Source organism: Roseovarius lutimaris (assembly GCF_900115165.1).
GTDB classification, from domain to species: domain Bacteria; phylum Pseudomonadota; class Alphaproteobacteria; order Rhodobacterales; family Rhodobacteraceae; genus Roseovarius; species Roseovarius lutimaris.
In genome coordinates this window covers 57,348-169,816 of record NZ_FOVP01000001.1, presented here as the reverse complement: position 1 = coordinate 169,816, position 112,469 = coordinate 57,348, and the positions used below count along the sequence as shown (strand labels likewise).

Annotated in this window: 106 protein-coding genes (2 of these 106 cut by a window edge); 34 read left to right on the top strand and 72 right to left on the bottom strand. The window is 61.5% G+C overall.

Translation table 11 applies throughout. The features are described 5' to 3' along the window. From BMZ91_RS00775 to BMZ91_RS00755, 5 genes are all read right to left on the bottom strand, one after another. A protein-coding gene (locus tag BMZ91_RS00775; RefSeq protein WP_092833300.1) for a xanthine dehydrogenase family protein molybdopterin-binding subunit crosses the window boundary here: on the bottom strand, nt 1–1,930 show its 5' portion. 320 nt of this gene lie to the left of the window's left edge; 1,930 of the gene's 2,250 nt are visible here — the first part of the coding sequence; its start codon is at nt 1,928–1,930; its stop codon lies beyond the left edge, outside the window. Further along, a complete protein-coding gene (locus BMZ91_RS00770) occupies nt 1,930–2,409 on the bottom strand; it encodes a (2Fe-2S)-binding protein (protein ID WP_092833298.1) in 480 nt (159 codons plus the stop codon). The genes BMZ91_RS00775 and BMZ91_RS00770 overlap by 1 nt, the downstream gene beginning before the upstream one ends. Next, nucleotides 2,406–3,269, bottom strand: coding sequence for an FAD binding domain-containing protein (locus tag BMZ91_RS00765; protein WP_092833296.1), 864 nt, complete (start codon nt 3,267–3,269; stop codon nt 2,406–2,408). The genes BMZ91_RS00770 and BMZ91_RS00765 overlap by 4 nt, the downstream gene beginning before the upstream one ends. 586 nt (nt 3,270–3,855) lie before the next feature. Further along, nucleotides 3,856–4,572 carry an RlmE family RNA methyltransferase gene (locus BMZ91_RS00760; protein ID WP_092833294.1) on the bottom strand — a complete coding sequence of 239 codons (717 nt, stop codon included), beginning with the start codon at nt 4,570–4,572 and terminating at the stop codon, nt 3,856–3,858. Next, the gene (locus BMZ91_RS00755) at nt 4,572–5,684 is read right to left on the bottom strand and encodes a Ppx/GppA phosphatase family protein (protein ID WP_092833292.1); all 1,113 of its coding nucleotides are present in this window, start codon (nt 5,682–5,684) and stop codon (nt 4,572–4,574) included. The genes BMZ91_RS00760 and BMZ91_RS00755 overlap by 1 nt, the downstream gene beginning before the upstream one ends. Before the next feature lie 248 nt (nt 5,685–5,932). On the opposite strand from BMZ91_RS00755, the gene BMZ91_RS00750 reads away from it, so the two are divergent. Genes BMZ91_RS00750 through BMZ91_RS00740 form a run of 3 tightly spaced genes read left to right on the top strand, consistent with a single transcriptional unit; the run spans nt 5,933 to nt 8,260 of the window. Then, on the top strand, nt 5,933–6,229 hold the full coding sequence (locus BMZ91_RS00750) for a virulence factor (protein ID WP_092833290.1): 297 nt from the start codon (nt 5,933–5,935) through the stop codon (nt 6,227–6,229). A gap of 29 nt (nt 6,230–6,258) precedes the next feature. Beyond that, a complete protein-coding gene (locus BMZ91_RS00745) occupies nt 6,259–7,185 on the top strand; it encodes a methylenetetrahydrofolate reductase (RefSeq protein ID WP_092833619.1) in 927 nt (308 codons plus the stop codon). A gap of 10 nt (nt 7,186–7,195) precedes the next feature. Further along, nucleotides 7,196–8,260 carry a methyltetrahydrofolate cobalamin methyltransferase gene (locus BMZ91_RS00740; RefSeq protein WP_092833288.1) on the top strand — a complete coding sequence of 355 codons (1,065 nt, stop codon included), beginning with the start codon at nt 7,196–7,198 and terminating at the stop codon, nt 8,258–8,260. Nucleotides 8,261–8,350: 90 nt separating this feature from the next. On the opposite strand, the gene BMZ91_RS00735 is transcribed toward BMZ91_RS00740, so the two are convergent. Beyond that, the gene (locus BMZ91_RS00735; RefSeq protein ID WP_092833286.1) at nt 8,351–8,956 is read right to left on the bottom strand and encodes a response regulator transcription factor; all 606 of its coding nucleotides are present in this window, start codon (nt 8,954–8,956) and stop codon (nt 8,351–8,353) included. Between the two features lie 195 nt (nt 8,957–9,151). On the opposite strand from BMZ91_RS00735, the gene BMZ91_RS00730 reads away from it, so the two are divergent. The 7 genes from BMZ91_RS00730 to BMZ91_RS00700 all read left to right on the top strand — a co-directional run bounded on the left by BMZ91_RS00730 (nt 9,152) and on the right by BMZ91_RS00700 (nt 22,596). Beyond that, on the top strand, nt 9,152–9,661 hold the full coding sequence (locus BMZ91_RS00730; RefSeq protein ID WP_092833284.1) for a putative pterin-binding protein: 510 nt from the start codon (nt 9,152–9,154) through the stop codon (nt 9,659–9,661). A gap of 52 nt (nt 9,662–9,713) precedes the next feature. Beyond that, the gene (locus BMZ91_RS00725) at nt 9,714–12,263 is read left to right on the top strand and encodes a hybrid sensor histidine kinase/response regulator (protein WP_177193752.1); all 2,550 of its coding nucleotides are present in this window, start codon (nt 9,714–9,716) and stop codon (nt 12,261–12,263) included. A gap of 111 nt (nt 12,264–12,374) precedes the next feature. Further along, nucleotides 12,375–13,508, top strand: a complete 1,134-nt coding sequence (locus BMZ91_RS00720; RefSeq protein WP_245736181.1) for an efflux RND transporter periplasmic adaptor subunit — start codon at nt 12,375–12,377, stop codon at nt 13,506–13,508. Next, entirely contained in the window at nt 13,505–16,606 is a 3,102-nt protein-coding gene (locus tag BMZ91_RS00715) for an efflux RND transporter permease subunit (RefSeq protein WP_092833278.1), read from the top strand. The genes BMZ91_RS00720 and BMZ91_RS00715 overlap by 4 nt, the downstream gene beginning before the upstream one ends. A gap of 105 nt (nt 16,607–16,711) precedes the next feature. Next, a complete protein-coding gene (locus BMZ91_RS00710) occupies nt 16,712–18,514 on the top strand; it encodes an autotransporter assembly complex protein TamA (RefSeq protein ID WP_245736169.1) in 1,803 nt (600 codons plus the stop codon). Then, nucleotides 18,514–22,254: a translocation/assembly module TamB domain-containing protein gene (locus BMZ91_RS00705; RefSeq protein WP_245736168.1), complete on the top strand. Its 3,741-nt coding sequence runs from the start codon at nt 18,514–18,516 to the stop codon at nt 22,252–22,254. Before BMZ91_RS00710 ends, BMZ91_RS00705 begins: the two co-directional genes overlap by 1 nt. A gap of 3 nt (nt 22,255–22,257) precedes the next feature. After that, nucleotides 22,258–22,596, top strand: a complete 339-nt coding sequence (locus BMZ91_RS00700) for a TfoX/Sxy family protein (protein ID WP_092833272.1) — start codon at nt 22,258–22,260, stop codon at nt 22,594–22,596. On the opposite strand, the gene BMZ91_RS00695 is transcribed toward BMZ91_RS00700, so the two are convergent. From BMZ91_RS00695 to BMZ91_RS00685, 3 genes are read right to left on the bottom strand one after another with little or no spacing between them, the layout of a single operon-like run. Further along, on the bottom strand, nt 22,593–23,738 hold the full coding sequence (locus BMZ91_RS00695) for a trans-sulfuration enzyme family protein (RefSeq protein WP_092833270.1): 1,146 nt from the start codon (nt 23,736–23,738) through the stop codon (nt 22,593–22,595). The genes BMZ91_RS00700 and BMZ91_RS00695 overlap by 4 nt on opposite strands. A gap of 6 nt (nt 23,739–23,744) precedes the next feature. Beyond that, nucleotides 23,745–24,488, bottom strand: coding sequence for a maleate cis-trans isomerase family protein (locus tag BMZ91_RS00690; RefSeq protein ID WP_092833268.1), 744 nt, complete (start codon nt 24,486–24,488; stop codon nt 23,745–23,747). Then, nucleotides 24,488–25,609, bottom strand: a complete 1,122-nt coding sequence (locus tag BMZ91_RS00685) for an anhydro-N-acetylmuramic acid kinase (protein WP_092833266.1) — start codon at nt 25,607–25,609, stop codon at nt 24,488–24,490. The genes BMZ91_RS00690 and BMZ91_RS00685 overlap by 1 nt, the downstream gene beginning before the upstream one ends. A gap of 63 nt (nt 25,610–25,672) precedes the next feature. On the opposite strand from BMZ91_RS00685, the gene tyrS reads away from it, so the two are divergent. Further along, nucleotides 25,673–26,929: a tyrosine--tRNA ligase gene (gene tyrS, locus BMZ91_RS00680; protein WP_092833264.1), complete on the top strand. Its 1,257-nt coding sequence runs from the start codon at nt 25,673–25,675 to the stop codon at nt 26,927–26,929. A 70-nt stretch (nt 26,930–26,999) separates the two neighbouring features. Here the strand turns inward: tyrS and aroB are convergent, their stop codons facing one another. Then, nucleotides 27,000–28,115, bottom strand: coding sequence for a 3-dehydroquinate synthase (aroB, locus tag BMZ91_RS00675; protein WP_092833262.1), 1,116 nt, complete (start codon nt 28,113–28,115; stop codon nt 27,000–27,002). Further along, nucleotides 28,112–28,693, bottom strand: coding sequence for a shikimate kinase (locus tag BMZ91_RS00670; protein WP_342741927.1), 582 nt, complete (start codon nt 28,691–28,693; stop codon nt 28,112–28,114). The genes aroB and BMZ91_RS00670 overlap by 4 nt, the downstream gene beginning before the upstream one ends. A gap of 94 nt (nt 28,694–28,787) precedes the next feature. On the opposite strand from BMZ91_RS00670, the gene BMZ91_RS21325 reads away from it, so the two are divergent. The 3 genes from BMZ91_RS21325 to BMZ91_RS00660 are packed head-to-tail and all read left to right on the top strand — an operon-like array spanning nt 28,788 to nt 31,421. Next, nucleotides 28,788–28,934, top strand: a complete 147-nt coding sequence (locus BMZ91_RS21325) for a hypothetical protein (RefSeq protein WP_177193750.1) — start codon at nt 28,788–28,790, stop codon at nt 28,932–28,934. Further along, nucleotides 28,921–30,453: a hypothetical protein gene (locus BMZ91_RS00665; protein WP_245736167.1), complete on the top strand. Its 1,533-nt coding sequence runs from the start codon at nt 28,921–28,923 to the stop codon at nt 30,451–30,453. Before BMZ91_RS21325 ends, BMZ91_RS00665 begins: the two co-directional genes overlap by 14 nt. Continuing rightward, a complete protein-coding gene (locus tag BMZ91_RS00660) occupies nt 30,450–31,421 on the top strand; it encodes a site-specific tyrosine recombinase XerD (RefSeq protein WP_092833258.1) in 972 nt (323 codons plus the stop codon). The genes BMZ91_RS00665 and BMZ91_RS00660 overlap by 4 nt, the downstream gene beginning before the upstream one ends. On the opposite strand, the gene BMZ91_RS00655 is transcribed toward BMZ91_RS00660, so the two are convergent. Next, nucleotides 31,358–32,176, bottom strand: a complete 819-nt coding sequence (locus BMZ91_RS00655) for a metallophosphoesterase family protein (RefSeq protein ID WP_092833256.1) — start codon at nt 32,174–32,176, stop codon at nt 31,358–31,360. The genes BMZ91_RS00660 and BMZ91_RS00655 overlap by 64 nt on opposite strands. Nucleotides 32,177–32,246: 70 nt before the next feature. Between BMZ91_RS00655 and BMZ91_RS00650 the strand changes: the two genes are divergently transcribed. Beyond that, nucleotides 32,247–33,554 (top strand): HlyC/CorC family transporter, encoded by a 1,308-nt coding sequence (locus BMZ91_RS00650; RefSeq protein WP_092833254.1) that lies wholly within the window; start codon nt 32,247–32,249, stop codon nt 33,552–33,554. 21 nt (nt 33,555–33,575) lie between these two features. Here the strand turns inward: BMZ91_RS00650 and BMZ91_RS00645 are convergent, their stop codons facing one another. Then, the gene (locus BMZ91_RS00645; protein ID WP_245736166.1) at nt 33,576–34,664 is read right to left on the bottom strand and encodes an ABC transporter ATP-binding protein; all 1,089 of its coding nucleotides are present in this window, start codon (nt 34,662–34,664) and stop codon (nt 33,576–33,578) included. A gap of 161 nt (nt 34,665–34,825) precedes the next feature. On the opposite strand from BMZ91_RS00645, the gene BMZ91_RS00640 reads away from it, so the two are divergent. After that, nucleotides 34,826–35,317: a DUF2059 domain-containing protein gene (locus tag BMZ91_RS00640; protein WP_092833252.1), complete on the top strand. Its 492-nt coding sequence runs from the start codon at nt 34,826–34,828 to the stop codon at nt 35,315–35,317. Here the strand turns inward: BMZ91_RS00640 and lpxB are convergent. The 8 genes from lpxB to BMZ91_RS00605 form a co-directional block, all read right to left on the bottom strand. Then, entirely contained in the window at nt 35,292–36,464 is a 1,173-nt protein-coding gene (gene lpxB, locus BMZ91_RS00635) for a lipid-A-disaccharide synthase (RefSeq protein ID WP_092833250.1), read from the bottom strand. The genes BMZ91_RS00640 and lpxB overlap by 26 nt on opposite strands. Continuing rightward, nucleotides 36,464–37,270: an LpxI family protein gene (locus BMZ91_RS00630; protein WP_092833248.1), complete on the bottom strand. Its 807-nt coding sequence runs from the start codon at nt 37,268–37,270 to the stop codon at nt 36,464–36,466. Before BMZ91_RS00630 ends, lpxB begins: the two co-directional genes overlap by 1 nt. A 3-nt stretch (nt 37,271–37,273) precedes the next feature. After that, complete coding sequence (gene lpxA, locus BMZ91_RS00625) at nt 37,274–38,068, bottom strand: acyl-ACP--UDP-N-acetylglucosamine O-acyltransferase (RefSeq protein ID WP_092833614.1); 795 nt, start codon at nt 38,066–38,068, stop codon at nt 37,274–37,276. Between the two features lie 5 nt (nt 38,069–38,073). Then, nucleotides 38,074–38,538: a 3-hydroxyacyl-ACP dehydratase FabZ gene (gene fabZ, locus BMZ91_RS00620; protein ID WP_092833246.1), complete on the bottom strand. Its 465-nt coding sequence runs from the start codon at nt 38,536–38,538 to the stop codon at nt 38,074–38,076. Nucleotides 38,539–38,604: 66 nt separating this feature from the next. Next, nucleotides 38,605–39,198 (bottom strand): OmpH/Skp family outer membrane protein, encoded by a 594-nt coding sequence (locus BMZ91_RS00615; protein ID WP_092833244.1) that lies wholly within the window; start codon nt 39,196–39,198, stop codon nt 38,605–38,607. 2 nt (nt 39,199–39,200) lie between these two features. Further along, nucleotides 39,201–41,528 carry an outer membrane protein assembly factor BamA gene (bamA, locus tag BMZ91_RS00610; RefSeq protein ID WP_092833242.1) on the bottom strand — a complete coding sequence of 776 codons (2,328 nt, stop codon included), beginning with the start codon at nt 41,526–41,528 and terminating at the stop codon, nt 39,201–39,203. 92 nt (nt 41,529–41,620) lie between these two features. After that, nucleotides 41,621–41,746 carry a hypothetical protein gene (locus BMZ91_RS21910; protein WP_281243297.1) on the bottom strand — a complete coding sequence of 42 codons (126 nt, stop codon included), beginning with the start codon at nt 41,744–41,746 and terminating at the stop codon, nt 41,621–41,623. A gap of 135 nt (nt 41,747–41,881) precedes the next feature. Further along, on the bottom strand, nt 41,882–43,033 hold the full coding sequence (locus tag BMZ91_RS00605) for a pyridoxal phosphate-dependent aminotransferase (RefSeq protein ID WP_092833240.1): 1,152 nt from the start codon (nt 43,031–43,033) through the stop codon (nt 41,882–41,884). A gap of 63 nt (nt 43,034–43,096) precedes the next feature. Between BMZ91_RS00605 and BMZ91_RS00600 the strand changes: the two genes are divergently transcribed. From BMZ91_RS00600 to BMZ91_RS00590, 3 genes are read left to right on the top strand one after another with little or no spacing between them, the layout of a single operon-like run. Then, nucleotides 43,097–44,422: a M48 family metalloprotease gene (locus tag BMZ91_RS00600; RefSeq protein ID WP_092833612.1), complete on the top strand. Its 1,326-nt coding sequence runs from the start codon at nt 43,097–43,099 to the stop codon at nt 44,420–44,422. A 12-nt stretch (nt 44,423–44,434) separates the two neighbouring features. Next, on the top strand, nt 44,435–45,184 hold the full coding sequence (locus tag BMZ91_RS00595) for a DsbA family protein (RefSeq protein WP_092833610.1): 750 nt from the start codon (nt 44,435–44,437) through the stop codon (nt 45,182–45,184). Nucleotides 45,185–45,187: 3 nt separating this feature from the next. Continuing rightward, on the top strand, nt 45,188–45,721 hold the full coding sequence (locus tag BMZ91_RS00590) for a thioredoxin domain-containing protein (RefSeq protein WP_092833238.1): 534 nt from the start codon (nt 45,188–45,190) through the stop codon (nt 45,719–45,721). Nucleotides 45,722–45,874: 153 nt separating this feature from the next. Here the strand turns inward: BMZ91_RS00590 and gndA are convergent, their stop codons facing one another. The 3 genes from gndA to BMZ91_RS00575 all read right to left on the bottom strand — a co-directional run bounded on the left by gndA (nt 45,875) and on the right by BMZ91_RS00575 (nt 49,577). Continuing rightward, complete coding sequence (gndA, locus tag BMZ91_RS00585) at nt 45,875–47,275, bottom strand: NADP-dependent phosphogluconate dehydrogenase (RefSeq protein WP_092833236.1); 1,401 nt, start codon at nt 47,273–47,275, stop codon at nt 45,875–45,877. Between the two features lie 120 nt (nt 47,276–47,395). After that, entirely contained in the window at nt 47,396–48,322 is a 927-nt protein-coding gene (gene argF / locus BMZ91_RS00580; protein WP_092833608.1) for an ornithine carbamoyltransferase, read from the bottom strand. Between the two features lie 79 nt (nt 48,323–48,401). Continuing rightward, nucleotides 48,402–49,577, bottom strand: a complete 1,176-nt coding sequence (locus BMZ91_RS00575; RefSeq protein WP_092833234.1) for an aspartate aminotransferase family protein — start codon at nt 49,575–49,577, stop codon at nt 48,402–48,404. 453 nt (nt 49,578–50,030) lie between these two features. Between BMZ91_RS00575 and BMZ91_RS00570 the strand changes: the two genes are divergently transcribed. The 4 genes from BMZ91_RS00570 (at nt 50,031) to BMZ91_RS00550 (ending at nt 53,190) form a co-directional block, all read left to right on the top strand. After that, the gene (locus BMZ91_RS00570; protein ID WP_092833232.1) at nt 50,031–50,918 is read left to right on the top strand and encodes a DMT family transporter; all 888 of its coding nucleotides are present in this window, start codon (nt 50,031–50,033) and stop codon (nt 50,916–50,918) included. Between the two features lie 69 nt (nt 50,919–50,987). Further along, on the top strand, nt 50,988–51,380 hold the full coding sequence (locus BMZ91_RS00565; RefSeq protein ID WP_092833230.1) for a hypothetical protein: 393 nt from the start codon (nt 50,988–50,990) through the stop codon (nt 51,378–51,380). After that, nucleotides 51,377–52,339, top strand: a complete 963-nt coding sequence (locus BMZ91_RS00560; RefSeq protein WP_092833228.1) for a sterol desaturase family protein — start codon at nt 51,377–51,379, stop codon at nt 52,337–52,339. The genes BMZ91_RS00565 and BMZ91_RS00560 overlap by 4 nt, the downstream gene beginning before the upstream one ends. 275 nt (nt 52,340–52,614) lie before the next feature. Beyond that, on the top strand, nt 52,615–53,190 hold the full coding sequence (locus BMZ91_RS00550; protein WP_092833224.1) for a TetR/AcrR family transcriptional regulator: 576 nt from the start codon (nt 52,615–52,617) through the stop codon (nt 53,188–53,190). A 5-nt stretch (nt 53,191–53,195) separates the two neighbouring features. Here BMZ91_RS00550 and BMZ91_RS00545 read toward each other — a convergent pair whose 3' ends face one another. The 3 genes from BMZ91_RS00545 to cysS form a co-directional block, all read right to left on the bottom strand. Next, entirely contained in the window at nt 53,196–53,969 is a 774-nt protein-coding gene (locus BMZ91_RS00545) for a squalene/phytoene synthase family protein (RefSeq protein ID WP_245736165.1), read from the bottom strand. Beyond that, entirely contained in the window at nt 53,959–55,569 is a 1,611-nt protein-coding gene (gene cimA, locus BMZ91_RS00540) for a citramalate synthase (protein ID WP_092833219.1), read from the bottom strand. The genes BMZ91_RS00545 and cimA overlap by 11 nt, the downstream gene beginning before the upstream one ends. A gap of 249 nt (nt 55,570–55,818) precedes the next feature. Next, a complete protein-coding gene (gene cysS / locus BMZ91_RS00535; RefSeq protein WP_092833606.1) occupies nt 55,819–57,219 on the bottom strand; it encodes a cysteine--tRNA ligase in 1,401 nt (466 codons plus the stop codon). Nucleotides 57,220–57,607: 388 nt separating this feature from the next. On the opposite strand from cysS, the gene BMZ91_RS00530 reads away from it, so the two are divergent. Both BMZ91_RS00530 and BMZ91_RS00525 read left to right on the top strand, forming a co-directional pair. Beyond that, nucleotides 57,608–59,170: a trimethylamine methyltransferase family protein gene (locus BMZ91_RS00530; RefSeq protein ID WP_092833217.1), complete on the top strand. Its 1,563-nt coding sequence runs from the start codon at nt 57,608–57,610 to the stop codon at nt 59,168–59,170. A 139-nt stretch (nt 59,171–59,309) separates the two neighbouring features. After that, a complete protein-coding gene (locus tag BMZ91_RS00525) occupies nt 59,310–60,866 on the top strand; it encodes a trimethylamine methyltransferase family protein (RefSeq protein WP_092833604.1) in 1,557 nt (518 codons plus the stop codon). Between the two features lie 18 nt (nt 60,867–60,884). On the opposite strand, the gene BMZ91_RS00520 is transcribed toward BMZ91_RS00525, so the two are convergent. The 4 genes from BMZ91_RS00520 to BMZ91_RS00505 are packed head-to-tail and all read right to left on the bottom strand — an operon-like array spanning nt 60,885 to nt 65,352. Further along, nucleotides 60,885–62,225: an NAD(P)/FAD-dependent oxidoreductase gene (locus BMZ91_RS00520; RefSeq protein WP_092833215.1), complete on the bottom strand. Its 1,341-nt coding sequence runs from the start codon at nt 62,223–62,225 to the stop codon at nt 60,885–60,887. Beyond that, entirely contained in the window at nt 62,222–63,718 is a 1,497-nt protein-coding gene (locus BMZ91_RS00515; protein WP_092833213.1) for an aldehyde dehydrogenase, read from the bottom strand. The genes BMZ91_RS00520 and BMZ91_RS00515 overlap by 4 nt, the downstream gene beginning before the upstream one ends. A 3-nt stretch (nt 63,719–63,721) precedes the next feature. Then, the gene (locus tag BMZ91_RS00510) at nt 63,722–64,639 is read right to left on the bottom strand and encodes a dihydrodipicolinate synthase family protein (RefSeq protein WP_092833211.1); all 918 of its coding nucleotides are present in this window, start codon (nt 64,637–64,639) and stop codon (nt 63,722–63,724) included. A gap of 8 nt (nt 64,640–64,647) precedes the next feature. Then, the gene (locus BMZ91_RS00505; protein WP_092833209.1) at nt 64,648–65,352 is read right to left on the bottom strand and encodes a GntR family transcriptional regulator; all 705 of its coding nucleotides are present in this window, start codon (nt 65,350–65,352) and stop codon (nt 64,648–64,650) included. A 130-nt stretch (nt 65,353–65,482) separates the two neighbouring features. On the opposite strand from BMZ91_RS00505, the gene BMZ91_RS00500 reads away from it, so the two are divergent. After that, nucleotides 65,483–66,433, top strand: coding sequence for a GlxA family transcriptional regulator (locus tag BMZ91_RS00500; RefSeq protein ID WP_092833207.1), 951 nt, complete (start codon nt 65,483–65,485; stop codon nt 66,431–66,433). A gap of 24 nt (nt 66,434–66,457) precedes the next feature. Here BMZ91_RS00500 and BMZ91_RS00495 read toward each other — a convergent pair whose 3' ends face one another. Next, complete coding sequence (locus BMZ91_RS00495) at nt 66,458–66,892, bottom strand: Fur family transcriptional regulator (RefSeq protein ID WP_092833205.1); 435 nt, start codon at nt 66,890–66,892, stop codon at nt 66,458–66,460. 185 nt (nt 66,893–67,077) lie between these two features. Between BMZ91_RS00495 and BMZ91_RS00490 the strand changes: the two genes are divergently transcribed. The 5 genes from BMZ91_RS00490 to BMZ91_RS00470 all read left to right on the top strand — a co-directional run bounded on the left by BMZ91_RS00490 (nt 67,078) and on the right by BMZ91_RS00470 (nt 72,631). Further along, a complete protein-coding gene (locus BMZ91_RS00490; protein WP_245736179.1) occupies nt 67,078–67,908 on the top strand; it encodes a metal ABC transporter substrate-binding protein in 831 nt (276 codons plus the stop codon). Continuing rightward, nucleotides 67,905–68,759 (top strand): manganese/iron ABC transporter ATP-binding protein, encoded by an 855-nt coding sequence (locus BMZ91_RS00485; protein WP_092833201.1) that lies wholly within the window; start codon nt 67,905–67,907, stop codon nt 68,757–68,759. Before BMZ91_RS00490 ends, BMZ91_RS00485 begins: the two co-directional genes overlap by 4 nt. Continuing rightward, the gene (locus tag BMZ91_RS00480; protein ID WP_092833199.1) at nt 68,756–69,613 is read left to right on the top strand and encodes a metal ABC transporter permease; all 858 of its coding nucleotides are present in this window, start codon (nt 68,756–68,758) and stop codon (nt 69,611–69,613) included. Before BMZ91_RS00485 ends, BMZ91_RS00480 begins: the two co-directional genes overlap by 4 nt. Further along, the gene (locus tag BMZ91_RS00475; RefSeq protein WP_092833197.1) at nt 69,610–70,449 is read left to right on the top strand and encodes a metal ABC transporter permease; all 840 of its coding nucleotides are present in this window, start codon (nt 69,610–69,612) and stop codon (nt 70,447–70,449) included. The genes BMZ91_RS00480 and BMZ91_RS00475 overlap by 4 nt, the downstream gene beginning before the upstream one ends. Nucleotides 70,450–70,516: 67 nt before the next feature. Further along, complete coding sequence (locus tag BMZ91_RS00470; RefSeq protein WP_092833195.1) at nt 70,517–72,631, top strand: N,N-dimethylformamidase beta subunit family domain-containing protein; 2,115 nt, start codon at nt 70,517–70,519, stop codon at nt 72,629–72,631. Nucleotides 72,632–72,646: 15 nt separating this feature from the next. Here the strand turns inward: BMZ91_RS00470 and BMZ91_RS00465 are convergent, their stop codons facing one another. The 34 genes from BMZ91_RS00465 to BMZ91_RS00300 all read right to left on the bottom strand — a co-directional run bounded on the left by BMZ91_RS00465 (nt 72,647) and on the right by BMZ91_RS00300 (nt 104,046). Continuing rightward, on the bottom strand, nt 72,647–74,503 hold the full coding sequence (locus BMZ91_RS00465; RefSeq protein WP_092833193.1) for a SulP family inorganic anion transporter: 1,857 nt from the start codon (nt 74,501–74,503) through the stop codon (nt 72,647–72,649). Nucleotides 74,504–74,713: 210 nt separating this feature from the next. Continuing rightward, entirely contained in the window at nt 74,714–76,381 is a 1,668-nt protein-coding gene (locus BMZ91_RS00460; RefSeq protein WP_092833191.1) for a ribonuclease J, read from the bottom strand. 6 nt (nt 76,382–76,387) lie between these two features. Continuing rightward, the gene (locus tag BMZ91_RS00455) at nt 76,388–77,158 is read right to left on the bottom strand and encodes a type III pantothenate kinase (protein ID WP_092833189.1); all 771 of its coding nucleotides are present in this window, start codon (nt 77,156–77,158) and stop codon (nt 76,388–76,390) included. A 15-nt stretch (nt 77,159–77,173) separates the two neighbouring features. Beyond that, entirely contained in the window at nt 77,174–77,938 is a 765-nt protein-coding gene (locus tag BMZ91_RS00450; protein WP_092833187.1) for a biotin--[acetyl-CoA-carboxylase] ligase, read from the bottom strand. A gap of 113 nt (nt 77,939–78,051) precedes the next feature. After that, nucleotides 78,052–79,485, bottom strand: a complete 1,434-nt coding sequence (gene nuoN, locus BMZ91_RS00445) for an NADH-quinone oxidoreductase subunit NuoN (protein WP_092833185.1) — start codon at nt 79,483–79,485, stop codon at nt 78,052–78,054. Nucleotides 79,486–79,501: 16 nt separating this feature from the next. After that, nucleotides 79,502–81,049, bottom strand: a complete 1,548-nt coding sequence (locus BMZ91_RS00440) for an NADH-quinone oxidoreductase subunit M (protein WP_092833183.1) — start codon at nt 81,047–81,049, stop codon at nt 79,502–79,504. After that, nucleotides 81,049–83,157 (bottom strand): NADH-quinone oxidoreductase subunit L, encoded by a 2,109-nt coding sequence (gene nuoL / locus BMZ91_RS00435; RefSeq protein WP_092833181.1) that lies wholly within the window; start codon nt 83,155–83,157, stop codon nt 81,049–81,051. Before nuoL ends, BMZ91_RS00440 begins: the two co-directional genes overlap by 1 nt. Before the next feature lie 4 nt (nt 83,158–83,161). Then, on the bottom strand, nt 83,162–83,467 hold the full coding sequence (nuoK, locus tag BMZ91_RS00430) for an NADH-quinone oxidoreductase subunit NuoK (protein WP_092833602.1): 306 nt from the start codon (nt 83,465–83,467) through the stop codon (nt 83,162–83,164). A 159-nt stretch (nt 83,468–83,626) separates the two neighbouring features. Next, a complete protein-coding gene (locus tag BMZ91_RS00425; RefSeq protein WP_092833179.1) occupies nt 83,627–84,235 on the bottom strand; it encodes an NADH-quinone oxidoreductase subunit J in 609 nt (202 codons plus the stop codon). Then, nucleotides 84,232–84,645 carry a carboxymuconolactone decarboxylase family protein gene (locus BMZ91_RS00420; RefSeq protein WP_092833177.1) on the bottom strand — a complete coding sequence of 138 codons (414 nt, stop codon included), beginning with the start codon at nt 84,643–84,645 and terminating at the stop codon, nt 84,232–84,234. Before BMZ91_RS00420 ends, BMZ91_RS00425 begins: the two co-directional genes overlap by 4 nt. Next, on the bottom strand, nt 84,642–85,136 hold the full coding sequence (nuoI, locus tag BMZ91_RS00415; protein WP_092833175.1) for an NADH-quinone oxidoreductase subunit NuoI: 495 nt from the start codon (nt 85,134–85,136) through the stop codon (nt 84,642–84,644). The genes BMZ91_RS00420 and nuoI overlap by 4 nt, the downstream gene beginning before the upstream one ends. Nucleotides 85,137–85,285: 149 nt before the next feature. Further along, nucleotides 85,286–86,323, bottom strand: a complete 1,038-nt coding sequence (gene nuoH, locus BMZ91_RS00410) for an NADH-quinone oxidoreductase subunit NuoH (RefSeq protein WP_092833174.1) — start codon at nt 86,321–86,323, stop codon at nt 85,286–85,288. A gap of 7 nt (nt 86,324–86,330) precedes the next feature. Next, on the bottom strand, nt 86,331–86,732 hold the full coding sequence (locus BMZ91_RS00405) for a hypothetical protein (RefSeq protein ID WP_092833173.1): 402 nt from the start codon (nt 86,730–86,732) through the stop codon (nt 86,331–86,333). Nucleotides 86,733–86,734: 2 nt separating this feature from the next. After that, the gene (nuoG, locus tag BMZ91_RS00400) at nt 86,735–88,723 is read right to left on the bottom strand and encodes an NADH-quinone oxidoreductase subunit NuoG (RefSeq protein WP_092833171.1); all 1,989 of its coding nucleotides are present in this window, start codon (nt 88,721–88,723) and stop codon (nt 86,735–86,737) included. Between the two features lie 6 nt (nt 88,724–88,729). Further along, complete coding sequence (locus BMZ91_RS00395; protein WP_143076277.1) at nt 88,730–88,936, bottom strand: hypothetical protein; 207 nt, start codon at nt 88,934–88,936, stop codon at nt 88,730–88,732. A gap of 38 nt (nt 88,937–88,974) precedes the next feature. Further along, entirely contained in the window at nt 88,975–89,307 is a 333-nt protein-coding gene (locus BMZ91_RS00390) for a hypothetical protein (protein ID WP_092833167.1), read from the bottom strand. A 97-nt stretch (nt 89,308–89,404) separates the two neighbouring features. Then, nucleotides 89,405–90,700 carry an NADH-quinone oxidoreductase subunit NuoF gene (gene nuoF, locus BMZ91_RS00385; protein ID WP_092833165.1) on the bottom strand — a complete coding sequence of 432 codons (1,296 nt, stop codon included), beginning with the start codon at nt 90,698–90,700 and terminating at the stop codon, nt 89,405–89,407. A gap of 6 nt (nt 90,701–90,706) precedes the next feature. Beyond that, nucleotides 90,707–90,946: a DUF5337 domain-containing protein gene (locus BMZ91_RS00380; RefSeq protein WP_073193960.1), complete on the bottom strand. Its 240-nt coding sequence runs from the start codon at nt 90,944–90,946 to the stop codon at nt 90,707–90,709. Further along, on the bottom strand, nt 90,943–91,626 hold the full coding sequence (locus BMZ91_RS00375; RefSeq protein ID WP_092833163.1) for an NADH-quinone oxidoreductase subunit E: 684 nt from the start codon (nt 91,624–91,626) through the stop codon (nt 90,943–90,945). Before BMZ91_RS00375 ends, BMZ91_RS00380 begins: the two co-directional genes overlap by 4 nt. 36 nt (nt 91,627–91,662) lie before the next feature. Beyond that, nucleotides 91,663–92,880 carry an NADH-quinone oxidoreductase subunit E gene (locus tag BMZ91_RS00370; protein ID WP_092833161.1) on the bottom strand — a complete coding sequence of 406 codons (1,218 nt, stop codon included), beginning with the start codon at nt 92,878–92,880 and terminating at the stop codon, nt 91,663–91,665. Continuing rightward, nucleotides 92,881–93,162, bottom strand: a complete 282-nt coding sequence (locus tag BMZ91_RS00365) for a hypothetical protein (RefSeq protein WP_092833160.1) — start codon at nt 93,160–93,162, stop codon at nt 92,881–92,883. It lies immediately after the preceding gene. After that, nucleotides 93,159–93,914, bottom strand: a complete 756-nt coding sequence (locus BMZ91_RS00360; protein WP_092833159.1) for a hypothetical protein — start codon at nt 93,912–93,914, stop codon at nt 93,159–93,161. The genes BMZ91_RS00365 and BMZ91_RS00360 overlap by 4 nt, the downstream gene beginning before the upstream one ends. After that, nucleotides 93,914–94,276, bottom strand: a complete 363-nt coding sequence (locus BMZ91_RS00355) for a hypothetical protein (RefSeq protein ID WP_092833158.1) — start codon at nt 94,274–94,276, stop codon at nt 93,914–93,916. Before BMZ91_RS00355 ends, BMZ91_RS00360 begins: the two co-directional genes overlap by 1 nt. Then, nucleotides 94,276–95,493, bottom strand: a complete 1,218-nt coding sequence (locus BMZ91_RS00350) for an NADH-quinone oxidoreductase subunit D (RefSeq protein ID WP_177193755.1) — start codon at nt 95,491–95,493, stop codon at nt 94,276–94,278. Before BMZ91_RS00350 ends, BMZ91_RS00355 begins: the two co-directional genes overlap by 1 nt. Beyond that, on the bottom strand, nt 95,493–95,696 hold the full coding sequence (locus tag BMZ91_RS00345; RefSeq protein WP_245736164.1) for a hypothetical protein: 204 nt from the start codon (nt 95,694–95,696) through the stop codon (nt 95,493–95,495). The genes BMZ91_RS00350 and BMZ91_RS00345 overlap by 1 nt, the downstream gene beginning before the upstream one ends. Further along, nucleotides 95,693–96,301, bottom strand: a complete 609-nt coding sequence (locus BMZ91_RS00340; protein ID WP_092833156.1) for an NADH-quinone oxidoreductase subunit C — start codon at nt 96,299–96,301, stop codon at nt 95,693–95,695. Before BMZ91_RS00340 ends, BMZ91_RS00345 begins: the two co-directional genes overlap by 4 nt. Further along, complete coding sequence (locus BMZ91_RS00335) at nt 96,298–96,831, bottom strand: NuoB/complex I 20 kDa subunit family protein (RefSeq protein WP_092833155.1); 534 nt, start codon at nt 96,829–96,831, stop codon at nt 96,298–96,300. Before BMZ91_RS00335 ends, BMZ91_RS00340 begins: the two co-directional genes overlap by 4 nt. A gap of 4 nt (nt 96,832–96,835) precedes the next feature. Further along, complete coding sequence (locus BMZ91_RS00330; RefSeq protein WP_092833598.1) at nt 96,836–97,201, bottom strand: NADH-quinone oxidoreductase subunit A; 366 nt, start codon at nt 97,199–97,201, stop codon at nt 96,836–96,838. A 228-nt stretch (nt 97,202–97,429) separates the two neighbouring features. After that, nucleotides 97,430–98,221, bottom strand: a complete 792-nt coding sequence (locus BMZ91_RS00325) for a crotonase/enoyl-CoA hydratase family protein (RefSeq protein WP_092833154.1) — start codon at nt 98,219–98,221, stop codon at nt 97,430–97,432. A 28-nt stretch (nt 98,222–98,249) separates the two neighbouring features. Further along, nucleotides 98,250–99,104: a hydroxymethylglutaryl-CoA lyase gene (locus BMZ91_RS00320; RefSeq protein ID WP_092833153.1), complete on the bottom strand. Its 855-nt coding sequence runs from the start codon at nt 99,102–99,104 to the stop codon at nt 98,250–98,252. Between the two features lie 54 nt (nt 99,105–99,158). Continuing rightward, nucleotides 99,159–99,827 (bottom strand): glutathione S-transferase family protein, encoded by a 669-nt coding sequence (locus tag BMZ91_RS00315; protein ID WP_092833152.1) that lies wholly within the window; start codon nt 99,825–99,827, stop codon nt 99,159–99,161. Continuing rightward, complete coding sequence (locus BMZ91_RS00310) at nt 99,824–101,773, bottom strand: acetyl-CoA carboxylase biotin carboxylase subunit (RefSeq protein WP_092833151.1); 1,950 nt, start codon at nt 101,771–101,773, stop codon at nt 99,824–99,826. Before BMZ91_RS00310 ends, BMZ91_RS00315 begins: the two co-directional genes overlap by 4 nt. Nucleotides 101,774–101,862: 89 nt before the next feature. After that, complete coding sequence (locus tag BMZ91_RS00305) at nt 101,863–102,405, bottom strand: thermonuclease family protein (RefSeq protein WP_143076276.1); 543 nt, start codon at nt 102,403–102,405, stop codon at nt 101,863–101,865. A gap of 36 nt (nt 102,406–102,441) precedes the next feature. After that, nucleotides 102,442–104,046, bottom strand: coding sequence for a carboxyl transferase domain-containing protein (locus tag BMZ91_RS00300; RefSeq protein ID WP_092833149.1), 1,605 nt, complete (start codon nt 104,044–104,046; stop codon nt 102,442–102,444). Nucleotides 104,047–104,207: 161 nt separating this feature from the next. Between BMZ91_RS00300 and BMZ91_RS00295 the strand changes: the two genes are divergently transcribed. After that, complete coding sequence (locus BMZ91_RS00295; RefSeq protein ID WP_092833148.1) at nt 104,208–104,807, top strand: OmpW/AlkL family protein; 600 nt, start codon at nt 104,208–104,210, stop codon at nt 104,805–104,807. A 68-nt stretch (nt 104,808–104,875) separates the two neighbouring features. Here the strand turns inward: BMZ91_RS00295 and BMZ91_RS00290 are convergent, their stop codons facing one another. The 6 genes from BMZ91_RS00290 to BMZ91_RS00265 all read right to left on the bottom strand — a co-directional run bounded on the left by BMZ91_RS00290 (nt 104,876) and on the right by BMZ91_RS00265 (nt 110,932). Continuing rightward, nucleotides 104,876–106,459 carry an AMP-binding protein gene (locus BMZ91_RS00290; protein ID WP_245736163.1) on the bottom strand — a complete coding sequence of 528 codons (1,584 nt, stop codon included), beginning with the start codon at nt 106,457–106,459 and terminating at the stop codon, nt 104,876–104,878. A 184-nt stretch (nt 106,460–106,643) separates the two neighbouring features. After that, entirely contained in the window at nt 106,644–107,807 is a 1,164-nt protein-coding gene (locus BMZ91_RS00285) for an isovaleryl-CoA dehydrogenase (protein WP_092833147.1), read from the bottom strand. Nucleotides 107,808–107,892: 85 nt separating this feature from the next. Then, nucleotides 107,893–108,399 (bottom strand): RES family NAD+ phosphorylase, encoded by a 507-nt coding sequence (locus tag BMZ91_RS00280; RefSeq protein WP_092833146.1) that lies wholly within the window; start codon nt 108,397–108,399, stop codon nt 107,893–107,895. After that, a complete protein-coding gene (gene parS / locus BMZ91_RS00275; RefSeq protein WP_092833145.1) occupies nt 108,396–108,848 on the bottom strand; it encodes a type II RES/Xre toxin-antitoxin system antitoxin in 453 nt (150 codons plus the stop codon). Before parS ends, BMZ91_RS00280 begins: the two co-directional genes overlap by 4 nt. A 113-nt stretch (nt 108,849–108,961) precedes the next feature. Next, entirely contained in the window at nt 108,962–110,158 is a 1,197-nt protein-coding gene (locus BMZ91_RS00270; RefSeq protein ID WP_092833144.1) for a DegT/DnrJ/EryC1/StrS family aminotransferase, read from the bottom strand. Nucleotides 110,159–110,266: 108 nt separating this feature from the next. Continuing rightward, on the bottom strand, nt 110,267–110,932 hold the full coding sequence (locus tag BMZ91_RS00265; protein WP_092833143.1) for an HAD-IA family hydrolase: 666 nt from the start codon (nt 110,930–110,932) through the stop codon (nt 110,267–110,269). 145 nt (nt 110,933–111,077) lie between these two features. On the opposite strand from BMZ91_RS00265, the gene glmU reads away from it, so the two are divergent. Further along, nucleotides 111,078–112,433 carry a bifunctional UDP-N-acetylglucosamine diphosphorylase/glucosamine-1-phosphate N-acetyltransferase GlmU gene (glmU, locus tag BMZ91_RS00260; RefSeq protein ID WP_092833142.1) on the top strand — a complete coding sequence of 452 codons (1,356 nt, stop codon included), beginning with the start codon at nt 111,078–111,080 and terminating at the stop codon, nt 112,431–112,433. Then, a protein-coding gene (gene glmS / locus BMZ91_RS00255; protein ID WP_092833141.1) for a glutamine--fructose-6-phosphate transaminase (isomerizing) crosses the window boundary here: on the top strand, nt 112,433–112,469 show its 5' portion. The gene runs 1,787 nt beyond the window's last position; the window shows 37 of its 1,824 coding nt (coding positions 1–37); its start codon is at nt 112,433–112,435; the stop codon falls past the right edge of the window. The genes glmU and glmS overlap by 1 nt, the downstream gene beginning before the upstream one ends.

Here is a 112,469-nt window from a genome sequence, read left to right as displayed (position 1 = left end):
GAAACTGGCCTTCGACATAGGCCGGATGCACCGCCTTGCCGGCATCCTGAAACACCGTATAACGCAGGATCTTGGTGGCGCCGGTGTCGGGATCAACCTCGACATCGACCATATGGGTGCCAAAGCTCACGCCCGCACCTTCGGCATTGACCTCGTAATGCCCGGCAATTGGCCCGCCGGTATTGCTGGCGATGGCGGCGATTTCCTTGAGGGTCATCGGATCATGCTTGCCCGCATTCGGCCCCGCCGGGCGCGCGGCGCCGTCGACCCATTCGACCGCCTCTTCGTCGATGCCCCAGATCATCGCGGCCCGTTTGCACATCTCGCGCTTGGCGTTACGTGCCGCCTCGATCGTGGCAAGCCCAACGGCAAAGGTCACCCGAGAGCCGTCAGTCACCTCGTTCTGACCAAGCGCGCCGGTATCGGCAATGATCGTGCGGACCCTGTCGTAGGGAATGCCAAGCTCTTCTGCGGCCATCATCGTCATCGAGGCGCGAGAGCCGCCGATATCAGGGTTGCCCTCGGACACCGTTACCGTGCCATCGGGTGTAACATTGAGGGTCACACAGGTATCGCCGCCAAAGTTGAACCAAAAGCCACAGGCAACGCCGCGCCCCTGATTTTCGCCCAAGGGGGCTGTCCAATGCGGATGGGCCTTGGCCGCCTCAAGCGTCGCCTCAAGGCCAATCGCCGGAAAGGTCGGCCCGTAAGAGGCAACAGTGCCCTCGCGCGCAGCGTTCTTCAGGCGCACCTCTAGCGGATCAAGGTCAAAGCCCTTGGCAAGTTCGTCAATCGCGCTTTCGACGGCAAAGGCGGCCATCGGCGCGCCCGGCGCACGGTACGCGGCGGCCTTGGGTCGGTTGGTCACCACGTCAAAGCCGACGGTTTTTACATTCTCAAGGTCATAGGGCGCAAAGGCCGACATTGAGCCCATATCGACCGGCGAGCCGGGATAGGCGCCACCCTGATAGCGCAATTGCGCGAAACCGGCGGTGATGCGGCCATCCTTGGTCATGCCAATCTTGACATCAATCGAGGTTGACGAGGTCGGCCCGGTGGCGCGCAGCACCTCTGAGCGGCTCATCACCATCTTGACCGGACGCCCGGCGAGTTTCGACAGCATCAAAGCGACGGGTTCAAGGAACACGACCGTCTTGCCGCCAAAGCCCCCGCCGATTTCGCTTGCGGTGACGCGAAGCTGGCCCTGTTCCATGCCAAGAATGGCGGCGCAGGTGTTGCGCACCATGTAATGGCCCTGAGTACAGCACCACAGATCGGCCTGCCCGTCCGGGCCCATGGTGGCAAGGCAGGCATGCGGCTCGATATAGCCCTGATGGGTGGCGCCGGTGCGATAGGTGCGTTCGACCACGCGGTCGGCCTCGGCCAGCCCCTTGTCGATGTCGCCATGGCCAAACTCGACCCGCGACATGACGTTTTGCGAATACCCCTCGGGCACGGTTTCTTCCTGACGACCGGCGTGCAGAACCGGCGCGTCGGGTTTCATGGCCGCATCGACATCGGTGACATGCGGCAAGACCTCGTAGTCTACGTCGATAAGGCGCAGCGCCTTGCGCGCCACGGCGGCACTGGAGGCGGCAACGGCGGCCACCGCATGCCCGTCATAAAGCGCCTTGTCGCCGGCCATGCAATTGTCGATCACATCGGCCACGTCCTCGGGCACCGCGCCGAAATCGGCGCGCGTCACCACCGCCTTGACACCGGGCAGCGCCCGCGCCTTCGAGGTGTCGATCTTGACGATCCGCGCATGGGCATGCGGGCTGCGCAACACGCGCCCCGTCAGCATGCCGGGCGCCACGATATCGGCACCAAAGCGGGCGCGACCGGTGACCTTGTCAATGCCATCGGGGCGCGGCGGGCGCGTGCCGACAACCTTGAAGGTCCGGGGTTTGTCTGAGTGGTCCAATGCCATCACGAAGCCCTCCGCAAATCCGCCGCCGTGTCCATCACGGCGCGGATGATCTTGTCATATCCGGTACAGCGGCAGAGGTTTCCCGCCAGCCAATAGCGCACCTCTTCCTCGCTCGGGTCGGGGTTCTTTTCCAACAGCGATTTGGCGGCCACAAGAATGCCGGGCGTGCAGATGCCGCATTGCAGCGCCGCCATCTCGATGAATTTCTCTTGCAGCGGATGCAGGCGATCGCCCGTCGCCATGCCTTCAATGGTGGTGACCTCACGGCCTTCGGCCTCGGCCCCCAGCATCAGGCAGGAACAGACAAGACGGCCATCGACCGTGACCGAACAGGCGCCGCAATCGCCGGTGCCGCAGCCCTCTTTCGAGCCGGTCATGCCAAGCCGGTCGCGCAGCACATCCAGAAGCGTGTCTTCGGCCTCGCACAGAAATTCGGTGGCATCGCCGTTGATTGAGGTTGTTACGTGGATTTGGCTCATGCCGTTTCTCCTTTTGCGCGGGTCGCGGCAATTTCGGCCGCGCGGCGGGCCAGAACGCCCGCGACGTGGCGGCGAAAATCAACCGTGCCGCGTTTGTCTTCAATCGGGCTGGCCGCCGCCGAACAGGCGGCCGCCAGATCCTCCAGCGCGCTGTCGTCAAGCGCGCGGCCAAGAATGGCCTCTGCGGCGGCCTCGACCAGCATCACCTTGGGGCCAACCGCGCCAAGCGACACGCGCGCGGATGTGACCTTGCCCGCGCTGTCCAGCACAAGCGAAACACCACAGCCGACCACGGCGATATCCATCTCGGTGCGCGGAATAAAGCGCAGATAGGCATCGCCGCCCTGTTTCGGTTTGGCAGGCAAAAACACCGAAGCGATGAATTCACCCGGCGCCAGCGTGGTCTTGCCGGGGCTTTCCGGCACGTCGATCACCGCGATATCACGAGTGCCTTGCGGGCCGACGATCCGCACCGTGGCATTCGCCGCGACCATCGCGGGCACGCTATCGGCGGCCGGCGAGGCATTGCAGAGATTGCCCGCCAAAGTCGCGCGGCCCTGCACCTGGGTCGAGCCGATCAGGCCAGCGGCCTCGACCACGCCCGGCCAATCGGCGACAAGACCGGCATGTTCGCCCATCTCGGCCCCCGAGACTGCCGCGCCAATGCGCCAGCCGCCGTCTTCGGGCGTGATCTCTTTCATACCTGCAATCCGCTTGATATCGACCACAAGGTCGGGCTCAAGCATCTCGGAGCGCAGTTTCACCAGCAAATCGGTGCCCCCGGCCAGAACAAACGCCCCCTCTGCCCCGGCCAATAGATCAACCGCGGCCTCAACGCTTTGTGGCGCCTCATATCGCATCTTCGATGTCCTTTCCCTGCTTGCGGCCCTTGGCGCGATTGCACCAGACTCAGGGTCGCCTTGGCGTGACTATCTCGCAACTTGCGCCGGGGTGCAAACGCACTCTGCGACACCTCGCTGATTGTCTGCGTCAGCGCGGATTTCGGGGCGATTGATCGCAAAATCGGGCCATCGCCATGCCATCGCGCCCCCGACGAACCAAATTCGCCTTAATCTCATGGCAATCAAATGCCGCTACGTTAGAGCATGTTGCTCAAAAGTGGGAACCGGTTTTGAGCTTCTCGAACATGCGAAATCAAAAAGTTAGAGCGTGTCGCGTGAATTCGAATGAACGCGACACGCTCTAGTGCAGAAGAGGTACGAGGTGTATCATGTCTTATCAGACAGGCAGGCCCAAGGTAGGGCGCAAATCAGTGCGTCATGCGCTATTGTTTGAACTGATCCGTCAGCGGAACATGGCGAAATTCATCAGCGACCGGGTTGAAAATCGGCCACCCGCCGCCCCCACACACCTTGATCATCTCGCGCGCAGCGCAGGGCGCTCGCTCGGCATGCCGCCAGAAACCCGCCCGCCGGTTTTATGACACTAGCCACGAAACCCGGTGGCCACGACGAATTTCTCCGAACTATCGGCACGTGACGCAGGCGGCTTGACGTTGGCAACCTTTTCAAACCGCTGTTTCAAGAGCTTCTGCAATTCGCCCTCGGCGCCCCCGGCCAGAACCTTTGACACAAACGTACCGCCGATCTCAAGCACATCGAAGGCAAGGTAAGCCGCCGCCTCGCAGAGCGCGATGATGCGCAGATGGTCGGTCTGTTTGTGACCCGAACTTGATGCGGCCATATCCGACATCACCACATCGGCCTTGCCGCCAAGCCACTCCTTGACCTGAATATCCGCGTCATCGGCCATGAAATCAAGCTGATGGATTTCACAACCCGGAATCGGCTCGACCTCTTGCAAATCAACGCCAAGGATGCGCCCGACCGCCCTGCCCTGCTTTTCGCCAAGCGCATTGACCCGTGGCACCGCCACCTGGCACCAGCCGCCCGGCGCACAGCCAAGATCGACAATCCGCGCGCCCGGCACCAGAAAGCGGAACTTGTCATCCACCTCCATGATCTTGAAGGCGGCGCGTCCGCGATAGCCCTCGACCTGCGCGCGCTTGACGTAGGGGTCGTTCAACTGCCGCTGAAGCCAGCGTGTCGACGAGGGTTTGCGCCCGCGCGCGGTTTTTACCTGCACCGTCAGATCACGCTGTCCGCGCCCCGAGGTGTTCTTGCCGTCCGGTGTCTTGGCCATCAGTCTGTTCCGTCCTTGAAAACCCCGTCCGCCGCCATCTGGGCGTAGAGCATGCCTTCGCGCAAGCCGCGATCGGCCACCGACAGACGGTCGGTTGGCCAGCACCGCAAAAGCGCCTGTAAAATCGCCGCGCCCGACATGATCAGCGCCTGCCGGTCAAGCCCGATGCGCGGGTCGGCCCGCCGCCCCGCCGGGCCAAGCACCAGATAGTTGCGGATCACGCGGTCGATCTCGTCACTGGTCATGGTCAGCCCGTCAACCTTGTTGCGATCATACCGCTTGAGGCCAAGATGGCTTGCCGCCACGGTGGTCACGGTGCCACTGGTGCCGATGATCTGAAACCCCTCGCGCTTTTGCTCGTCCTTATAGGGCGCGAATTCGGCCAGATTTTCCTCGAAAAACCAGCTCATCAGCGCAAAGCGCGCCGAGTCGTCCTCGACATCGCGGAACTGATCGCGCAGCGTCGCCACCCCAAGTGGCACGCTGATCCAATCCACCACCCGCGCGGCGGCAAAGCGGGTGTCACAGGCGTTGAAGCCAAGATGCATCCGCATGATCGCGCGGCGCCGCTCGGGGCGGGGCACGCCGGTCAGGTCAATCCAGACCAGCTCTGTTGAACCGCCGCCGATATCCACCACCAAAAGCTGATCCGTACTGGGGCTGACCAGCGGGGCACAGGACACGACCGCAAGCTGGGCCTCTTCCTGGGGTGCGATGATATCGAGGCAAAGCCCGGTCTCGCGCTCGACCCGCGTCATGAAATCGGCGCCGTTGCTAGCGCGCCGACAGGCCTCGGTTGCGACAAGCCGCATCTGCGTCACGCGATGGCGCTTGAGCTTTTGGCGACAGATCCGCAACGCCTGAATGGTGCGATAGATCGCAGAGCGTGACAAACGGCCAGAGCTTTCAAGCCCGGCGCCAAGCTGGACCGATTTTGAAAAGCTGTCCACGACTTTGAACTGATTGCCCCGTGGTTGGGCAATCAGCATGCGACAACTGTTTGTTCCAAGATCAAGTGCCGCATAAAGCGGCATCTGATCCGGCAGGCTCAGTGCGGGGCTCTCAACCGGTTTCGGGACCGCGCCCGCACTTTCGGGACGCTTGGGCGCCATAACGACACGCCCTCCATTTCAAGTTGGTATCAAGGTAGTGTCTTACGGGGGTCCGCGCAAGCTTTGCGAGGGGGCGCAGCGCGGTCTCGATAACGATAATGAATATTTTTCGCAATTCTTGCCGTGGTCAGCCCCACGACGCCCGGTTAATGTCGCCACGTCGCAGGACGCATCCGTTCTGTCGAAATCAAACCCTGCGTGCGGGTCCGGCTGCATTAGGAAAAGACCATGAGGAAAAGGAATCAGCCATGGTTGACGTCACCATCGTCTACTGGCGGGACATCCCCGCACAGGTCATTGCCGGAAAAGGCCGACGCGGCGCCAAGGTGCAGTTGCCCGAACGGTTTGAACAGGCCATTGACCGCGCCGCAATGAAGACCGGCGCGGCGGGCACGGATGACTATCTTGCCGCTTGGCGCAAGGCCGATCCCTATCCCGTGGACGGAGAACAGGACGAGGTCGCCAAATCAGAGGCGGCCCGGCTTGATGCAGAGTATGATCAGGAGCGTATCAAGACCCTGATCGCCAATAATGGCTGGGCGTAATGCGCCCCGGATCGCTATGGGAGGCCGCAATGGCTTTGTTGAATTTCAAGAAACGTGAAAAATTCGCCGCTCCGGTCAATGGCCAGCTTGAGGCGTTCCTTCAGGGCTATTCGATCGAGGTGATGCCGCGCACCGCCGAGAAGGTCGAAAACTTCCGCGATCTGCTGCCGGACGGCACCCGCGTCTATATCGCCCATATCGAAGGCACCCCGATCGAAGAAATGGTCGCAACCGCCAAACGTCTTGCCAAGGATGGCTATCCGGTGATGCCGCACTTTCCGGCGCGGATCATCAAGGACAAGGCCACGCTTGCCGACTGGATCGCGCGTTATCAAGGCGAAGCCGGTGTCGATCAGGCCCTCGTGCTTGCCGGCGGTGTCGCAGAGCCGCACGGCGAGTTTCATTCCTCGATGCAACTTCTGGAAACCGGCGAGTTTGACCGCGCGGGCTTCAAGCGCCTGCATGTCGCGGGCCACCCCGAAGGCAACAAGGATATCGACCCCAAGGGCGGCATGAAAAACGTCGAGGACGCCCTGCGCTGGAAACAGAAATTCAACGAGACCACAGATGCCGACATGGCGCTGGCAACCCAGTTTGCCTTTGACGCCAAGCCGATCATCAAATGGGCCGATGATCTTGCTGCCGCCGGGATCACCCTGCCGATCCATATCGGGATTGCCGGGCCTGCCAAGCTCCAGACGCTGATCAAATTCGCGATTGCCTGTGGGGTTGGCCCCTCTCTCAAGGTGCTGCAAAAGCGGGCGATGGATGTTACCAAGCTTTTGTTGCCCTACGAGCCGAATGACGTATTGAACCAGCTGGCCGCTCATAAGGCCGCGAACCCCGATTTCAACATCGAAAAGGTCCACTTCTTCCCGCTTGGCGGGATCAAGACCAACGCCACCTGGGCCATCGAAAACGGCGGTGACGCCGGCAAACCTGCAAACGCATCCTGAAGGACCAAATATGACCCGCACCATCGTCGAGAGCAAAACCAAAACCGCCGTTATCGGCTTTGACGAGCCGTTCTGCGTGATCGGTGAGCGCATCAACCCGACCGGGCGCAAGAAACTCGCCGCCGAACTGGAAGCCGGGGATTTCTCGACCGTCGAGGCCGACGCGATTGCCCAGGCCGCGGCCGGCGCCACGGTTCTGGATATCAATGCGGGTGTGGTGTACAACTCGAACCCCAACCCGAATGAGACCGAGCCCCCCTTGATGACCAAGATCATCGAGCTGGTTCAAGGGCTTGTCGATCTGCCGCTCTGCATCGACAGCTCTGTTCCCGCCGCGCTTGAGGCCGGTCTCAAGGCCTGCGAGGGCCGCCCGCTTCTGAATTCTGTTACCGGTGAAGAGGATCGGCTTGAATACGTTCTGCCGCTGGTCAAGAAATACAACGTCCCGGTCGTGGCGATTTCAAATGACGATACCGGCATCTCCGAGGACCCGGATGTGCGCTTTGAGGTTGCCAAGAAGATCGTTCAGCGTGCCGCCGATTTCGGCATTCCCGCGCATGACATCGTGGTTGACCCGCTGGTCATGCCCGTGGGCGCCATGGGCACCGCCGGTCTTCAGGTCTTTACCCTTGTGCGGCGCCTGCGCGACGAGCTTGGGGTGAACACCACCTGCGGGGCCTCCAACATCAGTTTTGGCCTACCCAACCGTCATGGCATCAACAACGCCTTCCTGCCGATGGCGATGGCCGCGGGCATGACCAGCGCGATCATGAACCCAATTGCCCTGCCGGTGAAACAGGCCGAAATCGAGGCCAAGAAGGCCGAGGTTGCCGCCTCTGGCCTGGTGCTGCCCGCTGATATGGATGACGAAACCTTCTGTCAGCTGTTCGGTCTCGGCTCGACCAAGCCGCGCGCGGGCAAGGAAATGGAGGCGATCATGGCCGCCAACTTCCTGACCAACAACGACCCGCATGGCGGCAACTGGATCAGGTTCAACAAGGCGCCGCCAAAGCCCGGCGAAGTCGCCCGCACCGGTGGGCGCGCAGGCAGCCGCAGCCGCAGCCGCCGCGCCTGAGTTTTCCAGAAATACGACAAAGGCCCCGTTGAATGCGGGGCCTTTTCCATTTTATTTTGCAGATTTACATGGCCATCTTAATGCATCACATTAAGCCAATCCCATATCCCGCGCCAGCATCGCCGCATGGGTGCGGTTTTTGGCATTCAGTTTACGAGACATCGTCTTGAGGTGAAGCTTGACCGTCACTTCCTGAATATCGAGATCGCGGGCAATTTCCTTATTGGATTTACCCTCTGAAATGCCGACCAGAACATCGGTCTCGCGCGGTGTCAGGTTGACCGGATTGATTATGCTGTCCTCAAGGCTCAGAAACTCCATCGGCTTGTAGATCTCGCCCAATAGCATATAGCGCACTGCAGAAACCAGCGCTTGCGGATCAAGCGTTTTGGGCAGAAACCCCGCCGCGCCCGACCGCAGGGTACGCCGCGCCACATCCGGCGGCGCCGTTCCCGATAGAATCGCCACCGGACAGCGCGCGCGCGCTTTCATCCGCGCGAGGCCCGACAGAGCATCCATTCCGGGCATCATGAAGTCAAGCAGCACAAGATCGAATGGGCCCTGCGCGTCACAGATATCAAGAGCGGTGTCCAAGGAATTCGCGACATAAACGTCGAATTTCCCCTGACCGCGCAGAAATTCTGCAATGGTCTCACGGACCAGATCATGATCATCGGCCAGCAACAGTTTTTTCATTTATTCAACCTTTGAACGCGTCGATGCTCTTAACTTACCGAAGACAGGAAAAGCGATAATCGCTCATAATGTTTTTGCCGTTAACCCCAGAAATACTTTCATGAGTATATAAATCCCCTACCCAGGTGCATAGGGGCATGGATTTGAAATCGCTGACCTCCATTATGGGATCTGGTTTCGCAAAAAGGGGCTGACATGAAAAAACGTGTATTCCTATCCGGCCTGGGCGTGGTGTGTCTTGCAAGCGTCGCCGCGCAAGGCATTGGCTTTGCATCGGAAAATCCACCCGTGATCCTGACCGTCTCTGTGCCTCACGATCAGGATGGCCGCGCCAGGGTCATCCCCCTGAGCGAACAGGATTTACGCGCACTTCCTGCGATTTCCTATAAAACCACCACAATCTGGACAAGCGGCACACAGCAGTTCACCGGCGTGCCGGTTCTGGCCCTGCTTGAGCATTTTGATATTGAGGCAGAAGAACTCGAAATGAAGGCGGTGAATGATTACGCCATCACGCTCTCGGTTGAGGATCTGACCAGGGACACCCCGATTATCGCCTATGAGCGCAACGGAAAGCCGATGAAGCTGCGCGACAACGGGCCTTTGTGGGTGATCTACAATTATGATGCCAACGCCGATTATCGAACCGAGACAATCTATTCACGCAGCATCTGGCAACTCGACCGGATGACCGCGATCCGGTAACACTATTCCTGCCCCCCCCGAAAGGGCCCGATACCCGGAGCGGATGATCGCAATGCCTGCCGAAAACGTCCTGAGCTTTGTTTCAAGCCGCCGCGTACAACTCACCGCGCTAAGCGCGGTTGCCGCGCTGTGCCTGATTGCGGCCTCGGTTCTGATCAATGCGGTCTTTGAAAAACTCGATCGATACAGCACCGCAAGTCAGGACGGCGTTTATTGGACGATGTCCCAGATCGAAGTGGATCAACTCAAGCTGATTTCCGAGCTTGACCGCATGGCGATAGCCGAAGACCCCGATTTTGATAGGCTGCGTCAACGCTTTGATTTGTTTTACAGCCGGGTGATGACCCTTAAGAATGCTGCGGTTTATCGCAGTATTCTGGTCGAAACAAATGTCGAGGCGGACGTTCAGGCGCTGTTCGGGCTGTTGGATCAGATGGTGGTGATCATCGACGGCGATGACCGGGGCGTGCTTGAGGCGCGCGGTCACATCCTGTCGCTTGTGACCAGCATGACCACACCGATCCGCGACATCGCGATTGCCGGAATCACCGCCGGTGCGGCGCGCGCCGATGGCGAACGAAACGCCCTCACCCATCAGATCATCACCCTGACCGTACTGGCGATTTTGATGGTCAGCGCGCTTTTCCTTGCGCTTTTGCTTGTGTGGCGCCTGTATGAGGATTCGCGCAGACAGGCCGAAGAAAGCCGTGCCACCACCAACCGCCTGACGACCATCCTGAACACGTCACAAGACGGCATTCTGGTGGTCGACCCCTCGGGCGAGGTGCAGGATACCAACGGCGCGGCCGATCGTATGTTTGCCCTGCCTCGCACCGACAAATCCGCTGTTCCCATCAGTAATTTTCTGTTTCGCACAGACCCGGACGGCAGCATGACACCGCTTACCGGCAAGATGCTGATGGCGGAATGCGACCGCGGCTCGAAACGGTTTGACGATCTTGTCGTGCGAAGCCTGGACGGGCGTGAATTTCCGGCGGAAATCTCTGCCGATATTGCCCGGCGCGGTGAAATGTCGGTTTGCATCTGCTTTGTGCGCGATCTGTCCGAGCGGCTTGCCGCTGAGGCCGAAATCGTCTCGGCCCGCGACCGCGCCCTGTCCGGGGAGCGGGCCAAGGCGCGCTTTCTTGGCATGATCAGCCATGAAATGCGCACCCCCCTGCACGGTATCCTGGGCGCGCTTGATCTCATGGATGACACAGGGCTCAGCAGCGAGCAGAAACGCTATGCCAGGGTCATGAAATCCTCCGGGCAGATGTTGCTGACGCAGATATCCGATGCCCTTGACATGACCCAGGCCGAGGCGGGCAAGATGGCCCTGCGCATCGCCGCCTTCGATCTTGATGACCTGCTGCGCGAGCTGGTCGAGAACCAACAGGCTCTGGCGCAGGCGCAAAACAACCGGCTTGAGCTTTTGATCGCGACGGGTGGCATTGGCCGTGTCGAGGGCGATCGTGGCCGGATTTATCAGGTGCTGCTCAATCTGGTGTCGAACGCGATCAAGTTTACCGAAAACGGCCGGATCACGATTGAGGCGGCCCGCACCGGGACGTCGCCCAACGGCGTCTCAATCGTCGAATTTCAGGTCAGCGATACCGGTATCGGCATCAGCGAAGACAACCTGCCCGGCATTTTCGATGATTTTGTGCGTGTCGGCTCTGTCGACAGCACCCAGCCCGAAGGCACCGGCCTTGGGCTTGGGATCGCGCGCCATCTGGTCACCCTGATGGGCGGTGATATAGGCGCCGAAAGTGAGCCGGGCGAAGGCAGCCTGTTCTGGGCCTGTATCCCGCTGCCCGCGCAACAGAGCGCCCCCCCTGCGGCCCCGAGGCCCGATGCCCCCCTCGCCGCTGTCGCGCCGCTTGATGTGCTGGTGGTCGAGGACAACGCCAACAACCGCTTGGTGATCGAGACGATGCTGAAGAATGATGGCCACCGCGTCACGCTGGCCTGTGATGGTCTTGATGGCGTGGCGCTTGCGGATCAAAAGGCCTATGACCTGATCCTGATGGACATCAACATGCCGCGCATGGACGGTATTGAGGCCACGCGCCGCATCCGCGCGGGAAATGGCGCCTCTTGCACCACCCGGATCATGGCCCTGACCGCCCATTCCAGTGCCGAAAAGGCGGTGGAGTTGCGCGCGGCCGGTATGGACGGTGTGGAAACCAAACCCCTGCGCCGGGCGACCCTGCGCGACCTTCTGGCCGATATTTCGTCACCGGCGCAGCCGGATGACAGGGTGATTTGCGTCGACAACAGCCTGCTGTCCCAGCTTGGCAACACCCTGCCCCCGGCCAGCATCATCGGCCTGCTTGATCGGTTCAAGGCCGAGGGCACACAGATCCTTGACCAACTCGACAGCCTGCACAGCCTGCCCCCCGAAGAAGTCGCCAACCGTCTGCATGGCCTTGCGGGTTCTGCCGCCACCACCGGCGCCATCGCCTTGCAGGCGTTGCTGGAACAGGCTGAAACGGCGCTTCGGCAGGGCGAGCGTGACATGGCCACGCAGCTTTTGAAGGATTTGCCAAAGCTGTGGGCCGACACCATGGCCCATCTTGCGGCGCGCCACCGGGCGGCCTGAGCGACGCCGACCGCCCCTTCACAAAGAGTTGCCTTTCGCCAGACTTACTATAGCTTCTTGATCACTTATACTGCGTCAACCACATCCCTGTTCGCAAAGGGCTGTGATTTGGTGAATGGGGTCGCGGAATACATGTCGGTCTGGAAACAACTCTTGCTGCTTTGCCTGCTTGCGGGCACCGCCTATGGCGGGTTTGAAGGCTATAAGATCTACCTCGCCCCCGATGCCGTGGCCGAGGGCCCATCAAACGGTGCGCGCCCGGTGACGGTCGAACTTGCCGTGGCCGAAACCCGGCTTTTGCAGCAGACCATCGAGGCGGTTGGCACCACCCGCGCGCTGCAATCCATCGAGATTGTCCCCGAGGTCGATGGCCGCCTGGTCGAGCTTGCGATCGAGCCGGGCGCAAAGGTGCAACAGGGCGATATTCTGGCGCGGCTTGACGATACCATTCAACGCGCCGATCTGGTCGAGGCCGAGGCGATCCTGACCGAGCGGCGCCAGAGCGTCGAGCGCATCCGCCAGCTGCGCCTGACCAATGCCGTCTCGCAGGCCAGCCAGGAAGAGGCGACCGCCCGCCTGGCCGAGGCCACCGCCGAGGTTGAACGCACCCGCCGCCGCCTCGAAGACCGGCTGATCAAGGCGCCCTTTGCCGGTGTTGTCGGTCTGACCAATTACGACGTCGGCGCGCGGGTATCCGAAGGCCAGGTTTTGACCCGGCTGGATGATCTGAGTGAAATCGAGGTTGAATTCTCGCTGCCGGAAACCGTCTTTGCACAGGTCTCGCGCGGGCAAACCCTAAGCGCGGTCAGCGCCGCCTTTCCGGGCCGCGAATTTACCGGCACGATTGCCGCGGTCGACAACCGGATTGATCCGGTCAGCCGCGCCTTTCGCACCCGTGCCCTTATCCCCAACCCCGACAGCACCCTGCCTGCGGGCATGTTCCTGTCGCTCAAGCTGATCCTGTCACAGGCCGAGGCGCTTGTCGTGCCCGAAGAGGCGATCATCTTTCAGGCCGCCGAAACCTATGTTTTCGTCAATGAGAATGGCAAGGCCGCGCGCCGCGTGGTGGAAACCGGGCAGCGGCTCGATGGTGTGATCGCCGTGACCTCGGGCTTGGCCATTGGCGAGGCGGTGATCATTCGCGGGCTGCAACGGGTCCGCCCCGGCAGCGACCTCAAGATCAAGGGCGAGGATAAAGGCGCAACCGCCAAATCCGACGCCGGAACGCCGGAAGAAGCGACATGACCCTCTCGGATATTTCAGTCCGCCGCCCGGTTCTGGCCGCCGTGGTCAGCCTGTTGATCGTGATCTTCGGGTTCGCCGCGCTACGCTCGGTGCCGGTGCGTGAATTGCCCGATGTGGACAATGCGGTGGTCACCGTTACAACCACCTATGTCGGCGCCGCGCCCGAGGTGATTGATACCGACCTGACCGAGACCATTGAGGGCGCGATTGCCTCAATCTCGGGCATCCGCTCGATCAGCTCCGAGAGCCGTCAGGGCCGCTCGCGGGTTACCATCGAGTTTGACAGCGGCACCGATATCGACGTCGCCGCCAATGATGTGCGCGACGCGGTTGGCCGCGTGCGCGGCGACCTTCCCGAAGAGGCGGACGAGCCGCAGGTCGTCAAAAGCGATGCCGATGCCGACCCGGTGATGCGCCTTGCCATCACCTCGGACCGGATGACCACCGCCGAGATCACAGATTACATCGACCGTTTCGTGGTCGATCGCATTGCCACGCTCGACGGGGTGGCCAATGTCGATATCTATGGCGCGCGCCCCTTCGCGGTGCGCATCTGGATAGACCGGCGCGCCCTTGCGGCCCGCAATCTTGCGGTGTCGGATATCGAGGCGGCGCTCAGGCGCAACAACATCGAGCTTCCCGCCGGCGAGGTCGAATCCTATAATCGCCAGCTTTCTGTGCGCCTCAACAGCCGCATGAGCAGCATCGAGGATTTCCGCGAGATCGTGCTTGACCGGGTCGCGGGCTACCCGGTGCGCCTTGGCGATGTGGCGCGTATCGCGCCCGGTGTTGCCGATGACAGCACCATCGTGCGCACCAATGGCAAGGATGCCGTCGGTGTCGCCGTTCTGCGCCAGAGCCAATCGAACACGCTGGCGATTTCCAAGGCCGTGCGCGCCGAGATCAAATTGCTCAACACCAGCCTGCCCGAGGGCATGCAGATCATCGTCGGCTCTGATGACGCGCTTTTTGTAGGGGCCTCGATCCGCGAGGTGGTGATTGCGCTGTTCATTTCGCTGGCATTGGTGATCACAGTCATCCTGTTGTTTTTGCGCAGCATTCGCGCCACGCTTATCCCGGCGATCACGATTCCGGTTTCGTTGATCGGGTGTTTCATGCTGATCGGCCTCTGGGGATTTTCGCTCAATACGCTGACGCTTCTGGCCTTGCTTCTGGCGATCGGGCTTGTGGTGGATGACGCCATCGTGGTGCTGGAAAACATCCAGCGCCGGATCGAGCTTGGGGAATCCCCGCTTGTGGCAAGCCTCAAGGGCGCGCGACAGGTGACCTTCGCGGTGATTGCCACCTCTCTCACGCTGGTCGCGGTGTTTGTGCCCTTGTCGTTCATGCCCGGACAGGTCGGGCGGCTTTTTGTCGAATTCGGCTGGGTCATGGCGGGGACGGTTGGCATTTCGACCTTTGTGGCGCTGACCGCCTGCCCTGCCCTTGCCGCCAAGATCCTGAGCGCCCGCAAGGTTCGCAAGGCCTCTGCGGCTGACACGCCTATTCGCCCCTCGGCCGTACTTCGGCTTTATCGCGGGCTGTTGGTGCGGGCCATCGGCATGCCGCTGGTGGTGTTGGTGGTGACCTTTGTGCTGACCGCAGGCGCGGCGCTGTTTTATGACGGGTTGCCGCGTGAACTGGCCCCGCGCGAGGATCGCGGCGTTGGTTTCGTGCCGCTTACCGCGCCTCAGGGCAGCACCGTGGCCCATTCCGACATTGCCGCCCGGCAGGTCGAGGAAATTCTTGAACCGATGCGCCAATCGGGTGAGATCGAAACCGTCTTTACCTTCACCGGCTGGGGCGGGCGCGCCTGGCGGTCTTTCGTGGTCTATCGCCTTGCCCCCTGGGAAGAGCGCGACCGCCCGATTTCGGAGCTTGTGGATGAGATATCTCCACAGATGGGCAATGTCACGGTTGCGCGCGGTTTTCCTGTCACGCCGGCCGGGCTTGGGCTGCGCGGCAACTCTACCCCGGTACGGGTGGTGATTGGCGGGCCGGATTTCGACAGCGTCAAGGAGTGGGCGATAGAGCTTTTGGCCCGCGCCGAGAGCGTTGCGGGGCTGGTCAACCCCGAGATCAATTTCGAGCAGAACCTGCCACAGCTGGACGTCAGCATTGACCGCGTGCGCGCCGATGACCTTGGCATTTCCGCCGATGTGATCGCGGCCACCTTGCAGACCATGCTTGCCTCGCGCGAGGTGACCACTTTCGTCAGCCGGGGCCGCGAATACCCCGTTCTGGTACAGGCCGAAGAGGCCGACCGGCGCACGCCCTCGGATATATCGAATATCTTCCTGCGCGCGGGCGACGGTGAAACCCTTGTGCCGCTTGGCGCGCTTGTGACGGTCAATGAAAACGCCGCCGCCCCCTCGCTGCGCCGGTTTGACCGCCTGCCTTCGATTCAGCTTTCGGGCGCATTGGCACCGGGCGCCGATCTTGGCGGGGTGCTTGGCCAGCTTGAAACCATCGCCGCCGAGATCCTGCCGCCCGAGGCCAAACTTGGCTATGACGGTCAATCGCGCACCTACAAGGATACCTCCGGCGGGGTTGGCGTGGTGTTTCTCCTGGCGCTGTTGATCGTTTATCTTGTTCTGGCCGCGCAATTCGAAAGCTTCCTTCACCCGCTGGTGATCATGCTGACCGTGCCTGTCGGGGTTGCGGGGGCTATTTATGCCATGGCCCTGGGGGGGCTCTCGCTCAACGTCTATAGCCAGATCGGCATCATCCTGTTGATCGGGCTGATCTCGAAGAACGGCATTCTGATCGTCGAGTTCGCCAACCAGCTGCGCGACGAGGGCTACACCGTGCGCGACGCCGTGATCGAGGCCTCTGTGCTGCGGTTACGCCCGATCGTGATGACGGCAATTTCAACGGTTCTGGGGGCGTTGCCGCTTGTGCTGGCCAGCGGGGCGGGCGCCGAAAGCCGGATCGCGGTGGGCACGGTGATCGTGGCCGGCCTCAGCATGGCGACCGTGCTGATGCTGTTTGTCACGCCGGTGCTTTATGACCTTCTGGCGCGCTTTACCAAACCGCGCGGCGCCGTCGAAAAAGCGCTTGAGGCCGAGCTTATTGGCAGTTCTCAACCGGCTGAGTGACTTTCCGCTCATTCGCTCTAGGTCGTTAACACGGGTGGCCTTCACGCCGCTGTGATGCGATACATACCTATGCTCAGTGAACCCTTTAACGTGGCAGAATCACATTTGAAACCTTCGCTTTTCGTCGCCCTTTTCACCGCTCTCCTGCCATTTGGCGCAGAGGGGGCCGAGGTTACGTTCACGGCGCCCAATGCCTCGGACAAGTTTACCGACCGGCTGCGCAGCGCCTCGCTCAGCCTGAGCACCGCCGCGCGCGAGGATTCCACGGCGCAGGATCTTCTGGCCGCCGCGCAATCGGATTATGCCCGCCTGATCGGGGTGCTTTATGCGGAAGGCTATTACGGCGGCGTGATCACCATTCGCGTCGATGGCAAAGAGGCCGCCAATATCCCGCCGCTGCGCGCGCCCGCCGAGATCCGCCAGATTGATATCACTGTGGAGCGGCACGACAAATTTCTCTTTGGCATTGCCCGCGTGGCGCCCGTGCCGCCCAATGCAGAGCTGCCTGAAAAGTTTGCCACCGGCAAGGGGGCCCGCGGTGACCTTATCGGAGAGGCCGCGCGCAGCGGTGTGAGCGCCTGGCGCGATGCGGGCCACGCCAAGGCCGATATCACGGACCAGTCGATCACCGCCGATCATGCCGACAAGACCCTTGATGCCGATATCGCGCTGTCGCCCGGCCCGCGCCTGCGCTTTGGCAGGTTCGAGATCGAATCCCCCGCCCCTGCAAGACGCGCCAGTCGCGTGCGCGAATCCCGGATCCGCGCCATTGCCGGGCTGCCCACCGGCAAAACCTTTTCGCCAGAGGCCCTGAACAAATCGGCCGCGCGTCTGCGCCGCACCGGTGCGTTTCGCTCGGTGGTGGTCACCGAGGCCGAGACCCCGAACCCCGACGGCACGCTTGATATCACCACCCGCGTGGTTGACGCCAAACGCCGCCGCGTCGGGGCCGGGGCGGAACTCTCCTCGCTCGAAGGGCTGACGCTGACCGGGTTCTGGCTGCATCGCAACCTTCTGGGGGGGGCCGAACGGTTGCGGTTTGACGCGATGGTCGGCGGTATCGGCGGCAATTCGGGCGGCGAGGATTTTCGCCTGTCAGGGCGCTTTGAGCGCCCCGCCACCATTACCCCCGACACAAGCCTGTTCTTGCTGGCCAGCATCAAGGAAGACAACGAGCCCGATTATCGCGAGCGCAGTATCGAAATCGGTGGAGGTTTCAGCCATGTCTTTTCCAAGACCCTCACCGCCGAGGCCGGCATCTCTTATCTCTATTCCGACATTGAAGACGATCTTGGATCGCGCAGCCTGCAACATTTGCTGTTGCCACTCCGCGCCACCTGGGATCGCCGGGACAACGCCCTGAATGCCAAATCCGGCCAATTTGTCGATCTCTCGCTGAAACCTTTTGTCGGGCTGGAACAGGACAGCGGCAGCGGCGCCCGCCTGTTTGCCGATGCCCGCACCTATCACAGCTTTGGCGCGGCGGACGGCGTAACACTGGCCGCGCGCGCGCAACTTGGCTCGGTGGCCGGGGCAGATATCCGCGAAGTGCCCGCTGACATGCTGTTTTATTCCGGCGGGGCCGGCACTGTGCGCGGCCAGTCCTATCAATCGCTAGGGGTCGATCTGTCGCCGGGTGTGACCGTCGGCGGGCGCTCTTTCATGGGCTTCTCTGGCGAGGTACGCGCAGATGTGACAACCTCGATTCAGGCGGTAACCTTTGCCGATACCGGCTTTGTCGGCCAGGATTCGTTTGGCACCGGCAAGGGCGAATGGCATAGCGGGGCCGGGATCGGCGCGCGCTACATGACCGGCGTCGGCCCGTTGCGCGTCGATCTTGCGACGCCTCTGGACGGTGACGCAGGTCGGGATTTTGAACTCTATATCGGGATTGGACAGGCATTTTGATGCGCTTTCTGCTTCTCATCACCCTATTTCTTGGCACGCTCGGCACCCCTCTTCTGGCGCAGAGCGAGGACGCCGATCGCGGCTATCTTCAGGCGCTGATCGAGGACAATCTCTCGGGCGCCGGGCGCGAGGTGCGCATCATCGGATTCAAGGGCGCATTGTCGTCTCAGGCCACGCTCGAAGAGCTTAGCATCGCCGATGACGCCGGGGTCTGGCTAACCCTGCGCGATGTCACTCTTGACTGGACCCGCAGCGCGCTTTTGGCGGGCCGGATCGAGGTCAACCGCCTCTCTGCACGTGAAATCGACCTGCCGCGCCTGCCCAATACCAAGGAAGACCTGAGCCCGGAAATCGCCGAGGCCAAGCCCTTTGCCCTGCCCGATTTGCCGGTCTCGGTGAATATTGGCGAAATCAGCGCCGATACAGTGACGCTTGGCGAGCCTATTTTGGGCCAGGAGGTGGCGTTGCGCCTGATCGGCGGCATGTCGCTCGGGTCGGGCGAAGGCGAGGCCCAGCTTGAGGTGACCCGGCTTGACGAGCGCGGCGCGCTGACGCTTGTCGCGGCCTATGTGAACGACACGCAGGTGCTTACGCTTGATCTCAAGCTGCGTGAAGATGAGGGCGGCATTGCCTCGACCCTTCTCAACCTGCCTGACAGTCCCTCTATCGCGCTTGATATCGAGGGCGAGGCACCGCTGTCGGATTACACCGCCGATATCAGCCTGGCATCGGCCGGTGAGCCACGTCTGAACGGCACCGTCACCATCCGCGCCGATGGCCCGCCAGAGGCGGTGGCGCGCGAGTTTACGGCCGCCCTTGCCGGCGATCTCACGCCGCTCATGGGCCCCGATTATCGGCCGTTCTTCGGCACCGACAGCCAATTGGCGCTGCAAGGTGTGCGGCAGGCCGGCGGCGCGCTCGATATCTCCGACTTCAACCTCACGGCCGCGCAATTCCAGCTTGGCGGATCGCTCTCGCTGGATGCCGCTGGCTGGCCCACGGCCTTTGCGCTTACCGGACAGCTTGGCACTGGCACCGCGCCTGTGCGCCTGCCGATACCGGGGCCTGCGACGCAACTTTCCTCGGCGGTGATCGAGGCCCGGTTCGATGCGGCCCAAGGCGATCGCTGGCGCGCCAATGTCACCCTGTCAGAGCTTGCGCAACCAGAACTGAGCATTCAAAGCGCCACCCTTTCAGGGCGCGGCGCGATCCGGCGCAATGCCCCGCGCGGCGTCTCGGCCCTTGCCGAATTTGCCCTCGACGGTCTGCGCCTGAGCGATCCGGCCCTGGCCGAGGCCGCGGGCGACGCCCTGTCGGGGCATGCCTCGCTTGACTGGACCGAAGGCAAACCGCTGCGCATTCTGGGGCTGCGCGTCCTCGGTGGCACCGCGCGGCTTGCGGCCAAGGGCAGCATCGACAACCTGTCAGAGGGGTTTCCGGTCATCGGCGAGGCCCGGCTTGAGGCCCCGAATCTGGCGCGCTTCGCCGCCATTTCAGGTCAGGATATCGCCGGTCAGGCCAGTGCGAGCATTTCTGGGTCCGGCAGCCTTCTGGGCGGTGAATTCGACATCGAGATTGGTGCGCAAACCCGCGATCTTGCGCTTGGCATCGCCCGGCTTGACCCGCTTCTGACCAGCCCCGGTACGCTTACGCTCTCGGCCAGACGCGATACCACGGGCACCAACCTACGCCGCCTTCTGATCTCGAACGACGTTTTCAGAGCCACGGCCACCGGCCGGTTGAACACCCAAAGCGGCGCGCTGACGCTGGCCGCCCGCCTGAGCGACCTGGCGCTTGCGGACACGCGGCTGGATGGACCGGCCGAAGCCAGTGTGAACGTCGCCTGGCAAACCGGCGGCGACGTGACCCTGACCGGGCTTGATGCGGCCCTGATGGGTGCGCAGATCAACGCCACGGGTACCCTCACACCCGACGCGCCGGGCCTGCCTGCCAGCGGCGATCTGACGGTCGACATCGCTGATCTGTCGCGTTTTAGTGCGATGAGCGGCCAACGTTTGCGCGGCAAGGCGAACCTGACGCTGGCGGGCAATGCCAGAATCCAGGATCAAACCTTTGACATCACCACCGCGCTTGACGGGGAAAACATCGGCACCGGAATCGCCGATCTGGATCGCCTGATCGCGGGCCGGATCGCGCTTGCCGCCAAGGCCGCGCGCACGCCCGAGCGCATCGAGATCGAAAACCTGAGTGTCGAGACCCCGCAACTGTCGCTCAAGGCCGAGGGCGAGGGCGGCGACAGCCCGGTGAATTTCACCGCGCGTCTGGCCAATCTGGGCCTCTTTGCCCCTGATTTCAGCGGCCCTGTCACCGCCGAGGGCCGTGCCAGCCTGATCGGCCAGGATGCGCGTCAGATCGCCCTCGCCCTGAGTGCGCAGGGCCCCGGCGGCACCACGGCGCAGGTTGATGGCGATATTCACGAGCATGGTCAGCGGCTTGACCTTACGGCAAACGGCGCGCTGCCGCTGGCGCTGATCAACGGGATGATCAGACCAAATGCCCTGCTTGGCACTGCGCGCTATGATCTGCGGGTAGACGGTCCGCCGGGGCTTGGCGCGCTGTCGGGGACGGTCACCACCAATGACACGCGCATCGCCCTGCCCGGCACCGGCCTTGGCGTCGAGAACCTGAGCGGCACCGTCACGCTTGCCAATCAACGCGCACAGACCGATTTCACCGCGCGGATGCGCGATGGTGGCCAGGTCCGGATCAGCGGGCCGATTGGCCTGAGCAACGGGTTCAACGGCGATCTGGCGATTGCTCTGGAGGGTCTCGTGGTCAGCGATCAGGAGATTTACACCACCACCGTCAATGGTACGGTCACGATGGTTGGCCCGATGACCGGCGGCGCGATGATTGGCGGCACGCTCACCCTCGAGGAAACCAATATTCGCATTCCCTCGGGGCTTGCGGCCAATTCGGTCTCCCTGCCCGATCTGCGCCATGTCAACGAACCCGCCGCGGTGCGCGCCACCCGGCAACGCGCCGGGATGATCGCGGTCGAAACCTCTGGCGGCGGGCGCCGCCCCTTTGGCCTCAACCTGCTAATCAACGCGCCCTCAAGAATTTTCGTGCGCGGGCGCGGGCTTGATGCCGAACTTGGCGGGCGGTTGCGGCTGGCGGGCACCACGGATGCGGTTGAACCTGTCGGTGTGTTTCAGCTCATTCGCGGGCGGCTCGATATCCTTGGCAAGCGGCTTGACCTGACCGAAGGGCTTGTGAACATGCAGGGCGCGCTTGATCCTTATATCCGCTTTGTCGCCGAAACCACCGCCGAGGATGTAACCGTCATGATCGTGGTCGAGGGCCTGGCCAGTGCCCCCGAGATCAGCTTTACCTCAGAACCCGACCTGCCCGAGGAAGAGGTGGTTGCGCGGCTGTTGTTCGGGCGCGGGCTTGATACGATATCACCATTTCAGGCGGCGCAGATGGCCTCTGCCGTGGCAACGCTTTCGGGGCGGAGCGGCCTTGATGTGGTCGGCAAATTGCGCGGCGCGGTCGGGCTGAGTGACCTTGATGTTACCCAGACCGAGGATGGCGATACCGAGGTCAGCGCCGGCGCCTATATTTCGGACAAGGTCTATTCCGAGGTGATTGCCGACAGCACCGGCAAGCAACAGATCAACCTCAACCTCGATCTCACCAATACAATCACCCTCAAAGGCGGGGCGTCGAACGAGGGCGACACCGGCATCGGGGTGTTTTTCGAAAAGGATTACTAGGCAATGGCTGCGCCGGTGTCCTCGATCCGCAATCTTGGCCCGGCCAGCGATGCGGCCTTTGCAAGCGCCGGAATAACAAGCGCCGAACAGCTGCGTGATCTGGGGCCGGATGATGCCTATGAACGGCTGTTGCAAAGCGGTGCACGCCCGCATTTCATTGCCTATTACGCCATGGTCATGGGGCTTCAAGGGCGTCCCTGGAACGATTGCCAAGGCGCCGAAAAGACGGCCCTGCGCGCGCGCTTTGACGCCATCAAGGCGCGCATCAGCGCCAGCGGTGCGACCCCGAACAGCGAGATCGAGGCGATCCTAAACCGGATCGGAACGGGCACGCGCCGCTAGGCGCCCTCAAGCGCCTGTGCAAGATCGGCAATAAGATCGCCTGCATCCTCAATCCCCACCGACAGGCGCAACAGGGTTTCGGGAATGCCGGTATGCGGCTCGATTGTGTGGCGATGCTCGACCAGGCTTTCGACCCCGCCAAGCGAGGTCGCGCGGTGAAACAGCCGCAAGCGCCCGACAACGTCAAGCGCATGCGCGCGATCGCCCTTGAGCACCACCGACAGGAGCGAGCCGTAGCCACCGCGCATCTGCTGGCTGGCAATCGCATGTCCCGGATCGCTTTCAAGGCCGGGGTATAGCACCGCCTCAACCCCGCCGTGAGCGTCAAGGAACTGCGCAATCGCCATGGCATTGGCGCACATCCGCTCCACCCGAAGCGGCAGTGTGCGCATGCCGCGCATCAAAAGCCAGGCCTCGAACGGGCCGATGATCGCGCCGGCATCGTGGCGATCCATCGCAATCGCCTGCCACATCGCAGCCCCCTGATCGCGGCAGGACAGGACCCCGGCCAGAACATCGGTGTGCCCGTTGATCGCCTTGCTCGCCGAATGCATCACGATATCGGCGCCGTGATCAAGCGGGCGCGTCAGAACCGGCGTGGCGGCGGTGGCATCGACCACGAGAACCGCCCCCGCCTTATGGGCAAGCCCGGCAGCGGCGGCGATATCAACCACCTTGAGCCAGGGATTGGACGGCGTCTCGATCCACACGAGATCGGCGGAAGAGCGACAGGCCTCGGTCAGGGCAGACGCGTCGGCGGCCTCGACCTCTTCAAGGATAATCCCCCGCCGCGCACAGAAATCGCGCACCCATTTGAGGGTGCCCCAGTAGATCCCGCTTTGCACGATCGCCCGCGCGCCATCGGGCAAGGCGCGAAATACCGCGGCCACCGCTGCCATGCCGGTGGGAAACAAAAGCGTCGCCGCCGCGTTTTCAAGCTGGCGCAGAACCTCTTCGGCCTGGCGCACGGTATCGTTCTGATCGCGCCCATAAACGTTGTCGGGGCGCGTCAAACCGTAATCCGGCTCGCGCTGATAGGTGGTGCTCAGGTGAATGCCCGGCACTACGCCACCGGTTTGCTTATCGGTCGCGCCGGCGGCCTGCGCCGCGATGGTGGCCGGTTTCAGCTGGTCGTTTTTCATTGGCTTTCACGCCCCCATATCAAGATCAAACAGTCGCCCCGGCCCCCAGCCGCGCGCCTCTGCCCCGCTCAGGCGCAGCATATCCCAGATCAGCGCCTGATTGGAGCTGATAACCGGCAGGCCAAGCCGCGCCTCGACCGCGTCGATGATGCCAAAGGTCCTGAGGTTGGTGCAACTGGCAAAGACCGCCTCGACGCCCTCGACCTTCGCCGCCGCAAGCATCGCTGCCTCGGTCGAACCTTCGGTGATGCGCGCGACGGTCCAGTCTTCTTTCTGGCCAAAGCTGACCTCGCTCACCACCTCAATCCCCTCAGCCGCAAGAATGGCGCACATTGGCCTGGTGACCTCGGCCACATAGGGCGTGACCATGGCAATCCGGGTGACGCCAAGCGCCTTGAGCGCGGCAATCACCGCCACAAGCGGGTTGGTCACCGCCGTGTCAGGATGCGCCGCGTTGATCAGGCTGGCGACATTTTCACTTCCGATGATGGTTGCGCCAGACGTGCAGGCATAGGCGACCGCGCTCAGATCTTTGGGTAAAAGCGCCGCCGTGCGGGTCATTTCAGGCGCCATCAATCGCAGATCCTCGGGCGTCACATCGGCGCGTGCCGGAATGCGGGTGTGAAGCAGGTTGACGTCGCGGGCGCCAATCACCTGTCGCGCCTCATATTCCAGCGTCTCGTCGGTGCTCAGCAGGATCACCCCAAGCCGCAATCCGGCGCCGGCACCAGCGTCCAATGCATAGTCCATCACCCTGCCCCGCGTGCTTTTGCGCTATTGTCTGGTCTGCTGATCGTGCCGCCCGAGACGGCCGCGCGCACGCCGGTGGTGCTTGCGCAAGAGGTCGGCAATCCGCGCGCCACGCGCACAGCAAGATAGGCAAAGGCCTGTGCCTCAAGCATGTCGCCATCAAGGCCCACGGATTCGACCGGATCAACCGGGCAATCAAGTGCGGCGCGCAGCATATCCATCATCACCGGATTATGCCGCCCGCCCCCCGTCACAAGCAGGCGCGTGGGCGGGCTTGGGCAATGCTCCATCCCGCGCAGGACGGCGGCGGCGCTCATGCCTGTAAGCGTCGCGACGGCATCGGCGTCGCCCAACTCGCCGACCAACCCGATCATGTCGCGAAAGGTGTCGCGATCAAGCGACTTGGGCGGCATGCGCATGAAATACGGCTCGTCCAGAAACAGCTCCAGCGCGCCCTGCGCGACCGTGCCACGCCGCGCCAAGGCCCCGTCGCGATCAAACGGCTCGCCGCGCCGCGCCATCATCAGATCGTTGATCGGCGCATTGGCCGGGCCGGTATCAAACGCCAGAAGCGCGCCAGTCGTTTCCGGGCGGGTATGGCTTGGGTCAACCCAGGTGAGATTGCCGACCCCGCCGAGATTGAGAAAGGCAATCGGTGCGGTGGCGCCGATCCACTTGGCACAGGCGAAATGAAAGAACGGCGCCAGCGGCGCGCCCTCGCCGCCAAGCCGAATATCGGCGCTTCGGAAATCCCAGACCACCGGAAGATCGAGACCGCGCGCCAGAGCCGCGCCATCGCCAAGCTGATGGGTGCCGCGCCCCTTTGGGTCATGCGCAAGGGTCTGACCGTGAAAGCCGACAATCTGCGCGCCGTCGAACCGCCCCAGCACCTCAAGATGCGCCGCCTCGACAAGCCGCGCGGCGGCGTCAATGTCATCGCCGGGCCATTTGCCAAGGGCCGCCGCAAGAATCGCCTGTTCTTCGCTGGTATAGGCCCGGTAAGCGCTTGGCCCGAAGCCATGGATCACCTCGCCATCGGTCTCGATCATGGCCGCATCCACCCCATCCAGCGAGGTGCCCGACATCGCCCCAAGGGCCCAAAGGCGATCTGCGCTCAACATGGCCTTTTCCTTCGCTCATTGTGTCCCTATACATGCCGCGCAAACCAAGCCGGGACAAGCAATATGACCTACCACCCCAAATCAGACTTCATGGCAACGATGATGGCGCGCGGCTTTCTGGCCGATTGCACCGATTATCAGGGCCTTGACGATGCGCTCGTCGCCGGTGTGGTGCCTGCCTATATCGGCTTTGATGCGACCGCGACCTCGCTTCATGTCGGTAGCCTTATCCAGATCATGATGCTGCGGTGGCTGCAAAAGACCGGGCACAAGCCGATCACCCTGATGGGCGGCGGCACCACCAAGGTGGGCGACCCCAGCTTTCGCGCCGAGGAACGCCCGCTTTTGACCAATGATCAGATCGACGCAAATATTGCCGGTATTCAAAAGGTCTTTGCCGCCTATGTCGATTACAACGATGGCCCGACCGGCGCGATGATGATCAACAACGCCGAATGGCTGGATGACCTCAATTACCTCGATTTTCTGCGCGATATCGGGCGTCATTTCAGCGTCAACCGGATGCTGAGCTTTGAGAGCGTGAAATCACGACTTGATCGCGAACAATCGCTGTCGTTTCTTGAATTCAACTATATGATCCTGCAAGCCTATGATTTTCTTGAGCTGAACCGGCGCTATGGCTGTCTGTTCCAGATGGGTGGCTCGGATCAATGGGGCAATATCGTCAACGGGATCGACCTGACGCGGCGAGTGCTGGATCACCAGATTTTCGGCCTGACCTCGCCGCTTCTGACCACCTCGGATGGCAAGAAGATGGGCAAGAGCCAGGATGGCGCGGTGTGGCTGAATGCCGATATGTGCCCGCCCTACGAGTTCTGGCAGTTCTGGCGCAACACCACCGATGCCGATACCGGGCGGTTCCTCAAGCTTTATACGGAATTGCCGGTTGAGGAATGCGAGCGCCTTGGTGCGCTTGAAGGCGCAGAGATCAACGAGGCCAAGGTGATCCTCGCCAATGAGGTGACCACCCTGTTGCACGGCGCCGAGGCCGCCGCCGCCGCCCATGCCACCGCGCGCGAAGTGTTTGAAAAGGGCGGCGTCGGGGATGATCTGCCGACGCTGACCCTGAGCATGACTGATTTTGCCGATGGCGGCATTTCTATCGTGCAGCTTTTGGTCAAGGCGGGCCTTGTGAAATCCGGCAAGGAGGCCAAGCGCCTAATGCAGGAGAATGGCGCACGGATTGACGATGCGCCGCTGACCGATGCCGGGTTGATGATCGCGCCCTCGGCGCTCAGCAGCCCTATCAAGCTGAGCGCGGGCAAGAAACGCCATGCCTTGATCCGGCTGGCCGATTGAAACGGCGAGGGCCCGCACCTTGACGAGCGTCGGAGTTGAGTATTTCAGGAAAGATGAAACGCAGGGCGGTTCAGCCCCGCGCGCGCAAGGCATCGTCGAGCACGGCGCGCACAAGATCGGGGTCGACATCCGAGGTGATGAAAGCCTCGCCGATACCGCGCGCCAGAATAAAGTTCAGCTTGCCCGCAATCATTTTCTTATCCTGGGTCATCAACTCCATAAGACTATCTGCATCTGGTAATTCTCCTGTGATATCAGACAAATCGACCTTGGTCTTCATGTCACGCAGATGAGCGCGCACGCGGCTTGGGTCTTCCTGACTGCACAGCCCCATGCGCGCGGACAGTTCAAAAGCGAGGGCACAGCCGATTGCCACCCCTTCGCCATGCAACAGGCGATCAGAATAGTCAGTCGCGGCCTCAAGCGCGTGGCAAAAGGTATGCCCCAAATTCAACAGCGCCCGATCGCCTTGCTCGGTCTCGTCACGCGTCACGATCTCGGCCTTCATCTCAACCGAGCGTTTGACGGCATAAATCCGCGCCGCCATATCGCCTGCGGCGGCACGTGAAGCATTTTCTTCAAGCCATTGAAAGAATGCGCTATCTCCTAAAAGGCCATATTTGACGACCTCGCCGTAGCCGGCCAGGAAATCTCGGGGGGTCATGCTACCGAGCACCTCTGTATCCGCCAGAACAAGGCTTGGCTGATGAAAGGCGCCGATCAGGTTTTTGCCTTGTGGGGCGTTGATCCCGGTCTTGCCGCCAACCGAACTATCGACCTGCGCCAAAAGGCTTGTCGGGATCTGCACAAAGCGCACGCCGCGTCGCAAAATCGCCGCGGCAAAGCCAACCAGATCGCCGATCACGCCACCGCCAAAGGCAATAACCACATCGTTGCGCTCGACCTTTTGTTTCAAGAGCCATTCAACGGCCTGTTCAAGGTAGGGCCAGGATTTGGTGCTTTCGCCGGGGGGGAGCATAAGCGATTCTGAGGTAATACCTTTACTTTCCAGACCTTTGCGAAGCGTTTCCAGATGAAGCCGACCAACGTTTTCATCGCTGATGATCACCACACGCGGACGTCGCAACAACGGCGCAATCAGCGCCCCCGCCTGATCCAGAAGGCCAGGCCCGATGTGAATGTCATATTCGCGCCCCTCAAGGCCCACATGTACGATTTCGGTCATTCTATGCTCTCCAAAACATCGGGACGCCCAAGCAGCGCCTCTTGCACCTGTCCGGCCATGGCATCAATGGAATACTCCGTGCGCGCCCTGACGGTCAGATCAGCAAGCGCATAAGTTGGAACGCGGGCATCATAGAGCGCCCTAAGCGTTTGGTATGGATTAGAAGTGCGTAACAAGGGCCTGGTATTTTTACCTTTTACCCGCGACCACAGAATGTCCATATCCGCATTGAGCCAGACCGACACCCCTTTTTGCGAAATCAGCACGCGATTGCGTTCAGCCATGAAAGCCCCGCCGCCCGTGGACAATATTGCGCAGTGATTGTCCAGCAGGCGATCAATCACCTCGGTCTCGCGGTCGCGAAAGAAGGCCTCGCCATCGCGTTGAAATATCTCGGCAATTGTCATGTTGGCGGCTTTTTCGATCTCGGCGTCCGAATCGAGAAACGGCACGTCAAGCCGCGCGGCAAGGGCCTTGCCGACAGCGGTCTTGCCTGCCCCCATCATTCCCACAAGAACGACGGTTTTCTTCAAATTCCAATACCTGTCTGCCAACAGCTTTCGGCGCTCCTTTGCCAAATATTGAGGTTTTTCACTGAATGACGTGATCTTGGGCAAAAGGCCAGTTATAAGTTGGGAAAAAGAACACCCCAATGAGGCAGAGGAACCAATGGTGCGACTAATCAAGTGGCTGTTTTATCTGGCCATTCTGGGTTTTATCGCCCTGGTGGCCTATTCCTATATAGGCCCGTTTTTCGGCGCGGATTTCTCTCCGCAGCAAAGCGAGATTCGGCAGGAAATCATTCTTGAAACGAATTAGCGCCACAATTCTCACCGGAATATGGGGTGTGGCCTGCGCCGCGCAACAACCGCTTTCGGCAATTGACTGGCTGGATCAGGCCAGCACCGCCGCGATCACAACCCCACGTCTGATCGCGCCGGTCGAGCCCCCCGTGACCGATGGCGTGGAAACGCCGAGGGTGGCGGTCACGGCACTTGATGCGCCGCGCGCCGATGCGGTTGGTCTCTTGCCAAGCCGCACCACTGGCCTGCCCAAGACGCTCTGGCAGGAAAGCACCACAGAGGATATTCTGCGCCAGTTCGCGCAGCTCTCGGCCGAGCCATTGCCCGCAATTCAGGCCCTGCACTATACGCTTTTGCTGGCAGAGGCGAACGCGCCGGGGGATGCGAGGGGGGATGCGCGATTTCTTTTGAGCCGTATCGCGGCGCTGCGGCGCAAGGGAGCGGTCGAACCTGCGCTTGCCCTGATCGAACGCGCAGGCCCTGAGACAGAACCTCTTTTTGATCAATGGCTTGACCTTGCTCTTCTCACCGGGCAAGAGGATACGCCCTGCCTCGCACTTAGCCGCCAACCGCGGCTAAGCCAAGGTTTCGATGCGCGTATTTTCTGCACCGCACGCAGTGGCGATTGGCAAACCGCCGCCCTGATTTATGACAGCGCCGCCGCCATTGGGGCCCTGAGCGAGATCAACAGCACGCTGCTTGCGCAGTTTCTTGACCCCGAGATGATTGACGAGACCGATCCGCCAAACGTTCCCAAATCCCTGACCCCGCTTCAGTTCCGCCTGTTCGAGGCGGTTGGCGCGCCGCTTCCGACCCGCAACCTGGCACGCGCCTTTGCCATGGCCGATTTACGCGGCACCTCGGGCTGGAAGGCCGAGGTTGAGGCGGCGGAACGGCTTGCGCGCACCGGCGCGCTGCCTGCGGCGCGGCTTTTGGGGTTATATACCGACCGTAAACCCGCCGCCTCGGGAGGTGTCTGGGATCGAGTCAAGGCGATACAGACGCTTGATACGGCACTAGAGCGTGCCGACCCTGCCGCAGTGGCGCGCGCCCTGCCCGCAGCCTGGGCCGCGGCGCAATCGCAAGGCCTTGAGGTTCCCTTTGCCGAGCTTTTCACGAGCCGCCTGGCGGGAATTGCCCTGCCTGACGACATCAAGCTGCTGGCCTTCGAAATTGCTCTTTTGTCCGAAGATTATGAAACCGCCGCTCAAGGGTTTTCCCCAAAAACCAGGCATCAGCACTTCCTGACCGGGCTCGCGGCAGGCGCGCCCGCGATGCCAGAGGCAGACACGACACTGGAACAGGCGATTGCGACCGGATTTGCGCAGACCCACGCCGCGCCCGCCCATCAGCCCCTGTTGGATCGTGGCCAATTGGGCGAGGCAATCCTGCTCGCCACCAGAAAGTTTGACCGTGCCTCGGCAAGCGGGCGCGAAGAGATCGGCGATGCGATTGCCACTCTGCGTGCCGTCGGGCTAGAGGATACGGCCCGTCGCGCGGCCCTGCAACTGCTGTTGCTGGATGGCGAGAGATGAGCGGCGATCACGGCTGGATTTCGCTGTTTCTTGAAGCCCAGGCCGCTGAACTGGGGGCGGCGAACAACACGCTTCTGGCCTATGATCGGGATCTGCGCGATTTCCAAGACTGGCTTCATGATCAGGGGCTTAGCCTAAGCACTTCATGCCAATCGGACGTCGAATCCTACCTCGTGCATTGCGATGAACAAGGCCTTGCCCGCGCCACCCGTGCGCGCCGCTTGTCTGCCATTCGCCAGCTTTATCGCTTTGCCTTTGACGAACGTTTGCGCGCCGACAATCCGGCCATTCGCATCAAGGGGCCCGGCAAGGCGCAACGCCTTCCCAAAACCCTGAGCGAGGACGAGGTTGGCCGCCTGCTTGACGCTTCGCTTGATCATGGTCGAAGCCCCGCCGATCAGGCGCGAAACGCCTGTCTCATGGCGCTGCTTTATGCCACCGGCATGCGTGTGAGCGAACTTGTGTCGCTGCCCGTCGCCGCCGCGCGGGGCAATCCGGCGCTGCTTTTGATCAAGGGCAAAGGCGGAAAGGAACGCATGGTGCCCCTGTCGCCGCCCGCCAAAGAGGCGCTTGCCAATTGGCTCGCGCTGCGTGATCGTGATGAAGAGCTTGCGCGGATCAAGGGCGTTGCGCCCTCGCCCTATCTCTTTGCCTCCAGAGGCACGTCAGGACATCTTACCCGCCACCGATTTTATATGCTAATCAAAGAATTGGCGGTAAAGGCTAATGTTTCTCCGGCCAAGGTAACACCGCACACCCTGCGCCATGCCTTTGCCACGCATCTCTTGGCCAACGGTGCCGATCTACGCGCGATCCAGACGCTTTTGGGCCATGCCGATGTGGCCACCACCGAGATCTATACCCATGTGCTTGAGGCGCGGCTTCAATCTCTGGTGCAGGATCATCATCCCTTGGCGACGGCGGCGCGGCGCAAGGCAGGCGGTAAAACCTCTTCCGAGGGCCAATAGCCCGTCATCACCGCCGCATCATAGCCTTGGGTCAACCCCGCCGCCGTCATCGCACCATGAGCCGCCGCATGGTCATAGGCCAGATCATGAAATACAACGCCGGATGCATCCAGAATGCCGAACTGCGTCTCGGGGCGCCCGTGGTTCGGCGGCATGCCGATGGCCCCGGCGTTGACCCATGTCACATCACCAAGCTGGCGCTGAAACGCGATGCCGGAGTGGCCGCCGATAACCATATCAATTCGCCCTGTAAGCGATTGTATCAGATCAATTTCTTCTTGAAATTCGGCCTCCGGCGATACCGACCACAAAAATCGGCTTATGTCGCTGATCCCACCGTGCAGCACGACACAGCGTCGGCCCTCATGCTGAAACGTGATCATGTCTGGCAAGCCGCCCATCCAACGCCGGTCGGGCGCGCCAATCGCGCGATCCGCATGTGCGAACCAAGCCCCCGACAGTACATCGCATCGGGTGTCCTTTTCAAAGCCACAGCCGCAATTCATCGCGTTACCGGCAAGCTGTTTCTCGCAGTTTCCGGCCACCACCGGACAGCCGAGTGCGCGAATTTCATCAACCGTCTCAGAGGCTTCGGCGCAATAGGCCACAAGATCACCGGTGCAAATCATCCGCTCCGGTGGAATGCACAGCCCCGGCGCGCGCGCGATCAACTCCCGCAGCGCCGACAGGTTCGAGTAAGGGCCGCCAAAAACCAGCACCGGCCCCGTCAGCACACCTAAATCCCGGACATCCATGCCGTATCATCCCTTGATTGACGCGCCTTGGCACCCCATAACCCATATGACTAAAAGGACATCTGCGGAAATGGAAGCCACCACACCAATTCTTGATTTTGCATTCTGGATCACCAGCGGGGCCATTTTGACCCTGCTGGTTCTGTCCGCCTTCTTTTCGGGAAGCGAAACCGCGCTCACGGCGGCGTCGCGCGGCAAGTTGCGCGCGCAGGCGGAAAAAGGATCGACCGGGGCGGAATGCGCGCTCAATATCACCGAGGATAACGAGCGGCTGATCGGGTCCGTCCTGTTGGGCAATAACCTGGTCAATATCCTTGCCACATCGCTTGCCACCGCGCTTTTCACCCGCATGTTCGGCGAAAGCGGCGTGGCCCTTGCTACCCTGGTGATGACGCTTCTGGTTCTGGTCTTCGCCGAGGTGCTTCCCAAGACCTACGCCATCACCAATGCCGAGGCGGCTGCTGCGCGAACTGCGCCCGTTATCGTATTGGTTATAAAGGTATTTTCCCCAATCGTGTCTGCCGTTCGCTTGTTCGTGCGCGGCGTTCTTGGCCTGTTTGGGGTGCAGACGGACCCCGATAGCCATATCCTTGCCGTGCGCGAGGAAATTGCCGGCGCGCTTTATCTCGGGCAATCCGAAGGTGTGGTCGAGAAAGAAGACCGCGACCGTATCCTTGGCGCGCTTGATCTAGGTGAACGCGCGGTCGAAGAGATCATGTTGCACCGCTCTGGCATTGAGATGATTGACGTCGACGCCGATCCCGACGCCATTCTCAACCAATGTCTTGAAAGCAATCATACGCGTCTTCCACTTTATCGCGATGACCCGGACAATATCATTGGCGTGGTCCATGCCAAGGACCTGTTGCGCGCCATGCACAAGCTTGTCACCGGATCAACATCAAGCGCCAAGGCCTTGAGCAAGTTCGATATTACCAGCGTTGCGCGCAAGCCCTACTTTGTGCCGGAAACCACGACGCTGGACGATCAGATGCGCCAGTTCCTGCGCATGCGAAGCCATTTCGCGATTGTGGTCGACGAATACGGAAGCCTTCAGGGGCTGATTACGCTTGAGGATATTCTTGAGGAAATCGTGGGCGAGATCACCGATGAATTTGACCCCGATGCCGAACATGCGATCCGCAAAAGCGAGGATAATCAGCTTCTTGTCGAAGGCGCGATGACCATCCGCGATCTTAATCGCGCGACCGACTGGAATCTGCCGGATGACGCCGCCAATACCGTCGCCGGGCTTGTCATCCACGAGGCGCAGATGATTCCCAAAGTCGATCAGGTCTTTATTTTCCACGGCTTCCGGTTTCAGGTGGTGGCGCGCAAGGACAACCGGATCACCAAGCTTAAGATCGGCAAAATCTGACGCGATACGCGCACCCGGAGGTTAATCTTTCTGAACAGGAAAGACGAAACAACGATCCCGCCGCAGCATAAGCCAAAGTGGCGTGCCGGGATTGGGCAAGAACACATTTGGCACCGACGCCCGCAGGATCGACCCGTCGTGATCCATTCTGAACTCCACCAGGCTTTCCGAGCCGATAAACCGCGCGCGCACGACCACGCCGCGCGCGGGCGTGCCATCCTGAGGCGTGGGGTTGGGGCCGCGCCCGCCGCGATCAAAGTCGATCTTGATATGTTGCGGGCGAATGACAATCTCGACCTCTTGCCCGTCGGGCACGCCCGGGGCCAGGAAATGGCCAAACGGGGTTTCGGTCAGGGCCCCTCGAACTGTGCCGCGTATCACGTTGATATCGCTAAAAAACGCAACCGCGCTGCGGTCTACCGGGGCGTTGTAGATATTATAGGGCGCGCCTTGCTGAACGATCTTCCCGTTCCGCATCAAAGCGATCTCATCGGCCATGCGCATTGCCTCTTCGGGCTCGTGCGTGACCAGCAAGACCGCCGTATCCTCTTCGCGCAGGATATCCAGCGTTTCATCGCGGATGCCATCCCGCAGGCGGTTATCAAGCCCTGAAAACGGCTCATCCATCAGCATGATGCGCGGGCGCGGCGCAAGCGCACGGGCAAGCGCCACGCGCTGTTGCTCGCCGCCCGAAAGCTCGTGAGGATAGGCGTCAAGATAGCGCCCCATGCCGACCCGGTTAAGCAATTCCTTAACCCGCGCCGCCATCGCCGCCTTGTCACCGCTCAGGCCAAAGGCGACGTTCTGCGCGACGCGCAGGTGGGGAAACAGGGCAAAGTCCTGAAACATCAGCCCGATATGGCGCCGCTCGGGGGGCACGCGGAACACCGTGTCGCAGATCAATTCGCCATCGACCCAGATCTCGCCCGCGTCCTGCATTTCAACGCCGGCGATCATTCGCAAGGTCGTGGATTTGCCACAGCCCGAGGGCCCAAGCAGACAGGTCACCTGCCCCGGCATCACCCGGAGTGAAACATCGTCAACGACGGCGCGGCCCTCGTATCGGCGCACCATGTGTTTGATTTCTAACCGGGGGTCTTGCGTCTGCACCGGGGCCTCATGTCTATCCGATCAAATCTATCGGATTTTGTTTAAAGCCAGATAACAACCCTGGGCCGCCTTCGCAAGGCATCACGCAGAGGTGGTGCATTGACAGCACCCGATCAAGGTGGTGTCATGCAGCCGATTTAATCCACCGGAGTTGAAACACAATGCGTTTTCTTATCGCGGCCGCGACGGCCCTTTGCCTTGCCCTTCCCGCCTATGCAGAAACTGAGGCAGAGGCCCGCGAGGCCCGCGTGGCAGTCGCGAAGGACTATGTCGAGGCGACGATGAAAGACATGGATATTCAGGATTTCATCCGCCAGCTCTGGACCCCGATGATCCAGCAGATGGCCAATAACCGCCAGCCGATGTCGCCCGAGCAGATCAGCCAGATCGAAACGCTGTTTTCGCAAGAGCTGACCGAGCCGCTGACCAATGTCATGCTTCAGCAGGACGAGATCATGGCCGATCTGATGACGCTCGAAGAATTGACCGCGCTGCGCGATTTCTACATGTCCGAACATGGCCGCGCGGTGATGCGGAAGATGCCACAGCTCGCGCAGGTTCAACAGCCGATGATTTCGGCGGTTCTGCAAAAGGCGATGCCGGTGATGATGCCCAAGATCGAGGCGATCACCGTTCCCGCGGACGCCAAGTAGGGGCGCGTTTCAAAACGGCCCGGGCCGCCCGAAGGCCCGGCGCCTCACCGCCTTTACCAAGGCGTTCAAGCGTGGTGTCCATCGCCGCGATCTGGGTGCCGGAATCATCCATCAACCTTAGTAAAGCGGGCGCAATGAGGTCCGCGCGACAGGCTTTGCCGATGAATTCCGGCACGGCACGGGTCTCGCTCACCAGATTGACCAGCGTCAGCGTATCAACCTTGAGCATGCGTGACATCACTGCGCGGCTCAGCCAGTTCATGTCATAGGCGATCACCATCGGCGTGCGCGCCGCCGCCAGTTCAAGCGAGACCGAGCCCGAGGCCGCAAGCGCCCAATCGGCGGCATGAAAGGCGCAGGCCTTTTGCGCCGCAAATGCTGCGGTTTGGCCGGTCTCCGGGGCAAGAATCAGCGGTGCGATCGGCCAGTCGCGGACCCTCTCGCGCACCATGGGGGCAAGAGGACCGAGGGTTGGCAGGACAAGCCGCACCTCGGGGCGTTCGGCCGCCAGCCGGGCAATCACATCGCCAAAGACCGGGGTCAGGCGGGCCACCTCGGCGCGGCGCGATCCCGGCAAAACCATCAAAAGCGGTTGCCCGGTCAGACCGTGACGGGCGCGAAACCCGGCCAGATCGGCGGCACTTGGGTGCGGCTCGGCCACCACCGGGTGGCCGACAAAATCGCAGGCCATCCCGGCGGCGGTCATAAGCGGCGGCTCGAACGGCAAGAGCGCCAGCACATGATCGATGACCCGCGCCATTTTCGCGGCCCGCTCCGCCCGCCAGGCCCAGACCGAAGGCGCCACGTAATGCACCGTGTGAACAGCACTTGCGGCCTTGACCCTGCGCGCGACGCGAAGGCAGAAATCAGGGCTGTCGATGGTCATCAGAATGTCGGGCGCATCTGCAAGCACCGCCTCGACGGTCTGGGTCAGGCGGCGTTTAAGTTGCGGATATCTTGGCAAGATTTCGGCAAGACCCATCACGCTCAGCTCTTCCATCGGGAACAGGCTTTGCAGGCCCTCGGCCTGCATCAACGGGCCGCCAACGCCGGAAAATTCGACCTCGGTCAGGGATTTGAGCCCAGCCATGAGCGCCGCCCCAAGCCTGTCGCCAGAGGCCTCGCCCGCGATCACGAACACCCGCATCAGAGCGACCGGGTCGCAAGGAAAAGCCCAGAGTCGGCGAGAGCCGCAAGGGTCTTGTCGCGTTCTAGGATCATCACGCGCTCTGGCTCGATCATCACCCCGGCAAGCCCCGCCGCGGCAACCGCCTTGATGGTCGCGGGGCCGATGGCGGGCATGTCAACGCGCAGGTCCTGCCCGCGCTTGGCCGCCTTGACAAAAACGCCGGGGGCCGTTGGGCGACAGGCGGGATCGGTCGCGGCAACAAAACGCAAAAGAGCGTCGGTGCCCTGCGCGGTTTCGATCCCAAGACATTGCCCGCCCGCCACAACACAGCCCTGCCCGATATCGAGCGGCGACAGCGCAGCGAGGATATCGGCGGCGCGCGCGGCGTCCATTTCGGCCGTCGCATCGGGGCGGGGGCCAAGGCAAAGCCCCTCGCGGGCCGTCAGGTCAGGCAAAAGCTCATGCGCGCCAAGAACGTCAAAGCCCTGCGCCTCGAACAGCGAAATGACGGCGCTCAAAAGCGCGTCGTCGCCGCCCTGCATCGCCCTCATCAGATTTGGCGCGAAGGCCTTGGTCTCTGCATCAAAAACCGCCGGATCAAGCGTGGGACGCGCAAGGTTGCCGGCCAGAACAACTCGTGTGACGCCTGCGCCCTGAAGCCGTTCAATCAACGCGCCGAGCTTTTCGAACCGATGCTCCTCTGCCTCTGCCCCCAGGCCATGCGGCACGCCGATAAAACAGATCAGAACCGCATCCGGGTTGCTCTGCGCCAGGGCGACGGGCAAGGCCCCGCCACATGCCAGGATGGCCAGCCGCCCGGTCATCCGCTAACTCTTTCCCGGTGTCAGATAGGTGCGGTCACTCTGGCTGGTGACGAAATCAAAAATCTGGCGGACATAGGGGCTGTCGGTTTCCTCGCCAAGGCGGGATGCGCGATCCTGAAACGTGCCCTCGCCCTGTGCCAGCATCTGAAAGGCCGCCCGCAGAGAGGTGATATCAGAGCGCGACGCGCCCCGGCGTTTCAGGCCCACAAGGTTCAGCCCGTCCAGAACACCGCGCGGCGCCTGCACAAGGCCAAAGGGAATGACATCATTCGTCACCATCGTCACCGCGCCGATGATTGCGCCCTGCCCTATGCGCACGAATTGGTGCACCCCCGACAGCCCGCCGATGATCACGTCATCCTCGATGATGCAATGCCCGGCCAAGGCGGCGCTGTTGACCAGGACCACGCGGTTGCCGATCTGGACATCATGCGCCACATGGCACCCGGCCATGAACAGCCCGTCATCGCCAATCCGCGTCACACCACCGCCACCGCGGGTGCCGGTGTTCATCGTGACATGCTCGCGGATGCGATTGCGCGCGCCGACCACCAACCGTGTCGTTTCCCCCTTGAACTTGAGATCCTGCGGCACCTCGCCGATGCAGGCGAAAGGAAAGATCACCGTCTCGTCGCCGATAACTGTGTGCCCGGCCACCACCACATGCGACTTGAGCGTCACCCTATCACCAAGCCGCACATCCGAGCCGACATGACAGAACGGGCCAATCTCACACCCCTGACCGATAACGGCACCCGGCTCGATAAAGGCGGAGGGATGGATCGCTGTCTCGGTCACCGGGATCACTCTTTGGGAAGGTCCATCATCGCTGTGAAGTCTGCCTCGGCGGCCATTTCGCCCTCGACTTCGGCCATGCCGCTGAATTTCCAGACCTTGCCACCGGGCTTGCCCCGCACGGTCTTGAGGTTCATTTCAAGCACGTCGCCCGGCACCACCATGCGGCGGAACTTGCAATTATCAATCGCCATGAAATAGACCAGCATGTTGCGGTCTTCCATGCCAAGCGCCGTGCCCACCATGACCGCGGCGGTCTGGGCCATCGCCTCGACAATGGTGACCCCGGGCATGATCGGCTTGCCCGGAAAATGGCCCTGAAAGTGCGGCTCGTTCATGGTGACGTTCTTGATCCCGCGCGCGCTTTGATAGCCGTCGATATCGACCACCTTATCCACAAGAAGGAACGGATAGCGGTGCGGGATAAGCCGCTGGATCAGATGGATATCGGCGGATTTTAACGGCTCGGTCATGGATAATCCTCTTTGCGTCGGTGTGGTCGCGTCCCTGGCAACCGGGAACGGTGGGGCAACACGGGCCTAGTCGCCCGGCGGTTCGGGTGGTGGCAAGGTGCTGCGGGTCGGGCCACTTGCCGGCCCCTCGCCAATCTGCGCGTTGACCCGTTCGATGGCAAGGTCCGTGATGTCCGCCACCCCAGAGCGCAACAGAATCGCGCGCACATCCATGATCACCACGCCGCCTGAATCGCTCAGGATATCGGCGAGAACCGGCTCGATCACGCGCATGAACTGTAGCGGTGCAATCTCACGCTTCCGCTCAAGGTCGCGTGACATGCGTTCGCTGTCCTGCCGCAATTGCTGGACCTTGCGGTCAAAGGTGTCGGCAAGATCGCTAAACTCTTCCGGTGGCAGGGTCGGGCGGCGCTCGGTCAGCGATTTTTCCTCGTCTTCAAGCTCTGCTTCGACGCGGCGATTATACGCAACCAGAACGTCGCGCTCATCCTGAATATCGGCAAGCAGGCGTTGACCATAGATTGTCTCGCTCATCAGCTTCTCAGGATCGAGAACAAGGATATCGCTTTGCACGACGCCCGTTGGCTGCGCCGCAACCGGTGCCGCGACAACGCCAAGCAGCGAGATCAGGAACCCCGCAAGGGCAAGGCTCCGCCACATGATCAGAACTCCGTTTTGACCGTCAGATCAAAGGTCTGCTCGAAATCGCCGGGCTCTTTCTTGATCGCGTTGGAAAAGTTCATCCGCAACGGGCCAAACGGCGACGACCAGAACACTGAAAAGCCGATGACATGGCGATCATTGAACCCGGATGAAGACACCGGTCCCGTCGCATTCCGCTTGTCGATTCCCCAAATCGAGCCGATGTCATAGAACGCGCCACCGGTAATGCCATATTCATCCGGCAGACCGAGCGGAAAATCCGCCTCGAATTTAAGAGCCGCGTAATAATCACCGCCCAAAAGCTCGCCATTCTCCGACGGCCCGATGCCGTTGGGCTCGAACCCGCGAATGATCTGACTGTTGAAGCGATTCAAGAACCGGCTGTTCTGACCGTTCGAAAATTCGATTGCGCCGCCTTCAAGAATGGCCCGCAGGGTCACATCTTCGTTCATGACCGTGGTCTGGCCAACAAGGCGTGCCGTGCTCTTGATATATTCGTTGTCGCCCCCGAGCCCGGCAAACTCCTGACCGAAGGACAGCAAAACACCGGCGTTCGGGTTCAGCCCGGTGCGCCGTGTGTCATAGGAAAACTCATAGCCCACCGCGCTTGTCCACAGGGCGCCCTGATTGATCTCGGACTGAAGTATCCCCGATACGCCGGTGTAATCCGTCATATCTTCATAGGTGGCATTGTAGAAAACCCCGAGGCGGCCGTTTTCGCTGACCGGGAAGGTCAAGCTTGGGCGAAACGTACCGATCGTGGTGTCAAACAGGCTGTTGTCGCTATCGGTTTCCTGGAGGGCGAAATCAAGACCAAAGGCCACATCACGCCCCAGAAACGCGGGTTCCACAAAGCCAAGATTATAGTTGATGATATCTGCGCTTGCCGCAATCTGCGCGGTCAGCGCCTGACCGCGACCGATAAAGTTTCGCTCGCTAAAGCCAAGCTGAATACCAGGGCCGCTATTGGTCGAGAAACTGACGCCAACCGAAACACTGCCGGTCGTGGTTTCCTCGACATCGGTCTCGATCACAACCTGGTCGGGGCGCGAGCCTTCGCGTGCATTAACGTTGACATCCGAGAAAAAGCGCAGCGCGCGAATGCGGTCCGCGGCCTGGCGGATGGCGCGCGGGTTGAAGGGGTCGCCTTCCACAACGTCGAACTGGCGGCGGATCACACGGTCAAGCGTCGTGGTGTTGCCCTCGACATCAATCCGTTCGATGAAGATACGCGGGCCACGCGTCAGGACAAACTCGACATCAAGCGTCAGGTCACGGTCATTGCGGGTGATGCGCGGGTCAACCCGCAGGAAATCAACCCCGTTCTTGATTGCCAGCCGCTCCATCCGGGCGATAGAGTTCTCGACCAGCGTTGGCGAATAAACCACGCCGGGGCGTATCTTGAGCGTGTCGTGATATGGCTCGGCCTCGACACCATTCATGTCGCTGACCGTTGATATTTCTCCAAACCGGAACTGCTGGCCTTCCTGAACGTTGAAGCTCACAAAATAGGCATCCCGCTCGCGCGCCAGTTCGGCATTGGTGCCGGTGACCCGGAAATCCACATAACCGCGCGAATTGTAGAAATCGGTGAGCACCTGTTTGTCGAACAAAAGGCGATCCTCGACAAAGGTGTCCCTCTCGATCAAAGCGCGTAAAAGGCCGGTTTGCTTGCTTTCGATCACCCGCCGCAGGCGACGATCCGAATAAGCACGGTTGCCGACAAATCCGATGCGCTGAACCTCGATTTTGCTGCCCTCGAAAACCTCGAAGACAAGATCAACCCGATTGTCGCTGCGGCGGATCACCCTCGGGGTGATACGGGCCGACACGCGACCATTCTGCGCATAGGCCTCGGCCAGGGTCGCGGCATCGCGTTCGGCCTGGGTCGGGCTATAGACCTGACGCACCCGGCTTTTGATGAACTCCTCAAGATCTTCATCCTTGAGCTTTCTATTGCCCTCAAAGGCAATCCGGTTGATCGTCGGGTACTCGGTCACACGGATCACAAGGCGATTGCCCTGCGGCACCACTTCGGCCTGCTCGAAAAGACCGCTGGCCAGAATTCTCTGATAGGCGTCGTTCAACTCGCCGGCTGACACGGTCTCGTTGCGGGCAATCCCGGCATAAGACAGAATCGTCGAGGGCTCGATCCGCTGATTGCCCTCAATCGTGACAGAAGAAAACCGATAAGACTGGGCCTCGGCCTGCCCCGCGCTTGCCATGACCGCAACCCCAAGCAAAACCGCGCATAGGGCGCCCTTGATGCTCATGAAGAAAGAAAAGAGCTGCTGGCGCGCCCGCCGGTCAACTTCAAAGTGATTCATTGCTCAAACCCAGTCAGACATCTCATTGACGATGTCAGTACCCGGTCTGTCTGGCCTTGTCAAAACGCGAGTTGCCCCCCCGCTTGCCCGCCTTAAAGCGAGCCAACAAATCCTGCGCAAACAAAGGCAAGCGCGAGCGTCGTCACATAAAGCAGCAAGTCGGCATTGACGTTCATCAGTACACTCAACCCGCGATAGCCGTCCTTGATATATTGCATGACATGGTCCGTCCTTGAATGATCATCCCTCTCCGAACCCTTGCCATCCGAATGTGACGATTTGCAGGACGCAATCCTGGCAAAACCATGGCACCCTGCCCTTTCATCTTTCCAAAAATACTCAAATTCCCCAGCTCACCCCGCGCGGCGCGCGGCCATGAAACGCGCCAGCCGGGCCAGTCCCTCTTCGATGTCCGCAGTCGCACGGGCATAGGAAAACCGAATCGTGCCGCCGCCACGAACCGGATCGAAATCCAGCCCTGGCGTCACCGCAACCCCCGCTTTCTCAAGGATTTCGGCGGCAAAGGCGCGGCTGTCACCGGTCAGGTGACTGACATCGGCATAGACATAGAACGCCCCATCCGGCGGCGCGATCCGGTCAAACCCGGCCGCTGGCAACCCCTCAAGCATAAGCGTGCGATTGCGCCGGTAGACCGCCATATTCGCCTCAAGCTCCGTGCCGCACTCCATCGCCGCCAATGCCGCCACCTGGCTGGCATGGGACGGACAGATGAACAGGTTCTGCGCCAGCCGCTCGATCACCCGCACATGATCCTCGGGCACCACCATCCACCCCACCCGCCAGCCGGTCATGCTGAAATACTTGGAAAACGAATTGATCACGTAACACTCATCGGTGATTTCAAGCGCGCTGACCGCTTTGGCCTCATATTCGATGCCATGATAGATCTCGTCGCTGATAAAACTCGCACCCTGCGCCGCGGCGGCCCCGATCAGATCCGACATCGCACCGCGATTCAGCATCGTGCCCGTGGGATTCGCCGGGCTTGCCACCATCAAACCGCTCAGATCCTGCCCGCACAGCTCCGCCGCAACCGGTTGCAGGCGATTTTCCGCCGCTGTCTGAATATCCACCGGCACAAGATCGAGCGCGCGCAATATCTGGCGGTAACTGGGATAGCCGGGGCTGCCGATGCCAACGCGATCGCCCGCATCAAACAGCGCCGTAAAGGCGAGGATGAAGGCGCCGGATGATCCTGGCGTCACGATCACCCGTTCCGGCGAAAGATCAACGTCATACCACTCGCCGTAAAGCTGTGCGATGCGCGCCCGTAGGGCCGGCAGACCAAGCGCGACCGTATATCCCATCGCCTCCTCGCGCATCGCCCGGGCCAGGGCGGCACGTGCGCCTTCGGGTGCTGCGGTGCCCGGCTGCCCCACTTCCATGTGGATGATGTGGCGGCCCTGCGCTTCGGCGCGCCGCGCGGCCTCCATCACATCCATCACGATGAAGGCGTCGACCCTGGACCGGCTTGAGTTCCGCATCGCTTTACTCCTAGACTGTGCATGTTTGATCCCTCGTTTCACTGGGAAAGGCCCGCGCCGTCAATGCAGCTTCTGAGATTTCTTGCGATTTCCCTGATCCTCGTCCTGAGCGTGGCGGCGCCGGCGCGCGCCATAACGCTATTGCGCGACCCCGATATCGAATATGCGCTACGCGAGCTGGCAGCGCCGATCCTGAGCGCCGCGGGGCTTAGTGCGAACCGGGTGGATATTCTGGTGATTGACGATCCCAACCTCAACGCCTTCGTGATTGATTCAGATAGCATGTTCATTCATTCCGGGCTGATCCTGCGGATGAAAACCCCGGCGATGCTGCAATCCGTGATCGCGCATGAGGCCGCCCATATCGCCAATGGCCATCTGATGCGCCGCCCCATCAACGCGCGCAACGCCCGCACCGCCGCCGGACTTGGCGTTGCTCTTGCCGTCGCAGCCGGTGCCGCCGCCGGAAGCGGCGAATTCGCCGCCGGGGCTGCCGCCGGGCTTCAGGGCGCCGCAATGCGCAGCTTTTTCTCTCATACCCGCGCCGAGGAAAACGCCGCCGACCAAAGCGGCATGCGCTTCATGAGAGGCGCGGGCGTCGATCTTAACGGGTCGGTCGAGGTGATGGACATCTTTCGCGGGCAAGAGGCGCTCTCGGTCACGCGCCAGGACGCTTATGCGCGCACCCATCCGCTGTCGCGCGATCGCTATCGCCTTGTTCGCCAGCTTGCCGGTGCTCAGGGTGCGCCCCCCGCGCCAGACCCTCAGGCCAATTACTGGTTCGCCCGCGCCAAGGGCAAGCTTTCGGCCTTTCAACGCTCGCCGAAATGGACCCTGACCCGCGCCGGTGAAAGCGGCTTTGAGGATGTCAAACTGATGCGTCAGGCCGTGGCCTATCACCGCCAGTCCGATCTGCGCCGTGCCCTTGGCGCAATCGACGGCGCAATCGCGCGACGCCCCAAAGACCCCTACCTTCATGAATTGCGCGGCCAGATCCTGATGGAAAGCCGCCAGATCAAACCGGCGGTCGCCGCCTATGCCCGTGCCACCAATCTGGCGCCGAACAATCCGCTGATTCTCGGGTCTTACGGGCGCGCCCTTCTGGCCAATGGTCAGCTGGCCAAGGCCCAGCAATTCCTTGATAAATCTCGCGCCCGCGACGGCCGCGATCCGCGCGTGATGCGCGATCTGGCGGTGACCTATGCCAAGCAGGGCAACAACGGCATGGCCTCGGTTCTGACGGCGGAACGATATGCCATGATCGGACGGCTGAAAGATGCTAAAATACACGCGCAACGCGCAATAGACCTCTTGCCGCGCGGATCTGCGGCTTGGCAACGGGCCCAGGATGTGCTCTCTGCCGCGCAAGATGCCGAAAAACGGAGATAAGTGAGAATGCCGATGATACGCCCCCTTCTGAGTGCCGCAGGTCTTTGCCTGTCTCTGACACTGCCTGCGCAAGCGCTGGACCTTGAAACACTGTCCGAGGGCGAGCGTGCCCTTTTGCGCGACGAAATCCGCGCCTATATCCTCGACAATCCCGAGATCATAATGGAGGCGGTCGCCGTTCTCGAACAACGCCAGTCGCAGGAACAGGCGCAGGCCGATGTCGATCTGGTCAAAGTGAATGCCAAGGCCCTGTTCAACGATCCCGCCTCCTGGGTCGGGGGCAATCCCGAGGGCGATATCACCCTTGTCGAGTTCATGGATTACCGCTGTAGCTATTGCCGACGCGCCTTCGATGAGGTCGCGGGCCTGTTGGAAAACGACGGCAATATCCGCTTTGTCGTCAAGGAATTTCCGATCCTGGGCGAGGACTCCGTGCTTGCCTCGCGCTTTGCAATCGCCACGCTTCAGGTCGCGGGCGACGAGGCCTATAAATCCGTGCATGACGCCCTGATGACCTATAGCGGCGCGATGAACGAGACCGGCTTCAGTCGGCTCGCCGACACGCTTGGGCTGGATGCCAACAAGATCATCTCGGAAATGAACAGCCCCGCCGTCGACAAGGTGATCGCCGACAATCACGCGCTTGGCCGGCGCCTCGCCATCAGCGGCACTCCCTCGTTTGTGATGGGCGATCAGATGCTGCGCGGCTACTTGCCACAGGATGCGATGCAACAGATCGCTGACGAGATCCGCGCGAATTAAGTCATGAACCGTCTCAACCCTGCGGCAGCCCTGTTTCTGGGGCTGCTGACGCCTGTTGCGGTACAGGCCGGGGGGGCTTTACCCCAGTCACGCAGCCCCCTGGGCGAGGCGATCCGCGAAACGCTTGTGCAAAACCCCGACCTTCTGGCGCCGCTTCGCGCACAGATCGAGGGGCTTGAGCAACCCGCGCCAATCAACATCTACAGCGATGATATGGCCCGAGACCTGAGCGCCCTCGCCCGCGCCGCGCCGCAGCTTTATGACCCGGCCCTGCCTGGCTTCGGGCCATCCGGAGCGGCGCTTCAAATCGCGCTTTTCACGCGCCGCGACTGCGCCGAGTGTGACCGTGCTAAGGCTGATCTGCGCGCCCTGAGCGCGCGCTTTGATCTGCGGGTCACGTTGCTTGATATGGCCGAACACGCCGATCTGGCGCGCGATCTGGGGCTTGATATGGCCCCCTCCTATGTCTTTGGTGACATGATGCTGCGCGGGGCGATGCCGGTCATCGTGCTCGAACGTTACCTGAGCCGCGACTAGAGCGTGTCGCGTTCATTCGAATTCACGCGACACGCTCTAACTTCTTGATTTCGCATGTTCGAGAAGCTCAAAACCGGTTCCCACTTTTGAACAACATGCTCTAGGTTTTCATCTTTCCACAAATACTCCCGCGCGGAGCGCGAAATCCTGCGTCTAGTCCCACCACGGACCGTGATGCTTGCCGCTCTGACCAAGCCGTTCAAAGCCGTGATGCCCAAAGAAATCCCGTTGCGCCTGAATGATGTTGGCGCTGCCATGGCCCTGCCGCATGCTGTCATACCACGCAAGCCCCGCCGAAAGCGCCGGCACCGCGTGCCCGCCATGCACCGCGCTGCACACCACTTGCCGGAGGGCCGGCAGGGTGCGCGCAAGGATCCGGGCAAACTCGGGCGCAAGAATAAGCTGCCCATGCGGCAGATCCCCGGCAAAAGCCCCGGCAATATCATCCAGTAGCGCCGAGCGTATGATGCAGCCCGCGCGCCAGATGCGGGCGATCTCGGCAAAATCGAGGGTCCAGTCATACTCGTCCGATGCTGCCGCCAGAATACGAAACCCTTGCGCATAACACAGGATGCGCGCGGCCATGAAGGCCTCGGCCAAAACCTCTGGTGTGGCGCCAATCGCGCCCAAGGCGCCGCCAAGGATGGTTTCGGCGGTTTGTCGGGTGCCTTTTTCCGAGGACCAGCCGCGCGCGCCCACGGCGGCCTCGATCATGCTGGCCGATTGCCCCATCCGCAACGCCTCGATCACGGTCCAGCGCCCGGTGCCCTTCTGGCCGGCGGCATCCTTGATCACATCGACCAGAGGATGCCCGGTTTCAGAATCGGTATAGCCAAGCAATTCGCCGGTGATTTCTACCAGATAGGATTTCAGCGGCCCCTTGTCCCAGGCGGCAAACAAGGCGCCGATTTCGCCGGGGGTCATCGCCGCGCCATTGCGCAGCAGGCTGTAAATCTCGGCAATCACCTGCATATCTGCATATTCAATGCCATTATGGACGGTCTTGACGAAATGCCCGGCCCCGTCCGGCCCAAGATGCGCAACACAGGGCGTTCCCTGGTATTGCGCGGCAATCCTGCGCAGGATCGGCGCCAGTTGGTGCCAGCTGTGATCCGATCCGCCCATCATCATCGACGGGCCGGTCCGCGCACCAAGCTCGCCCCCCGACACCCCAAGACCGACAAAATGCAAATCCTGCGCGGCAAGGTCGGCGGCGCGACGGCGGGTCTCGTGAAAATCGGCATTGCCGCCGTCAATCACCGTGTCACCCGGAGATAAAAGCGGGCTGATCGCGTCAATTATCGCATCCAGCGGCGCACCGGAGGGGATCATGAACAGGATCACCCGCGGCGTTTTCAGGCCGCTCACGAAACTCTCTAGCGTATCATGCGGATGCAACCGCTGCGCCAGGTTTCCCGCCTCGGCCAGAAACGGCGCAATCCAGTCGGTTTCGCGGTTGGTGACGGCCACGTCAAACCCATGCCCGGCCATGTTGAGCGCCAGGGCGCTGCCCATCGTCCCAAGCCCGTAAACCCCGATCTGTGCCTGTGACATGCGTCGCCCCCTACCCCGCTACCCTCATGGTTTCACGCTACGCCTTGGGGGCAGAATTGCAAGCGCGGCCGGGGCGCAGAATTTTTGGCGAAAATTCTGACCTCCGATGGGGGCTGCGGATCAAACGCCGAGGCACCAGCGCATGACCGCCTTTTGTGCATGCAGACGGTTTTCGGCCTCGTCAAAGACCACGGAATGCGGGCCATCCATCACCGCCGATGTCACTTCTTCCTCGCGGTGCGCAGGCAGGCAGTGCATGAAAAGAGCATCGGGCTTGGCGACCTCCATCAGCTTGTCGTTCACCTGATAGGAGCGCAGCATGTTGTGGCGGCGTTCCTTAGTGGATTGGCTGTCATGCATGCTTACCCAGGTATCGGTCACCACAAGATCGGCGCCCTCGGCGGCCTTATGGGGGTCACGTTCGATGGTGATGGTGCTGCCGGCCTTGCGCGCAAGGCCGATGAATTCGCCCTCGGGGTCAAGTTGCATCGGGCCGGTAAAAGTCAGGTCAAACCCGAACTGCCCCGCCGCCTGCAAAAGCGAGGCGCAGACATTGTTGCCATCCCCCGACCAGACCACCTTCTTGCCTTTGATCGGGCCGCGATGTTCCTCAAAGGTGAGGATATCGGCCATGATCTGGCAAGGGTGCGTACGATCAGTGAGGCCGTTGATCACCGGCACATCGGCATAATCGGCCATGTCCAGCAGAACGCTTTCGTCAAAGGTGCGGATCATGATCAGATCAACGTAGCGCGACAGCACGCGGGCGGTGTCGGCAATGGTTTCGCCGTGGCCAAGCTGCATATCGGCGCCCGAGAGCACCATGGTCTGCCCCCCCATCTGGCGCACACCCACGTCAAAGCTGACCCTTGTACGGGTCGACGGTTTTTCAAAGATCAGCGCCACCATGCGCCCCGCCAGCGGCTGGTCGTCATCGGGCATGCCGCGCGGGCGCCCGGCGCGGGCGACCTTCATATCGCGGGCCTGATCAATGATCGCGCGCAAATGCTCCGCCGGGGTTTTGTGGATATCGAGGAAATGCTGCATCGTGGTATCGCTTTTTGTCAGATGAGGCCTGTGGGGGCCGGCCCCCACACCCCCGGAGTATTTCGGGAAAGATGAAAGGTCAGGCGGTCTCGATGGCACTGGCCGCCCTGTCAAGCCGGGTGATCGACTCGGTGATCTCATCGTCGGTGAGGGTGAGAGGCGGCAACAGGCGTATCACGTTGTCGGCGGCGGGAACGGTGACAATGAGCGCCGCGTAACCCGCATTCACCACGTCAAGATTGGGTGCCTTGCATTTCAAGCCAAGCATCAGCCCCGCACCGCGCACCGCCTCGAAGACCTGCGGGTGTGCGGCGACGAGACCTTCGAGCTTTTGGCGCATGAGGCCCGCCTTGCGACTCACCTCGGGCAGGAAATCGGGATCGGTCACGATATCCATCACCGCACAGCCAACGGCACAGCCAAGGGGGTTGCCGCCATAGGTCGAGCCATGCGTGCCCGCCGTCATGCCAGAGGCTGCCGCTTCGGTTGCAAGAACCGCGCCAAGGGGAAAGCCGCCGCCGATGCCCTTGGCAACCATCATGATGTCGGGGGTCACGCCTGCCCATTCATGGGCAAACAGGCGCCCGGTGCGCCCCACCCCGCATTGCACCTCGTCCAGGATCAGAAGGATGCCCTTTTCGTCGCACAGTGCACGCAGCCCCCTGAGGCATTGATCGGGCAGCGGGCGAATGCCGCCTTCGCCCTGGATCGGTTCGATCAAGATCGCGGCCGTCTTGTCATCAATCGCCGCGTCAAGCGCATCATGATCCCCCCAGCCGAGATGTTTGAAGCCGGGCAGAAGCGGGCCAAACCCCTTGGTCATCTTTTCAGAGCCCGCCGCGGCGATGCCGGCCGACGAGCGGCCATGGAACGAGCCCTCGAAGGCGATGATATCGGTGCGTTCGGGTTGACCCGCGTCAAAAAAGTGCTTGCGCGCCATCTTGACCGCCAATTCACAGGACTCTGTGCCGGAATTGGTGAAAAACACCGTATCGGCAAAAGTATGCGCGACAAGTTTATCGGCCAGTTCCTGCTGCTTGGGAATATGATAGAGGTTCGAGGTGTGCCACAGCGCGCCGGCCTGTTCGGTCAATGCCGCCACCAACTTGGGATGCGCATGACCAAGCGCGTTAACCGCAATCCCGGCGCCCAGATCAAGAAAACGTCGCCCGTCGGCCTCGATCAGCCAGCTGCTTTCGCCTTTGACAAAGGTCAGGGGCGCGCGATTGTAAGTGGGCAGAACGGACGCAATCATGTCAGGTTTTCCTTGTGCAAGAAGCCCTTTGAGTGCCGCAACACCGGGGCCAAGTCAATGATTTGAGAAGATATTGGAATTTTCAGAGGGACCAGGCACAACAGCGGCGCCCAAGGGTCAAACGTGCGGGGCCGTCAGGCGCAGATGCGTCGGCGTCGGGTCGGGCAATATGTGGCGCGTTTGATCATGGCGAGGCGCATAGCGGGTTTTTGGCGCTGTGGAAAGCGAAATCTCATTGCGCAAGCCCGACGAGCGCGAAGATCGGTAGATAGCCGATGTTGATGCATAAGCGGGGTCTCGAAGCATCTCGCCTCTGCCTTTGCATGATTAGCTAGGTGTGATTTGCCCGCGCCGACATGGCGTCGTTTTTGGCCTGCCGCACAACACAAAGGTGATGGACCAGCCCCGGTTTTCGCCCTTGCAAGGGCGCGCAGGGCGGGCCACACATCGCCGATGTTTACCCCGCGCGCCCAAAATCCGGCTCTGGCCGCCCTGCTGACGCTTTTTGCGGCGGCGCTTGCGGCTGGCACCACGCTTTTGGCCAAGGCGCTTGGCACCGGCGCGCTTGGGGCCCCGATGCATGCGCTTCAGATCAGCCATGGGCGGTTCTTATTCGCGCTTCTGGCGATATCGGCGGTCACCGCCCTGATGCGGCCGCGCTGGACACGGCCCGATTTGGGCCTGCATGCCAAACGCTCAGCCCTTGGCTGGGGCGGGGTCACCCTTATGTTTGCCGCAGCCGCGTTCATTCCGCTCTCGGATGCCACCGCGATCAGCTTTCTCAATCCGGTTTTTGGCATGATTCTGGCGATCCCGCTTTTGGGTGAGCGGGTTGGCCCGGTGCGTTGGGCGGCGGCCGGCATTGCGCTTTTGGGGGCGGCGATCCTGACGCGTCCCGGCAGCGGCGTGATCGAGATGGGCGTGATGCTCGCCCTTGGCTCGGCGCTCTGTCTTGGCGGCGAGCTTATCTTTATCAAACGGCTGTCGGGGCGCGAGGGGCCTTATCAGATTTTGCTGATCAACAACGCCATCGGGCTTGGGATTGCGACGCTTGCGGTGATCTGGGTCTGGGCCGCACCGACGCCCGCGCAATGGGCCGCGCTTGGCGCAATCGGGGTGCTAATGGCCCTGGCGCAGACCTGTTTTGTCAATGCAATGGCGCGCGCCGACGCAAGCTTTGTGGCGCCGTTTTTCTATACCGCGCTGGTGTTTGCGGGGCTTTATGACGGGCTTGTCTTTGGCGTCTGGCCCGATCCGGTCTCGATCACCGGGGCGCTTGTGATTCTGTCGGGCGCCGGACTTTTGGCCTGGCGCGAGGGGCGATTGCGGCGCGTGACGTAACGCGACCTTTGACAAAAGCCGCGCGGTTTTGGCAAAACCCGTGGTGCACAGAGATGGAAAAACTGCGTCATGCCCCTAAGCGTTCTGTTGCCGTTGGTTGGTGTTGGCATCATCGGCATTGCCGTGATGCTGCATGTCCTCGGCCTGTCGCGTGCCGCGCAATTGCCCGATGAGGTCGCGGCGAAGGCGGCATGGCTGCGCGAATTTCCCGACCATACCCCGACCCGCGTGATCCTGAGCCATGACCACCACGCCGCCCTGATCGAAACCGATGACGGGCCTGGCGTGGTCTGGGCGATGGGGGCCGATACTACCGCGCGCGCGCTGAGCGGCGCGCGCATCCGGCGCACGGCCAAGGGCCTGCGCATCGACTTGCCCGATTTTACCGCGCCGCATATTCACCTGCGGCTTGACCCGGATGAGGCCGCGCACTGGCCCACCTACATGAAAGACAGCGCATGAGCGATATGATCACTTTCCCGGACGTCGTGAATTGGGCAGTGCCGTTTTTCATCGCCGCCATTCTGGCAGAGCTCCTCTGGATCGTGATCAAGGGACGCGGCGGGCGATACGAGACCCGCGATGCGCTGACCTCGCTTTTGATGGGAGCGGGCAATGTGGCCAGCGGGATCGTGCTTGGCTTTGTCGCCTATGGGTTTTTCATGGCCCTCTGGGCGATCACGCCGCTTGATCTTGGCACGTCTTTCTGGACGATTGCGCTGTGCTTTGTGCTTGATGACCTGCGCTATTACTGGGTGCATCGCTTTGGCCATCGCATCCGCTGGGTCTGGGCCAGCCATGTGAACCACCACTCAAGCCAGCATTACAACCTCACCACCGCCCTGCGCCAGACATGGACCGGCACCTTTACCTTCATGATGGTAATGCGCGCGCCGCTTGTCCTTATGGGGTTTCATCCGGGCATGGTGCTGTTCGTCGGCGGGCTCAACCTGATCTATCAGTTCTGGATTCATACCGAAGCGATCAGCCGCCTGCCCCGCTGGTTCGAGGCGGTGATGAACACCCCCAGCCACCACCGCGTACACCATGGCCGCAACCCGCGCTATCTGGATTGCAACTATGCCGGGGTTTTCATCATCTGGGACAAGCTCTTTGGCACCTTCGTGCCCGAGCTGGACAGCGAAAAGGTGGATTACGGCCTTGTGCACAACCTTGGCACGTTCAACCCGCTGCGTGTCGCCTTTCACGAATGGGTCGGTATCTACCGCGATGCCACGCAGCCGGGCCTTGGCTGGCGCGAGCGCCTCAACTATTGCGTGATGCCCCCGGGTTGGAGCCATGACGGCAGCCGCAGCACTTCTCTTGACATAAAAGCGCGCTATGTCTCCCAATACCCAGATTCGGCCGGAAGCCCCGGCCTGCCCTATACCGAAATCAAAGGTCAAAACACTCGCCCATAAATAGGTGCCTCTTCAAAACTTATGTACGGATTTGTCATTTGACCAATCGTTCTAACTTATATAAAATGGACCTTACGCACATTATGCTACCACTCACGAGAGACCATCACGTCAACGACCGTATCCAAAGGCGGCGTGACACGAGCACCCGGCGCCTTGTGGAAGGGCCCATTACTCACCCTTTTGCAGGGTGCCGGGGAAGTTCGGCGATGACCACCGGTCAGGTCTCGGCCATGGCGCGGATGTCCGGCCAATTCACTCTGCGGGGTGGCTGAATGCCCTGGAAAAAGAAATATCACAAACCCGACGTTCTGGATGCCGCCATGCGCGCATTTTGGGAGCATGGCTATCAGGGCACGTCGATGGCGAATCTGGTCGAGGCGACAGGCCTGAACCGTGGCAGCCTATATGCCGCCTTCAAGGACAAGCGCAGCCTTTATATCGGCGCGCTTGAGCATTACGATACTGTCTATCGCGTGGCCTTTTTGAACCAACTGCGCGAATTGGCCGACCCGAAGGCCGCGATCATGGCCGCGTTTGTCGCTGTCGAGACAGGAAACGACGGGCTTCCGGGCGGCTGCCTGGTGGTCAATTCGACCCTCGAAGTTGCCCCGCATGATCCCGAAATTGCCGAACTGGTCGAGGCCAGCATGGGCCAGGTCGAAACCTTCTTTCTGGAATGCCTGCACAGGGCCGAGGCACAAGGCAGCCTTGCCCCCGGCCTGCGCGTCACCGATACGGCCAAGGTGCTGATGGGGATGATGGTCGGGCTATTGGTGATCACCCGCGCCAGCCCGCACAGCCCGGCTGTTGCGCCGATCCTGCAACAGGTGCGCGAAATCCTGGCCTGAGGCCGTTACCAACGGCCGGTTGTCGCGCGCATCATCAACGTCAAACGGCTGCGCGCGGGCGAGATATCAAGCCTGCCCGCGGCGACGGCTTGCGGGTCGCGCGCTGCACGCGCCAGCACCGGACCCGCCTGCCAGAGCGGCAGCATGGCCACCCGCGCCGACCGCGACACGCCAGAACGCGTAGCGCGCGCACGGCGAAGCCGCGCGCAGCCGTCCGCCGCAAGATCGCGCAGCGCCTCGGGGCGGCCATCGACCAGCGGAATGCGCCCTGCCGCCTCAAGCGCCGGGATCGCCCGCAACCAGTTCGCCAGCCCAAGCGCATAACCCGCATCCGCCAGAACCGCCTCATCCGCAGGCCCAAGCGCCTTGGCGCTTACCGCAAGCAGGCTGGTTGATGTGTCGCTGATATACCGCTCGAACGCGGCGGGGTCCGCGAAGGGCTCGCGGTAGATATCCCAGCGGCGCGCCTCGATCAGATCGTCAAGCCGCGCCGCGCTGGCCGGATCAAGCACCGAAGCCAGCGGCGTCACCACCTCGTGACGGCGCACCACGGCGCCTTCGCGAATTTCACCCAAGGCATCGCGCCACCATTGCAGGCGCATTTCGGCAATCATCGGCTCTTGCGTGACCCAGGGCGCACGCGCCACCTCAAGGTTGAAGGCATAGATCGGAAACAGCACCCGCCGCGCCGCCACAGGCGCCGCCATCGCCGCCAGAAACCGGTCCGGATCGCCCCGGCGCAGCAGGTCGGCGCAGGCATTGAGATCATCACTCAGCACGCAGCAGCTTCCAGTTTATCGCATCCAGCAGCGCCTCGAACGAGGCATCCACTATGTTCGGGCTGACCCCAACGGTTGACCATCGCCGCCCCTCTGCGTCCTCGCTGTCGATGATCACGCGGGTCGCCGCCTCGGTGCCGCCCTGGGTAATGCGCACCTTGAAATCCACCAGCCGCATATCGGCAATCTTATTCTGATAGGGCCCAAGATCCTTGGCGAGCGCCTTGGCTAGCGCATTGACCGGCCCGCGATCACAGCCCTCAGAATCCATAGACTCAGACACCGAAAGCTTTTTCTCACCGTCGACCTTCACCACCACGACCGCCTCTGACAGGCTGACCATCCGGTCGTATTTGTTCTTGCGCCGCTCAATCGTCACCTTGTAACGCTTGACCTCGAAAAAGCGCGGCATCTGACCCAGCTCCTTGCGCGCCAGAATTTCAAAACTCGCCTGCGCGCTGTCATAGCTATAGCCCTGATCCTCGCGCTCCTTGATGGTATCGAGCAGGCGCGCCAGCGCCGGATCGCCGGGTTCGACCGCGATCCCGGCCTCGGCCAGACGACGGCGCAGGTTGGATTGACCGGCCTGATTGGACATCGGAATGACGCGGGCATTGCCGACGGTTTCAGGGTCGATATGCTCGTATGTGCTTGGTTCCTTGAGGATCGCACTGGCATGCAGCCCCGCCTTATGGGCAAAGGCCGAGGCCCCCACATAGGCCGCCTGGCGCAAAGGCACGCGGTTGAGGATCTCGTCAAGCTGGCGGCTGACGGCACTGAGCGAGCGCAGCGCAGCAGGGTCAACCCCGATCTCGTAGCGGCTGGCATAGGGCTCTTTCAACAACAGCGTCGGGATCAGCGTCGTCAGATTGGCATTGCCACAGCGCTCGCCCAACCCGTTGAGCGTGCCCTGGATCTGGCGCGCGCCCGCATCCACCGCCGCAAGGCTGGCGGCAACCGCGCTTTCGGTATCGTTATGGGTGTGAATGCCAAGCCGGTCGCCGGGAATGCCCGCCGCGATCACCGCTGCGGTGATTTCACCCACCTCGACCGGAAGGGTGCCGCCATTGGTATCACAGAGCACGATCCAGCGGGTGCCGGCCTCAAGCGCGGCGCGCAGACACTCAAGCGCATACCCCGGATTGGCCTTGTAGCCATCAAAGAAATGCTCGGCGTCAAACAGCGCCTCACGCCCCTGCGCGACGATATGGGCGAGCGAGCGCGCGATATTCTCGACATTTTCCTCCAAGGCGATGCCAAGCGCCGCCCGGACGTGAAACTCATGGGTCTTGCCCACAAGACAGACCGCGCCGGTGCCCGCATTCATCACCGCCGCCAGCACCTCGTCATTCTCGGCCGAGCGCCCGCTGCGCTTGGTCATGCCAAAGGCGGTCAGCCTCGCGCTTGTCTTGGGGGCTGCGTCGAAAAACGCGCTGTCGGTCGGGTTGGCCCCGGGCCAGCCGCCCTCGATATAATCGACACCAAGACAATCAAGCGCCTCGGCGATGCGGCATTTCTCGGCAGTGGAAAAGCTGACGCCCTGCGTCTGCTGCCCATCACGCAGGGTGGTGTCATAGAGGTAAAGGCGCTCTTTATTCATCACCGCACCGCCCGTTTCTTCTGGCCAAAAATATCCCGGGGAGCGTGAGGGGCTGGCCCCTCACTCCGACACTGGCCATGGGCGCTACCATTGATAGACAGACCCCGCGCGGAATCAAGGCGCGCCATGCGCGCCGCCGCGCAGCGCCCGACCGCCCGTCGCACCAGAGGTGCGCCGCCCATAAACGGCACGCCTTCGGCGTGACGGGCGGGCGCTGCACGGCAAACAACCGTTGTGGCAAGGAATGCGTCACTTCAATGCCTCCAGTTTGGAGAGGTCGACCGAAGAACCGAATTCCCACTCAGTTCCATCCTTACCGTCGCGCATGATGATGCCAGCCGCTTGAAGCTCATCACGTATCCGATCCGCCGTCGAAAAGTCTTTTTCCGCCTTGGCCGCCGTCCGCCTCGCAACCAACAAGTCAATCTCATTTGCAACTTCCGGGTTTGTACCAACCCTCAATTCACCGGACTTTACATAGCGCACCGTTTCCCAACCTCCCAATGCATCCTCCAAGAGCCCAAGCGACTTCCCCGTAGCTTTCAGAGAACCTAACTCGCCTGAGCCCGCGAGGCGGTGCATGATCGAGATTACACCTGCTGTGTTAAGATCATCCGATAAGGCTTCCAGCGCATCCGCAGACACTTGGGTCGAATCCACATCGACAGTAAGCTTTCGCCACTTACGCAGCGTAGCCTCCGCCTCCCGCGCCTTCTCCGCTGTCCAATCCATCGGCTTGCGATAATGCGTGCTGAGAAACACAAACCGGATCACCTCGCCCGGCACGCCCTGCTCCAGCAAATCATGCACCGTGAAGAAATTGCCAAGCGATTTGGACATCTTCTTGCCCTCGACCTGTAGCATCTCGTTATGCATCCAGACCTGCGCAAACCCGCCCTCGGGGTGGGCACAACAGCTTTGCGCGATTTCATTCTCGTGGTGCGGAAACATCAAATCGTTGCCGCCGCCGTGAATATCGAAACTCTCGCCCAGCAATTCATAGGCCATGGCCGAGCATTCGATATGCCAGCCGGGGCGCCCCCTGCCCCACGGACTGTCCCAACCGGGTTGATTTTCATTCGACGGCTTCCACAAAACGAAATCCATCGGGTTGCGCTTGTAGGGCGCCACCTCGACCCGTGCCCCGGCGATCATGTCGTCGACCGTGCGCCCCGACAGCGCGCCATACGTCTTGTAGCTATCCACCGCAAACAGCACATGCCCCTCGGCGGCATAGGCGTGGCCCTTGGCGATCAGATCTTCGATCATCGCCACCATCTGCGGGATATACTGCGTGGCGCGGGGCATGAAATTCGGCTCAAGCGCGCCCAAGGCTCCCATGTCATCGAGAAACCATTGCGTGGTCTCGGCGGTGATCTCGCCAATCGAACGGCCACTCTCGGCGGCGCGCGCGTTGATCTTGTCATCCACATCGGTAAAATTGCGCACATAGGTCACGTGATCGGGCCCATAGACATGGCGCAGCAACCGATAGAGCACGTCAAACACCACCACGGGCCGCGCATTGCCAAGATGGGCGCGGTCATAGACCGTCGGGCCACAGACATACATCCGCACATTCTCGGGATCGAGAGGCGTAAACACCTCTTTCTTGCGGGTCTTGGTATTGTGAAGCTTGATCGTCGTCATAATGTCCTCGCGCGCAGGCTGTCGCGGCGGGCTTAGCAACTTCATCACAGCTTGGAAACAGAAGACCGGCCCGCCAGAGTAAACTCAGCGGATAATGCAGCAGATAATGCAGATTACGGTGTTCATCCCCCATCCCTAGCCACGCCCCCCGGCGCGGTCAAGACCTATCACCACTTGCCCAAAAGCGACATCGGTCGGAATTGGAACAGACAGAGGGCATAGAATCGGGTCGGCTGATCATGTCCAGAGGAGAGACACGATGCATGTACGCAGCATGATTGCGCTTGTGATCCGCACCATCGGGGCGGAACGGGGCCGTGCCGCGCGGGGAAGGCCAGGGCACGCCTGCCGCTCGCTTTCCCTGACACTTGCATAGGATTTCCAAACCATGACAGAGACGACAACGCGCCCTGACAATGGCCGCGCCAGTGCGCGCACCGGTGGCCGTGCCGCCCGCCGTGAAGCCCGCTCGAACCCGCTTGCCGCCAACCTGCGCCCGGTACGCCCCGGCATGGAGGGCGGCACCTATCGCCCGCTCTCAAACGCCGCGATGGACCGTATTCATCAGGCGGTGCTCGACGCGCTGGAACAGATCGGCCTTGCCGATGCCCCGCCAAGCGGGGTTGAATACCTCACCGGCGCGGGCGCCATTCTGGGCAGTGACGGGCGCATCCGTTTTCCGCGTGCCCTGATCGAGGATACGATTGCCCGCGCGCGCAAGGACATTACGCTGTTTGGCCGCGATCCCGCCAATGACATGCACCTGCATGGCAACCGCGTGCATTACGGCACCGCCGGGGCGGCGGTGCATCTGATTGATGTCGAAGGTCGCGAATACCGCGAATGCACCATGCAGGATCTGCATGATGCGGCCCGCATCGCCGATCAGCTTGACAACATCCACTTCGTACAGCGCCCGATGGTGTGCCGCGATATCACCGACAACCGCGAGATGGACCTCAACACGGTTTATGGCTGCTGTGCGGGCACCACCAAGCATGTCGGCACCTCGTTCACCGAGCCAGGCTTTGTCGCCGATGCTCTGGAAATGCTGCACCTTATTGCCGGTGGCGAGGACAAATGGCGCGAACGCCCGTTTGTCAGCAATTCCAACTGTTTCGTCGTCCCGCCGATGAAATTCGCCACCGAATCCTGTCTGGTGATGGAGGCCTGCATCGCGGGCGGCATGCCGGTTTTGTTGCTGAGCGCGGGTCAGGCTGGGGCCACTGCCCCTGCCCCGATTGCCGGCGCCATCGTTCAGGCCACCGCCGAATGCCTTGCCGGTCTGGTCTATGTCAATGCCGTCAAGCCGGGCCATCCGGCGATTTTCGGCACCTGGCCTTTCGTGAGCGATCTGCGCACCGGGGCGATGTCGGGCGGCTCTGGCGAACAGGCGCTCCTGACCGCCGGCTGCGCACAGATGCATAAATACTACGGCCTACCCGGTGGTGCGGCGGCCGGCATAGCCGATGCCAAGCTGCCCGATATGCAGGCGGGCTGGGAACAGGCCACATCCAACGTCATGGCGGGGCTTTCGGGGCTTAACATGGTCTATGAGGCGGCGGGCATGCATGCCTCCCTGCTTGGGTTCTGTCTTGAATCGCTGATCCTTGGCGATGATCTTATCGGTCAGGCGCTGCGCTGCACCCGCGGGATCGAGGTGGATGAGGATACCGTCAGCCTTGAGGTGATCCGCGCCACCTGCATCGGCGGGCCGGGGCATTATCTTGGCGCCGCGCAAACCCTGAGCCGGATGCAGACCGATTACATCTATCCCGCCCTTGCCGATCGCACATCGCCAAAGGAATGGGTGGAACTGGACAAGCCCGATCTGATCGCCAAGGCCCGCGCCAAAAAGGAAAAGATCCTGTCAGAGCGCGCCCCGGCCCGGTTCGACCCGATCACCGATGCGGCCATTCGCGAGCGCTTCAAGATCCACCTGCCCGCCTGAGCCTGCGCTGACACCACAACGATTCGTGTGGCCCGGACACGCACCGGGCCGCAGGTCGGATTTTGATCCGGGAATAGCGGAATCCGTCAGACCGCTGCGCGCGCGACAGGTCACGGTGATCCCAAAGGAGATCATCACCATGACCATCGACCTCACGCGCCCGCGCGGGCGCTCTGGCGGGCGGGCAACACGCCGTGCCCTGCGCAGCGCCCATGACATCACCATGCTGCCCGGCCTGACCCGCAAGCTGCCGCTTTGCGAAATCATGAGTGGCGCGCAGGTTGAGCGGATTGATGCCGCCTCGATGGATATTCTCGAAACCGTCGGGGTGCAATTTCGCGATCCCGTCGCCCTTGAGGATTGGAAACGCGCCGGGGCGCGGGTCGAGGGAGAGCTGGTTTACCTTGATCGCGGCCTTGTGCGCGAGTTGATTGCGACCATCCCCGAGACCTTCACCTATCACGCGCGCGACCCGCAAAAGAACGTCCGCCTCGGCGGCCCGCATTCGATCTTTGTGCCGATGACCGGGGCGCCCTATCTGCGCGATCTTGACGACGTGCGCCGCAATCCGACGCTGGCCGATCTGGCGATGTTTCACAAGCTGTCGCATATGATGCCCGCGCTGCATTCCTCGGCCCACCATATTGTCGAGCCTTATGATCACCCGATAAGCCAGCGCCATCTGCGCATCACCTATTCGTCGATGAAACATTCCGACAAGACCTTCATGGGCATGACCACAAGCGCGAAAAACGCCGAGGATGTGCTTGATATGTGCGCCATCCTGTTTGGCGCCGAGTTCATGGAAACTCATCCCGTGACCACCGGCAATTGCAACGGCAATTCGCCGCTGGTCTGGGATGAAACCATGCTTGGCGCGATGCGCGCCTTTTGTCGGCGCAATCAGCCGGTTCTCTGCTCGCCCTTCGTGTTGGGCGGGGCCAACACGCCCGCAAGCGTGCCTGCAACGGTGGCGCAACTCAATGCCGAGGCGCTCTCGGCGCTTGCCTATACGCAGGTGATCCGCAAGGGCTGTCCGGCGATTTACGGTCATTACCTCTCGACCGTCAGCATGAAATCCGGCGCGCCGATGGCGGGCACGCCGGAAATCAGCCTGATGAATTTCATGATCGGTCAAATGGCGCGGTTTTATGGCGTGCCGTGGCGCACCTCGAATACACTTGGCGGGGCCAAGACCTTTGATGCGCAGGCAGGCTATGAAAGTGCCACGACGCTCTCGGCGGTGATGCATGCTGGGGCCAATTACATCTGGCATTCTGCGGGCTGGAACGAGGCTGGGATGCATTGCTCTGTCGCCAAATTCGTCGTCGATGCCGAGCAATGCGCGATGGCCTATCGCATGGCCGAGGGCCCGAAATGGGATGATTTCGACGAGGCTCTCGCCGCCGTGCCCGATATCGGCCCCGGTGGGCATTACCTTGGGCACCCGCATACGCAGGACAATTTCCAGACCGCGTTTTTCATGCCTGAGCTGTTTGACAATAACGCCATCGGCCAATGGCAGGCCGAGGGCAGCACCGAGATCACCGAACGCGCGCTTGGCTATGCCCGCAAGCTTTTGGCGGCCTATGAAGAACCGAAACTTGACGCTGGCGTCAACGACGCCCTGCTCGATTATATCGCGCGCCGCGAGCGTGAAATTCCCGCCGCCGATGCGCTTAATCAGGACTACTGAGGGGGTGATAGGGCGCGCTCATTCGGCGCGCGCCTGCCATTCCTTGAGGCGCAGCATGGCATTGGCGCCGATTTGTTGAAAGGGCTGTGGCGGAAGGCGTCTGGGGCGCGCCTGTGCGGCAAAGCCCGTGGTGATATCCGAGGTCACACCACAGGCAAGCTCTGCCGCGCCAATGCCGGTCAGCGTGCCGCGCGCGGTGCCAAGGCCGTTTTGCACACAGCCCGCATAAAGCCCCGCCTCGATCTCGCGCATTACCGACACGCTGTTGAGGCTAAGGCAGAGATGCCCGGCCCAGCTATGCTCCATCCTGAGCCCGGCAAGCTGTGGAAAACGCACGTCAAACTTGCGCCGCATCACTTGGGCCGCACGGGCCACATCCTGCGCCGTCGGCGTCATATCGGGGCGCAGCCTGGCACAGGTGCGGGTCACGATCCGGTTGCCGCCCTGCCCGGCGTCGATCCGGCGCAGGGTGGTGCCCATCGGGTTTGACGGCGTGATGCCCCAACGCGGTACGCCGCCAAGCCGGGCAAGCGCATCTGCGTCAAGCTCCGGCGTCATGGTGGCAAAGAGGAAAAGCTGCATCAAGCGCCCCTGCTCGATCCCGAAACTTTCCAGATGGCCGTTGACCGTCAGGATCACCCGCCCGGCGCTGATCCGACCCTTGGGCGTGGTGATCTGCCAGGCGTCGCCCTGTCTTTCAAACTCTGACACCGGGCTATCCTCGAATATCGCCACCCCGTCGCGCGCGAGCCCCGCGCCGAGCCCGCGAATATAGCCCGCCGGTTGCAACATCACCGTGCCCGGCGTGTAAAGCCCCGAGAGGTAATGCGCGCTGCCCGTCAGGGCCTGCATCTGTTGCGCATCAAAAATTTCACTTGCCTCATCGAGGCTGGCCAGATGGCGCGCGTAGCTTTCGTTATGGGCATGGGCGGCGGGGCTGGCGGCGCCGTTGATCTTGCCCACGGGATTGAAATAATCGAGCGAAATGCCGTAGTCTTCGACGGCGGCGCGGGCAAAGCCGATGGCTTGACGATTAAGCGCGATTAGCCCGCGATCATCGCCCGCGCCCTTGTAATCCTGCGAATTCAATTCATGCGGCAGATCAATCATGAAGCCCGAATTGCGCCCTGCGGCCCCCGTCGCAAGACGCCCGGCCTCCAGCACGGCAACCCGCGCGCCCGGCGCGATCTGGGTCAGGCGGCGCGCCGCCGAAAGCCCGGCAAAGCCGCCGCCGATGACGGCGAAATCGGCGATTTCATCGGCCTCCAGACGCCTCATCGCGCCCTGCGGTGGCAAGATCGCGTTCCAGGCGGCCGGCCCCTGATGGATAGGGAGGCGGCGGGCCGTGTATCGGCTCAACTCACCGCCTCATCCGCGTCATCGGCAAGGTCGATCCAGATGGTTTTCAACTGGGTATATTGATCATGGGCCTGCACACCATTGTCGCGCCCGCCAAAGCCCGATTGCTTGTAGCCACCGAACGGCGTGGAAATATCGCCCTCGCCAAAGCTGTTGACCGTGACGGTGCCCGCGCGCAGGGCGCGCGCGCCGCGAATGGCGCGTTTGGCATTGGCGGTAAAGAGCGACGCGCAAAGTCCGTAATCGGTGTCATTGGCCACCGCGATCGCCTCATCGAACGAGGCGACTTCGATCACGGCCAACACCGGGCCGAAAATCTCTTCGCGCGCCAGTTGGTGATCATTGTCCGTAACCTCAACCACGGTCGGGCTCACGAAACCGCCCTCAGCCGTGCCGCCGAACAGGATGGTTTCAGCCTTGTCGAGACAACCACAGACCTTGTCATAATGCGCCTTTGACACAAGCGCGCCAACGCGGGTTTCGGGATCAAGCGGGTCGCCGACATTCCAATGGCGGGCGTGACATTCAATCCGCGTCAACAGATCCGCCTTGATGTCGCGATGCACGATCAGCCGGGAGATCGCGGAACAGTTTTCCCCCATGTTCCAGAACGCGCCGTTGACGATATGCTGGGCCACGCGATCAAGGTTTTCTGCGTCATCCATCACGATGGCCGGGTTCTTGCCGCCCATTTCAAGCACCACCTCCTTGGCGTTGCTTTCGCCGGAATAGCCAAGGAACCGCTTGCCGGTCGTGGTCGAGCCGGTGAAGGACACCATGTCGATATCCATATGCCGCCCGATGGGTTCGCCCACCTCGGCGCCGCCACCGGGCAGCACATTGAGCACCCCGCGCGGCAATCCCGCCTCGCTGGCCAGTTCGGCCAGCCGCAGCGCCGTCAGCGAGGTTTCCATCGCCGGTTTCACCAGTACCGAACAGCCCGCCGCAAGCGCCGGGCCGATCTTCCAGGCCAGCATCAACAGCGGGAAATTCCACGGCAGGACAAGGCCCACAACACCAATCGGTTCGCGCACCACCATGGCGATGTGGTCATCCGAGACCGGCGCGACCTGGTCATAGATCTTGTCGCTCAGTTCGGCGTGCCATTTGATGCAATTGATCGCCTCGGGGATATCGACGCTTTCGCAATCAAAGATCGTCTTGCCGCTATCAAGGCTTTCCATCACCGCCAATTCGCGCGCGTTGCGCGTCATCAGCTTGCACAGCCGGATCAGCACATCCTTGCGCGCGCCGGGATGCAGCCGCGACCAGCGGCCATCGTCAAACGCCTCGCGTGCCTTGGTCACGGCAAACTCGACATCGGCCGCCCCACAGGCCGCAATCTCGGCCAGAGGCGCGCCGGTGGCGGGGTTCACGCTTGTAAAGGTTTCGCCCGAAATCGCCGGACGAGAACCACTGTCGATAAAGGCCCCGGTTGCAAAATCGAGGTTCGCCGCAATCGCGCGATATTCATCCTGTGTCAGCAAGTCCATCGCTTAGCCCTCCGCCTTGATACCGGCAATTGTCGATTTCAACACGCGCGTGACCTGTTCAAGCGCGCGTTTATCGTCTTTGTTCAGTCCCTTGAGCGGCGCGCGCATCGCACCTGCGTCAATCCCGGTCATGCTCACGCCATGCTTGATCGTCTGGATAAATTTGCCGCCCTGCTCCAACACATGCATGAGCGGCAGCATCGCCGACATGATCCGCCGCCCCTTGGCAAAATCGCCCTCGACCACGCAGGCCTGATAGAGCGCGATATGCTCTTGCGGCAGGAAGTTCGATCCACCACAAACCCAGAACGGCGCGCCCCAGGCGAAGAATTCAAGCGCCTGATCGTCCATGCCACAGCCCATCTGGATATGCGGGTAATCGCGCGCCAGAAGGTGAACCCGGTTGATATCGCCGGAACTTTCCTTGATGGCGCAGAAATTGCGCGACCGCCCGACCCGATCCAGAAACTCGGGGCCCATCATCGTGCCGGTGCGATGCGGATAATTATAGAGCATCACCGGAAGGTCCGCGGCCTTGTCGATGGCAAGCGCATTAAGCGCATTCTCGCGGTCGGTCGGCACCGCATAGGGCGGACTTGCCAGCAGGATCGCATCGGCACCGAGGTCGCGGGCGGCCTCTGCCAGAGCGATGGAATCCTGCGTCAGCATCGCGCCGGTGCCGACCACAAGCGGCACCCGCCCCTTGATCCTTTCATAGGAAAACCGCGCCAGATCAACGCGTTCGGCGAGGGTTTGGGCATAATTCTCACCGGTCGAACCGCCGGTGATGATCCCGTTCACACCACTGGCAATCAGGAATTCGATGGTCTCGGTCAGGGCCTCAAGATTGGGGCGACCATCCTCGAAATATGGCGTGATGATGGGGGTATAAATGCCCTCGAACCTGAAAATCGGGGTCATTGCGGGCCTCATGCAGGGCTGGAGCGCGAAAAAGAACCCATCGGCACGTCAAGTGCTTTGGGCATGACGAAACGTTCGATCTGGTGGCGCGACAGATTCCAGTGATCCTCGGCCAGCCGTGCCGCCGCCGCCTCGTCCCCGGCCTCGATTGCGGCGATGATTGCGTCGTGGTGGTGAGAGGCCTCTGACAGATTGGCAGCCATCTCATTGGTCTGGGGCTGATAAAAGGTCATGCCAATGCGGGCGTGATCAATCAGAAGGCGCTTGAACGAGGGCAAGAGATAGGTGTTGCCCGCCATGTCGCCGGTGATTTCGTGGAACCGATTGTTGGCAAGCGCCCGTTCCGCCGCACCCTTGTTGCGCAGCGCTGCGCGAAACGCATCCTGTGCGCCCCTAAGGGCCTCAACCTGCGCGGGGATGGCATTGCGCGCCGCAAGCCTTAAGATCGCGCCATAAACCATTGGTGCGGCAAGAAAGAAATCCCGCAGGGTGGTATGCGACAGATCCGCCACGCGCGGCCCGCGATTTTCGCGCAGATCAACAAAGCCAAGCCCGTCAAGATCGCGAAACACCTCGCGCACCGGGGTGCGCGACAGGCCGAATTTGGCACAAAGCGCCACCTCGTCCAGATCCTCACCGGGGCGAAGCTCTGTGGTCAGAATGGCGCGCTTGAGATAGGCGAGAAGCGCAGGTTTACGATCCTTGGCAGGCATGGGTTGCGGCCCCTTTCGTCGGGTTTCCTTCTGTCACGCTTACAGAATACACTTTGTATACACAACACATTTTTATTGTGTGCGCGGGCATTTTCGAGCATATCAGAGGCACCCCATCAGAGACCCCGACATGACCACGGCCCAACATTTCGCCTTTCTGCTGATCGAGGAATTTACCCATCTGGCCTTTGCCAATGCGGTGGAACCGTTGCGCATCGCCAATCTGGTCAGCGATCAGCCGCTTTATCGCTGGTCCTTCATTGCGATAGGCGGCACCGAGGTGACCGCGTCAAACGACGTCACGATCCGGGTGCATCACGGGCTTGACGATATCCCCGCCTGTGATCGTCTTTTCGTGATCGCCGGCACCAATGCCCGTGCCCATATCACCCGCACTCATCTGACGGCGCTGCGCCATGCCAGAAGCCATGGCATCGCCCTTGGGGCGCTCTGTTCGGGCACCTATGCGCTTGCGCTTGCGGGCATGCTCGACAATCAGCGCGCGGCAATCCATTGGGAGTTTCACGACAGTTTCGCCGAGGAGTTTCCCGATATTGCCCTGGTGCGCAGCGTCTTTGTCGATGATGCCCCGATTGTCAGCGCCTCGGGCGGATCGGCGACCGCCGATCTCATGCTCAACCTGATTGCCGCGCGCCACGGCGAGGATCTGTCGATCACTGTGGCCGATCAGATGGTCTATAACGCCGTGCGCGACGGCAGTGCGGCACAGCGCGTTTCGCTTCAGGCGCGCTCGGGACAGCGCAGCCCGAAACTGGCCCATGCGATTCAGATCATGCGCGGTGCCGTCGAACACCCGCTGTCGATCGGCGAGATTGCGCAACAGGTTGGCGTCTCCGCGCGACAGCTGGAGCGGATATTCGGCAAGAACCTTCACACCTCGCCCAAGAAATACATGCTTGATCTGCGCCTTGAACGCGCGCGCTATCTGTTGCTTCAGACCGAGATGTCGGTGATCGACGTGGCCATCGCCACCGGCTTTGAAAGCCCGAGCCATTTCGCGCGGGTCTATCGCGCGGCCTTTGGCATGCCCCCCAACCGCCAGCGTAATCGGATGTCGTGACCTGTGACAGGTCCGTCGCGCGATCTATGCGGAGCCGGTAATCTTGCGGACATAAAGCTCCATCCGGTGATGGACGATCTCATACCCGAGTTCTGCCGCGATCTCGGCTTGCAGCTTTTCGATCCGGTCCGAGCAGAATTCCAGAACATTTCCGGTTTCAACGTCGATCATGTGGTCATGATGTCCCGGTTCCACGGGTTCGAACCGGGCCGGGGCGCCCTCAAATTGATGGCGCTGGATGACACCCTGGGATTCGAGCGTGGACAATGTGCGATAGACGGTCGAAAGGGAAATCCCCGGCACCTCGCTCTCGGCCCGGCGATGCAGTTCGGGCGCGTCGGGGTGATCATCGGCCGCCGCGAGCACGCCCAACAGCGCCGCCCGCTGTCGGGTGACGCGGATTCCGGCCTCGCGGAGCGCCTCGGTCAGATTCTCGATGCCTGCATTTGTCTCACTCATGGCGTCATTTTGCGCGGGCACCGCGCCCGGTTCAAGGGATTTTTTTTGCCACTGGCTTGCAACTGGGTTGACAGTTGCAACTCATTCGCATTTGCATATAACGAAAGCGCAAGGAGACCCACATGCTTTTTCAACCTCTCATACTTGGTCTTGCCACCGCCCTGACGCTGGCGCTGACGCCTGCGATGGCACAGGCAGACAGGCCGAAAGTTGTGACAACCTTCACCGTGATTGGCGATATCGCGCAGAACGTCGCCGGGGATTTGGCAGAGGTCGTCTCGATCACAAAACCGGGGGCGGAAATTCATGGCTATCAGCCCACGCCCCGCGATCTGGTGCGCGCACAGGGCGCCGATCTGATCTTGTGGAACGGGCTCAATCTGGAACGCTGGTTCGAGCAGTTCCTTGCCAACCTCAGCGAGGTTCCCGCCACCGTCGTCTCTGACGGGCTGGTCCCGATGGCGATTTCGGGCGGGGAATATGACGGCAAGCCCAATCCGCATGGCTGGATGGCGCTTAGTTCTGCGGTGATCTATGTCGACAATATCCGCGATGCCATGATCGCTCTCGACCCGGAGAATGCCGAGACCTACGGCGCCAATGCAGAGGCCTACAAACAACGGATCGCAGAGGTCATCGCCCCGTTGCGCGACGTCGTTCGCGCCCTGCCCGAAGAGCGCCGCTGGCTGGTTACCTCTGAGGGGGCGTTCTCTTATCTGGCGCGGGATTTCGGGCTGAAAGAGGTATACCTCTGGTCAATCAACGCCGATGCGCAAGGCACGCCACAACAGGTCCGCAAGGTGATTGATACGATCCGCGCGCATGAGATTTCGACCGTATTCTCGGAATCGACCGTGTCCGACAAGCCCGCCCGGCAGGTCGCCCGCGAAACCGGCGCGCGCTATGGCGGGGTGCTTTATGTCGATAGCCTCAGCGCGCCGGATGGCCCGGTGCCGACCTATCTCGATTTGCTGCGCGTGACCTCTGAAACCATCGTAGAAGGGCTGTCCCAATGAGCGATGGCATTCGCGCAGAGGGGCTTACGGTCACCTATCGCAATGGCCACACCGCCTTGTATGATGCGTCTTTCGCCATTCCGACGGGCACGATAACCGGGCTTGTGGGCGTCAACGGTGCGGGCAAATCGACACTTTTCAAGGCGCTGATGGGGTTTTTGCCCACGGCACGAGGCACGGTCGAAATCCTCGGACAGCCGGTGCGCGTCGCCATCAAGGCCCAGGCCGTGGCCTATGTGCCGCAGGCCGAAGAGGTCGATTGGTCCTTTCCGGTTCTGGTCGAGGATGTGGTGATGATGGGGCGCTATGGCCATATGGGGTTTCTGCGCCGCCCACGCGCGGCGGACCGCGACGCGGTGCATTCGGCGCTTGAGCGGGTTGGAATGTCGGATTTTCGCCACCGCCAGATCGGCGAACTGTCGGGCGGGCAGAAAAAGCGTGTGTTCCTGGCCCGCGCACTTGCGCAGAATGCCCGGGTGATCCTGCTTGATGAGCCGTTCACCGGCGTCGATGTCACCACCGAAGACCAGATCATCGCCCTGCTGCGCGACCTGCGCCGCGAGGGGCGGGTGATGCTGGTCGCGACCCATAACCTTGGCTCGGTTCCCGAGTTTTGTGACCGCGTGGTGCTGGTCAAGGGCACGGTGCTGGCGCATGGGCCCACCGAAGAGGTCTTTACCCCGGAAAATCTGCGGGAAACCTTTGGCGGCGTGCTGCGCCACTTCATGCTCGCCGGGGATCGCCTCCACGAGGACGCAGACCCGCGCAGGGTTGAGGTATTTACCGATGATGAGCGCCCGCTGGTAATTTACGATGATCGCACCCGCACCCTCAAGGGACATCGCAAATGAGCGTGCTGTTTGAACCGTTTTCCTATGGCTACATGACCAATGCGATTTGGGTTTCGGCCCTGGTCGGGGCGGTCTGTGCGTTCCTGTCGGCCTATCTCATGCTCAAGGGCTGGTCGCTGATCGGCGATGCCCTGAGCCATTCGATCGTGCCGGGGGTGGCGGGGGCCTATATGCTGGGTCTGCCGTTTGCATTCGGGGCGTTCTTTTCGGGCGGACTTGCGGCGATGGCCATGCTGTTCCTGCGCGAGCGCTCCGGCCTGAAAGAGGACGCGGTGATCGGGCTGATCTTTACCTCGTTCTTCGGCTTGGGGCTGTTCATGATCTCGCTCAACCCGATGGCGGTGTCGATCCAGACGATCATCATGGGCAATATTCTGGCGATTACACCCGAGGACACGCTGCAACTGGCGATTATCGGCGGCGTGTCGCTGGTGGTCTTGCTGGCCAAGTGGCGCGACCTGCTGGCGGTGTTCTTTGATGAGGCGCACGCCCGCACCATTGGTCTTAACCCGGACAGGCTGCGGGTCATGTTTTTCACGCTTCTGGCGGCCTCGACCGTCGCCGCGATGCAGACGGTGGGCGCGTTTCTGGTGATCGCGCTGGTGGTTACGCCGGGCGCCACGGCCTACCTTCTGACCGACCGCTTTCCACGGTTGATCGCGCTCTCGGTTGCCATCGGCGCCACCACCTCGGCGCTTGGCGCCTATATCAGCTATTTTCTCGACGGGGCGACCGGGGGGGTGATCGTGTGCTTGCAAACCGCGCTTTTCCTGATTGCCTTCGTCTTTGCCCCGACCCATGGCACCCTGGCCGCGCGCCGCCGCGCCAGGGCCGGGCTGGAGGGGGGCGCATGATCGAAACCCTGCTTTTGCCGCTGCAATTCCCGTTCATGCAGAATGCCATGCTGATCACGCTGCTGATCGCGCCCGCCGCCGCGATGTTATCAAGCTTTCTGGTGCTCAAGGGCTGGTCGCTGATGGGCGATGCCACAAGCCACGCGGTGCTGCCCGGTGTCGTGCTGGCCTATATCGCGGGTATCCCGCTTATTATCGGCGCCTTCCTCGCCGGGCTGTTATGTGCGCTTGCCACCGGGTTCATCAAGGATCACTCGCGCGTCAAGCAGGACACGGTGATGGGGGTGGTGTTTTCGGGCATGTTCGGCCTTGGCGTGGTCATCTATACGCAGATCGATACCGAGGTGCATCTCGATCACATCCTGTTTGGCAACATGCTTGGCGTCGGCGCGGGCGATCTCTGGACGGCAGGGCTGATCGCGGGCGGTGTCGCCGTGATCCTTGCCCTGAAGTGGCGCGATATTCTTGCGCATGCCTTCGATCCGGTTCAGGCGCAGATGATCGGGCTGAATGTCAGGGTACTGCACTACGGGCTTTTGGCGATCCTGTCGGCCACGGTGGTTGCGATGCTCTCGTCGGTGGGGATTATCCTTGCGGTCGCCTTCCTGATTGCGCCGGGCGCCGTGGCATTCCTGCTGACACGCACCTTCGCGGGCATGCTGGCGGTCTCTGTGGTCGTCGCCCTGCTGGCAGGGCTGGTTGGCATTTATGCCAGTTTCTGGCTCGACAGCGCTCCGGCCCCGACAATCGTGTTGCTGCTGACAATGATGTTTCTGGTCGCGCTTGCCCGGCGCAATATCAAGACCGCTGAGGTCGGGCGCCGGACGCCTGAATGATCTTGCCTTTGGTGGTTTACTCCGGTTGGGTGATTTATCTTCCAAATCCTGTTCATGGACCGACACGATGCCGCACGCCCCGAAAGATTTGCCCCTGCTTGGATATGTCGACCGCCTGTCGGCGCGCCCCGGCGAAACCCTGGCCTTCAAGGTTTCGTCAACCGCGACGCGGCCCTTCACCGCGCGCCTTGTCAGGTCGATAAGCGCCGACCCAAACCCCGATGGGCCGGGGATTGTGGAAGAGGACGCCGCAGAATTCTTTGCGCCACAAACCTTTGCCTCTGTCCAGCGGCCCTTTGCGGCCGGCTCTTACGGGACCGCGCAGGACAGTGTGCGCGCAGAGCCAGAGGACTCCATCACCCTCTCGGCGGTGATCTTTCCCACGCTGCTGTCTGGCGCGGTTCAGACCGTGATTGGCTTTGGCCGATATGACCTGCACCTTGACGAGACCGGCGCCGCCAGCCTCTGGGTGGATGACACGATCATCACCACAGGCCAGCCCCTCAAGCTGCGCCAATGGTACCGGATCACGGCGCGGGTAACGACGCAGGGCATCACGCTTGAACAATGCGCCCTGACGCCGCACGATGGCCCGCCTCTGGTGGTGACGCATAAAGGTATTGCCGCCCTCGCAACCACCGCCACCCCAAGCATAGCCGCCCGCCTTGAGAACGGTCAGGCAAGCCAGCATTTCAACGGCAAAATCGAAGCGCCGAGCATTGCCGTCGACGATACCCCGCTCTGCGCCTGGGACTTTTCCAAGGGGATCACGACGACCACCGCATCGGCGCAAATCGGCCCCGACCTGAGGCTTGTGAACTTTCCGGCGCGGGCCGTGACCGGCGCGTCCTGGGACGGGTCGGAAATGAACTGGGCCCACAAGCCCGCCCATTACGCGGCCATCCATTTCCACCAGGACGACATCTATGATTTCGGCTGGGACACCGATTTTACATTCACCCTGCCCGACGGCATGCCCTCGGGCGTTTACGTGATGCGGCTTGACTGCGGGGGGCATGAGGACGCAATACCGTTTTTCGTCTGCGCGCCACGGGCTCAGCCAAAGGCAAAGCTCTGCGTGCTGATTTCGACCTTTACCTATACGATCTATGGCAACCATGCGCGGCCCGATTATGACCGCTCATGGCAGGATAGGATAACCGCATGGAACGCCTATCCCCATACCCCCGCAGAGCATCCGCAATACGGCCTTTCGACCTATAACTATCACACCGACGGCTCGGGGATTTGCCATGCCTCGCATCACCGCCCGCTGTTCAACCTGCGCCCCGGATACCTGACGTTTGGCGCGACGCCCTGTTCGGGCCTGCGGCACTTTCCGGCGGATATGCATCTGATTAGCTGGCTTCACGCCAAGGGGATCGACTATGACCTGATCACCGACCGCGAGTTGCATGACGAGGGTGTCGCGGCGATCACCGGATATGCCGCCGTCACCACCGGCACCCATCCCGAATATCACACCGCCAAGACCCTCGACGCGCTGCGCGATTATCGCGATGGTGGCGGAAGCTTGATGTATCTTGGCGGCAACGGGTTTTACTGGCGCATTGCGGTGCACGGCGAAAACGACAGCCTGCTTGAAATCCGCCGCGCCGAGGATGGCATCCGGGCCTGGGCGGCGGAACCGGGCGAATATTACAACGCCTTCGACGGCAGCTATGGCGGGCTGTGGCGGCGCAATGGGCGCGCCCCGCAAGACCTTGTCGGCATCGGTTTTGCCGCGCAGGGCGAATTTTTCGGCGATCCCTATCGCCGGGCCTGCACCGACCCCGCATATGACTGGGTGTTTGACGGGATCGACAGCGAGTTGATCGGCGATTTCGGGTTTTCGGGCAATGGTGCGGCGGGGTTCGAGCTTGACCATATGGATCATCGGCTTGGCACACCCGAGAGCGCCGTTCTTCTGGCCCGTTCCGTTACCCGCGATACCGGCTTTATGCTGGTCCCGGAAGAGCAACTGACCCATCTCACCAATCTGACCGGCGGCACAGCAAAAGACGCGATGCACGCCGACATGATCTATGCAGAGTACCCCGGCGGCGGGCGTGTCTTTGCCACCGGCTCGATCACCTTTTGCGGTAGCCTGCCCTGGAACGGCTATGACAATGACGTGTCTCGCCTGCTTGAGAACGTCATGCAGGGTTTCCTTGCGGTCTAAGACGTCGCGGGCCTATCAGGGCGGGGCCGTTTCCCGGTTTTCATCCGGCTCTGCACCGGGCAGTCCCTTGCACTCCAGAAACACCCGCGCCTTGCAGGTGGCACAGATCGAGGGGTCAAGCCGAGTTACCATCGTTTCAAGCATCTCACGCTTGCGGCGAAAGATATTCGCCTTACCGATAAGTTTGGTCACGTGAAACTGGTCCAACTGCCGCCTGAGCGGCGGGTAGCGCCCGACAAGACACAGGGAGCCGCCAAGTTCCTTGCGGTTTCGGCTTTCCTCAATCAGCCATTCTGCCCCGGCCAAATCAATCCCGACAGCCCCGTCAATCAGCAGACAAAGGTGTTTTTGATCCGGTCGTTGCTTTTCGAGCCTGCGGAATTCTTTTTCAAGGTATTCGACCGCCCCGAAATACATCGGCCCCTGCACCCGCAGAAACAGCGCCTGCGGGCATTCAGGCAGGCGCCAGTGGATCGGGCTCATGAAAGGGCGCCCCTCTACGCTTGCATTGGGCACATTGACAGGTAGCCCCGGCCGCATCGTCTGACGCAGGAACAGCGACAATGAGACAATGACCCCGGCGTAAATGGCAAATTCCAGATCCACCAGCAGAACAACGATGAAGGTCACCAGAAAGATCGAGGTTTCCGACGGGCTTGTTGTCAGGATGTGCCGAATCTCTTTGATGTCGATCAGCTTCCACGCCACCAGCATGATCAATCCCGACATCGCGGGGATCGGGATAAAGGCGATCAGCGGGCTAACAGCCAGAAGGATGATCAGCAGGAACACCGCCGCAAGGATCGCCGCCAGAGGGGTTTTTGCACCGGCCTCCAGATTGAGCGAACTCCGGGTGAAAGAACCAGAGCCCATGTAGGCGGAAAAGAACGACCCGCCGATATTCGAGAGGCCCTGCCCGATGATTTCCTGATTGCTGTTAAGCGACTGATGCGATTGCAGCGACATGGCGCGCGCGATTGAAACCGCTTCCAAAAGGCCGATCAAAGCCAGGGCAAACGCCCCCTGCGACATCGTGCGCACGATGTCGAACGACATCTGGGGCACCGCAACAGGCGGAATACCTGATTCGATTGCCTCGACAAAGACGACACCATGGGCCCCGGCATTGAGCACATAGGCCAGGCCGCTGCCAGCGATCAGGGCAATCAGATAGTTGGGCCACATCGGGCGAAACCGTTTGATGCCAACGGCGACGATCAGGGTTGTCACCGACACCGCCAGAACATGCGGGTCAAGCTCGGGCAAGACGCGCCAAAGCTCTTGCCCCAACTCAACAAGATCATCCGGTCGCGGAAGGGATTTTCCTATGAACCCCGGCAATTGGCTAAGAAAGATCAGGATCGCCGCCCCCGCCGTGAACCCGACCATGACCGAATGCGAAACAAGGCTGACCAACTGCCCCAGGTTGACCAGCCCGAGGCAAAGTTGAAAGAAACCGGCCAACAGGGTGATGCTCAGGACCGCGCTGATATACTCTGGAGAGCCGGGTGTGAAACTCTCTGACAGGGTCGCGAAGATCACCACCGAAATCGCTGTAGTCGGGCCGGACACAAGATGCCAGGAACTTCCAAAAAGCGCCGCGATCACCGGCGTGACCATCGCCGTGTAAAGACCATACTGCGGCGGCAAGCCCGCAATGGCCGCAAAGGCGATCCCCTGCGGCAGCACAATCGCGGCATTGGTGATGCCGGCAAAAACGTCGGCGCGAAATGTGCTCTTGTTGACCCGAGGGAGCCATTCAAGAAAGGGCATCATGACGCGAAGACGTTCGCGCGCCGTCAGTTTCTGTTTATCCGCAGAAGGTAACAAATGCGGCGCTTCATCCGCCGGTCGTCCAAAACGCCAAGTCATTGGAAATAGCTTTCAATTCATTCGGTCGCGATAAATGCACATTCGCCGCCAGGCGAATTGATACGGCACCGCAGTCTTGACCCCAGACTAGGCCTTGGCCGACGTATTCAAAAGAAATTCTTATAGTGCCAGTTTGGCGCAAATCACGAAAAAAGGCGCGGCAGCCCCCGCCACCGCGCCCCTTTTGCATATCACTCGCTGTGTCTCGTCTCAGGCGCTGAGGCGGCTGATCACCACGGTCACCTCGGGGCGTTTGCCAATCTCGTTCTGCGTGCTCTGACGCGCGACCCGGCGTAGGCCCTCTTCCAGCTTGTCGTCATCGGCCAGCGTCTTGTTGGCGGCGCGGCCCATGAATTGGCTCAGGTCTTCTTCCAGAACATCGACGAGCGGCGCATTGTTGCGCCCGGTATAGGCAAGGCCCATGGTTTCGCACCACGGCTCGCCAAGCGGGTCATCCTCTTCGTCCAGAATGACGTTGATCATCACATGCCCGTTCAGGGCCATGCGGATGCGATCGCGCACCACGCCATCCATCGCGCCGATCTGAACCGATCCATCAAGATAGGTCCGCCCGGTTTCGATATATTCGGCCACCTTGGGTTTGTTGCCGCTCAGATCAACCATCATGCCGTTGACCACAAGCATCCCGCCAAGCTTGTTTGATTCGGCAAGCTTCACATGCTCGCGCAGGTGGCGATGTTCGCCGTGCATCGGGATCACGGTCTGCGGCTTGATAATCTTGTGCATCGCGTCAAGGTCGGGGCGGTTGGCATGGCCCGAGACGTGATAGCGGTCATCGCCCTCGATCACGTCAACGCCCATTTCGCTAAACTGGTTCATGATGCGGATCACGCCGCGCTCATTGCCCGGAATAGTCTTGGAGGAAAACAGAAAGGTATCGCCCTCTTTCAAGGTCATCCCCTGATATTTGCCATTGGCAAGCTGGGCACTGGCGGCGCGGCGCTCGCCCTGGCTTCCGGTGACGATCAGCATGACATTCTCGCGCGGCAGGCCTTTGGCATCTTCCGGGCTGATGGTGTTGGGAAAGCCCTTGAGAACGCCGGTCTCGACGCTGGCCTCGATCATCCGGCGCATCGCCCGTCCCATAAGACAGACCGAGCGCCCGGCCCGTTCGCCCGCCTCGGCAAGGGTTTTGACCCGCGCGACGTTGCTGGCGAAGGTGGTGCAGATGAACATGCCGTTGGATTGCTCGACCAGCTCGGTGATCGGCGCGGCAACGGAGGCCTCAGAGCGGCCATCATGGTGGCTGAACACATTTGTGGAATCGCAAACCAGCGCCTTGACACCCGGAGCGGCAAGGCTCGCCCAGAGGTCGTGATCAAAAGCTTCGCCAACCACGGGGGTTTCGTCGATCTTGAAGTCGCCGCTATGCACGATCCGACCGCCGGCACTGTCGATCACCAGACCAGAGCTTTCGGGGATCGAATGCGAAATCGGCACATAGCCAACGCTAAACGGCCCCGCCTGAACCACTTCGGGCCAGGGTGACACGGTCTTGACCGCGCTTTCGGGGTGGCCATGTTCGCTCATTTTGCGGCGCGCAAGGTTCGAGGTAAAGGCGCGGGCATAGATTGGCGCGCCAAGCTGTTCATAGCAATGCGCCACCGCGCCAAGATGGTCCTCATGAGCATGGGTGATGAACACCGCCTCTAGCTGATTGCGCCGCTCGGCCAACCAGGTGATATCGGGCAGAATAAGATCCACCCCCGGCGTGCCATCCATATCCGGAAAGGTAACGCCGAGATCCACCAGGATCAGGCGCTCTTTGCCGGGTTTTCCATAACCATAGACATAGGCATTCATGCCAATTTCGCCCGCCCCGCCAAGGGGAAGGTAAATCAAACGTTCACTACTCATGGGGCGTCAGCCCTCCTTGTTATACGCGTCGATCACGGTCAGCCCGTGCATCGTCAGATCATCCCGGAACACATCGAAAATCGCGTGCCCCTGCTGGAATAACGGCGCCAGCCCGCCGGTTGCGACCACTTTCATGGCGCGGCCTCTCTCGGCCTTTATCCGGTCACATATCCCATCGATCAGCCCGACATAACCCCAGAACACCCCCGATTGCATGCAATCGACGGTATTGGTGCCGATGACGCGGGCGGGCATGGTGATATCCACATGCGGCAGGGCGGCGGCGGCCTCGTGCAGGGCCTGAAGCGAGAGGTTCACACCCGGCGCGATCACCCCGCCAATATAGGCACCATCGCTTGCGACTACATCAAAGGTCGTGGCGGTGCCAAAATCCACCACGATCAGATCGCCGCCATATAGATCATAGCCCGCCACCGTATTGACAAGCCGATCCGGCCCCACCTGCGTGCCCTCGTCCACGCGCACATCCACCGGCAGGCGGCAATCCGGCTTGCCCACCACAAGCGGGCGGCAGTTGAAATAGCGATCCGAAAAGACCCGCAGATTGAACACCACCCGCGGCACGGTCGAGCTTATGATCACCGAGCGGATATCGGTCTTGATGCCGAAATGATTAAGAAGCGTGGAAAACCAGACAAAATACTGATCCGCCGTGCGCTGATGCTCGGTCGAGGTGCGCAACGTACATAGAAACGTCTCGCCATCCCAGATCGAAAAGACGGTATTGGTATTGCCGCAATCAATCGCCAGTAGCATCGCGCGCCTCCTCGCTTAGAAAAAAACCTCGGCGGCGGCAATCGCGCGGCGCCCCGTGGGGGTTGATAGAACAAGATTGCCCGCGCCGTCCACCGTCTCAAAAATGCCGGTCACCTCTTCGCGGCTGGTGCGCGCGGTGATGACCTCGCCAAGACGCGCCGCGCGCGCAAGCCAGGCGTGGCGAATGGGTTCGAACCCATAGGTAACAAACTGCGCCTCGGCGCGCGCATAGGCCGGTGCCAGCAGATCGAGAAACGCCTCGGGGCCGATCGCAACACCGGTGCCCGACACAACCGAAACCGGGCGCAGCGCGCCGGGCTCGACCGCGCCCACCTCCGGCGCCTCCTTGAGGTTCACACCGATTCCAATGGCAAAATGGCTGAACCCCGCGCCGCTGCCCGCGCTTTCCAGCAAAATCCCGGCAAGCTTGCCCCCCTTCAGCAACACATCGTTGGGCCACTTGAGGGCAAAATCCTCGGCCTGCCCGGTGGCCGCAACAAGCGCCTCATAGAGCGCCAGCGACGCCACGAAAGACCGCAGCGCAACCCGGTCCGGCGTCTCATTGGGACGCATCACAAGGCTGGCGGAAAAATTGCCCGCTGGATCGGACCAGCCACGCCCGCGCCGCCCGCGCCCGGCGGTCTGCTCAAGCGCCAGGATCCACTCCGGCCCGGCAAGCCCCGGCGCCAGACGCGCCGCCTCGGCATTGGTGCTGTCCACCGATGCCAGCACACGCCGCCCATAGCCCGCGGGCCAGTCCCACTCAGACCCCAATTTCATCTTTCCCAAAATACTCCCGCCGGAGGCGCGCGCCCGGGCACCGGGCGCCAAATATGAAAGCGACGCGCCCCTTGGGGCGCGTCACACTTGGATCAGACAGGTATAGGCACCGCTCAGTTGACAAGCGTCGCCGCCGCCGCCTGGGCCATTGCCTCGACCCCGAACATGTTGATGATGCCGACAAGCATGATCGCCGCCGAGGCCATCAAAAACGCCCATTGCACCGGCGACCGCCCGGTTTCAAGCGCTTCGCCCTCTTCGCCGAAATACATGTAGAACACGATCCGCAGATAATAGAACGCGCCGATTACACTGGCGACCACACCGGCCACCGCAAGCCAGGCAAGCCCGCCCTCATAGGCCGCGCGCAGCACGTAAAGCTTGCCGAAAAAGCCCAGGAGCGGCGGCACGCCGGCAAGGCTGAACAACAAGATCAGCATCGCAAGCGCCCGGCCCGGCTGCGCCTTGGCATACATGTTCAGGCTGCGGATATCGGTTACCGGCTGACCGTCGCGCTCCATCGACAGGATAAAGGCAAAGGTGCCGATATTCATCGTCAAATAGATCGCCATGTAGATCAGCATCGCCTGAACGCCAAACACCGTCCCCGAGGCAAGGCCCATCAGGGCATAACCCATATGCGCGATCGATGAATAGGCCATCAGGCGTTTGATATCGGTCTGCCCGATCGCCGCGACGGCGCCAAGGAACATCGAGAGCAAGCTCAGCGCCGCCAGCACCTGCTGCCAGTCGCCAACCACGCCGCCAAAGGCGTCATGCACGACCCGCGCAAAAAGCGCCATCGCGGCCATCTTGGGCGCAGTGGCAAAAAACGCGGTGATCGGCGTCGGCGAGCCCTCGTAAACGTCTGGCGTCCACATGTGGAACGGCACCGCCGAAATCTTGAAGGCCAGCCCCGAGATCACCAGCACCAGACCGATCAAAAGACCAATCGGCGCCTGCCCCTCTGCGGCGGCGATGATGCCGGAAAACAGCGTCGTGCCTGCATAGCCATAGGTCAGCGACGCGCCATAAAGCAGCAAGCCGGAACTGAGTGCGCCAAGCACGAAATACTTGAGGCCTGCCTCGGTCGATTTGGCGCTGTCACGGCGCAGCGAGGCAACCACGTAAAGCGCCAACGATTGCAGCTCGAGCCCCATGTAAAGCGCCATCAGATCGCCGGCACTGACCATCACCATCATGCCGACCGCCGCCAGGGCGATCAGGATCGGATATTCAAACCGCAGGATATCGCGGCGCGCCATGTATTCCTGTCCCAGCACCAGAACGGCGGCGGCCGACAGAAGGATCGTCACCTTGGCGAAACGGGCAAAGCCATCGTCATTGAACATACCGCCAAAGGCGGTTCGGATGCCTTCGCCGGTGGCGCCGATCCACAGCGCCATCAGCACGAACAGCGCGGCGGTCAGCCAGACCAGCATGCCCGCCATCTTGTCCTTGCCGGTGTAGGCCACCAACAGAAGGGCGGCCAGTGCATAGACCGAGATCACAATCTCGGGCAGGATAACAGTCAGATCAGCCTGCATCTTCAGGGCCTCCGGTTCAATGCGAGGTTTCGGCAACCTGCGTGGCGCTCGATGCCACGGCCTGTGCCGTCTCATAGTTGGAAATCAGCGCCTCGACAGAGGGGCCGGTGATATCGGTGACCAGCCGGGGATAAACCCCGAGCAGCAGCGTCATCACCACCAGCGGTGCAAAGATTGCCCGCTCGCGTTTGCTCATGTCGGTGATGGTCCTCAGGCTTTCCTTGATCAGATCGCCCATCACCACCCGGCGATAAAGCCAGAGCGCATAAGACGCCGACAGGATCACGCCGGTGGTCGCCACCGCCGCCACCCAGGTATTGACCTGAAAGATCCCGACCAGCGTCAAAAACTCGCCGACAAAACCCGAGGTGCCCGGCAGGCCGACATTGGCCATGGTGAAGAACATGAAAATCAGCGCATAGGCCGGCATCCGGTTCACCAGACCGCCATAGGCGTCAATCTCGCGGGTGTGCATGCGATCATAGATCACGCCCACGCAGAGGAACAGCGCCCCCGAGATAAAGCCGTGGCTGACCATCTGAAAGATCGCGCCGTCGATGCCCTGTTGGTTGGCGGCAAAGATACCCATGGTGACATAGCCCATATGCGCCACGGATGAATAGGCGATCAGCTTTTTCATGTCTTCCTGCGCAAGCGCCACCAGCGAGGTATAGACAATCGCGATCGCCGACATCCAGAGCACCAGCGGCGTCAACACCTCTGCGCCCACCGGGAACATCGGCAAGCTGAAGCGCAGGAAGCCATAGCCGCCCATCTTGAGCAGGATCGCGGCCAGAACCACCGAGCCGGCCGTCGGCGCCTGAACGTGGGCATCGGGCAACCAAGTATGCACCGGCCACATCGGCATCTTGACCGCGAAGCTGGCAAAGAACGCCAGGAACATCAGGGTCTGCATGCCGCCGACAATGTGAACGCCGAGGATCGAGAAGCTGTCGCTTGCAAACTCATGCTTGAGCAGCGCCGCAATATCGGTGGTGCCCGCATCCGAGAACATCGCCACCATCGCCACCAGCATTAGCACCGAGCCAAGGAAGGTGTAGAGGAAGAACTTGAACGACGCATAAATCCGCGCCTTGCCCCCCCAGATGCCGATGATCAGGAACATCGGGATAAGGCCGGCCTCGAAGAACAGGTAAAACAGCACCAGATCAAGCGCCATGAACACGCCAAGCATCAGCGTTTCCAGAAGCAGGAAGGCGATCATGTATTCCTTGACGCGCGAGGTGACCTTCCACGAGGCGGCAATGGTCAGCGGCATCATGAAGGTGGTCAGCATCACGAAGAGAACGCTGATCCCGTCAACGCCCATCTTGTATTGCAGCCCAAGCAGCCACTCGCGCTGTTCCACGAACTGAAAGCCGGTGTTCGACGAGTCAAATTCAAACAGGATGAACAGCGAGACCACAAAGGTCAGCGATGTCGCGATCATCGCCACCCATTTGGCATTGCTTTGCGCCGCCTCATCCTCGCCGCGCAGGAAGATGGCCAGAATGGCCGCCGCAACAGCAGGGATGAAGGTGACAATGGAAAGAAGGTTATCCATCAGTTTGCCCCTCCGAAGATCGTCATCCATGTCACCAGGATCACGATCCCGATCACCATGGCGAAGGCATAGGTGAAGATATAGCCGGACTGTGCCCGGCCCGCGAGGCGGGTCAGACGGGGAATAAGCCCCATTGCCACGCCGTTGAGCGACCCGTCAATGATATCACCATCGCCACGCTTCCAGAGAAGATGCCCAAGGGCCTTGGCGGGACGCACGAAGACGGCATCATAGATTTCGTCAAAGTACCATTTGTTCAACAGGAACAGGTAGAGCGGACGCTGGCTTTCGGCCAGTTTGCCCGGCATGCTCGGGCTCCAGATATAGAACCAGAGCGCGGTGACAAAACCAAGCAGCATGGCGATGAACGGGCTGACCTTGACCCATGTCGGCGCGTGATGTGCGTCGTCCAGCACCGTGTTGTCGGGATGCATGAAGATCGCGCCCTCGGGCGCTGTGCCATGCGCCAGTGCCGGTGTGGCGGCGGCGTGCTCGTCGCCCCCTTGCGTGGCCGCCTCGCCATGGCCGGTCTCTGCCGCAGGAGCGTCGCCGTGACCGGCATCGGCCGTCACCGCATGGACGGGCATGCCGAAGAACTTGTTCACCTGCTCGTGGCTGCCAAAGAAGCTGTTGTACCAGACCATGCCCGAGAACACCGCGCCAAGCGCCAGCACACCAAGCGGCACCAGCATCACCATCGGCGATTCATGGGCATGCTCGTGGGTGTGCTTGTCGCCGCGCGCCTTGCCAAAGAAGGTCATGAAAATAAGCCGCCAGCTATAGAAACTGGTGAACAGCGCCGCGATCACCAGCATCCAGAAGGCATAGCCGCCCTGCGTGCCGGCCCATGCGCTCTCGATCACCGCATCCTTGCTGAGGAAGCCGGCAAAGCCGATATGGGTCAGCGGGATGCCGACGCCGGTAATGGCCAGCGTGCCGATCATCATCGCCCAGAACGTATAGGGCAGCTTTTTGCGCAGGCCGCCATAGTTGCGCATGTCCTGTTCGTGGTGCATCCCGTGGATCACCGACCCGGCGCCGAGAAACAGCATCGCCTTGAAAAACGCATGCGTCAGAAGGTGGAACATCGCCACCGAATAGACTCCGACACCGGCGGCCACGAACATATAGCCAAGCTGGCTACAGGTGGAATAAGCGATGACGCGCTTGATGTCGTTCTGCACAAGGCCCACGGTGGCGGCAAAGAAGGCGGTCGAGGCGCCGATAAATACAACAACGTTCATCGCTTCGGGGGCATATTCCATCAGCGGCGACATCCGGCAGACAAGGAACACCCCAGCCGTCACCATGGTCGCGGCATGGATCAGCGCCGAGACCGGCGTCGGGCCTTCCATCGCGTCCGGCAACCAGGTGTGCAGGAAAAGCTGCGCCGATTTACCCATCGCACCGACAAACAGCAGAAACGCGATCAGGTTGGCGGCATTCCACTCGGTCCAGAGGAACGTCAGCTGGGTTTCAGCCAGCTGCGGCGCGGCGGCAAATATCTCGTCAAGCTTGATGCTGTCGGTCAGGAAATAAAGCGCCATGATGGCAAGCGCAAAGCCGAAATCGCCGATCCGGTTGACCACGAAGGCCTTGATCGCGGCGGCATTCGCACTTGGCTTGCGATAGTAAAACCCGATCAGAAGGTAGGAGGCAACGCCAACCCCTTCCCAGCCAAAGAACATCTGCAACAGGTTGTCTGAGGTCACCAGCATCAGCATCGCGAAGGTGAAGAACGAGAGATACGCAAAGAACCGGGGGCGATAGCTCTCGGTTTCCTTGAAGTTCTCGTCATGCGCCATGTAGCCCATCGAATAAAGATGCACGAGCGCCGAGACCGTGGTGATCACGATCAGCATGATCGCCGTCAGCCGGTCCATGCGAATGGCCCAGGCAGTGTCAAGCGTGCCCGACTGAACCCAGTCGAGGATATGCACGCTATGGGTCACGCCGTCATGGGTCAGAAAGATGACCCAGCTGAGCAGAGCCGACAGGAACAACAGCCCCGTGGTCAGCCATTGCGCGCCCTTGTCGCCAATGATCCGCCAGCCAAAGCCCGCGATGATCGCCCCGACAAGAGGCCCGAAGAGGAGAGTGGTTTCCATGGCTTCAGCCTTTCATCACGTTGACGTCTTCCACGGCGATGGTGCCGCGGTTCCGGAAGAAACAGACCAGAATGGCCAGGCCGATCGCGGCCTCGGCGGCGGCCACGGTAAGCACGAAAAGCGTGAACACCTGCCCGACCAGATCGCCAAGGTAACTTGAGAAGGCCACGAAGTTGATATTGACCGACAACAGGATCAACTCGATCGACATCAAAAGGATGATCACGTTCTTGCGGTTCAGAAACAGGCCGAAAATGCCTATCACGAATAACGCCGCCGCGACCGTTAGATAATGTTCAAGTCCGATCATGTCTGTCCCTCCGGGCCTTGCCCGTTTGTCGTTCTTCCCGGCGACCCGAAATGCCCCGGTCGCATTCATCCTCTCGTCATCCCGGGCTTGACCCGGGATCTCCTGGCATGTCGCACCACGTCAGGAGGCCCCGGATCAGGTCCGGGGCGGGTCAGCGGCTCAGAGCCCCTGCCCCGGCTTCACGTCCTTGAGTTCCATCGCCTTGGCCGGATCGCGCCACATCTGGTGCAGCACGTTCTGGCGTTTGACATCCGTGCGATGACGCAGCGTCAGAACGATCGCGCCAATCATCGCCACCAGCAGGATCAGCCCGGCCAGCTGGAACAGCAGGAAGTATTTGTCATAAAGCAGCAGGCCAAGTGCTGCGGTGTTTTCAACGCCCTCGGGGGCCACGGCGGCGCGTGCGCCCATTGCGCCCTCGGAGGCATCCCATGCGCCAAAGGCAAGCCCAAGCTGCATCAAAAGGATCACACCGATCAGCAAGGCCAGCGGCATGTATTTCGCCATTTCCGCCTTGAGTTCGGCAAAATCGACGTCAAGCATCATCACCACGAAGAGGAACAGAACCGCGACCGCGCCGACATAGACGATGATCAACAGCATCGCCACGAATTCCGCCCCAAGCAGCACGAACAATCCCGCCGCCGAGATGAACGACAGGATCAGCCACAGCACCGAATGCACCGGGTTGCGGCTGATCACCGTGAACAGCCCCCCGACCAGCAACGAGACCGCAAACAAATAAAAGGCCATGGCCGCAATCGTCATTTGTCTTTTCCTTTTTCTTCGCTCTCGTCCATCACCTCGCGCGCAAAATCCATGGCGCGGGTCATCGACGGAATACCGGCGAACATCGACATCTGCGCGATGGTCTCGGCGATCTCTTCCTTGGTGGCCCCGGCCTCGAGTGCGTGGCGCACGGTCAGGCGGATCTGCGTGTCGCTCTGCGCGCCCAGCATCGTCAAGCCGGCCAGCGTCAGCAAAAGCCGGGTCTTGGCATCCAGGCCCTCTTTGCTGGCGCCCTTGCCGAAACTCATTTCCATGAATTCCTTGGGCATCGTCGGCCAGAGCTTTTCAAACCCCTTCGGCGAAAAGGATTCGAGCGCCGGGTTCATGGCCTTGGCCATTTCCTGCGCCTGGTTCATCAGCATTTCAAAGGGGTTTTTGGGATCGGTCATCGGTACGGTGCATCCATTTCTAGGTTGCGGGCAATCTCGGCCTCCCAGCGGTCGCCGTTATCAAGCAGACGCGCCTTGTCGTAAAACAGCTCTTCACGGGTCTCGGTGGCAAACTCGAAATTCGGCCCCTCGACAATCGCATCCACCGGGCAGGCCTCCTGGCAGAAGCCGCAATAGATGCATTTGGTCATGTCGATGTCATAGCGCGTGGTGCGGCGCGAGCCGTCATCGCGCGGCTCGGCGTCGATGGTGATCGCCTGCGCCGGGCAGATCGCCTCGCAGAGCTTGCAGGCGATGCAGCGCTCTTCGCCGTTGGGGTAGCGACGCAACGCATGTTCGCCGCGAAAGCGCGGGGAAAGCGGGCCTTTTTCATGCGGATAGTTCAGCGTCGCCTTGGGGGCAAAGAAATACTTCAGGCCCAGCTTGAAGCCGATGACGAAATCCTTGAGCAGGAAATATCCTGCCGCACGCCCGTAATCTATATTCGCCATGGATCAGCTCCTAACGTCTTGCAAACGGGTTTTGCCCGCGGTTTCGAGGCCATGCAAAGCTTTGTCGCACGCTTCGGGTTTGGCAAAAAATCTGACAACGGCCCCGGTCGAACCTGCGCAGTGATACAAATAAACCTTGCGATCCATCCTCAGCCCCCAATCGCCCAACGGGCCCAAAAGCCGCCGAACACTTCGAATTTCGCAAGGAACGACACGATCACCACCCAGCCGATGCTCATCGGCAGGAAGACTTTCCAGCCGATCCGCATCAGTTGATCATAGCGATAGCGCGGCGTGATCGCCTTGACCATGGCGAAGATGAAGAAGAAAAATGCCATCTTGCCAACCATCCAGAGCACGCCATCCGGCAGCCCCGGAATCGGCGAGAGCCAGCCGCCAAAGAACAACAGGCTCATCAGGGCGCACATCAGGAAAATGGCGATATATTCACCGGCCATGAACAACAGGAACGGCGTGCTTGAATATTCCACCTGATAGCCGGCCACCAGTTCGGATTCCGCCTCGGGAAGGTCGAACGGCGGGCGGTTGGTTTCGGCAAGCGCGCTGATGAAGAACAGGAAGACCATCGGGAAATGCGGCAGCCAGTACCAGCCGAAAAAGCCATATCCGGTGTCCTGCGCGCGCACGATTTCGCTAAAGTTGAGCGACCCGGTCGAGATGATGATCCCGATGATGATCAGACCGATGCTGACCTCATAGGAAATCATCTGCGCCGCCGAGCGCAACGAGCCAAGGAACGGGTATTTCGAGTTGCTGGCCCAACCTCCCATGATCACGCCATAGACCTCAAGCGATGAAACAGCAAAAACAAACAGCACCGCAACGTTGATATCCGACAAAACCCAGCCATCGTTGAACGGAATAACCGCCCAGGCCAGGATCGCCAGCACAAAGCTGGTCATCGGGGCGAGCATGAACACCGCCTTGTCGGCACCGGCCGGCACCACGATTTCCTTGACGACATATTTCAGGGCGTCCGCCACCGATTGCAGGATGCCAAAGGCCCCCACCACGTTGGGCCCGCGCCGCATCTGCACCGCCGCCCAGATCTTGCGGTCGCCGTAAACCAGGAACAACAACGAGATCATGACAAAGGCCACAACGGCCAGACATTGCGCCACGATCAGCACGGCGATCCCAAGCGGGGTTGTAAAGAATTCAGACATCAGGCCCTCACACCATCGGTATTCCATTTTCCGCACAATTGGCGGCGACGACTTCGGCGTCGATTGTCTTCAAGCCTCGGGGCAATGCCGCCGAGATGGTATAAATCGCATCGCCGCGCCAGACGCCACCCTCTTCCGCCAGATTCGTGCGCAGATGGCGCGCAAATCCATAGCCGCGGATCAAAGTGTATTGCGCCGCGGCGCATTCGGCATAGCGATCGACATCCTCGCGGCCACGCGCACCGCGCATGGTGACGTGGAAATTCACCAGATCACCGTCCAGAAGCCGCGTCTCAATCCCGTCGTAGCTGGGTTGAAACGCCGCGGTCGTCCCCGCGCCGGCCTCGGCACAGCCACTCAGCCCCCCGATGAGGCAGAGCGCCGCAGGCGTTATGAGGCCCGCGCGCATCTTCACTCTGCGGCCAGCGGGTTTTCGGCCCGTGCCTTGGCATTGGCGCTCAGCGTGCCCATCACCTCGCTTGCGCGGGCGATCGGGTTGCTGAGATAGAAATCGGATATGGCGGTGCGGAAATCGGCGCGGCCCAGCTTGGCCTTGGCCAGCGGCACCCAGTCGTTTTCCGGCACGCTGTCGATCATTTTGAGATGCGGCACCTCTGCGACCAGCGCCTTGCGCAGCTGCGCGATGCTGTCATAGCCAAGCACCGCGCCGATTTCCCCCGAGAGCGCGCGCAGGATGGCCCAGTTTTCCTTGGCCTCGCCCGGTGCAAACCCGGCCCGAAGCGCCAGTTGCGGGCGGCCTTCGGTGCTGACGAACAGGCCCTGTTCCTCGGTATAGGCGGCCCCCGGCAGGATCACATCGGCGCGATGCGCGCCGCGATCGCCATGGCTTCCCTGATAAATCACGAACGGCCCGGCGGCGATCTCGACCTCGTCGGCGCCAAGGTTGTAAACCACATCGGCGCCCTCAATGGCGGCCTCAAGACCGCCTTCGGTCACCGCCCCCACATCCATCGCGCCGACACGCCCGGCGGCAGTGTGCAGCACAAGCAGACGCCCCGAAAGCGCCTGCGCGGCGGCCAGAACCGCCTCGCCGTCCGCCTCGCGCAGCGCGCCCTGCCCGACGATCACGATTGTGTCCTCGGGCACGTTCAGCCCGTCAAGCGCGGCGCGGTCGGGGCCCGCATGGTTATAGTCATAGGTCAGATCGATCTTGGGGCCGACCACGGTGACATTGGCCCCTTTGATCCAGGCGCGGCGCACGCGCGCATTGAGAACCGGCGCCTCGACCGCCGGGTTGGTGCCGATCAGAACGAAATTCCTTGCGCTATCAATATCTTCGATGGCGACATTACCAACATAGGCGCTTCGGTTGCCAATCGGCAAACGGGCCTTGTCGGTGCGGCATTCAACCTGACCGCCCTGCCCCTCGACCAGTTGCTTGAGGGCAAAGGCAGCCTCGACCGGAACCAGATCACCGACCAGACCGGCGAGTTTCTTGGCGCCCTTGATTGCGTCGGATGCGCGGCCAAGCGCCTCGCCCCAAGTGGCCGGACGCAGCTTGCCGTTCTCGCGAACATAGGGCTTGTCCAGACGCTGACGGCGCAGCCCGTCCCAGACAAAGCGGGTCTTGTCGGAAATCCATTCCTCGTTCACGCCATCATGGTTGCGCGGCAGGATACGCATCACTTCACGGCCCTTGCAATCGACGCGGATGTTGCTGCCAAGCGCGTCCATCACGTCGATGGTCTCGGTCTTGGTCAATTCCCACGGGCGGGCGGTAAAGGCATAGGGCTTGCTCACAAGCGCACCGACCGGGCAGAGATCAATGATGTTGCCCTGAAGGTTGCTGTTGAGGGTCTGGCCCAGATAGCTTGTGATCTCGGCATCTTCGCCGCGACCGGTCTGGCCCATCTGCATGATGCCGGCCACTTCGGAGGTAAAGCGCACGCAGCGGGTGCAGGAAATACAACGCGTCATGTGGGTTTCGACCAGCGGGCCAAGATCAAGGTCTTCGGTGGCGCGCTTGGGCTCGCGATAGCGGCTGAAATCGACGCCATAGGCCATCGCCTGATCCTGAAGATCGCATTCGCCGCCCTGATCGCAGATCGGGCAATCAAGCGGGTGGTTGATCAGCAGGAATTCCATCACCCCCTCGCGGGCCTTCTTGACCATCGGGCTGTTGGTTTTCACCACCGGCGGCTGGCCTTCGGGGCCGGGGCGCAGATCACGCACCTGCATCGCACAGCTTGCCGCCGGTTTGGGCGGCCCGCCGACGACCTCGACCAGGCACATCCGACAGTTGCCGGCAATCGACAGCCGCTCGTGATAGCAAAAGCGCGGCACTTCGACACCCGCGACCTCACAGGCCTGGATCAGGGTCATTGCCCCTTCAACCTCGATCTCCTGATCGTCGATGATGATCTTGCGTAGGTCAGACATCTGTTCTCACTTTGCTTTCAGAAGGCCCCCGGTCTTGCGGCTGCGGGCAATCTCGTCAGGGTCGAGGTTGCAGAGCGCCGCCGGATCGGACGGGTTCAGTCTTTTGGATTTCACGTGTTTGTCGTCACGCGCGGGCCTGCGCGCGCTTGGGTTGCCGCTGTGGACATCGGCCAGATTCTTCGTGCCACAGATCGGTTGCGGCGCGGCTGTCACAGAAGAACAAGCCGCGTAGGCCTTTGATATGACCTGCATTACGACCATATTATACATCTACCCGTAACCGACACCGTATCCCCCGAACGGCCATAAATCGGGCCTTGCCCTTCGGCCACACCGGACCATTCGATTTCGGATGTGCCAAAGCTTTCCAGACAATAGCGCGTCGCCTCATGCAGGGCGGCCTGCTGCGCGCCGTCAATCCCGCGCGCCGCGCGCCTCACCGAGGCGGTAAAATTGCGGCGGTCATCCTTTTCGGCCCGCGTCTTGGGGGGATAATAATTTCCCTCGAAATAGACGCGCTCCGACCGCTCTGTGCAGGCGCCAAGCATCAGAACCGCCAGCGTTATCATCACTGCATGCTTCATGCCCGCGCCTCCTGCGGTGCCATGGCGGGCACCGTCAAGGCCAAGGCCGCAAGCACGACCATCGCGAAACCGAATGTGGCAAAGATGTCCATCATGCTCACTCTGCTGCCACCGCGCTGACGCGGCCACTGCGTTTGGCCTTGATGCGGTCCTCGATCTCATCGCGGAAGTTGCGGATCAACCCCTGAATCGGCCAGGCCGCTGCATCGCCAAGAGCACAGATCGTGTGGCCCTCAACCTGCTTGGTCACATCCAGAAGCATGTCGATCTCTTCGGGCTCCGCCTCGCCGCGCACCAGACGATCCATCACCCGCATCATCCAGCCGGTGCCCTCGCGGCACGGCGTACACTGGCCACAGCTTTCGTGCTTGTAGAATTTCGACAACCGCCAGATCGCCTTGATGATATCGGTCGACTGATCCATCACGATCACCGCCGCCGTGCCAAGGCCCGAACGTTGTTCGCGCAGGTAATCGAAATCCATGATCGCCTCGCGCATATTCTCGCCCCGGATACAGGGCACCGAAGAGCCGCCGGGAATAACGGCCTTGAGATTATCCCAACCGCCGCGAATACCGCCGCAATGCTTTTCGATCAGTTCTTCGAAGGTGATCGACATCGCCTCTTCGACGACGCAGGGATTGTTGACATGGCCGCTGATCGCGAAAAGCTTGGTGCCGGCGTTGTTGGCGCGACCAAAGCCCGCAAACCAATCCGGACCGCGCCGCAGGATCGTGGGCACCACGGCAATCGATTCAACGTTGTTGACCGTGGTCGGGCAGCCATAAAGCCCGGCGCCAGCCGGAAACGGCGGCTTCATCCGCGGCATGCCCTTCTTGCCCTCAAGGCTTTCCAGAAGCGCGGTTTCCTCGCCGCAGATATAGGCGCCGGCACCGTGATGCAGGTAAATGTCGAAATCCCAGCCCGATTTGCAGGCGTTCTTGCCGACAAGACCGGCCTCGTAAGCCTCATCAATCGCGGCCTGAAGCGCCTCGCGCTCGCGGATATATTCGCCGCGAATGTAGATGTAACAGGCGTGTGCCTGCATCGCGAACGATGCGATCAGACAGCCCTCGATCAGGGTGTGCGGATCGTGGCGCATGATCTCGCGGTCCTTGCAGGTGCCGGGCTCGGATTCGTCGGCGTTGACCACAAGATAGCTTGGCCGCCCGTCGCTTTCCTTGGGCATGAACGACCATTTAAGACCGGTGGGAAAGCCCGCACCGCCCCGGCCCCGAAGCCCGCTGGCCTTCATCTGATTGACGATCCAGTCGCGCCCGTTCTGCAAAATCTTTGCCGTTCCATCCCAATGACCACGGGCAATCGCGCCTTTCAGGCTACGATCATGCATCCCGTAGATATTGGTAAAGATACGGTCCTGGTCCTTCAGCATAAGGCTCTACCTCTGATTATCCTGGCGCAGCCGCCAGATTTGATAGGTCACCACCAACGCCCATATGAGCGCGGCAATCGCGGCAAGATCGAACAGAAAGACAAACCGTACCGGCCAGCCCATCTGTCCCCCCAGCCATTGGGCCGCCAGCCAGATCAGCATGGTCGCCGCAATAACCACACCGGCGGTGCGGCCCTTGCGTGCCATCTGTTGATCTTTCTCGCGCTCGCCCATCGCTTGCATCATCCTTCGTATACGCCGCCCTTGGCGACGCGTTTTGAAAACTCGGTCTCACCGCCCGCCGCCAAAACCTTGGCCTGCTCGACCCAGTTGTCGCGACTGACCCGGCCCTTGAACCCCTTGAGGTTCTGGTCGACCCAAGTCACCTCGTCTGCACCCCAGCCGGCGATCTGGTCAAAGTGGTAAAAGCCAAGCTCGTTGCACAGTTGCTCAAGTTTCGGCCCGACGCCCTTGATCTGCTTGAGATCATCGGCCTTACCGCCTTTGGGTGCGCTCAGTGCCTCGGGGCGCGTTCCGGCGCCTGCCGGTGAACCGCTTGCCTTGGGCTTTGCCTTGGGCGCCGACACACTTTCGTTGCCGATTGGCGTCGTGTCCGGTTTCACCGCCGTCGCGCCGCTCTCTGCCGCCGGGGGGGCTGTTCTGGGCGCGGTCGCGGCCGTGGTGGTTGGCTCTGCCGCCGGGGTCGTGGCATCCGTGCCCTCGCGACCGCGATCCTCCGACGTCTGGCCGGTACAGATCAACCGCGCGGTCACAAGGCCGAAAAACGCGGCGCAGGCCAGACCCAACAGCAGCGCGGCCAGAAAGCCAACCGCGCCGGATGTCGACAATAGAACCAGCACGCCAACCACGACGGCCAGTCCCCAGCAAACAAGCTGGCAGGTGCCTAGTTTCGATCTGTCCAACATAACAAGTTACCCCCTGTGGATTTCAAGCAGGCGCGGTCAATAAATGCCGCCCTTCTTGGCCCGGGCAGAAAACTCCGTCTCTTTCCCCTCAGCCAGCAATTTTGCCTGCTCAACCCAACTGTCACGGCTGACCCGTCCCTTGAACCCTTCAAGGTTCTGATCGACCCAGCTGACCTCGTCCTCCGTCCATTTTGCAATCTGATCAAAGTGGTAAAAGCCCATGTCGTTGAGCAGCTTTTCAAGCTTTGGCCCAACGCCTTTGATCATCTTGAGATCATCTGCCCCGGATTTGCGCGGCGCCTTCATCACGCGGGGCTGTTTGCCCGGCCCGGTTGACGCCACCGGGTCCGCCGGGGATTTCACCGGCTCGGCGGCCGGTTTGATCGCCGGTTTCGCGGTTGTCTTGGCCTGTGCCTCGGCCTTGGTGGCCCCGGTCACATCGGCCTTGGCCTTGGCACCGGGTTTCGGGGCGGGCTTTTTCGCGACCACATCCACCGGCGCATCGTTTTGCTTGACCTTTGACGCGGCGGGCTTGTGATTGGCCCCCTTGTCGCGCCAGGGTGTCAGGATCGGCACCTCGGTGCCATCAATCCGCTTGACGGTATCGCCAATGTCGCTGGCCAGTTGCACGCTTGCATTGTATTTGGCGCGGCCACTGTCAAACTCGGTCAGGCTGGTCAGGCCGGATTTCGGCTCGGCGGCGTAGCGGCCATTTTGCGGGCCCGGTGTCGGCACCTTGCCATCCGCCAGGTCGTCGATCATTTCGGCAAAGCGGGCGGCGGTCAGATCCTCGTAGTAATCCTTGCCGATCTGGGCCATTGGCGCGTTGGCGCAGGCGCCAAGGCATTCGACCTCTTCCCAGGAAAACTTGCCATCCGCCGACAGCTCGTGCGCACGCGGCGCAATCTTTTCGCGACAGACAGCAATCAGATCCTCGGCACCGCAGATCATGCAGGTGGTGGTGCCGCAAACCTGAATGTGCGCTACGCTTCCGACCGGCTGAAGCTGGAACATGAAATAGAAAGTCGCCACTTCGAGGGCGCGGATGTAATCCATGCCAAGCATGTCGGCGACATGTTCGATCGCCGGACGGCTGAGCCAGCCTTCCTGTTCCTGTGCGCGCCAGAGCAACGGGATGATCGCGCTGGCCTGACGGCCCTCGGGATATTTGCTGATCTGCCCTTGTGCCCAATCCTGATTGGCGGGGGTGAAGGCAAAGCTTTCGGGCTGCTCGTGATGAAGACGGCGTAGCATCTATGCACAGGCTCCTGTGGTCAGTTTGACGCCTCCGTCGGCAAGCCGCTCGGCCCCACCGGAGGAAAGTTTATAGGCCGTGATATCAAGCACCTGTTGCCGCGTCAGCCCGGTCTGAAACTCGACCGGCAGATAGTCAGCTTCGGTCACCATCTCGCAGCCCACACTTGCCACGGCCGCCTCGTAGGCGGCAATATCCTGGGTCGACACGCCTTTCGGCGGCAGGGCACAGGCGGCGGTCAGTCCAAGGCAGGCCCCGGCGAATACAGTCTTGCGCATCATTGGGCACATAGCTCCTTGTTGATTTTCAATGAATCAGTCTCAATATCCATGGCAGCCTCGCCATCGGCGACCATCTTGGCAATCACCGGGCGCATTTCCTTGGCGTTAAAGCCTGCGGCGGGCAGCAGCCGGTGTGAGTCTCCGCGACTCATCGAACAGCCGACAGTCGCCATATAGGCCAGAAAATCGCTGCGCAATTGTTCGGCGTTGCGCGGGGCGGCCTTAGGGGTGGGTGCGCTCGCCGCCATATCTCCCGAGAGACCCTTGAAGGTGTCGCAAAGGCTTTGCTCAAGATAGACCGCCTTTTCATCCTCTGACAGGCGCACTTCGCTCATCCGCAGCATCTTTTCCATCAAAAGCCGCACTTCCGCCATCTCGACGCCGACACGGCCCAGCAAAGCAGGCGCCTCTTGAGTGGTCATCGCGCAATTGTTGTCGGCAAGCGCCGCAAAAAAGCGCTCGCGGCCGGAATAATCAAGCCGACCGCCACAGGCCCCGCCAAACACAACCAGTTGCCCATCCATGATGCGCGCCCGCTCTTCCACGATCAGCCGTTCGGTAATCGCCTTGGTTTCGGCCTTATCGTCGAACCCGGCCTCTGGCATGATCACATCGGCGCGGTGCGGTGACATCCGACAGCCATTTTCGGCCATGACCGCGACAAAGGCCTCGATCCGCTCAGAGCTTACCGTTTCCGCCTGCGCCAGAGCAGGCAGCGCCGCCAGAGCCAGTCCAAGTATAACGTTTTTCATCACGCCCCCTGCCTCATTGCCAACATGGCAACGATTGCCACGATCAATCCGGCAACACCGGCGCTGACATGCTTGGCAATCGGAAGTCCGCCACGCGCATAAATCCAGGCATCGTGAAAGCCGAAATAGGCAAACACCGAAAACAGCACCGCAATCACCTTGAGATCACCGTAAAGCGTTGCGCCGACCGCCAGCAAAACCATGCCGACATAGCGATCCGCCATCACCTCGGGAAGCTTTTCCGCCCGATGCGTGGTCTGCGCCAAGCCTGCCACCGGGTCGCGCAGGAACAGGACCGCAAGCGCACCCGTCACCAGCACCCCTGCGCCCGAAAGCGCTATGGCAAGGCCTGTCAGCGTCATTAGCGGTCAATCTCCCCAAAAACGACATCCATCGTTCCGATGATCGCCGCCACATCGGCGAGCTGATGACCGCCTGCGATGTGATCCATCGCCTGAAGGTGCAAAAAGCCTGGCGCGCGAATTTTGGCGCGGTAGGGTTTGTTGCTGCCATCGGCCACAAGGTAGACGCCAAACTCGCCCTTGGGCGCCTCGACGGCGGCATAAACCTCGCCTGCTGGCACGTGAAAGCCTTCGGTGTAAAGCTTGAAGTGGTGAATGAGCGCCTCCATCGAGGTTTTCATCTCGCCGCGCGAGGGGGGCGTGATCTTGCCACGGGCAAGCACATCGCCCTGCCCTTCGGGCGCGCGCAGCTTTTCAACCGCCTGATGAATGATCCGCAGCGATTGGCGCATTTCCTCCATCCGGACAAGATAGCGGTCATAGCAATCGCCGTTCTTGCCGACGGGGATTTGAAACTCGAATTCGTCATAGCATTCATAGGGTTGCGCGCGGCGCAAATCCCAGGCCATGCCAGAGCCGCGCACCATCACGCCCGAAAACCCCCAGTCAAGCGCCTCTTGCTCGGACACGACACCGATATCGGCATTGCGCTGTTTGAAGATGCGGTTTTCGGTCAGAAGCCCGTCAATATCCGCCATTACGGCCGGAAATTCATTGGCCCATGTTTCGATATCGTCGATCAGATCATCGGGCAGGTCCTGATGCACGCCGCCGGGCCGGAAATAGGCCGCGTGAAGCCGCGCACCGCAGGCCCGCTCGTAAAAGCACATCAGCTTTTCGCGCTCCTCAAACCCCCAGAGCGGCGGCGTCAGCGCGCCCACATCCATCGCCTGCGTAGTGACGTTGAGCAGATGGTTGAGGATACGGCCAATCTCGGAATAAAGCACCCGGATCAGGCTGGCGCGGCGCGGCACCTCGACCCCGGTCAGCTTTTCAATCGCCAGACACCAGGCATGCTCCTGATTCATCGGCGCCACATAATCGAGCCGGTCGAAATACGGCAGATTTTGCAGATAGGTGCGCGATTCCATCAGCTTTTCGGTGCCGCGGTGCAGCAGGCCGATATGCGGATCACAGCGCTCGACAATTTCGCCGTCAAGCTCAAGCACAAGACGCAAAACACCATGCGCCGCAGGGTGTTGTGGACCGAAGTTGATGTTGAAGTTGCGGATCTGTTGCTCGCCGGTCAGGGCGTCATCGAATTTCGCGCCGTCCATCATGCACGCCCCCCGTCAAGCTTGTCCCGGAACGCCATGACCCATAGCAGAACCAATGCGCCAAGCGGAATGATGGCCACCAGTGCAACCCAGTTCGGAATGCCGAATTTCGGCAAAAGCCGCCAGAACGGGATAACGATCAACGCGGCAAAGATCACCATAAACAACAGACCGCCGCCCCCCATGCCATAGCCACCCATCATTTCGCCCCCTCTTTCTTTTCATCGCCCGGAAGGATGTATTCGGCCCCTTCCCATGGGCTCATGAAATCAAACTGGCGGTATTCCTGCACAAGGCTGACAGGTTCATAGACCACGCGCTTGTAGACCTCGTCATAACGCACCTCGGTATAGCCCGTGGTCGGGAAATCCTTGCGCAGCGGATGGCCGCGAAAGCCGTAGTCGGTCAGAATTCGGCGAAGATCGGGATGACCACTAAAGAGAATGCCAAACATGTCAAACACTTCGCGTTCAAACCAGTTGGCGGCCGGATAAATCTCGGTGATCGAGGGCACCATGTCATCGGAACGCACCGCCACCCGAAGGCGGATGCGGTGGTTCTGATACATGCTCAGCAGGTGATAGACCACGTCATAGCGCTTGGCCCGCTCGGGATAATCCACGGCGGTGACATCGACCAGCGAGGAAAACGCGCAGTTCTGATCGGTTTTCAGGAACTCGACCAGCCCGGCGATATTGGACAGCGCCACATCGACGTTGAGCTCACCATGGGCAATCTCCCAGCCAATCACGCAATCGCCACGCTTGGCCTCGATATAGCCGCCCAGTTCTTTCAGTGCCTGACTCATCTGATAATTGTCCCCGTCCGGCGAATTTTGCGCTGCAATTGCAGGATGCCATAAACCAGCGCCTCTGCGGTCGGCGGGCAGCCGGGCACGTAGATATCGACCGGCACAATCCGGTCACAGCCACGCACCACCGAATAGCTATAGTGATAATACCCGCCGCCATTGGCACAAGACCCCATCGAGATCACATAGCGCGGCTCGGGCATCTGGTCGTAAACCTTGCGCAGTGCCGGGGCCATCTTGTTGGTCAGCGTGCCCGCCACGATCATCACGTCGGATTGACGGGGTGACGCGCGCGGGGCAAAGCCAAAGCGCTCCACGTCATAGCGCGGCATCGCCGTGTGCATCATCTCAACCGCACAGCAAGCCAGCCCAAAGGTCATCCAGTGCAAGCTACCGGTGCGCGCCCAGTTGACGATATCCTCGGTCGAGGTCAGCAGAAAGCCCTTGTCCTGCAAGTCGGCATTCAATGCCTGTGTGGCCACTTCGCGGTCCGGCCCGGCCGTGTTGGCGCCAGTCATCACACCCATTGCATCACTCCCATTCCATCGCTCCTTTGCGCCATTCATAGGCAAATCCGGCGGTCAGAACGGCCAGGAACACCATCATCGACCAGAACCCGGCCATGCTGACGTCCTTGAATGCCACCGCCCAGGGAAACAGCATCGCAATCTCAAGATCGAAAATGATGAACAGAATCGAGACCAGATAGAATCGGACATCGAATTTCATCCGCGCATCGTCAAATGCGTTGAACCCGCATTCATAGGCGCTGAGTTTTTCGGAATCGGGGTTGCGAACGGCCAGAACGACGGCCGCAAGGATCAGGACAATGCCCAATCCGATGGCAACGGCCAGAAAAACGAGGATGGGAAGGTATTCCCTCAGCATCTCTTCCACGGGGTGGCTCCTTTCATGCGCGTGCACACGCATTCAGATGGCTGCAAATCTATTTCGGGTTTAAACCTGCCCCTGCATGGGGTCAACCGAGCGCGCGCAGAAACGCGGGCCGGAAACAGAGGATTTTAGCACTTTGTATGCCACGGTATGCCGCAATCGCGCCAGATTGGCCATGAAACCTGACCAGCTTGCGACAGGCCGACGCAGAATGCGGCCCCGGCGAATCTTTTATGTGCTGCCACTCTGCCAGCCTGGCTTGCGGCGCTCAAAGAAGGCGCCGATGCCCTCGGGGGCCTCCTCCCCGGCCCAACAGGCCGCCAGTTCGTTGATGGTATGGGCAATCACATCGGCATCAATCCGCGGCCCAAGACCGCGCAAAAGCGCCTTGGCGCGCGCCACCGCGCCGGGGGCGCAGTCCATATAGGGCGCAACCTCGGCCTCTATGGCGGCGTCAAGATCGCCCTCGGGCACGGCGCGGGCCAACAGGCCAAGCGTCACCGCCTCGCCCGCATCAAAGCGGCGCCCCGACATAAAGACCCGCCGCGCGTTGGCCTCGCCCATCCGGGCCGCCACATAGGGCCCGATGGTGGCCGGGATAAGCCCAAGGCGGGTCTCGGTCAGCGCCATCACGATGCTGTCGGCGCCAATCGCCACATCGCAGACCGAGGCCAAGCCGATTCCGCCGCCAAAGGCATTGCCATGCAACCGCCCGATCAATGGCTTGGGCAAGGTATTGAGCGCCTGCAACATATAGGCCAGCTTGCCCGCCTCCTGGCCGCGCAATGCAGGTTCGGCCTCGAATTGTTGCCGCATCCAGGCCAGATCGCCCCCCGCGCAAAAGGTTTTGCCCCGCGCCGCCAGCACAACGGCGCGACAGCTGTCATCGCGGCCCAGATCCTCGGCGGCGCTGTGCAACTCGGCGATCATCAGCGCCGACATCGCATTATGCTTGTCCGCCCGGTTCAGCCAGAGCGTCACCACACCGCGCCCGTCGCGCGTCACCTCAAGTGTCTCAAACATCGCTATCCCCTGTCTTTGCAAGCCGGTCTCATCCGCCGCGCATCGCCCGTGCCATCCCGGCCGCTTTCAAAAGCACATCTTGATCAAGCCCGGTCTCATAGCCCAGCTCCACCAGCCTCTCATGCACCGTCTCGGTGGCCACATTGCCCGCCGCCCCCGGCGCGTAGGGACAGCCTCCAAGCCCGCCCACGGCGGCATCAAACACCCGCAGCCCCCTGGCCAAAGATACCTCGATATTCGCAAGCGCACGCCCGGAGGTGTCGTGAAAATGCCCCGCCAGGTGATCCACCGGCACGACATCGCTGACCGCAGTCAACATCGCCTCTACCGCCTCCGGGCGCCCCTGACCGATGGTATCGCCAAGGCTGATCTCGTAGCATCCCATCGCCCAGAGCCGCTCTGCCACCATCGCGACCTGCGCCGGGGCCACCGGCCCGTCATAGGGGCAGTCCACCACACAAGAGACATAGCCGCGCACCCGCATGCCCTGCGCGTTCGCGGCCTCCATCACCGGCATGAACCGCTCAAGGCTTTCCTCGATCGTGGCATTGATATTGGCCTTGGAAAACCCCTCCGAGGCGGACCCGAAAATCGCAACCTCATCGGCGCCCGCCTCCATCGCATCGTCAAAGCCGCGCAAATTGGGGGTCAGGGCGGCATAGCTTACCCCTTTGGCGCGCCGGATACCGCGCAGCACCTCGCCGGAGTCGGCCATTTGCGGCACCCATTTGGGGCTGACGAAACTGGCGATCTCAATGCGACGAAATCCCGCGCCACTCAGACAGTTCACCAGAGCAATCTTTTCGCCCAGGGGAATGCGCCGTTTTTCATTCTGCAACCCGTCACGCGGGCCTACTTCAAAAATCTCAACCCCTTCGCCCATGGCGCCCACCTTTCATCTTTCCCAAAATACTCAAATCCGGCCCGCGCCCCGCGCTCAGCCCGCCCATGGCGCATAGAACGGCTGCTGATAGATCCGCGCGCTTCGCGGCCCCGGCAGGCTTGCCTGAAACCCCGGACGCTCGCTCAATCTGTCATACCACTTTTCTGTTTCGGGATAGCCCTCCAGACTTACGAAATGGCGCGCCATATAGACCGCCTGCCCGACCGCGATATCACAGGCCGAAAACCCCCCGGTCAAAAGATAATCGCGATTCTCGACCGGGGTCGACAGGCGCGCCTCGATCGCGCGATAGCATTTGGCGATCCGCGCCGCCTCAAGCTTCATGACGATCGGGCTGCGCATGGCATCCTCGTAAAGCACGATATGCTGCTGTGTCAGCGCCGCCACATGCTGGCTTACGGTTTCGGCGAAGTGCAGCCAGACGAGCCAGCCCATCCTGTCCATATCCCCCGGCGCCCGGCCAAGCCCCGCCTCTGGAAATCGCTCGCAGAGATATTCCATCATCGCCCCGGATTCAAACATCCGCTCGCCGTCGATCTCAAGCGCCGGCACCCGACCTGCGGGCGACAGGCTCAGGAATTCCGGCGCGCGCAGGGATTTGTCAAAGGCCTGTTCGACCAGCCGAAACTCGACCTCCAGCTCGTGCAACAGCCACAAAACCCGCATCGAGCGGCTTTGCGGCACATGATGCAGCGTGATCATGCCGCCGCGTCCTCTTCGGCCTCAAGACGCACAAGGGCTGCCCCGGCGCTGACCTGCTCGCCCGCCGCAACCAGTACCTCGGCCACGACGCCGTCGCGTGCGGCCAAAAGCGAATGCTCCATCTTCATGGCCTCAAGCACCGCAAGCCGGTCGCCCTTGGTCACGCTCTGGCCGGGGCTTGCAAAGACCGCCTTGACCATGCCCGGCATCGGCGCCTCGATCAGGGCGCTGTCACCGCCCGCCATGCTATCGCGTTCAAGCGGGTCGATCACCTCGAAACTCACGCCATATTGCGCGAAAACCGTGATCTGCGCACCGTGAACGGCCACTCGCGCTGCGGGTTGTCCGTCAATACGCCAGCCCTCTCCGACGCGGCGCGCCTCAACCCGCTGACCGGCGATTTCAAGGTCATGCGCCCCCGCCGCAAGGCTCTGAATCCGCACCCTGATCTCTTCGTCCTCGCTGCGCAGCACCACCTCGCGCGCCAGCGGCGCCCAAAGCGCAAAGCCGGTCTCGGGCTCTATCCTGTCCAACAGCCCACAGGCCGCCAGCGCCGCCAGCGCGACATCCTTTGGCGCCGGCTCCGGCACCACGACAAGCCTGTCGATATCGCGCGCGATAAGCCCGGTATCGACATCGCCGGCAGCAAACCCCTCATGGCGCGCCAGGGCCCCGAGAAAGGCAAGGTTGGTCACCGTGCCCGCCACCTCGGTGCCCGCAAGCGCTGTGGCCAGACGGCGCAGCGCGATGGCGCGGCTCGGGCCATGGGTGATCACCTTGGCAATCATCGGGTCGTAAAACGGGCTGATCTCATCGCCCGCCCGCACACCGCTATCGGCGCGCGCCGTCTCGGGAAAGCGCAGATGCGCCAGCCGTCCGGTCGCGGGCAAGAATCCCTTCGGCACATCCTCGGCATAAAGCCGCGCCTCAAAGGCATGACCGTTGATCGCCAGATCGCCCTGTTGCCTGGGCAAAGCCTCACCAGCGGCGACCCGCAGCTGCCATTCGACCAGATCGACACCGGTAATCGCCTCGGTCACCGGATGCTCGACCTGAAGGCGGGTGTTCATTTCCATGAACCAGAACCCGTCGGCGCGCAAACCCCGGCTGCCATCAACGATGAATTCAACCGTGCCCGCGCCCTTATAACCAATCGCCTCGGCGGCGCGCACGGCGGCCTGGCCCATGGCGGCGCGCATCTCGGGCGTCATGCCCGGCGCCGGGGCCTCTTCGATCACCTTCTGATGGCGGCGCTGCAACGAGCAATCGCGCTCGAACAGATGCACCGCGCCTTGCCCGTCGCCAAACACCTGCACCTCGATATGGCGCGGCTTCTGGATGTATTTCTCGACCAAAACCGCCTCATTGCCAAAGGCGGTTTTCGCCTCGCTCCTGGCGCTCTCCAAGGCCTCGGCAAAGTCCTGCGCCCGTTCGACAAGCCGCATCCCCTTGCCGCCGCCCCCGGCCACGGCCTTGATCAGGACAGGATAACCTATCGTATCGGCGGCCCCAGTCAGATGCTCTGGGTCCTGGTTCTTGCCGTGATAACCCGGCACCACCGGCACGCCCGCCTCTTCCATCAAGACCTTGGCCGCATCCTTGAGACCCATGGCGCGAATGGCCGCCGCCGACGGCCCGATAAAGACAAGCCCCGCCGCCTCGACCGCATCCACGAAATCGGGGTTCTCGGACAAGAACCCATAGCCGGGATGGATTGCCTGCGCCCCCGTCGCAAGCGCCGCCTCGATGATCACATCCCCCCGCAGATAGCTCTCGGCAGGGGGTGCCCCCCCGATATGCACCGACCTGTCGGCCATCGCCACATGCCTGGCATCGCGGTCAGCGTCTGAATAGACCGCCACCACCTCAACCCCCATCGCCTGCGCCGAGGCAATCACCCGACAGGCAATCTCGCCCCGGTTCGCCATCAAAATCCGCTCAAACATCGCCGTTCCTTTCGGTCGCTGCCAAGCCTGAAACTGCTGCTTCTTCTTGGCTCAAATACTCAAATCCTAAGTTCGTCACTTTTGACCCGCTAAAGCGCATCGCACCATCCCCGCCTGCGGCCTCCATCATACCATCGCGCCAACCCTGCATCGACCATGACACGACCTGCGCCCTCTTCGTCCAACGTCAAGAGAACTAGAACTCGATCGTAAAGATCGGTCCCCCTCGGCGTCGCAATAACTTCGCGTGACGTCCAGAGCTTCCAATGCAGATAATACGTCGCGGCAAGGGCCTTTCCAAATTCCTGAGGACAGCGTGCCTTTATCTCGGGCGTGTCATAGCCGAGGATACGCCCGGACACGTTCCCCTGATCCGGACAGATCATGCGCACGGTGTCGCCATCCACGACCGCCCAAACCCTGCAACCTTCACTGTTGCGCCATACCATACTGACCAAGTCGAGAGCATTTGGCCCCAAAATGAAACATAAGGCGAAAGCCAATGCCAATTTCATCCGCACACCACGTTGCGTTGGGCGAAATGGCTTTCGGCCTCGCGGGTTGGGCGGAGCACCGATATCCCATTTTGGATGCTTGCGGGCACCACGATAAAACCGAATGATGTTTCGCATGCTCAAACTCCGGGCTCCTTCTCCGCGATCATGTCTTCACATCCGAAAGACGCCAAACCGCGTCTCTTCGATCGGCGCGCAAAGCGCGGCGCTCAGGCTCAGCGCAAGCACCTCGCGGGTCTTGCGCGGATCGACGATACCGTCGTCCCAAAGCCGCGCACTGGCATAGAGCGGGTGGCTCTGTCGCTCGAACATCTCGACGGTGGGCTTTTTAAAGGCGGCCTCTTCTTCGGGCGACCATGCCCCGCCCTTGCGCTCGATCGCGTCGCGTTTGACGGTGGCAAGCACGCCTGCGGCCTGTTCGCCGCCCATCACGCTGATCCGGCTGCTTGGCCAACTCCACATGAACCGCGGCTGATAGGCGCGCCCGGACATGCCGTAATTGCCTGCCCCGAAAGAGCCGCCAACCACCATGGTGACCTTGGGCACGCTCGTGGTCGCCACCGCCGTCACCATCTTGGCGCCGTGGCGCGCGATGCCCTCATTCTCGTATTTCCGCCCGACCATAAAGCCGGTGATGTTTTGCAGGAACACCAGCGGGATTCTGCGCTGTGAGCAAAGCTCGATGAAATGCGCGCCCTTTTGCGCGGCCTCGGAAAACAGCACGCCGTTATTGGCCACGATCCCCACCGGACAGCCCTTGATATGGGCAAAGCCGGTGACAAGCGTCTCGCCAAAGCGCGGTTTGAACTCGTCAAAGCGGCTGCCATCGACGACCCGTGCGATCACCTCGCGGATATCATAGGGCGTGCGCAAATCAGTCGGCACCACGCCAAGCAATTCCTCCGGATCATAGGCCGGCTCTTCGGGGCTCGCCCAGGTCACGCTCGCGGGTCGTGCCCGGTTCAGCGAGCCAACCGCCTGACGCGCAAGGGCAAGTGCATGGGCGTCGTCCTCGGCTAGGTAATCGGCCACACCCGACAGGCGCGTGTGCACATCGCCGCCGCCGAGATCCTCGGCGCTCACCACCTCGCCCGTTGCCGCCTTGACCAGCGGCGGCCCGGCCAGAAAGATCGTGCCCTGGTCCCTGACGATGATCGTCACGTCCGACATCGCGGGGACATAGGCGCCCCCGGCGGTGCACGATCCCATGACCACGGCGATCTGGGCGATGCCCTTGGCGCTCATCCTTGCCTGATTATAGAAGATCCGGCCGAAATGGTCGCGATCCGGGAAAACCTCATCCTGATTGGGCAGGTTCGCCCCGCCGCTGTCGACCAGATAGATGCAGGGCAGATGACATTCCTCGGCGATCTCTTGGGCGCGCAGGTGCTTTTTGACGGTCATCGGATAATAGGTGCCACCCTTTACGGTGGCGTCATTGCACACAATCATGCACTCGACGCCCTGTACCCGGCCGACGCCCGCAATCACCCCCGCGCAGGGCGCGGCCCCATCGTATAGCCCATGCGCCGCCGTGGCGCCGATTTCAAGAAACGCCGATCCGGGGTCAAGCAGGTTGGCCACCCGGTCGCGCGGCGCCATCTTGCCCCGGCTGAGGTGGCGCTCACGCGCGGCCTCGCCGCCGCCTGCCGCCGCAAGCGCCGCGGCCTCTGCGACCACATCAAGGGCGGCAAGATGCGTCGCGCGATTGGCCCGAAAACCCTCTGATCCGGGCAGTGCCGATGTGCCTAGCTTCATCCCCAAAACTCCTGACTTGCCGGGCGTGCGACGCGTCGCACGCGCCCGCCTGTTGCATTTTTGCCGCATTGCAGCATGTGGTGCGAAATTTGACCCACATCAAAGTGATGCGCCCGTGCTCGACGCATTGTCCCGCTCGTAAACTCAAGAATGGAAAGACCATGAAAAAGATCACAGCCCTCACCCTCGCCGCTGTCCTTGCAAGCACCGCAGCCCCGGTTCTCGCCCAATCCCAGGGCGATATGACCCTCGGCCTCGGCGCGCATTACATCGACCCGACCGACAGCTACAGCGCCCCGTCCACCGCACGCGTGGGCGAAAACATCCGTCCGACGTTGACCTTTGAATACTTCGTCATGGACAATGTCGGCATCGAGGTTCTGGCCGCCTGGCCGTTCAAACACGATCTTCAGGCGCGCGGTGCCGGTGATATCGGCTCGACCAAACACCTGCCGCCCACGGTTTCGATTCAGTATCATTTTACCAACAGCTCGATCATGACACCCTTTGTGGGCGTCGGCCTGAACTACACCCACTTCTGGGATGAAAAGCTCGATAATGGCACCCCGGTCAGCCTTGATGATTCTTGGGGCATCGCCCTGCATGGCGGTCTTGACGTGGCCATCAGCGAGCACGGTTCGTTGCGCGCCGACGTGCGCTATATCGACATCGACACAGACGCCACAATCGGCGGTGCCTCCGCAGGCTCTGTCGAGCTTGACCCTTGGGTCTTTGGCGTCGCCTATGTCCACAAGTTCTGAGATCCCTTGAGGATACATTTTGCGGGGGCCGGTCATCAGATCGGCCCTTTTGTTATGCGGGGCAATTGTCATTGCGCCTCCTCAGACGCCGCGCGCGCCTTGAGGTCTTTGCGGATCACCTTGCCGGTGACGGTCATTGGCAAGGCATCAATAAATCCAATTTCCCTTGGATATGAATATGTTGCGAGGCGTTCTTTCACATAGGCCTGCAACTCGGCTGCAAGGTCATTTGAGGCGCTCACCCCGTGCTTCAACACCACATAGGCCTTGACGATCTCGGTTCTCACCGGATCGGGTTTGCCGACAACGCCGACGGTCGCGACGGCGCCGTGGGTAAGCAGACAATCCTCGATCTCGGCCGGGCCGATGCGATAACCGGCGCTGGTGATCACATCATCCTCGCGCCCGACAAAGCGCAGGTACTCTCCCTCCCAGATGCCGCGATCCCCGGTCAGCAGCCAATCACCCAAGAACTTTTCGGCCGTCTGCTCCGGTTTATTCCAATACTCCAACATCATAGAGGCCGATCCTCGCCTGATCGCGACATCACCCTCGCCCTGCGTCGGTGCGCCGGTTTCATCCAGAACCGCCAAATCGTGCCCCGGCACCGCCTTCCCGAGGCAGCCCGGTTCCGGGCTGAAGAGGGCCCCGCAGGAACTGGCCACCATGTTGCATTCGGTCTGGCCGTAAAACTCGTTGATTGTCAGGCCAAAGGCCCGGCGCCCCCAATCGAGCATCTCCGCGCCAAGCGGTTCGCCACCGCTGGCAATGCTGCGCAGGCCGTCAATATGACAATCCTCGGCCTTTAAAAGGCGCAGGGCCGTTGGAGGGAAAAATATATTCCTTACATTGCCTTCCCGGATGATCTTCATGCATTCTTCGGGGCCGAATTTCGCCATGCGCGCCGCGACCACCGGCACCCCGATTGTCAGCCCCGGCATCAGCACATCAAACAAACCGCCGATCCAGGCCCAATCGGCCGGTGTCCAGAGGCAATCATCGGCCTGGCCCAGAAAATCATGGCTGATCTCAACCCCCGGCAGATGCCCCGTCAGGACGCGATGTGCATGCAACGCGCCCTTGGGGGCGCCGGTGGTGCCGCTGGTATAGATCAGAACGGCGGGATCCTCCGCGCCGGTTTCGAGCGTGTCAAACCGCCCGTCCGGCAACGCACAGTCTTCGGGCACCAGGGCCTCGACCTGCGCCAGACCCGCCAAAAGCCCGACACCCTCGGCGTCGGTGACAATCACCCTTGCGCCGGCATCCCCGACCCGGCTGGACAGGGCATCATGCTTGAAGAGTTTGAACAAGGGTATTGAAATCGCGCCGATTTTCCAGATCGCGATATGCGCCGCGGCGCACCAGGCGCCCTGAGAGCGCAGCACACCAACACGATCACCGCGCCCCACGCCGCGCGCCACAAGCGCAAGCGCCAGCCGGTCGGCCATCTCGCGCAGGTCGGCATAGGTTATATCGCGCGGGCCTTCCCCCGAGAGATCGACAATCGCCACCCGGTCGGGCGCGCGTGCGGCCCAATCGTCGCACGCCTGCACCGCCATGTTAAGCTGCGGCGGAATATCCCAGGAAAAGTCGTCATAGAGCGGGCCATAGGGCGCCTGACGCAGGCTCGGTCGCATCACTGTCACAGTCATCCCTCCTCTTGCGGTCGATTGGCATGGGCAAGGCGACCATCCCAATAGGTCCCTTCCCGGTGGCGGCACCCGCTCATCGCAACGGTCGTATGCCCGCCCGGCGTTGCCTGCATGCACTGTTCAGCCGCCTTGCCCGCACGGCCCTCACCTCCGCCCGCACGAATACAGGCCGCGACCGCGCGTTTCACCCCATCGCCCCCATCAACTCGCGACCAATCAGCATGCGGCGAATCTCGGACGTGCCGGCCCCGATTTCCATCAGCTTGGCATCGCGGAACAGCCGCCCGACGGGCGCGTCATTCAGGAAGCCGGCGCCGCCCATGGCCTGCACCGCTTGATGGGCCTGTTTCATCGCCTCTTCCGAGGCATAAAGACAGCAGGCGGCGGCGTCCTGACGGGTGACATCGCCACGATCGCAGGCCTTGGCGACCTCATAGACATAGGCGCGGGCCGAATTCATCGCCGTGTACATATCGGCGATCTTGCCCTGCATCAGCTGAAAGCTGCCAATCGGTTTGCCGAATTGCTTGCGCTCGGCCAGGTAGGGCATGATTTCGTCCAGACAGGCGGCCATGATGCCGGTGCCGATGCCCGCAAGCACCACGCGCTCGTAATCGAGCCCCGACATGAGCACGCGCACACCGCGCCCCTCTTCGCCAAGGATGTTTTCAAACGGCACCTCGACATCGTCAAAGATCAGCTCGGCGGTGTTGCTGCCGCGCATGCCAAGCTTGTCGAAATGCGGGCTGGTTGAAAAGCCGGCCATGGATTTTTCGATCAAAAAGGCGGTGATGCCCTTGCTGCCGGCCTCGGGGTCGGTCTTGGCATAGACCACGAGGGTATCGGCATCCGGGCCGTTGGTGATCCAGTATTTGCTGCCATTGAGCTTGAAGTGATCATTGCGCTTTTCCGCGCGCAGCTTCATCGACACAACGTCGCTACCGGCGCCCGCCTCTGACATGGCAAGCGCGCCGACATGGGTGCCCGAGACCAGACCGGGCAGGTATTTCGCCTTTTGCTCGGGCGTGCCGTTGAGCTTGATCTGATTGACGCAGAGGTTGGAATGCGCGCCATAGCTCAGCGAGACAGAGGCCGAGGCGCGGGCGATTTCCTCAACCGCGATCACGTGCGCGAGGTAAGACATGCCGACGCCGCCGAATTCCTCGGGCACGGTGATGCCCAAAAGGCCAAGATCGCCCATTTCTTTCCAGAGGTCGTTGGGAAAGGCGTTGGTCGCGTCGATCTCGGCCGCCATCGGCCTGACGCGCTCCTGCGCCCAGCGATGCACCATCTCGCGCAGGGCATTCACATCCTCGCCCAGATCGAATTGCATGACTGCGTTGAACATCGCCCTCTCCCTCTTGTCCCGGATTTATTGAACGCTTGTTCATTTTATAGCCACAAGTCTCGATTCGGGTCAACAGGCTTGGATGTCAGGCCCTCGTCGCGTTCAGTCTCGGGTCCAGAACAAAGTCGCTCTGGGTCAGGTTCTGAAATGTCTCGGGCACCATCGGGGCCAGAAAAATAAGGTTCCAGCTTTGCCGCGACACCGCCGAGGGGATCACGATGATGCCGTGTTTCTGCAATTGCTCTGCACCCCAGGCGCGCCGCTCGGGTGCGGCGTTATTGGGGTCAAGCCACTCGGCCTCGGGGATATCACCGGGCGCAAACACCTTGATGCGCGCAGGCTCAGCCACCTGAAAGGCGGTCATCACATGCGGTTGTGTGTCGAGCACGCGAAAGCCCTTGTGCACCGCCACCTCAAGGATCGCCGTGCTGGGATCAAGCGCGCAATAGACCGCGCGCGTGCCCACCGGGTTCCAACGGCCGCCGGCCTGAAATGCGCCCTCGCCGCCAGCCCATGTCGGCGCGTGCTTCGCCCGATCAAGCCGATGTGCCCAGACACCGCCCCCGCCCAAGACCTCGGGTAGTGGCGTCACAGATAGACGCCGTAATCAATCTGGCGCAACACCCGGTCGACAAGCGCCGCGCCGATGAAAGTATCCAAAAGATCGATCGGGCGCTGCCCGTCAAGCGCCATCTGCTCGCCGCGCATCCAGTCAAGCGCCGCCTCGCGTCCGCCGAACACATCCTCGGCCCGCGTCAACAGGATCGCGAACAGCACCAGTTGCGAGCTGACCCCGCTCGACAGCGGGCGCTCGGCCCCCTTGAGGCGCTTGAGCTGCGAGACGCTGATCGCGAGGATTTCGGCCCATGTCCGATCAGGCAATTCGGCCAGAGCGGCGCGAAAGCTTGCCAGCATTTTCGAAGGCAGGCCCTTTTCAATCTTGCGGTGCACATCGAACGCGGTGCGCGGCGCCGGGCCCTTGCGGTCGAGGTATTTCCAGGAATGCTCAAGTTCTTCGCGGCTGGCGATGTCGAACGGCATGGCGGCACCCTAACTTTGTACCGGCGGCGCAGAGCGCGCACGGCACGGTTTGGATGACCCTGAATAGGGTGGGGTCATTTGAGCTAATCAAATAGTCCAAATTATCCAGAAAGTCAAGCGCGCGCCTGAAACACCGCCCCCACCTCGGCCCGGATGATCCGCGCGATCTGGGCGCAATCCTCAAGGCTGAAGGTCAGCGGCAGGCGCATGTCGATGATCCCTCGCAGGATGCGGTCACTGGCGGCCATCGGCGTGCTTGGGGCATAGCGCCAGCTGTCATAGCGGCTGGTAAAGCCGGAGGGTTCCGCACCACCGAACCACTTGAGCTCGACTCCGCGATCAAGACAGCGTTTCAGCACCTCGGCGACCGCGGTTTCGCTCCAGTCCAGCAACAGGAACTGAATTGACGAGCCGACAATCGTTTCTGCTGCGGGTCGCTCGACCACCTGCAAGCCCGGCGTGCCGCGCAAGCCGTCCTCGACCAGGCGGTAGCGGGCATTCCATTTCTCGCGCTGCGCATCAAGCGCGCGCAGTTGCGGGCGCAAGATCGCCGCACGCAGATGATCCATCCGCCCCGACACATTGGGGGTGTCGTATTTCACCCGCTCAAAGACCTCGTCGGGGGGCACGGTGCCATTGCGGTCATAGAGCATGTAAGACCCCGACAGAAGGATCGCGCGCGCCGCCACCTCATCGTCATCGGTGACAAGAAAGCCGCCCTCGCCGGAATTCATGTGCTTGTAGGTCTGGGTCGAATAACAGCCGACCTTGCCCCAGCGACCCGAAGCGCGGCTTTTCCAGGCGGCGCCCATGGTATGGGCGCAATCCTCGATCACGGTGATACCGGCCGCATCGCAAATCGCCATAAGCCGCTCCATATCGCAGATGTGGCCGCGCATATGGCTGAGCATAAGCACATTGGCCTGACCGGCCTTGGCGGCCAGATCGTCAAGATCAATCGTCAGATCCTCGGTGACGCCGACAAAGACCGGCACCGCGCCGACACTGGCAATCGCGCCGGGCACCGGGGCGAGCGTAAAGGCATTGGTCAGCACCTTATCACCGGGTTTCACCCCGATGGCACGCAGGGCGGTGCCCATGGCATAGCCGCCCGAGGCCACTGCAAGCGCATAACGCGCCCCGGTATAGGCGGCGAATTCCTGTTCAAGCAGGGCCACCTCGCCGGGTTCGCCGCCCACAAGGTTATAGCGGTGCAAGCGCCCGCTTTTCAGCACCTCAAGCGCGGCCTCGATCCCGGCCTCGGAGATCGGTTCCTGCTGGGTGAACTTACCTTTGAATACCTCTGTCATAGGATATGTTTTGGGCCGCAAGGGCGCGCGGGTCAATGGGGTCCATACATCAGCCGCCGCTTGTTCAGGAAATCCGAAAGCCCGCTATCGTATGTCGAAAAAGCGCCCCTAGCCGATCAGGCGGGTCACCACACCGGCCAATTCGTCATAATGGGCAATTGTCGCCTCTGGGGCCAGCTCGGTCACGCTGGCGCCATTCGGCCCGAAGGTCACGAGCACCGAGGGCACCCCGGCGGCGCGCGCGGTGTCGCGGTCGGTCACCGTATCGCCCACCAGCAACGAGCGCGCCGGATCGCCACCGGCACGGCGCACGGTTTCGCGCAGGTGTTCGGGATCGGGTTTGCGGATCGCAAGCGTATCGGCGCCGGTGAGGGCGTGAAAGGTTTCCAGAACGCCAAGCCGCCCCATTAAAAGCCGCGCCAGCCCCTCGGGTTTATTGGTGCAGATCGCGACGCCATAACCGGCCCGGCGCAGCCCCTCGACGGCGGCCATTGCGCCGGGGTAAAGCGTGGTATGCACATCAATCGCACCGGCGTAAGCCTCGAGCAGAAGCGGATAGTTGCGGTCGATCTCGGCGGTGTCATCGGGGCGGCCCAACCTCTCAAGCCCAAGCTTGAGCATCGCCCGCCCGCCGCGCAGAGCCGTGCCCGCATCGCGCACCGGATCAAGCAAGTCGCCCTCGCCCATCGCCCGAAAGCAGGCATTGGCCGCCGCGACGAGATCGCCGCTGGTGTCGGCCAGGGTGCCATCCAGGTCAAAAACAACTGTGCGCATCGGCCCTCTTTCCTTTGTGTTCAGCCCATTGGCAGGTTTCCGCCCACGGCTGTGACACCGCGCAGCCTTGACTAGGGGAGTGCACCCTTGCACACGGCTGCCAACCCGATAGAACGGGGGCGCCTAAATTACAAAGAGAATTCATATGACAACCGCTTTGATCCTTCTTGCCGCCGGCAAGGGCACCCGCATGAACTCTGATCTGCCCAAGGTTTTGCACCATGTTGCGCAGGCGCCGATGCTGGTCCATGCCATGCGGTCCGGTCAGGCGCTTGCCCCCGATCACACCATTATTATCGCAGGTCATGGCGCCGAAAAGGTAAGCGCGGCAGCGCAGGCGTTTGACGCGAGCGCAAAGGTGGTTTTACAGACCGAACAGCTTGGCACCGCCCATGCCGTGGCCCAGGCCGCCCCGGCGCTTGCGGATTACGCGGGCGATGCGCTTGTGCTTTATGGCGACACCCCCCTGATCCAGCCTGAAACGCTTGAGAAAATGGCGGCGGCGCGGGCCAATCACGATGTTGTCGTGCTCGGCTTTGAGGCCGCCGATCCGGGGCGCTATGGCCGCCTGGTCATGGACGGCGACAGCCTTGAGCGGATTGTGGAATTCAAGGACGCCAGCGAGCAGGAACGCGCGATCCGCCTGTGCAACAGCGGTGTGGTGATGGTTTCGGCGCCGCTCTTGTTCGATCTGATCGCCGCGGTCGGCAATGACAATGCCAACGCGGAATATTACCTGACCGACATCATCGGCATCGCGCGGGCGCGCGGCCTTTCGGCCACCGCCGTGACATGCGACGAATCCGAAACCCTTGGCGTCAATTCGCGCACCGAACTGGCCCAGGCCGAGGCCGCTTTTCAGGCCCGCGCCCGTGCCGCCGCGCTGGAGCTTGGCATCACCCTGCCGGCGCCTGAAACCGTGCATTTCGCCTTTGATACCCATGTGGGGCGCGACACGGTGATTGACCAGAACGTGGTCTTTGGCCCCGGTGTGACGATTGAATCCGGCGTGCATATCCGCGCCTTTTGCCATCTTGAGGGCTGTCATGTGTCGCGCGGCGCGGTTGTAGGGCCCTATGCGCGCCTGCGCCCCGGTGCAGAACTGGCCGAGGACACCCGTGTTGGCAACTTCGTCGAAATCAAGAATGCGGTGATCGGCGAGGGCAGCAAAGTCAACCACCTGAGCTATGTCGGGGATGCCGAGATTGGCACCGAGAGCAATATCGGCGCGGGCACGATCACCTGCAATTACGACGGGGTGATGAAGCATCAAACCCGCATCGGCAATCGGGTCTTCATCGGCTCGAACACCATGCTCGTGGCGCCGGTCAGCCTGGGCGACGAGGCGATGACCGCCTCGGGCTCTGTCATTACCGAGGATGTTGACACCGGCGGGCTGGCGATTGCGCGGGCACGCCAAACTGTTAAGTTGGGCATGGCACGCAAACTTATGGACATGCTGAAAGCCAAAAAAGCAAAACGCGACAAGGGGGTTATCTAATGTGCGGTATCGTAGGGGTTCTCGGCGAGCACGAGG

Excerpts from the sequence above, each read along its gene's own strand:
- nuoI (WP_092833175.1), bottom strand. The coding sequence starts at position 85,136 with ATGGCGAATATAGATTACGGGCGTGCGGCAGGATATTTCCTGCTCAAG.
- BMZ91_RS00755 (WP_092833292.1), bottom strand. The coding sequence starts at position 5,684 with ATGGCGCCCAAGCGTCCCGAAAGTGCGGGCGCGGTCCCGAAACCGGTT.
- BMZ91_RS00310 (WP_092833151.1), bottom strand. The coding sequence starts at position 101,773 with ATGTTTGAGCGGATTTTGATGGCGAACCGGGGCGAGATTGCCTGTCGG.
- BMZ91_RS00700 (WP_092833272.1), top strand. The coding sequence starts at position 22,258 with ATGGCTGCGCCGGTGTCCTCGATCCGCAATCTTGGCCCGGCCAGCGAT.
- BMZ91_RS00470 (WP_092833195.1), top strand. The coding sequence starts at position 70,517 with ATGCCGCACGCCCCGAAAGATTTGCCCCTGCTTGGATATGTCGACCGC.
- BMZ91_RS00745 (WP_092833619.1), top strand. The coding sequence starts at position 6,259 with ATGGCTTTGTTGAATTTCAAGAAACGTGAAAAATTCGCCGCTCCGGTC.
- BMZ91_RS00405 (WP_092833173.1), bottom strand. The coding sequence starts at position 86,732 with ATGCGCGCGGGCCTCATAACGCCTGCGGCGCTCTGCCTCATCGGGGGG.
- BMZ91_RS00475 (WP_092833197.1), top strand. The coding sequence starts at position 69,610 with ATGATCGAAACCCTGCTTTTGCCGCTGCAATTCCCGTTCATGCAGAAT.
- BMZ91_RS00495 (WP_092833205.1), bottom strand. The coding sequence starts at position 66,892 with ATGAGTGAGACAAATGCAGGCATCGAGAATCTGACCGAGGCGCTCCGC.
- BMZ91_RS00615 (WP_092833244.1), bottom strand. The coding sequence starts at position 39,198 with ATGTGGCGGAGCCTTGCCCTTGCGGGGTTCCTGATCTCGCTGCTTGGC.
- BMZ91_RS00505 (WP_092833209.1), bottom strand. The coding sequence starts at position 65,352 with ATGCCTGCCAAGGATCGTAAACCTGCGCTTCTCGCCTATCTCAAGCGC.
- BMZ91_RS00305 (WP_143076276.1), bottom strand. The coding sequence starts at position 102,405 with ATGCGAAACATCATTCGGTTTTATCGTGGTGCCCGCAAGCATCCAAAA.
- BMZ91_RS00565 (WP_092833230.1), top strand. The coding sequence starts at position 50,988 with ATGCCCCTAAGCGTTCTGTTGCCGTTGGTTGGTGTTGGCATCATCGGC.
- BMZ91_RS00605 (WP_092833240.1), bottom strand. The coding sequence starts at position 43,033 with ATGCGGAACTCAAGCCGGTCCAGGGTCGACGCCTTCATCGTGATGGAT.
- BMZ91_RS00740 (WP_092833288.1), top strand. The coding sequence starts at position 7,196 with ATGACCCGCACCATCGTCGAGAGCAAAACCAAAACCGCCGTTATCGGC.
- BMZ91_RS00315 (WP_092833152.1), bottom strand. The coding sequence starts at position 99,827 with ATGATCACGCTGCATCATGTGCCGCAAAGCCGCTCGATGCGGGTTTTG.
- BMZ91_RS00390 (WP_092833167.1), bottom strand. The coding sequence starts at position 89,307 with ATGAAGCATGCAGTGATGATAACGCTGGCGGTTCTGATGCTTGGCGCC.
- lpxB (WP_092833250.1), bottom strand. The coding sequence starts at position 36,464 with ATGCGGGTGTTCGTGATCGCGGGCGAGGCCTCTGGCGACAGGCTTGGG.
- BMZ91_RS00705 (WP_245736168.1), top strand. The coding sequence starts at position 18,514 with ATGCGCTTTCTGCTTCTCATCACCCTATTTCTTGGCACGCTCGGCACC.
- BMZ91_RS00725 (WP_177193752.1), top strand. The coding sequence starts at position 9,714 with ATGCCTGCCGAAAACGTCCTGAGCTTTGTTTCAAGCCGCCGCGTACAA.
- nuoH (WP_092833174.1), bottom strand. The coding sequence starts at position 86,323 with ATGTCTGAATTCTTTACAACCCCGCTTGGGATCGCCGTGCTGATCGTG.
- BMZ91_RS21910 (WP_281243297.1), bottom strand. The coding sequence starts at position 41,746 with ATGCAATATATCAAGGACGGCTATCGCGGGTTGAGTGTACTGATGAAC.
- BMZ91_RS00460 (WP_092833191.1), bottom strand. The coding sequence starts at position 76,381 with ATGAGTAGTGAACGTTTGATTTACCTTCCCCTTGGCGGGGCGGGCGAA.
- BMZ91_RS00730 (WP_092833284.1), top strand. The coding sequence starts at position 9,152 with ATGAAAAAACGTGTATTCCTATCCGGCCTGGGCGTGGTGTGTCTTGCA.
- BMZ91_RS00600 (WP_092833612.1), top strand. The coding sequence starts at position 43,097 with ATGCAGCTTCTGAGATTTCTTGCGATTTCCCTGATCCTCGTCCTGAGC.
- BMZ91_RS00570 (WP_092833232.1), top strand. The coding sequence starts at position 50,031 with ATGTTTACCCCGCGCGCCCAAAATCCGGCTCTGGCCGCCCTGCTGACG.
- fabZ (WP_092833246.1), bottom strand. The coding sequence starts at position 38,538 with ATGACCGAGCCGTTAAAATCCGCCGATATCCATCTGATCCAGCGGCTT.
- BMZ91_RS00320 (WP_092833153.1), bottom strand. The coding sequence starts at position 99,104 with ATGGGCGAAGGGGTTGAGATTTTTGAAGTAGGCCCGCGTGACGGGTTG.
- nuoK (WP_092833602.1), bottom strand. The coding sequence starts at position 83,467 with ATGATCGGACTTGAACATTATCTAACGGTCGCGGCGGCGTTATTCGTG.
- BMZ91_RS00335 (WP_092833155.1), bottom strand. The coding sequence starts at position 96,831 with ATGGGTGTGATGACTGGCGCCAACACGGCCGGGCCGGACCGCGAAGTG.
- BMZ91_RS00480 (WP_092833199.1), top strand. The coding sequence starts at position 68,756 with ATGAGCGTGCTGTTTGAACCGTTTTCCTATGGCTACATGACCAATGCG.
- BMZ91_RS00270 (WP_092833144.1), bottom strand. The coding sequence starts at position 110,158 with ATGACAGAGGTATTCAAAGGTAAGTTCACCCAGCAGGAACCGATCTCC.
- BMZ91_RS00525 (WP_092833604.1), top strand. The coding sequence starts at position 59,310 with ATGACCATCGACCTCACGCGCCCGCGCGGGCGCTCTGGCGGGCGGGCA.
- tyrS (WP_092833264.1), top strand. The coding sequence starts at position 25,673 with ATGACCTACCACCCCAAATCAGACTTCATGGCAACGATGATGGCGCGC.
- BMZ91_RS00500 (WP_092833207.1), top strand. The coding sequence starts at position 65,483 with ATGACCACGGCCCAACATTTCGCCTTTCTGCTGATCGAGGAATTTACC.
- BMZ91_RS00650 (WP_092833254.1), top strand. The coding sequence starts at position 32,247 with ATGGAAGCCACCACACCAATTCTTGATTTTGCATTCTGGATCACCAGC.
- BMZ91_RS00455 (WP_092833189.1), bottom strand. The coding sequence starts at position 77,158 with ATGCTACTGGCGATTGATTGCGGCAATACCAATACCGTCTTTTCGATC.
- BMZ91_RS00360 (WP_092833159.1), bottom strand. The coding sequence starts at position 93,914 with ATGAAAAACGTTATACTTGGACTGGCTCTGGCGGCGCTGCCTGCTCTG.
- BMZ91_RS00640 (WP_092833252.1), top strand. The coding sequence starts at position 34,826 with ATGCGTTTTCTTATCGCGGCCGCGACGGCCCTTTGCCTTGCCCTTCCC.
- nuoG (WP_092833171.1), bottom strand. The coding sequence starts at position 88,723 with ATGTCTGACCTACGCAAGATCATCATCGACGATCAGGAGATCGAGGTT.
- BMZ91_RS00265 (WP_092833143.1), bottom strand. The coding sequence starts at position 110,932 with ATGCGCACAGTTGTTTTTGACCTGGATGGCACCCTGGCCGACACCAGC.
- BMZ91_RS00590 (WP_092833238.1), top strand. The coding sequence starts at position 45,188 with ATGAACCGTCTCAACCCTGCGGCAGCCCTGTTTCTGGGGCTGCTGACG.
- BMZ91_RS00595 (WP_092833610.1), top strand. The coding sequence starts at position 44,435 with ATGATACGCCCCCTTCTGAGTGCCGCAGGTCTTTGCCTGTCTCTGACA.
- BMZ91_RS00340 (WP_092833156.1), bottom strand. The coding sequence starts at position 96,301 with ATGAGTCAGGCACTGAAAGAACTGGGCGGCTATATCGAGGCCAAGCGT.
- nuoN (WP_092833185.1), bottom strand. The coding sequence starts at position 79,485 with ATGCAGGCTGATCTGACTGTTATCCTGCCCGAGATTGTGATCTCGGTC.
- BMZ91_RS00735 (WP_092833286.1), bottom strand. The coding sequence starts at position 8,956 with ATGAAAAAACTGTTGCTGGCCGATGATCATGATCTGGTCCGTGAGACC.
- gndA (WP_092833236.1), bottom strand. The coding sequence starts at position 47,275 with ATGTCACAGGCACAGATCGGGGTTTACGGGCTTGGGACGATGGGCAGC.
- argF (WP_092833608.1), bottom strand. The coding sequence starts at position 48,322 with ATGCAGCATTTCCTCGATATCCACAAAACCCCGGCGGAGCATTTGCGC.
- BMZ91_RS00465 (WP_092833193.1), bottom strand. The coding sequence starts at position 74,503 with ATGACTTGGCGTTTTGGACGACCGGCGGATGAAGCGCCGCATTTGTTA.
- BMZ91_RS00295 (WP_092833148.1), top strand. The coding sequence starts at position 104,208 with ATGAAAAAGATCACAGCCCTCACCCTCGCCGCTGTCCTTGCAAGCACC.
- nuoL (WP_092833181.1), bottom strand. The coding sequence starts at position 83,157 with ATGGAAACCACTCTCCTCTTCGGGCCTCTTGTCGGGGCGATCATCGCG.
- nuoF (WP_092833165.1), bottom strand. The coding sequence starts at position 90,700 with ATGCTGAAGGACCAGGACCGTATCTTTACCAATATCTACGGGATGCAT.
- BMZ91_RS00300 (WP_092833149.1), bottom strand. The coding sequence starts at position 104,046 with ATGAAGCTAGGCACATCGGCACTGCCCGGATCAGAGGGTTTTCGGGCC.
- BMZ91_RS00660 (WP_092833258.1), top strand. The coding sequence starts at position 30,450 with ATGAGCGGCGATCACGGCTGGATTTCGCTGTTTCTTGAAGCCCAGGCC.
- BMZ91_RS00685 (WP_092833266.1), bottom strand. The coding sequence starts at position 25,609 with ATGTTGAGCGCAGATCGCCTTTGGGCCCTTGGGGCGATGTCGGGCACC.
- BMZ91_RS00345 (WP_245736164.1), bottom strand. The coding sequence starts at position 95,696 with ATGATGGGTGGCTATGGCATGGGGGGCGGCGGTCTGTTGTTTATGGTG.
- BMZ91_RS00380 (WP_073193960.1), bottom strand. The coding sequence starts at position 90,946 with ATGATGCAAGCGATGGGCGAGCGCGAGAAAGATCAACAGATGGCACGC.
- BMZ91_RS00370 (WP_092833161.1), bottom strand. The coding sequence starts at position 92,880 with ATGCTACGCCGTCTTCATCACGAGCAGCCCGAAAGCTTTGCCTTCACC.
- parS (WP_092833145.1), bottom strand. The coding sequence starts at position 108,848 with ATGCCGTTCGACATCGCCAGCCGCGAAGAACTTGAGCATTCCTGGAAA.
- BMZ91_RS00630 (WP_092833248.1), bottom strand. The coding sequence starts at position 37,270 with ATGACCGGGCGGCTGGCCATCCTGGCATGTGGCGGGGCCTTGCCCGTC.
- BMZ91_RS00760 (WP_092833294.1), bottom strand. The coding sequence starts at position 4,572 with ATGGCCAAGACACCGGACGGCAAGAACACCTCGGGGCGCGGACAGCGT.
- BMZ91_RS00450 (WP_092833187.1), bottom strand. The coding sequence starts at position 77,938 with ATGAAATTGGGGTCTGAGTGGGACTGGCCCGCGGGCTATGGGCGGCGT.
- BMZ91_RS00420 (WP_092833177.1), bottom strand. The coding sequence starts at position 84,645 with ATGACCGATCCCAAAAACCCCTTTGAAATGCTGATGAACCAGGCGCAG.
- BMZ91_RS00690 (WP_092833268.1), bottom strand. The coding sequence starts at position 24,488 with ATGGACTATGCATTGGACGCTGGTGCCGGCGCCGGATTGCGGCTTGGG.
- cimA (WP_092833219.1), bottom strand. The coding sequence starts at position 55,569 with ATGAATAAAGAGCGCCTTTACCTCTATGACACCACCCTGCGTGATGGG.
- BMZ91_RS00530 (WP_092833217.1), top strand. The coding sequence starts at position 57,608 with ATGACAGAGACGACAACGCGCCCTGACAATGGCCGCGCCAGTGCGCGC.
- BMZ91_RS00550 (WP_092833224.1), top strand. The coding sequence starts at position 52,615 with ATGCCCTGGAAAAAGAAATATCACAAACCCGACGTTCTGGATGCCGCC.
- BMZ91_RS00560 (WP_092833228.1), top strand. The coding sequence starts at position 51,377 with ATGAGCGATATGATCACTTTCCCGGACGTCGTGAATTGGGCAGTGCCG.
- BMZ91_RS00655 (WP_092833256.1), bottom strand. The coding sequence starts at position 32,176 with ATGGATGTCCGGGATTTAGGTGTGCTGACGGGGCCGGTGCTGGTTTTT.
- BMZ91_RS00355 (WP_092833158.1), bottom strand. The coding sequence starts at position 94,276 with ATGACGCTGACAGGCCTTGCCATAGCGCTTTCGGGCGCAGGGGTGCTG.
- BMZ91_RS00715 (WP_092833278.1), top strand. The coding sequence starts at position 13,505 with ATGACCCTCTCGGATATTTCAGTCCGCCGCCCGGTTCTGGCCGCCGTG.
- BMZ91_RS00485 (WP_092833201.1), top strand. The coding sequence starts at position 67,905 with ATGAGCGATGGCATTCGCGCAGAGGGGCTTACGGTCACCTATCGCAAT.
- BMZ91_RS00365 (WP_092833160.1), bottom strand. The coding sequence starts at position 93,162 with ATGATGCGCAAGACTGTATTCGCCGGGGCCTGCCTTGGACTGACCGCC.
- BMZ91_RS00770 (WP_092833298.1), bottom strand. The coding sequence starts at position 2,409 with ATGAGCCAAATCCACGTAACAACCTCAATCAACGGCGATGCCACCGAA.
- BMZ91_RS00325 (WP_092833154.1), bottom strand. The coding sequence starts at position 98,221 with ATGTTTGAGACACTTGAGGTGACGCGCGACGGGCGCGGTGTGGTGACG.
- BMZ91_RS00440 (WP_092833183.1), bottom strand. The coding sequence starts at position 81,049 with ATGGATAACCTTCTTTCCATTGTCACCTTCATCCCTGCTGTTGCGGCG.
- BMZ91_RS00750 (WP_092833290.1), top strand. The coding sequence starts at position 5,933 with ATGGTTGACGTCACCATCGTCTACTGGCGGGACATCCCCGCACAGGTC.
- BMZ91_RS00515 (WP_092833213.1), bottom strand. The coding sequence starts at position 63,718 with ATGGACTTGCTGACACAGGATGAATATCGCGCGATTGCGGCGAACCTC.
- glmU (WP_092833142.1), top strand. The coding sequence starts at position 111,078 with ATGACAACCGCTTTGATCCTTCTTGCCGCCGGCAAGGGCACCCGCATG.
- BMZ91_RS00490 (WP_245736179.1), top strand. The coding sequence starts at position 67,078 with ATGGCACAGGCAGACAGGCCGAAAGTTGTGACAACCTTCACCGTGATT.
- BMZ91_RS00285 (WP_092833147.1), bottom strand. The coding sequence starts at position 107,807 with ATGTTCAACGCAGTCATGCAATTCGATCTGGGCGAGGATGTGAATGCC.
- aroB (WP_092833262.1), bottom strand. The coding sequence starts at position 28,115 with ATGACCGAAATCGTACATGTGGGCCTTGAGGGGCGCGAATATGACATT.
- BMZ91_RS00575 (WP_092833234.1), bottom strand. The coding sequence starts at position 49,577 with ATGATTGCGTCCGTTCTGCCCACTTACAATCGCGCGCCCCTGACCTTT.
- BMZ91_RS00290 (WP_245736163.1), bottom strand. The coding sequence starts at position 106,459 with ATGACTGTGACAGTGATGCGACCGAGCCTGCGTCAGGCGCCCTATGGC.
- BMZ91_RS00765 (WP_092833296.1), bottom strand. The coding sequence starts at position 3,269 with ATGCGATATGAGGCGCCACAAAGCGTTGAGGCCGCGGTTGATCTATTG.
- BMZ91_RS00350 (WP_177193755.1), bottom strand. The coding sequence starts at position 95,493 with ATGGACGGCGCGAAATTCGATGACGCCCTGACCGGCGAGCAACAGATC.
- BMZ91_RS00695 (WP_092833270.1), bottom strand. The coding sequence starts at position 23,738 with ATGAAAAACGACCAGCTGAAACCGGCCACCATCGCGGCGCAGGCCGCC.
- BMZ91_RS00375 (WP_092833163.1), bottom strand. The coding sequence starts at position 91,626 with ATGTTGGACAGATCGAAACTAGGCACCTGCCAGCTTGTTTGCTGGGGA.
- BMZ91_RS00425 (WP_092833179.1), bottom strand. The coding sequence starts at position 84,235 with ATGACGATTGCGGCCATGGCCTTTTATTTGTTTGCGGTCTCGTTGCTG.
- bamA (WP_092833242.1), bottom strand. The coding sequence starts at position 41,528 with ATGAATCACTTTGAAGTTGACCGGCGGGCGCGCCAGCAGCTCTTTTCT.
- BMZ91_RS00510 (WP_092833211.1), bottom strand. The coding sequence starts at position 64,639 with ATGACCCCGATTTTCAGGTTCGAGGGCATTTATACCCCCATCATCACG.
- cysS (WP_092833606.1), bottom strand. The coding sequence starts at position 57,219 with ATGACGACGATCAAGCTTCACAATACCAAGACCCGCAAGAAAGAGGTG.